The organism is Streptomyces sp. 7R007, assembly GCF_054850255.1.
Genome location: NZ_JBTWMV010000023.1, coordinates 1 through 112,895, shown reverse-complemented (window position 1 = coordinate 112,895; position 112,895 = coordinate 1). Strand labels below are relative to the sequence as shown.

Below are 112,895 nucleotides of genomic sequence, written 5' to 3'. Positions count from 1 at the left end.
CGTCGTCGGCGTATCCGGCGGCCTCCAGCTGCTGGAGCACGCCGGCCGCGAGGCGGTAGCGGGAGCCGACCGGGGAGACCAGTCCGCAGGCGGCGAGTTCGCCGAGGGCGGCGTCGGCGTGGGTGTCGCCGACGAGGGCGGGCAGATGGGCCTGATGGGGTATCTCGCCGCCGAGCGCGACGGCGAAGCGCAGGGTGGCGCGGGCGGAGGCGCTGAGCCGGGCGGCGAGCAGCGGCGCGGGCGCGGCGGCCTCGCCGAGCGAGGGCAGGGGCGTCTCGTCGCCGTCCTCGGCGCCGAACGGCGTCTCGAAGGGGGCGTCGACCGGCAGGGCGTCGGCGAAGACGCCGAACTCGTCGACGGCGTCGGCCCCGGCCCGCAGCTGGTCGCGCTGGCGCAGCAGGGCGCCGGCCTGGACGAACCGCAGGGGCAGGCCCTCGGACTCGAACCAGAGGTCGCCGGCCCAGTTGGCCTCCTCCTCGGTGAGCGCCCGGCCGGCGACGCGCTCCAGGATGTCGACGCCGGCGGCGCGTTCGAGGCCGGTGAGGACGACCTCCTCGACGGCGGAGTCGGCGGACGGCGCGGGCACGTCCGGCGTGGCGCCGATCAGGAACGCGCACTCGGGCGTGGCGTCGAGCAGTTCGTCCAGGGCGGCGCCGCCGAACTCGATGTCGTCGAGGACGACGACCGCGCCGACGTCCCGGACGCAGGCGAGCAGTTCGTCCCGGTCCGGGCGGCACAGGGGTGCGTCGTGGACGGCGTAGAAGAGGTCGTGCAGCAGGTCGTCGGCGGTGCGGTGGAAGCCGCTGAGGCGTACGACGCCGTCGGGGGCGAGGTCCGCGCAGTCCTCGGCGACGACGTCGAGGAGGCTGGTGCGGCCGGAGCCGGCGGGGCCGGTGAGCCGGACCGAGCGGCCGCGGGCGAGGAGGCGGACCAGGCGCTCGCGCTCGTCCTGGCGCTCCAGCAGCGGCAGCGCGGGCAGGGCGGGCCCGGGCGGGACGGGCGCCTTGGCGGCGCGGTCCACCTCCGCCCGCTCAGCGGCGCCGAGCTTCTCGGGCCGGCCGGGGCGTTCTCCCGGCGGGCAGGGCTCTATCTCGCTGCCGTCGACGGGGTTGACGGTGAGCAGGTGGTCGCCCGCGACGAGTTGCACGGTGCGGGCGAGCGCGGGCGCGTGCTGGCCGAAGTCGGGTGTGAGGGGGTCCCTGGACGGGCGCGGGCGCGGCGTGTCGCCGTCACCCTCATGGCCGTACTCCTCGGGTCCCCGGTTGTTCGGGTCCATAGGTTCAAGCCCCCCAAAAGCGATCGTGTGCCGATACAGCCCCTCCCGGCCTTGCCGCACACCTCGCTGTCGCTTCTGGTCCGGTGCCCGCTGAGGGTTTCGCTGACGGCGGGCAGCCGAACCCTAAACCTTCGCACAGTATCTACGACAGCCCGGGGTACCGCGCCGTCCGAGACGTCACAGTCTCATGAGGATTGCGCTGACCTGCGCCTCTCGGCCGGAACGTGCGGCCGCCCCCGTCCCACGCGTGCCGGAGGTCACACGCGGGGCAGCGACTCCACCCCGATGCCCCCCTCGATCGCCAGGATCCGGTGCAGCCGGGTGGCCACCAGCAGGCGCTGCATCTGCGGCGGTACGCCGCGCAGCACCAGGCGCCGGCCGCAGCGGCCGGCCCGCCGGTGGACGCCCATGATCACCCCGAGTCCGGTGGCGTCCCAGGAGTCCAGTTCGGACAGGTCGAGCACCAGGTCGCCGGCTCCGTCGTCGACGGCCGTGTGCAGGACCGTACGGGCGTCCGCCGCGCTGCGGACGTCGAGGCGGCCCCCGACGACCAGCTCGGCGTGGTCGCCCCTGATGTGCATATGCGCTCCCCGTGCGTGCGGTTGCGTGCTCGTACTCCATGACGGTGGCTGTGCAACGTCTGACTGCTCCAGCGGCGACCAGGTTGCCGTCTGTAAGCGAACCGATACCGAATTCACCCCCAGGAGTGAGACTCCTGGGGCCTGTGCGGTTTCAGTGGCGGTACGTACGGATGGATCAGTACGTGTAGAAGCCCTGCCCGCTCTTGCGTCCGATGTCACCGGCGTCCACCATCCGGCGCATCAGCTCCGGCGGGGCGAACTTCTCGTCCTGCGACTCGGTGTAGATGTTGCTGGTGGCGTGCAGCAGGATGTCGACGCCGGTCAGGTCCGCCGTGGCCAGCGGGCCCATCGCGTGGCCGAAGCCCAGCTTGCAGGCGAGGTCGATGTCCTCGGCGCTCGCCACGCCCGACTCGTACAGCTTGGTGGCCTCGACGACGAGCGCCGAGATCAGGCGGGTCGTCACGAAGCCGGCGACGTCGCGGTTGACGACGATGCAGGTCTTGCCGACGGACTCGGCGAACCGCCGTGCGGTGGCCAGGGTCTCGTCGCTCGTCTTGTAGCCGCGGACCAGCTCGACGAGCTGCATCATCGGCACCGGCGAGAAGAAGTGCACGCCGACGACCCGTTCGGGGTGCTCGGTGGCCGCCGCGATCTTGGTGATCGGGATCGCGGAGGTGTTGGAGGCGAGCACGGTGTCGTCCCGCACGATCTTGTCGAGCGTGCGGAAGATCTCGTGCTTGACCTCCAGTTTCTCGAAGACGGCCTCGACGACGACGTCCGCGTCCGCCGCGGCGTCCAGGTCGGTGGTCGTGGTGATCCGGCCGAGCGCGGCGTCGGCGTCGTGCGCTTCGAGCCTGCCCTTGGCGACGAACTTCTCGTACGACGCCTGGATACCGCCGACGGCACGGTCCAGTGCCTCGTCGGTGACGTCGCGCAGGACGACGTCCCAGCCCGCCTGCGCGGAGACCTGGGCGATGCCGGAACCCATCAGGCCGGCGCCGATGACGGCGAGCTTCCGTGCCACGTCTGCGACTCCCCTTTGAAACGCCTTACACACCGTTTGCGTATGCCTCTTCGGCGGACCTTAGCGTCCGTGAGGTGCCGTGTGACCGGTAAGTAATGCGCGTCACGTCTCATCTGACGGACATCACACCGGCACGGCTCATTCCGCGCCTCGTACGGCGTAGTTGAGCACCTTCTCGCTCAACAGCTCCTCGATGTCGTCGAGGAGGGTGAGCGTCTCGCGCGACACTTCATCCGGTTTGCGCCCCTTGACCATCTCGCGGCCGACGGTGCCCACGACCGTGTTGTGGACCCAGCAGATCTGACCGGCGATCAGGCCGGGCAGCGGGTCGCCGGGGGCCGCGCCGGTCTCCGCGCGCAGGGTCGCCGTCAGGTTCTCCTGCGTCTCCTGCTGCATCGCCCACAGCCGGGCGCGCAGCGCCGGCGCCTCGTGGACGACGCGCATGAAGCGGTCGTAGCCCTCCATCAGCCCGAGGCGCGGCGAGACGGCCGTGAGCTCGTCGCGCAGTTCGCGCAGGACGGCGGCGGCGGCCGACTCGCCCGCGTCCCGGGCGCGCACCCAGCGCGACAGCCGTTCCAGGACGCCCTGGCTGCGGTCGAAGAAGAGGTCCTCCTTGGCCGGGAAGTAGTTGTAGACGGTGTTCACCGAGACGTCGGCGGCCTGGGCCACGTCGGCCATGGTGACCGCCCCGAAGCCGCGCTCCAGGAACAGCCCGGTGGCGATGTCCGAGATGCGCTGCCTGGTCTCGCGCTTCTTCCGCTCCCTGAGCCCCTCTGCCATGGGGGGATCCTAGCTGTTCCTGGGCTCCCTGAAATTTTGGAGGCATTGTAAAATTTAAGGCTCTCTGTTTTTCTGGTGCCATGCCAGCAGTCATCACCGCGGCCGCCCTGGCCCGCACCTTCCCGACCAGGCACGGCCCCGTCGAGGCCGTGCGCGGCATCGACCTCACCGTCCACGAGGGCGAGATCCTCGGCTTCCTCGGCCCGAACGGCGCCGGCAAGACGACCACCCTGCGCATGCTGACGACCCTGCTCGCCCCGACCGGCGGCTCGGCCGCGGTCGCCGGGCACGACCTGGCGACCGACCCCGCCGGAGTGCGGCGGGCGTGCGGGTACGTCGCGCAGTCGGGCGGCCTCGATCCGCAGCTCACCGCCCGGGAGGAACTCGTCACCCAGGGCCGGCTGTACCGCCTGGCGAAGGGGCAGGCCGTCTCGCGCGCCGAGGAGTTGGCGCGCGAGCTCGGCATCCACGACCTGCTCGAACGCAAGTGCGGCACCCTCTCCGGCGGTCAGCGCCGCCGCCTCGACATCGCGATGGCGCTCACCCACCGCCCCCGAGTGCTGTTCCTGGACGAGCCGACGACGGGTCTGGACCCCGGCAGCCGCGCCGATCTGTGGCGGCTGATCCGCCGGCTGCGCGACGAGCACGGCACCACGGTGTTCCTGACGACCCATTACCTGGACGAGGCCGACGCCCTCGCCGACCGCCTGGTGATCGTCGACCACGGCACGGTCGTCGCCGACGGCACGCCGAGCGCCCTGAAGCTGGCGCACGCGGGCTCGGTCGACGCCACGCTCCAGGACGCGTTCCTCGCGATCACCGGCCGCGGTCCCCTGCCGGCCGACGCAGCCCCCGTAGCCGTATAGGAGTCCGGAAGAGATGCTGCTCCACGACACCGGCCTGATCTACGGCCGCTATCTCCGTCAGTCCCTCCGCTCCCGCCTCGCCCTCCTCTTCGGCCTGCTGATGCCGCTGCTGTACCTGCTGTTCTTCGGTCCCCTGCTGACCCGCCTGCCGCTGGACTCGCGCGGCACCAGCTGGCAGGTCCTGGTGCCCGGCCTGCTGCTGCAACTGGCGCTGTTCGGCGGGTCGTTCGCCGGCTTCGCGATCATCATCGAGAAGGGGCAGGGCGTGCTGGAGCGGTTGCGCGTGACGCCGGTCAGCCGGCTGGCGCTGCTGCTCGGGCGGGTCCTGCGGGACGCCACGGTCCTCGTCTTCCAGGCGGTGCTGCTCGTGCTCGCGGCGGTGGCGATGGGCCTGCGCGCTCCGCTGCCCGGAGTCCTGATCGGCTTCGCCTTCGTGGCCCTGCTGACCCTCGCGCTGGGCTCGCTCTCCTACGCGCTCGCCCTGAAGGTCGCCACACCCCAGGAGTTCGCCCCGGCGGTCAACGCGCTGACGCTGCCCTCCATGCTCCTGTCCGGCCTGATGCTCCCCATGACCCTGGCCCCGGCCTGGCTGGACGTGCTGTCCCACCTCACCCCGTTCCGCTATCTGGTGGACGCCGTGCGGGACGCCTACGTGGGCTCGTACGCGACGGATCACATGCTGTACGGCCTGCTGGTGGCCGTCGCCTTCGCGGCGGCGGCCGTGACGGTGGGCACACGCGTGTTCCGGACGGCCGGGGCGTAATTACGCTGGCCCCATGGTCAATCTGACGCGCATCTACACCAGGACCGGCGACCAGGGCACCACCGCCCTCGGCGACATGAGCCGGGTCGCCAAGACCGATCTGCGGATCGCGGCCTACGCCGACGCCAACGAGGCGAACGCGGTGATCGGCACGGCGATCGCCCTGGGCGGTCTGGACGAGGAGGTCGTCGAGGTCCTCACCCGCGTGCAGAACGACCTGTTCGACGTGGGGGCGGACCTGTCGACGCCGGTGGTGCGGGACCCGAAGTTCCCGCCGCTGCGGGTGGAGCAGTTCTACGTCGACAAGCTGGAGGCGGACTGCGACCGCTTCAACGAGCGTCTGGAGAAGCTGCGCTCCTTCATCCTCCCCGGCGGCACCCCGGGCGCGGCCCTCCTGCACCAGGCCTGCACGGTCGTCCGCCGTGCCGAGCGGTCGACCTGGGCCGCCCTGGAGGTGCACGGCGAGACGATGAACCCGCTGACCGCCACCTACCTCAACCGCCTCTCCGACCTCCTGTTCATCCTGGCCCGCACGGCGAACAAGGACGTCGGCGACGTGCTGTGGGTGCCCGGCGGAGAGCGCTGACCGGGGGCGACGACTGCGCCGGCCGAGAGAACTGGTCCAGACCTATTGACCCGTGGTCCAGACCTTTCTATTCTCGCGGCACCGTGGGCGTGAAGGCTCAGTCATGCCCCTGACACCCCCAATATGAGGGAGGCGCAGCATGCGCTTCAAACACAGAGCCGCGGCAGGGTTCGCGACCCTGTTGCTCCCCCTGGCCGGTCTGGTCGGTCTCTCGGGCCCCGCCCAGGCCGCGGCGGACGCCACCGGTGCCACGGCCACCTACACCAAGACCCAGGACTGGGGCACCGGCTTCGAAGGCAAGTGGACGGTCACCAACACCGGGTCCAGCAGCATCAGTTCGTGGACGATCCAGTGGGACTTCCCGTCCGGCACGGCCGTCACCTCGGCCTGGGACGCGGACGTCACCTCCTCCGGCACCCACTGGACCGCCAAGAACAAGTCCTACAACGGCACCCTCGCCCCGGGCGCCTCCGTCTCCTTCGGCTTCAACGGCACGGGATCCGGATCGCCCAGCAACTGCACGCTGAACGGCGGCAGTTGTGACGGCGGTACGACCGTCCCGGGCGACGCGGCGCCGTCCGCGCCCGGCACCCCGACCGCGTCGGGCATCACGGACACCTCGGTGAAGCTCAGCTGGACGGCCGCCACCGACGACAAGGGCGTCAAGAACTACGACGTCCTGCGCGACGGCAAGGTCGTCTCCACGGTGACCTCCACCTCCTACACCGACACCGGCCTGACCGCCGGCACCGACTACTCCTACACCGTGCAGGCCCGCGACACCGCCGACCAGACCGGACCGGTCAGCGGCGCGGTCGCCGTGCACACCACGGGCGGCACCACCACTCCCCCGACCACCGGCGACAAGGTCAAGCTCGGCTACTTCACCGAGTGGGGCATCTACGGCCGCAACTACAACGTCAAGAACCTGGTGACGTCCGGCTCCGCGTCGAAGATCACGCACATCAACTACGCCTTCGGCAACGTCACCAACGGCCAGTGCGCGATCGGCGACTCCTACGCCGACTACGACAAGGCGTTCACCGCCGACCAGTCGGTCAGCGGCGTCGCCGACACCTGGGACCAGCCGCTGCGGGGCAACTTCAACCAGCTGCGCGAGCTGAAGGCCAAGTACCCGAACATCAAGGTGCTGTGGTCCTTCGGCGGCTGGACCTGGTCCGGCGGCTTCGCGCAGGCGGCGGCCAACCCGACCGCGTTCGCGGAGTCCTGCTACAACCTGGTCAAGGACTCCCGCTGGGCCGACGTCTTCGACGGCATCGACATCGACTGGGAGTACCCGAACGCCTGCGGGCTGAGCTGTGACACCAGCGGGGCGGCGGCCTTCAAGAATGTGATGGCCGCGCTGCGCGCGAAGTTCGGCTCCTCCGCCCTGGTCACCGCGGCCGTCACCGCGGACGGCTCCACCGGCGGCAAGATCGAGGCCGCCGACTATGCGGGCGCCGCGCAGTACGTCAACTGGTACAACGTGATGACGTACGACTTCTTCGGCGCCTGGGACGCCCAGGGCCCGACCGCCCCGCACTCCCCGCTCACCTCCTACTCCGGCATCCCCAAGGCGGGCTTCACGACCGCCGACGCGATGGCCAAGTACAAGGCGATCGGGGTCCCCGCCTCGAAGCTGCTCATCGGCATCGGCTTCTACGGCCGCGGCTGGACGGGCGTGACGCAGGACGCGCCCGGCGGCACGGCGACGGGTCCGGCGGCCGGCACCTACGAGCAGGGCATCGAGGACTACAAGGTGCTCAAGACGTCCTGCCCGGCGACCGGCACGATCGCGGGGACGGCGTACGCGCACTGCGGCAGCAACTGGTGGTCGTACGACACCCCGGCCACCATCGGCACCAAGATGGCGTGGGCCAAGTCCCAGGGCCTGGGCGGCGCCTTCTTCTGGGAGTTCAGCGGTGACACCAGCAACGGGGAGCTGGTGAGCGCCCTCAGCAGCGGTCTGGGCTGACGGCCGGAAAACCCCACCAGGGGCGCGCGGTGCATGCCGCGCGCCCCTGGCGTGCGCGGGAGGGGGCCATCCGGCCCGGCCGGCAGGAAGGTCGGCAGGTGCGGCAGGCCGCCGACCGGGAACATCCTGTATCTCAGGCAGTAAACGGAATGACTCATTCTGGGGGGAAGAATGAAACGCAGGTCCCACAGGCCACGCAGGAACGAGCGGCCCGCACCGTCCAGGGCGGTGACCTACGGGGGATTCGCGGGGGCGACGGCCGCGGCACTGCTGGCCGTGTCGCCGGTGAGCGTCACGGTGACGTTGAGCCCGGAGCGGCCCACGGTCGTGGCCTCGCAGGCCGATCTCCCGAACCCGGTGTGTCAGGCCACGTTGACCCGCTGACCGGGAGGCGCCGCCTCCAGCCAGGCCAGGAACCCCGTCAACGCGTCCTCGCTCATGGCGAGTTCGAGGCGGGTGCCGCGGTGCAGACAGGTCAGCACGACGGCGTCGGAGAGGAGGGCCAGCTCCTCCTCCCCCTCGGGCAGCCGGCGGCCGGCGACCTCGATGGCGGCGCGCTCCAGGACACGGCGCGGCCGGTAGGCGTAGGAGAAGACGCGGTACCACTCGATGCGGTCGCCGTTGTACCGGGCGACGCCGTAGCTCCAGCCTTTTCCGCTGGTGTCGGGTTTCTCGGGGACGTCCCAGCGCAGGGAACAGTCGAAGGTGCCCCCGGAGCGCTGGATCAGTCTGCGGCGCAGCCCGAAGACGAACAGCCCCAGCACCACCAGGGCCACGACGATTCCGCACACAGTCAGAGCGAGGACCATCGACACCGACCTCCTCGTCTCCTAGGTACCGAATACAGGTAACGGAACGGAAAAAACATCCATATCTGCCTCAGCCGCGACCGGCTCCGGATTGCTCCGGTTCCGATCGCGGCTGAGTGACGTCATACAGCTCCGCGCGGCCTCAGCGCGTGGCCGCCGCACGCAGTCGTACGTCCGCGCGGCGCTCGGCGGCGGCGTCGCCCTCCGCCTTCGCCCGCTCCAGCTCGCGCTCCGCGCGCTGGACGTCGATCTCGTCCGACAGCTCGGCGATCTCGGCCAGCAGCGACAGCTTGTTGTCCGCGAACGAGATGAAACCGCCGTGCACCGCGGCGACGACCGTCCCACCGTCACTCGTACGGATGGTCACCGGGCCCGACTCCAGCACACCGAGCAGCGGCTGGTGACCGGGCATGACGCCGATGTCGCCGGACGTGGTGCGCGCGACGACCAGGGTGGCCTCGCCGGACCAGACCTCTCGGTCGGCCGCGACCAGCGCGACGTGCAGCTCAGCAGCCAAGGTGGCTCCTCGGGTCACCACCCGGCGGTTTGGCCGGGTGTTGGTTACAAGTCTAGTAGGCGTACGAAGGGGGGCGGGACGCGCCCGCCCCCCTTCACGAGCGCGAAGCTCAGGAAACGCCGAGTTCCTTCGCGTTCTTCTTCAGGTCCTCAAGACCACCGCACATGAAGAACGCCTGCTCCGGGAAGTGGTCGTACTCGCCGTCGCAGATCGCGTTGAAGGCCGCGATCGACTCGTCCAGCGGGACGTCCGACCCGTCGACGCCGGTGAACTGCTTGGCGACGTGGGTGTTCTGGGACAGGAAGCGCTCCACGCGACGGGCACGGTGGACGACGAGCTTGTCCTCCTCGCCGAGCTCGTCGATACCGAGGATCGCGATGATGTCCTGGAGGTCCTTGTACTTCTGCAGGATCGTCTTGACGCGCATGGCGGCGTCGTAGTGGTCCTGCGCGATGTAGCGCGGGTCCAGGATGCGGGACGTGGAGTCCAGCGGGTCCACGGCCGGGTAGATGCCCTTCTCCGAGATCGGACGGGACAGAACCGTCGTCGCGTCGAGGTGGGCGAAGGTGGTGGCCGGGGCCGGGTCGGTCAGGTCGTCCGCAGGGACGTAGATCGCCTGCATCGAGGTGATCGAGTGACCGCGGGTGGAGGTGATGCGCTCCTGGAGGAGGCCCATCTCGTCGGCCAGGTTCGGCTGGTAACCCACCGCGGAGGGCATCCGGCCGAGCAGCGTGGAGACCTCGGAACCGGCCTGCGTGAAGCGGAAGATGTTGTCGATGAAGAACAGCACGTCCTGCTTCTGGACGTCACGGAAGTACTCGGCCATGGTCAGGCCGGCCAGCGCGACGCGCAGACGGGTGCCCGGGGGCTCGTCCATCTGACCGAAGACCAGGGCGGTCTTGTCGATGACGCCCGAGTCGGTCATCTCCTCGATGAGGTCGTTGCCCTCACGGGTGCGCTCGCCGACACCGGCGAACACGGAGACACCGTCGTGGTTGTTAGCGACACGGTAGATCATCTCCTGGATGAGCACCGTCTTGCCGACGCCGGCGCCGCCGAACAGACCGATCTTGCCGCCCTTGACGTACGGGGTCAGCAGGTCGATGACCTTGACGCCGGTCTCGAACATCTCGGTCTTCGACTCGAGCTCGTCGAAGTTCGGGGCCTTGCGGTGGATCGGCCAGCGCTCGCCGTCGTAGGACTCGTCGACGTTGAGCACCTCACCGAGGGTGTTGAACACCTTGCCCTTGGTGAAGTCGCCGACCGGCACGGAGATGGAGGCGCCGGTGTCGACGACCGGGGCCTGGCGGACCAGGCCGTCGGTGGGCTGCATGGAGATGGTGCGGACCAGGCCGTCACCCAGGTGCTGGGCGACCTCCAGGGTCAGCGTCTTCTTCTCGCCCGCGTTCGCCGGGTCGGAGACCTCGACGTGCAGGGCGTTGTAGATGTCCGGCATCGCGTCGACGGGGAACTCCACGTCGACGACCGGGCCGATGACCCGGGCGACGCGGCCCGTAGCCGTCGCGGTCTCAACAGTGGTGGTCATTAGCGGTCACTCCCCGCGGTCGCGTCGGCCAGGGCGCTCGCGCCACCGACGATCTCGCTGATTTCCTGGGTGATTTCGGCCTGGCGGGCCGCGTTGGCAAGACGGGAGAGCGTCTCGATGAGCTCGCCCGCGTTGTCGGTGGCCGACTTCATCGCGCGCCGCGTGGCGGCGTGCTTGGAGGCGGCCGACTGGAGCAGCGCGTTGTAGATACGGCTCTCCACGTAGCGCGGCAGCAGGGCGTCGAGGACGTCCTCCGCCGAGGGCTCGAAGTCGTAGAGCGGGAGGATCTCGCCCTGCGGCTTCGCCTCCTTCGCCACCTCTTCGAGGCTGAGCGGCAGCAGACGGTCGTCGAGCGCCGTCTGCGTCATCATCGAGACGAACTCGGTGAAGACGATGTGGAGTTCGTCCACGCCGCCGTCGGCCGTGTCCTTCTCGATGGCCTCGATCAGCGGGGCCGCGACCTTCTTGGCGTCGGCGTACGACGGCTCGTCGGTGAAGCCGGTCCACGACTCCGCGATCTTGCGCTCACGGAAGTTGTAGTGGGCGACACCACGGCGGCCGACGATGTAGATCTCGACCTCCTTGCCCTCGCGCTCCAGCCGCTCGGTGAGCTGCTCCGCCGTCTTGATGGCGTTGGAGTTGAAGGCACCGGCAAGCCCTCGGTCGCTCGTCAGGAGCAGCACCGCGGACCGCGTGACCGTCTCGGCCTGCGTGGTCAGCGGGTGCTTGGTGTTCGAGCCGGTACCGACCGCCGTGACCGCACGCGTCAGTTCCTGCGCGTACGGCGTGGAGGCGGCCACCTTGCGCTGCGCCTTGACGACGCGCGAGGCGGCGATCATCTCCATCGCCTTGGTGATCTTCTTGGTCGCGGTGACGGATCGGATGCGACGCTTGTAGACCCGGAGCTGGGCTCCCATGAGTCAGGTCCCTTCCTTACGTCACTTGGCGGCGGCCGGGGCGTCCTCGCCGAGAAGCTTGCCGTCCGAGGTCTCGAACTGCTTCTTGAAGTCGGCGATCGCGTCGGCAACGGCGCTGAGGGTGTCGTCCGACATCTTGCCGCCCTCCTTGATGGAGGTCATGAGGCCCTGCTCCTTGCGGTGCAGGTACTCGAGGAGCTCCTTCTCGAAGCGGCGGATGTCGTTGACCGGGACGTCGTCCATCTTGCCGGTGGTGCCGGCCCACACCGAGACGACCTGGTCCTCGGTCGACATCGGCTGGTACTGCGCCTGCTTCAGCAGCTCGACCATGCGCTGACCGCGCTCCAGCTGCGCCTTCGAGGCGGCGTCCAGGTCGGAACCGAAGGCGGCGAACGCCTCCAGCTCGCGGAACTGGGCGAGGTCGACGCGCAGTCGGCCGGAGACCTGCTTCATCGCCTTGTGCTGCGCGGAACCACCGACTCGGGAGACGGAGATGCCGACGTTCAGCGCGGGGCGCTGACCGGCGTTGAACAGGTCCGACTCCAGGAAGCACTGGCCGTCGGTGATGGAGATGACGTTGGTCGGGATGAACGCCGAGACGTCGTTGGCCTTGGTCTCGACGATCGGCAGACCCGTCATCGAGCCCTTGCCCATCTCGTCGGAGAGCTTGGCGCAGCGCTCCAGGAGGCGGGAGTGCAGGTAGAAGACGTCACCGGGGTAGGCCTCGCGGCCCGGCGGACGGCGCAGCAGCAGCGACACGGCGCGGTAGGCGTCGGCCTGCTTCGACAGGTCGTCGAAGATGATCAGCACGTGCTTGCCGGCGTACATCCAGTGCTGGCCGATGGCCGAACCGGTGTAGGGCGCCAGGTACTTGAAGCCGGCCGGGTCGGACGCCGGGGCGGCGACGATGGTCGTGTACTCCAGCGCGCCGTTCTCCTCCAGCGCGCGGCGGACCGACGCGATGGTGGAGCCCTTCTGGCCGATGGCGACGTAGATGCAGCGCACCTGCTTGTTCGGGTCGCCCGAGCGCCAGTTGTCGCGCTGGTTGATGATCGTGTCGACGGCCAGGGCGGTCTTGCCGGTCTGGCGGTCGCCGATGATCAGCTGACGCTGACCGCGGCCGATCGGGGTCATCGCGTCGACGGCCTTGTAGCCGGTCTCCATCGGCTCGTGCACCGACTTGCGCTGCATGACCGTGGGGGCCTGCAGTTCGAGGGCGCGGCGGCCGTCGGTCTCGATCTCACCGAGGCCGTCGATCGGGTTGCCGAGCGGGTCGACGACGCGGCCGAGGTAGCCCTCGCCGACCGCGACGGAGAGCACCTCGCCGGTGCGCGTGACCGGCTGTCCCTCCTCGATGCCGCTGAACTCACCGAGGACGATGGCGCCGATCTCGCGCTCTTCCAGGTTGAGCGCGAGGCCGAGGGTGCCGTCCTCGAACTTCAGCAGTTCGTTGGCCATGGCCGAGGGCAGGCCCTCGACCTTCGCGATGCCGTCGCCGGCAAGGGTGACCGTACCGACCTCCTCGCGCGAGGCCGCGTCCGGCTTGTACGACTGGACAAAGTTCTCCAGCGCGTCCCGGATCTCCTCCGGCCGGATCGTGAGCTCCGCCATCTGGGTTCCCTGCTCTCCTTGTTGGGCCCGAAGTTTCACTTGGGGGGTATGGGGACTCCCCCCAATGAGAGGTGAATCCTCTGCACGGCCCAACATGGGCCGTAGGTACGTACTGCGTATTGAGTTGCTGCTCAGCTCGCCAGGCGGCGGCCGGCGTCCTCGATGCGGTCCGCGATCGAGCCGTTGATGACCTCGTCGCCGACCTGCACCCGGATCCCGCCGAGGACCTCGGGGTCCACGTCGAGGTTGAGGTGCATCGGGCGGCCGTAGAGCTTGGCCAGGGCGGCGCCCAGGCGCTGCTTCTGCTGGTCGCTCAGCGGAACCGCCGAGGTGACGACGGCCACCATGCGGTTACGGCGATCGGCGGCGAGCTTGGACAGGGACTCCAGTCCCGTCTCCAGGCTACGTCCCCGCGGCGCGGTCACAAGACGCGTCACGAGGCGCTCGGTCACCGGGGCGGCCCGTCCGCCGAGCAGCCGGTGCAGCAGCTCGACCTTGGCCGGGGTGGCGGCCTTGCGGTCGGTGAGCGCGGCGCGCAGCTCGGTGGAGCCGGAGACGATCCGGCCGAACCGGAACAGCTCGTCCTCGACGTTGTCGAGCGTGCCCGCCTTCTGGGCGGCGGTGAGGTCGGCCGTGGCGGCCAGCTCCTCCAGGGCGTCCACCAGGTCGCGCGACTGCGACCAGCGGGAGCGCACCATGCCGGACACCAGGTCGGCGGCGGCTCCGCTGACCTGGCCGCCGAGCAGGCGCCGGGCCAGTTCGGCCTTGGCTTCGCCGGCCTGCGCCGGGTCGGTCAGGACCCGACGCAGCGACACCTCCCGGTCGAGCAGCGCGGTGACGGCGGCCAGCTCGTCGGCGAGCGAGCCGGCGTCCACGGACGTGGAGTCCGTCAGCGCGTCGAGACGCTCGCGTGCGGCTGCCAGGGCCTCGCGGCTCGCTCCGTTCATCGGGTGGCCTCGGCCTTCTCCTCGAGCTCACCGAGGAAGCGGTCGATCACACGGGACTGCCGGGCGTGGTCCTCCAGGGACTCCCCGACGAGCTTGCCGGCCAGTTCGGTGGCGAGCTTGCCGACGTCCTGGCGCAGCGCGGACGCGGCGGCCTTGCGGTCGGCCTCGATCTGCGCGTGACCGGCGGCGATGATCTCCTCGCGCTGACGCTGGCCTTCGGCGCGCATCTCGGCGATCAGGGCGGCGCCCTGCTCCTGCGCCTCCTGGCGCAGCCGCGCGGCCTCGTGCCGGGCCTCGGCGAGCTGGGCCTTGTACTGTTCGAGGACGCTCTGGGCCTCGGTCTGAGCGGCCTCGGCCTTCTCGATACCGCCCTCGATGGCCTCCCGGCGCTGCTCCAGAACCTTGTTGATGTTCGGAAGAAGCTTCTTGGCGAGGAAGCCGAAGACGATGACGAAGGCGATCAGGCCGATGACAAGCTCGGGCCACGGCGGAACGAGGGGGTTCTCCTTCTCCGCCTCGGCCGCCAGAACCATGAGGTTCACATCAGTGCCTTTCGTCGAATACGGCTGGTCGGGAGGTTCGTCTTAGTAGACGAACGGCATGACCAGACCGATGAGGGCGAGCGCCTCACAGAAGGCGAAGCCCAGGATCTGGTTGGCGCGGATCAGACCGGCCGCCTCGGGCTGACGGGCGAGGGCCTGGGTGCCGTTACCGAAGATGATGCCGACGCCGACGCCGGGGCCGATGGCGGCGAGACCGTAACCGACGGAGCTGAGCGAACCGTCAACGGCAGCAAGCATCTGAGAGGACATGCCAGTTCTTCCTTCTCTTTACGGACCGGTGGGGGTTGGCCACCGGACGACTATGGGGGGTGTGCTGGGGGGTGCGCTCAGTGGTGCTCGGCGAGCGCGCCCTGGATGTAGGAGCAGGTCAGCAGGACGAAGACGTATGCCTGGACGGCCTGGATGAAGAGCTCGAACGCTGTCATCACGATCGTCATCGAGAACGACACGGCGGAGTAGGCGATGCCGATGCCGTTGAGCATGTACCAGCTGGCGACGGTGAAGAGCACCAGCAGCGTGTGGCCGGCGAACATGTTGGCGAAGAGCCGGACGGCGTGCGTGAACGGGCGGACGATCAGGTTCGAGAAGAACTCGATCAGCATGGCCAGCGGGAGCACCGCGCCGAGCGACTTGTCGTAGCCGGTGATGTTCTTGAAGGCGCCGACGAAGCCGTGCCGCTTGAAGGTCAGCGAGACCCACAGGACGTACACGATCAGGGCCAGGACCGCGGGGTAGGCGATGATCGACGTCACCGGGAACTGGGCGACGGGGATGACCGACCAGAGGTTCATCATCCAGACGAAGAAGAACAGCGAGACGACGAGCGGGACGTACTTCTCGCCCTCCTTCTTGCCGATCGTCTCGTAGACGATGCCGCGGCGCACGAAGTCGTAGCCGGCCTCGGCGACCATCTGCAGCTTGCCCGGGACGACCTTGGGCCGGCGGAACGCGGTCCAGAAGAAGCCCACCACGATGATGGAACCGAGCAGGGCCAGCAGCATCGGCTTGTTGAAGTAGAAGCCGTTGCCGTCGGCGTCCCCCCACAGCGGCTCGAAGAGGAACGAGTGCAGGCCCGGGGAGACTTGGTCGAAGCCACAACCGTCGAACAGGTGGCAGCTCGAGTCGAAAGCGAGCGTCTGCGTCGGGTCAGCACTCACCGCGGGCTCCTTCAGCGTGGCGCATAGGTACGGCAACCTCGTTGTGTCGGCGCGGCACGGGGCCGCGGTTCGGCACGGGACTGGTGTTACGGATGTGGGGGCGGCTGGGGGGCATCTCGCCTCGCGATTGAGCAGGCGTCAGCTCGGATGCCCGCGCCCGCGATGCCGCAGTTGGCACCGGACGATAGCAGGAGACCTCACGCGTCTTTATCCCGGCCCTACCCCTCACGACGAGTGCCCCGAGTTGGCGGGCTTGTCGCTCGAATCGGGCTCGACGTAAAGGATCTTGGACTTCATGTGGGCACGCGTCTGCGCGGCGATCCAGGCGAGGGTGCCGGCGACGAGCGTGATCGCGAAGGCCCGGGGGTGGAACAGCGTCGTGTGCTTGAAGATCGCGACGAAGACGGCCATCAGCAGGATCTGCGCCGTGTAGAGCATCAGGCCCATCGCCTGGAACAGGTGCGGAAGCGATTTGGCAGTGCGCTGCAGAACGTAGAGCCCAAGTCCCATGAAGAGGATGACGATCAGCGTCGCGACCACCGCCCCGACCGCGCCCTTGCCACCCGCGACCACACCGCTGACGACGGCGGCAATCGCGCCGACGGCAGCCGTGGGCACGGCGGCCTGGGCCAGGATCCGGACGTCATTGGACGGCATGGCGGCAACTCCGCTTTCACAGGGGGCAGGGGTGTCGTCATGGACGAGCGTAGTCCCGGAGGCGAGAGGGGGATCTCACGCCAAGGGACCGTCGCACTACGGTCCTTCGGCTCTGTCCGGGGTTCTCGTGAACCGTATCACAAACTATTTGATGCGGTCTTTACCAAGTGGGTGTGCTTGCTGTCACACATGAGAGTGATGCTGCGCGTCTGTGCAGAAACAGGGCCAACTTGTCTGGTATTGGAGGTCTTTGTTCCCCCACGAGTTGGCAATGCTCTAGTCAGATTCTTACCTTGCGACGCGAACGGGCGCCCAGCGCGGTCGCCCCGTTGACCCCGCTCATACCGGCGCCGACCGGAGTGCGGCTGTCCTCCTCCTCCACCGCGGGCGGCACCTCGGCGGCGGCCGCGCGCCGGCGGTAGCGCGGCGGCACGAAGGCCTCGGCCCACCTCGGGGCCCGCGGCGTGAAGCGCGGCAGCAGAAGCAGCACCAGGCCGATCGCGCTGAGGAACACGATGCCGAGGACGATCCACATGGACGCGGAGTTGACGGAGTAGGCGAGCGCGCCGAAGGCGATCAGCGCCGACCAGAAGTACATGATCAGCACCGCCCTGCTGTGCGAGTGGCCGATCTCCAGCAGCCGGTGGTGCAGGTGACCCCGGTCCGCGGCGAACGGCGACTGGCCGCGCCAGGTGCGGCGCACGATCGCCAGCACCAGGTCGGCGGTGGGCACCGCGATGATCGTCAGCGGCAGCAGCAGCGGGATGTAGACCGGCACCGTCTGGTGCACCGCCGCCTTCTCGGAGCCGGTGAACAGCTTCAGCGCGTCCGGGTCGACCTGCCCCGTGATGGAGATGGCGCCCGCGGCCAGCACCAGGCCGATCAGCATCGACCCGGAGTCGCCCATGAAGATCCGCGCCGGGTGCATGTTGTGCGGCAGGAAGCCGATGCACATGCCCATGAGGATCGCGGAGAACAGCGTCGCCGGAGCGGCGGCCTCGATGCCGTACGAGTACCAGATCCGGTAGGCGTACAGGAAGAACGCGGCGGCCGCGATGCACACCATGCCGGAGGCCAGGCCGTCGAGGCCGTCGACGAAGTTCACCGCGTTGATGGTGATGACGACCAGCGCCACCGTCAGCAGCGTGCCCTGCCACTGGGTCAGCGCCACGTTGCCCACCGTCGGGATCGGCAGCCACAGGATCGTCAGACCCTGCATGACCATCACGCCGGCCGCGATCATCTGGCCGCCCAGCTTGATCAGCGCGTCGATCTCGAACTTGTCGTCCAGGACGCCGATCAGCCAGATGAGCGCCGCTCCGGAGAGCAGCGCCCGTGGCTCGTTCGACTTCTCGAAGACCTCGTTGAGGTTGGTCAGATGGTCCGCGACCAGCAGGCCCGCGCACATGCCGAAGAACATCGCGATCCCGCCCAGCCGCGGAGTGGGTTCCCGGTGCACGTCACGGGCCCTGATCTCCGGCATCGCTCCGGCCACGATCGCGAACTTCCGTACCGGCCCTGTCAGCAGATACGTCACCGCGGCCGTGATGCAGAGCGTCAGCAGGTATTCACGCACGGGCTTCCCCACAGGTCTCGCTGGCCATCTCAGCCCCACACCCTAGCGATGAGCGCATATCTGTGGGGACTTCCGGGTAGCGACGATGGTTGCACGCGTGGCTGTGTGCTCAGGTTGCACCCAGGTGTACGCAGGTGCGCCTACCCCGTCTCACCCGGGATACGGCGGAAATCTACCGGTCAGCCCGCGCACCCGGTCACGCGCCTGCTGCGGTTCGCTCTCCCCGCGCAGCACCCCCGCGCACAGCGCGGCGATCCAGCGCATCTCCTCCTCCCCCATCCCCTGCGTGGTCACGGCGGCCGTGCCCAGCCGCAGCCCGCGGGCGTCCGCGTGCGGCAGGGCGCAGCAGTCCAGCACGATCCCGGCCGCCGCGAGCAGTCCGCGCGCGGTGCGGCCGTCGACGCCGAGCGGCGCGGGGTCGGCGGTGATCAGGTGCGTGTCCGTGCCGCCCGTGGTGACGACCAGCCCCTGCTCCGCCAGCCCGGCCGCGAGAACCCTCGCATTGGCGACCACCCGATGGGCGTACGCGGCGAAGGCGGGGGTCGCCGCCTCCCCGAACGCGACCGCCTTGGCGGCGATGGTGTGCATCTGCGCGCCGCCCTGGGTGAAGGGGAACACGGCCCGGTCCACCCGCTCGGCCAGCTCGCCGCCGCACAGGATCATCCCGCCGCGCGGCCCGCGCAGCACCTTGTGCGTGGTCGCGCAGACGATGTCGGCGTACGGCACCGGGCTCGGCGCCGCTCCCCCGGCCACCAGCCCGATGGGGTGGGCCGCGTCGGCGATCAGATAGGCGCCCACCTCGTCGGCGACCTCGCGGAAGAAGGCGTAGTCGAGGTGGCGGGGGTAGGCGATCGACCCGCAGACGATCGCCTTGGGGCGGTGGCTGCGGGCCAGCGTCCTGACCTGGTCGTAGTCGATCAGGCCCGTCTCCGCGTCCACCCCGTAGCCGACGAAGTCGAACCAGCGGCCGGAGAAGTTGGCCGGTGAGCCGTGGGTGAGGTGGCCGCCGTAGGGCAGCCCGAGGGCGAGGACCGTGTCGCCGGGGCGCAGGAGTGCCGCGTACGCGGCCAGCACGGCGCTCGACCCCGAGTGCGACTGGACGTTGGCGTGCTCGGCGCCGAACAGGGCCTTCGCCCGGTCCACGGCCAGCCGCTCGGCGACGTCCACGATCTCGCAGCCGCCGTGGTGCCGGGCGCCCGGATACCCTTCCGCGTACTTGTTGGCCAGCGGTGATCCGAGCGCGGCCAGCACGGCCGGCGAGGAGAAGTTCTCGGCGGCGACCAGTTGCAGCGACGTCGACTGGCGGTCGAGCTCCCCGAGCAGGATCTCGGCCAGCTCGGGGTCCTGCCGCCGCAGGACGTCGGCGGTCTGAGGGGCGTGCGTGACCGACATGGTGAGCTCCGGGCGACGTGTGGTGAGCGGCTCACCTCCGGGGCGCCCGAGTCGCTGTCGACGCGCCCCTTCGGCTCACTCGCCGTGGTGACGTACGACCAATGTAGGCCCCGGGCCCCTGGGGTGCGCTGCCGCTACGTCCTCGCGGGTACGCCCGTGAGCGCCGTGACCACCGGATCCAGCGCCTGGTGTATCTCGTCGCCGATGGAGCGGAAGAACGACAGGGGGGCGCCGTAGGGGTCGTACACCTCGTCCGCCTCCGCCGTGGGGGCCAGCAGCCACCCGCGTAGAGCCGCCGCCGCGCGCACCAGGGCCCGGGCGCGGACGACGATGCCCTCCTCCAGCGGGGGCAGGGTCGCCGGGTCTATCGCGCGCACCAGGCGGGTGAACTCCTTCAGGGTGAAGGTGCGCAGGCCCGCCGAGTGCCCCATGGAGATGACCTGGGCGCGGTGGTCGCGGGTCGCGGTCAGGACCAGGTCGGCCATGATGACGTGCTCGTCGAGCAGTTCGCGTCCGACGAAGCCGGTCGGGTCCGCGCCGAAGTCGGCGAGGACCTGCTCCGCGTTGGCCTCCATGGGCGCGCCCTCGTGGCCCCAGGTGCCCGCGCTCTCCACGATCAGCGCCCGGCCCAGGATGCCGAGCCGCTGCGACACGTAATGCCGGGTCAGCCGCTCGGTGATGGGCGAGCGGCACACGTTGCCGGTGCTGACGTGGAGGATGCGGAAGCAGTCGCGCGGAAGCCCCACGAACGTCGTCGTGATCTCCGCCGCGCCTTCCCCGTTGCCTATGCCACGCCCCGCGTCAGGGGCTGTCAATTGGCCACCTCGAGGTCTGGTACGACCTTCCGCAGCTCCTCCGGCGACAGCGCGCCCTCGCGCAGCAGCACCGGCACGCGGCTGGTGACGTCGACGATGGAGGACGGGACGTTGCCCGGGATCGGGCCGCCGTCGAGGTAGACGGAGACGGAGTCGCCGAGCATCTCCTGCGCGGCGTCACAGTCCTCGGGGGCGGGGTGGCCGGAGAGGTTGGCGGAGGAGACGGCCATCGGGCCGACCTCGGTCAGCAGCTCGATGGCGACCGGGTGCAGGGGCATCCGCACGGCGACCGTGCCCCGGCTGTCCCCCAGGTCCCACTGGAGGGACGGCTGGTGCTTGGCGACGATCGTCAGGGCGCCCGGCCAGAACGCGTCGACCAGCTCCCAGGCCATCTCGGAGAAGTCGGTGACCAGACCGTGCAGGGTGTTCGGGGAGCCGATCAGGACGGGGGTGGGCATGCTGCGGCCCCGGCCCTTGGCCTCCAGCAGGTCGGCGACGCCCTCCGAGGAGAAGGCGTCCGCGCCGATGCCGTACACCGTGTCGGTCGGGAGCACGACCAGCTCGCCACGGCGGACGGCGGACGCGGCCTCACGCAGACCGGTCGTGCGGTCGGTCGCGTCGTTGGTGTCGTATCGCCGTGCCATCTCTAGCGGGCCTCCTCGTGCAACGGACTTCCGGTCTTCCGGAAAGCTGTCGGGGCGGTGCTCACGGCAGTGCCTTGCGGGCCGTGGCGAACCGGGGGCGGTTGTTGAGGTCGGGGTGGTCGGCCGCGTCGGCCCAGCCCCGCTCCTCGGTGAAGATCCACGGCACCTGGCCGCCCTGGGTGTCGGCGTGCTCGATGACGACGACGCCGCCGGGGCGCAGCAGGCGGTGCGCGGTGCGCTCCAGGCCGCGGATCAGGTCCAGGCCGTCCTCCCCGGAGAACAGGGCGAGTTCGGGATCGTAGTCGCGCGCCTCGGGAGCGACGTACTCCCACTCGGTGAGCGGGATGTAGGGCGGGTTGGAGATCACCAGGTCGACCTGGCCATCGAGGTCGGGGAAGGCGTCCAGGGCGTTGCCCTGCCGCAGGTCGACCCTGGACCCGGCGACGTTCTTGCGGGTCCACACCAGGGCCTCCTCCGACAGCTCCACGGCGTGCACGCGGGAGCGCGGGACCTCCTGGGCGAGGGCGAGCGCGATGGCGCCGGAGCCGGTGCACAGGTCGACGATGCAGGGCTCGACGACGTCCATGGCGCGGACCGCGTCTATGGCCCAGCCGACCACGGACTCGGTCTCCGGGCGCGGCACGAACACGCCCGGGCCGACCTGGAGCTCCAGGTACCGGAAGTAGGCCCGCCCGGTGATGTGCTGCAGCGGCTCGCGCTGCTCGCGCCGGGCGATGACCTCCCAGTAGCGGGCGTCGAAGTCCGAGTCCTTCACGGAGTGCAGCTCGCCCCGCTTCACGCCGTGCACGAACGCGGCGAGCTCCTCCGCGTCGTTGCGCGGCGAGGGCACGCCGGCGTCGGCCAGCCGCTGGGTGGCCTGGGCCACCTCTGCGAGCAGCAGGTTCACGCAAGTCCTCCGTGTCGTACTCGTTCGTACGGGTCTGACGCGTCTTACGCGGCCGCCAGCTTCGCCGCCGAGTCCGCGTCGACGCAGGCCTGGATCACCGCGTCGAGGTCGCCGTCCAGGACCTGGTCCAGGTTGTACGCCTTGAAGCCGACGCGGTGGTCCGAGATGCGGTTCTCGGGGAAGTTGTAGGTGCGGATCTTCTCGGAGCGGTCGACGGTGCGGACCTGGCTGCGGCGGGCGTCGGCGGCCTCCTTCTCCGCCTCCTCCTGCGCCGCTGCGAGCAGCCTGGAGCGCAGGATACGCATCGCCTGCTCCTTGTTCTGCAGCTGGCTCTTCTCGTTCTGGCAGGAGGCGACGACTCCGGTGGGAATGTGCGTGATGCGCACGGCGGAGTCGGTGGTGTTGACGGACTGGCCGCCGGGACCGGAGGAGCGGTAGACGTCGATGCGCAGGTCGTTGGGGTTGATCTCGACGTCGACCTCCTCGGCCTCGGGCGTGACCAGGACGCCGGCGGCGGAGGTGTGGATACGGCCCTGGGACTCGGTGGCCGGCACGCGCTGCACGCGGTGCACCCCGCCCTCGTACTTCAGGCGGGCCCAGACGCCCTGCCCGGGCTCGGTCTGCCCCTTGGTCTTCACCGCGACCTGGACGTCCTTGTAGCCGCCCAGCTCGGACTCGGTGGCGTCGATGATCTCGGTCTTCCAGCCGACGCGCTCGGCGTAGCGCAGGTACATGCGCAGCAGGTCGCCGGCGAACAGCGCGGACTCGTCGCCGCCGGCGCCGGCCTTGATCTCCAGGATGACGTCCTTGTCGTCGCTGGGGTCGCGCGGGATCAGCAGGAAGCGCAGCTTCTCGGTCAGCTCCTCGCGCTGCTTCTCCAGCTCCTTGACCTCGGCCGCGAAGTCGGGGTCGTCCGCGGCGAGTTCGCGCGCGGTCTCGATGTCGTCGCCGGTCTGCTTCCAGGAGCGGTACGTGGCGACGATGGGAGTCAGCTCGGCGTAGCGCTTGTTGAGCTTGCGCGCGTTGGCCTGGTCGGCGTGGACCGACGGGTCGGCGAGCTTCTTCTCCAGGTCGGCGTGCTCACCGACGAGTTCCTCGACGGCCTCGAACATCTTTGGGCTCCTGATACTGCGGGTGAAGGGAAGGCGGGCGACCAAAAACGCCGGTCCCGGCGCACGCCTGAGTGGGGCGCGCGGCCGTGGACCGGCGAAATGGGGCTCGCTACTTCTTGGAGCCGGCGGCAGCCTTGCCGAAGCGGGCCTCGAAGCGGGCCACACGGCCACCGGTGTCGAGGATCTTCTGCTTGCCCGTGTAGAACGGGTGGCACTCGGAGCAGACCTCGGCCCGGATGGTGCCGGACTCGATGGTGCTGCGGGTGGTGAACGACGCGCCACAGGTGCAGCTGACCTGCGTCTCGACGTACTGGGGGTGGATGTCGCGCTTCAAGGTGTCTCCTAGTTTCGGGAGGGCGCCGGGTCGCCAGCGCGGGATGCGAGGGCGTGAACCGGAGCCGACGTACCAGTCTGCCAGGACTGGGGCCATCCCCCAAAACCGGGGCCGGGGCGATCTATTCCACGACGCCCCTGGCGTCGCCGGAGGCGGTGCCCCGGGTGGCCGACTTCGGGATGGCCCGGTCGTTCTTCAGCGCCGTCCAGACCTGTTCGGCCTTGGCCTGCTGGATGATCACGCGGTTGGGGTCGGCCGGGTCGTACCGGACCGGCATGGTGATCATCTGCATCCGGGAGGAGCCGATGCCCTTGAGGCCGTTCGCGAACGACATCAGGGAGTTGATGGAGCCGAGGTCGGAGTCGGTCGTCACGGCCTTGGTGGCGGTGTCGGCGAGGTCGTACAGCTTCTTCGGGCTGGTGAAGACGCCGATCTGCCCGACCTGGTCGACCAGCGCCTTGATGAAGGCCTGCTGGAGCTGGATGCGGCCGAGGTCGGAGCCGTCGCCGACGCCGTGCCGGGTGCGGACCAGGCCGAGGGCCTGCTTGCCGTTCAGGGTGTGCGTGCCGGCCTTGAGGTTGAGGTGGCTCTGCTTGTCGGTGATGTCCTTGGTGGTGGTGACCGGGACGCCGCCGAGCTCGTCGATCAGCTTCTCGAAGCCGCTGAAGTCGACTTCGAGGTAGTGGTCCATGCGCAGGCCGGTGAGGGACTCGACGGTCTTCACGGCGCAGGCGGCGCCGCCCGTGGAGTAGGCGCTGTTGAACATCACGCCGGTCGCGGCGTCGTGCGTGTCGCCCTTGGTGTCGGTGCACTCGGGGCGGTCGACGAGGGTGTCGCGCGGGATGGAGATCACACTGGCCCGCTTGTGGCCCTGGTAGACGTGGACGATCATCGCCGTGTCCGAGCGGGCGCTGCCGTCGTCGGCGCCGCCGCCCAGCGCCTTGTTGCTGCCGGAGCGGGAGTCCGAGCCCAGGACGAGGATGTTCTCCGAGCCGTTGTCGGCCTTGGTGGGCCGGTCGGTGCCGAGGGCCTGGTTGATGTCGACGCTCTTGATGTTGCCGTTGAGCTTGAAGTACAGGTAACCGACCCCGGTGCCGCCGAGCACGACGATGCCCGCAGCGGTCCAGGCCATCAGGATCAGGGCCTTGCGGTGCTCGCTGCGCGGCTTGCGGCGTCGGCCCCTGGCGCGGTTGCGCGGGCCCTTCGTGCCGGCCTCCCCCGGTATGCCGGGCTCCGGCGTGCTCTCGGCGGACATGTGCTCCTCGGGTCTCGCTCGGTCGGTTACCCCCTGCTGTCGGGATCAGGCCTGGCCGAAATCGGCCTGTACCGCACCATCGTCACCCGTCGGGTCAGACGGGGAAACTCGGAAAAGGGTTGCACAACGCACTGTGCCCAGCCCGTGGTGGGCTGGGCACAGAGAGTGACCGGTTCAGTCCGGGAGCACGGCGCTCACCTGCGGCTTCAGCCCCAGATGTCGTACGCCTGGAAACCGGTGCCGACGGAGATCCTTGTGGCGAAGATCCCACTGCTCGCCTTGCCCGTGCCCGGGTACAGGTAGAGCGTGCCGCCGGAGGTGCGGGCCAGGAAGTCGGCCTTGCCGTCGCCGGTGACGTCGCCGACGGCGTCGAAGGCGTTGTAGCCGCTGCCCCACGTGCGCACGTGGACGCGGCTGGAGAAGGCGCCCGTGCCGATCTTGCCGGTGCCCCGGTACAGGTACACGTACCCGGTGCTCTTGTTGCGGGCGATCAGGTCGGCCCTGCCGTCGCCGTTGAAGTCGCCGTGGCCGCGCAGCAGGTTGTACTGGCTCCAGCCGCCGCCGACCTTGACGCGGCTGCCGAAGGTGCCGTTGCCCTTGCCCGGGTAGATCCACAGGTAGCCGCCGGAGTCGACCGACAGCAGGTCGGGCAGGTAGTCGCCGGTGACATCACCGGGCACGACGATGTACTTGCGGGTCGACCAGCCGCTGAAGATCTGCTTCTTGCTCCAGCTCTCGGTGGACGGGACGAAGTGCAGCCAGAACACCGCCCCGTCACTGCTGCGCCGCAGCACGAAGTCCTCGTAGCCGTCCCGGTTCAGGTCCGTCTGCAGGATGACGTTGTAGCCCTTGAAGCTGCCCCAGGACTCGCGGGCGCCGAACGAGGTGCCCTTGGAGTCCTTCTCGTAGCCGGTGTACGTGGACTTCTCGCGCACGAACAGGTCGGCCCGGTGGTCGCCGCTGAGGTTGCCGTCGTCGACGCGCGGGTAGGCGGCGCCGACGTACGTGGTGACCTTGGTGAACACGCTGTAGGCGCCCTTGGCGACGCAGTTCTGGACGCCCCAGGACACGACGCCGACGATCCGGTTGTTCACGACCAGCGGGCCGCCGGAGTCGCCGTTGCAGGCCGAGGTGGTGCCGGTGTCGCTGCCGGTCGCCGGGGTGCCGGCGCAGACCATGTGGCCCTTGATGAAGTCGCTGCCGTAGTAGCCCGCGCAGGTGCTGTCGGACTGGATGGGCAGCGTCGCCTTCTTCAGCGTCTGGGAGATGTCGTCGCTGGTGGAGCTGGTGCGGCCCCAGCCGTAGACGGTGGCGCTCTGGGCGGCGGTGCCCGTGTACGACGCCGAGTCGCCCGACGTCGTCATGCGGATCGGCGTGGCGCTGATCGGGTTCGGCAGGGTCAGCACGGCGATGTCGTTGTCGACGGTCGTCGCGTTGTACGACGGGTGGTTCCACTGCCGCCACACACCGGAGACGGTGCCGCCGTGCAGGTCGGTGTTGCCCGCGCTGTCGGTGGTGGGCAGCTGGTCGGTGCCGGTGAGGATGGCGCCGTTGGCGTGCCAGTTGTAGCCCTTGACGCAGTGCGAGGCGGTGAGGATCTTCGTCGGCGCCACGACCGCGCCACCGCAGAAGAAGCCGACGTCGTCGGTGGTGGAGGTGGTGCCCTTGTCGTCGTAGTACCACAGCTGCGCCATCCACGGCGCCGAGGTGATCGTCGTGGTGGTACCGCCGATGATCATCGGGCTGACGGAGGACGTGGACGACGTCGAGGACGACGAGGACGATGAAGACGACGAGTTCGACGAGCTGGATGTGCCGGTGGTCGTGTCCTTGGTCTTCGACGCCTTCGAGAAGTCCTTGTCGGTGGCCAGTACGCCCGCGATCCGGTCCGACAGCTCGGTCAGCGAGGCGGAGCTGGTGGCGGGCTTGACGGTCGGCTGCGCCGACGCCGTCGCGGCGCCCGCGGACGACACGGTCAGCGCGGCGGCGACGGCCGCGGCGAGGCCGGCGGCGGCGACGGGCAGGCCGATGCGTATCCGGCGTCTGTGACGACCACCGGACAGGGGTGTGGTCAAGGAAAGTCCCCCCAGTGAGGCACGAGTTGGGAGAGCGCAGAGTGCGCCCCTCCCTATCTGCGCCAACGGCTCGCCCCCCGTTACAGGAGTAACGGGGGGCGAGCCGTGTGAAGAGCGTGCCTCAGTCGCCGTTGCCGGGCGTCGGGGTCGTCTTCTGGATCTGCATCAGGAACTCGACGTTCGACTTGGTCTGCTTCATCTTGTCGAGGAGCAGCTCGATCGCCTGCTGCTGGTCGAGCGCGTGCAGGACGCGGCGGAGCTTCCAGACGATGCCGAGCTCCTCGGCGCCCAGCAGGATCTCTTCCTTGCGGGTGCCGGAGGCGTCCACGTCGACGGCCGGGAAGATGCGCTTGTCGGCGAGCTTCCGGTCGAGCTTGAGCTCCATGTTGCCGGTGCCCTTGAACTCCTCGAAGATCACCTCGTCCATGCGCGACCCGGTGTCCACCAGCGCGGTGGCGAGGATGGTCAGCGAGCCGCCGTCCTCGATGTTGCGGGCCGCACCGAAGAAGCGCTTCGGCGGGTACAGGGCGGTGGAGTCGACACCACCGGACAGGATGCGGCCGGAGGCCGGCGCCGCGAGGTTGTAGGCGCGGCCCAGACGCGTGATCGAGTCGAGCAGCACGACCACGTCGTGGCCCAGCTCCACCAGGCGCTTGGCGCGCTCGATGGCGAGCTCGGCGACCGTGGTGTGGTCCTCGGCCGGGCGGTCGAAGGTCGAGGAGATGACCTCGCCCTTGACCGACCGCTGCATGTCGGTGACCTCTTCCGGACGCTCGTCGACGAGGACGACCATCAGGTGGCACTCGGGGTTGTTGTGCGTGATCGCGTTGGCGATCGCCTGCATGATCATGGTCTTGCCGGTCTTCGGCGGGGCCACGATCAGACCGCGCTGGCCCTTACCGATCGGCGACACGAGGTCGATGATGCGGGTGGTCAGCACGCCCGGGTCCGTCTCCAGGCGGAGGCGGTCCTGCGGGTAGAGCGGGGTGAGCTTGTTGAACTCCGGGCGGCCGCGGCCGTGTTCGGGCGCCATGCCGTTGACGGAGTCCAGGCGCACCAGCGCGTTGAACTTCTCGCGCCGCTCGCCTTCCTTGGGCTGGCGGACCGCGCCGGTGACGTGGTCGCCCTTGCGCAGGCCGTTCTTGCGGACCTGGGCGAGGGAGACGTACACGTCGTTCGGCCCGGGGAGGTAGCCCGAGGTACGGATGAAGGCGTAGTTGTCGAGGATGTCCAGGATGCCCGCGACCGGGATCAGGACGTCGTCCTCGGCGATCTGCGGCTCCTGCACCTCGTCGCGGCCACGGCGCCCGCGCCGGTCGCGGTAGCGTCCGCGACGGCCACGCCGGCCGCCCTCGAAGTCGTCGTCGTCCTGCTGGCGGTTGTCCTGCCGGTCCTGCCGGCCGCCGCCCTGCTGCTGGTTCTGCTGCTGACCGCGCTGCTGGCCGCCCTGGCCCTGCTGGTCGTCGCCCTTGCGGCGGTCCCCGCGGTCCTGGCGGTCCCCGCGGTCCTGGCGGTCGCCGCGGTCCTGGCGGTCGCCGCGGTCCTGGCGGTCCCCGCGGTCCCGGCCGCGGTCACGGCGGTCGCGGCGGCCACGGCCCTCGCCGTCACCGGCGTCGCCCTTGGCGTCGTTCTGCGCCTGGGGGGCGGGCGTCTCGGCCTTCGGCTCGTTCCTGGCCTCGGTGGTGATGGTCTCGGCGCCGCCGGACGCCGGGGCGCCGGCCTCGGCGGTGGCGCGGCGACGACGGCGCTCGGTGGGGGCGTCGTCACCGGCGGCGGGCTGACCGGGGATCTCGATCTGCTGCTGGGCCACGGCCTTCTCGGCGGGGGCCTCGGCCGACTTGTCGGCGGCGGCGGACGCTGTGTCCTCGCCGGTACGGGCCTTGGAGGTGGCCCGGCGCTTCGGCTTGGTCTCGGTGGCGTCGCCCGCGGCGGTCGCCGCCTTCGGGGCCGAGGCGCCACCTCCCGCCTGCGCCTCCTTGATGACCTCGATCAGCTGGCTCTTGCGCATCCGCGCGGTGCCCCTGATGCCGAGGCCGGAGGCGACCTGCTGCAGCTCGGCCAGCACCATGCCCTCGAGGCCGGTACCGCGGCGCCGCCGGGAGCCGGCACCGGTGGCAGGCGCGGAGGCGTCCGTGGCGGGCGCGGCAGCGGTCTCCTCGACACGTGCGCCCATCAGATCGGTGGTGTCGCTCACGAAGGGTCCTTCCCTGGAGCGGACGTCGGCCTTCTGGCTCGGCGACCGGTTGTGCTTCCGGCTTGGTCCTTGCTGTGTGGACCGCGCCGGGGCGGTGGTCCGCCAAAGGTGGCGGAGGCAATATCTGGGATGGCGCTTCCCAAAGCCGTGGCACCGAGTGCCGGTGTCAGGTGGCCTGGTCGCACCGATTCCGGAGCGTGCCCGGCAAGTCGCTCAGTGCCCGCGTACGAGGTACTGCCCGCGTACGTCGTACGGAACACAGTGCGGCTTGGGAGGCTCCCGGAAGAATGTCTGTCCCGGACGGGGACACGAAGCACCTCGCCATGGTGGGGTCGGGTGCAGACTTGAGGTTAACACTACCGGATCCAACAAACATTCCCCCTCTCGAAATCCGGCAACCGTGTGTCAGGTCGCAAGCGGCAGCACGCTCGCTCCCCGGGCGTCGAGGTCGAGCCGGTTGGCGGCCCACCCCTCGCCTGCCAGATCGGCCACCTTGTCGGCGCTGTCGGCGTCGACCAGCGCCAGCACGGTGGGTCCTGCTCCGGAGATGACTGCCGGGACTCCGTCGGCCCGCAGCCGCTCCACCAGCGCGGCGCTCTCCGGCATGGCCGGGGCGCGGTACTCCTGGTGGAGACGGTCCTCGGTGGCCGGCAGCAGCAGCTCGGGGCGCCTGGTCAGGGCCTCGACGAGCAGGGCGGCGCGGCCCGCGTTGGCGGCGGCGTCGACGTGCGGCACGGTGCGCGGGAGCAGGCCGCGCGCGGTCTCGGTGAGCACCGGCTTCCCGGGCACGAAAACCACCGGAACGATGGAATCGTGGGGCTCCAGCCGGATCGCCCGGGCGGCGCCGGCCTCCATCCAGGCGATGGTGAAGCCGCCGAGCAGGCACGGCGCCACGTTGTCGGGGTGGCCCTCGATCTCGGTCGCGAGCTCCAGCAGGGCCGGGTCGTCGAGCTTCGACTCGCCGCCTATGGTCACGGCTCGCGCGGCGACGATGCCGGCGCAGATGGCGGCCGAGGACGAGCCCAGGCCGCGGCCGTGCGGGATGCGGTTGGCGCAGACGATCTCCAGGCCGCGCGGCTGGCCGCCCAGCAGGTCGAAGGCGGTGCGCAGGGACCGTACGAGAAGGTGGTTCTCGTCGCGCGGGAGTGTCTCGCTGCCCTCTCCCGCGATGTCGATGTGCAGCCCGGAGTCGGCCACCCGGACGACCACGTCGTCGTAGAGCCCCAGCGACAGGCCGAGGGCGTCGAAGCCCGGGCCGAGGTTGGCGCTGGTGGCGGGGACGCGCACCCTGACGGCGGCGGCGCGGAACGCTGGACCGGCCATCGCTCGATGACTCTCCTTGAGCTGCGTGATTGTCGAAGACATTCGATGACGTACGAAGACCCTGCGGGCCGCAAAGACGGCGCGGCGGCCTGCCGTACGCGAGGGCATATGCAGCAGGCGGGTTCGGTACAGCCTATCGAAGGAAGGTTCTGTGGCGACATAGGGCGCACAGGAGGCGCACGATGCGTGTCGTAAGCCCCCTGTGCACCCCCGGCAGGGGAACTCCCCAGTCCCCCTGGGGGTTCCCCTCCGCGGCGCTGTTACGCGAGCCCGAGGCGCTCGGCGGCGGACACCGCGTCGACCGGGACGGTGACCGGCTGCGGGGCGCCGGCGACGGCCCAGTCGGGGTCCTTGAGGCCGTTTCCGGTGACCGTGCAGACGATGGTCTGGCCCGGGTCGACCTTGCCCTGCTCGGCGGCCTTCAGCAGACCGGCCACGGACGCGGCGGAGGCGGGCTCCACGAAGACGCCCTCCTGCGCGGCCAACAGCCGGTAGGCGCGCAGGATCTCACGGTCCGTCACCTCGTCGATGAGGCCGCCGGACTCGTCCCGCGCCGCCAGCGCGTACTGCCAGGAGGCGGGGTTGCCGATGCGGATCGCGGTGGCGATGGTCGAGGGGTCCTTGACCACCTCGCCGCGCACGATGGGGGCGCTGCCGGAGGCCTGGAAGCCCCACATCCGGGGCGTGCGGGCGGCGGGGCCGTCGGCGGCGTACTCCCGGTAGCCCTTCCAGTACGCCGTGATGTTGCCCGCGTTGCCGACCGGCAGGACGTGGATGTCGGGCGCGTCGCCCAGCATGTCCACGATCTCGAAGGCGGCGGTCTTCTGTCCCTCGATACGCACCGGGTTGACCGAATTGACCAGTGCCACGGGGTAGTTGTCGCTGAGCGCCCGGGCGAGGGTGAGGCAGTCGTCGAAGTTGCCGTCGACCTGGAGGATCTTGGCGCCGTGCACCAGCGCCTGCCCCATCTTGCCGAGGGCGATCTTGCCCTGCGGGACGAGCACGGCCGACACCATGCCGGCGCGCACGGCGTACGCGGCGGCGCTCGCGGACGTGTTGCCGGTGGAGGCGCAGATGACGGCCTGCGCGCCCTCCTCCTTCGCCCGCGTGATGGCCATGGTCATCCCGCGGTCCTTGAAGGAGCCGGTGGGGTTGGCGCCCTCCACCTTCAGGTGGACCTCGCAGCCCGTGCGCTCGGAGAGCACCTGCGCGGGCACGAGGGGCGTGCCGCCCTCGCGGAGCGTCACGACCGGCGTGGTGTCGGAGACGGGCAGCCGGTCCCGGTACTCCTCGATGATTCCGCGCCACTGGTGGGTCATTGCTGGTTACTCTCCTTCAACCCGCATGATGCTGGCGACACCCCGCACGGTGTCGAGCTTGCGCAGCGCCTCGACGGTCCCGGACAGGGAGGCGTCGGACGCGCGGTGGGTGACGACGACGAGAGAGGCCTCGCCGTCCTTGCCCTGCTGCCGAACCGTATCGATCGACACCCCGTGCTCGGCGAACACGGTGGCCACCTGGGCGAGAACACCCGGTTTGTCCGCGACGTCGAGGCTGATGTGACAGCGGGTGACGACCTCGCCCATCCCCGAGACGGGCAGTGCGGCATACGCCGACTCGCCGGGCCCCGTCGCCCCGCTGAGCCGGTTGCGGCAGACGGCGACGAGGTCGCCGAGGACGGCGGACGCGGTCGGCGCACCGCCGGCACCGGGTCCGTAGAACATGAGCTGGCCGGAGGCGTCCGACTCCACGAACACCGCGTTGTACGCCCCCCGCACCGAGGCCAGCGGGTGGGTGAGCGGGATCATCGCGGGGTGCACGCGCGCGGTGACCGACTGCCCGTCCTCGGCTCGCTCGCAGATGGCGAGCAGCTTGATGGTGCAGCCCATCTCCTTGGCCGAGCGGAAGTCGGCGGAGGTGACCTCGGTCATGCCCTCGCGGTAGACGTCGTCGAGGCGCACCCGGGAGTGGAAGGCGATGCCGGCGAGGATGGCGGCCTTGGCGGCGGCGTCGAAGCCCTCGACGTCGGCGGTGGGGTCGGCTTCGGCGTACCCGAGCGCGGTGGCCTCGTCGAGGGCCTCCTGGTAGCCGGCCCCCGTCGAGTCCATCTTGTCGAGGATGAAGTTGGTGGTGCCGTTGACGATCCCGAGCACCCGGTTGACCTTGTCGCCGGCGAGGGACTCGCGCAGCGGCCGGATCAGCGGGATGGCGCCGGCGACGGCGGCCTCGTAGTACAGATCCCGCCCGTGCTCCTCGGCGGCGGCGTGCAGGGCGGCCCCGTCCTGGGCGAGCAGCGCCTTGTTGGCGGAGACGACGGAGGCCCCGTGCTCGAAGGCGGCGGTGATGAGCGACCGGGCGGGCTCGATCCCGCCGATCACCTCAACCACGACGTCGATGTCGCCGCGTTTGACGAGGGCGGTGGCGTCGGTGGTGACGAGGCCGGGGTCGATCCCCTCGCGCACCTTGCCCGGACGCCGCACGGCGACCCCGGCCAGCTCCACCGGGGCCCCGATCCTGGCGGCGAGGTCGTCGGCGTGCGTCGTCATGATGCGCGCCACCTCTGAGCCGACAACCCCACAGCCCAGCAGCGCCACCTTCAGCGGACGCGTACGCATCATCCGACCTCGTTTCCTCATACCGTCTACGGTTGGTCCAGTCTCACTCACCGGACGGGACTTTCTGCCTTTGGTCCGGATCGTGAGACGTCTATTTCATTTACGCGGGGGCGGAAGACAGGAGATCTTCCACCCCTGGCGCCGCGCAGCCACCCGGGCCTGCCACCGCTCACGCCTCGCCGCACCGTCAGCCGACGTCGAGCCGCAGAAGATCCTCCTCCGTCTCCCGGCGGACGATGACGCGGGCCGCACCGTCGCTCACCGCGACGACCGGCGGACGCAGCACGTGGTTGTAGTTGCTGGCCATGGAACGGCAGTACGCGCCCGTCGCCGGTACGGCGATCAGGTCACCCGGTGCCAGGTCGCCCGGCAGGAACGCGTCCCTGACCACGATGTCCCCGCTCTCGCAGTGCTTGCCGACGACCCGGGCGAGCATGGGCGCGGCGTCGGAGGTCCGGGACACCAGGGCGACGCTGTACTCGGCGTCGTAGAGCGCGGTACGGATGTTGTCCGACATGCCGCCGTCGACGGAGACGTACGTACGCAGTCCGTCGAGGGGCTTGATGGTGCCGACCTCGTAGAGCGTGAAGGCGGTCGGCCCGACGATGGCCCGCCCCGGCTCGACGGAGATCCGGGGAGTCCGCAGCCTGGCGGCGTCGCACTCCCGGCTGACGATCTCCGTCAGCGCCTTGGCGATCTCGTGCGGCTCGCGCGGGTCGTCGTCGCTGGTGTACGCGATGCCGAGGCCGCCGCCGAGGTCGATCTCGGGCAGTTCGACGCCGTGCTCGTCGCGGATGTCCTTCAGCAGCCCGACCACGCGATGGGCGGCGACCTCGAACCCGGACATGTCGAAGATCTGCGACCCGATGTGGCTGTGGATCCCGATCAGCTCGAGCCCGTCCAGCTGCAACGCCCGCCGCACGGCCTCCGCCGCCTGCCCCCCGGCGAGCGGAATCCCGAACTTCTGGTCCTCGTGGGCGGTGGCGATGAACTCGTGGGTGTGGGCCTCGACGCCCACGGTGATACGAATCTGCACCCGCTGCCGCTTGCCGAGCTCCTGCGCGATGTGCGCGACCCGCACGATCTCCTGGAAGGAGTCGAGCACGATCCGCCCGACGCCGGCGCCGACCGCCCGGCGGATCTCCTCGCTCGACTTGTTGTTGCCGTGGAAGGCGATCCGCTCGGCGGGCATCCCGGCGGAGAGCGCGGTGGCCAGCTCGCCCCCGGAGCAGACGTCGAGGTTCAGCCCCTCCTCGTCGAGCCATCGCACGACGGCACGCGACAGAAACGCCTTCCCCGCGTAGAAGACGTCGGCGTCATGCCCGAAGGCCGTGCGCCAGGCTCGCGCCCGGGCCCGGAAGTCGGCCTCGTCGAGGACGTAGGCGGGGGTGCCGAACTCCTCGGCGATGCGCTTGACGTCGACGCCGCCGACGGTGACCACGCCGTCCGCGTCCCGCGCGACGGTCTGGGCCCACACCTTGGGGTCGAGGGCGTTGAGGTCGGCGGGCGGTGCGGAGTAGTGGCCCTCGGGGAGGACGTCGGCGTGACGGGGCCCGGCGGGGTGTGCGGAACGGCTCATCTTCTTGGCTGGCTCTCTAGAGGTGGTGGGGTGCGTCGATGCCGAGCAGGGACAGGCCGCCGGCCAGCACCGCCCCGGCGGCTTCGGCGAGCGCGAGCCGGGCGCGGTGGGCGGCCGAGGGTTTCTCCGCTCCACGGGGCAGCACGGTGGGGAGAAAGGGCAGAACGGCATCGGCGACGGTGACGAGGTGCCGGGCGAGACGATCGGGGGCGTGGTGTGTGGCGGCGTGGGCGAGGACGCGGGGATGATCGGAGAGGGCGGCGACGAGCGGAGCCGCGCCGCAGACCCCCACGTCACCGGGCTGGGCGCCGAACCCCAGATCGGCGGCGTTACGGCTGAGGGCCCGGGTGCGGGCGTGGGCGTAACGGACGCGGAAGAGAGGGTTGCTCTCACGCTGGACGAGGTGGTCGGCGGTGATACGCGGCCGGTGGTGCCCGGCGGGGTACAGCAGGGCCCAGCGGGCGGCGTCGGGGCCGAGGGGGGCGGGGTCCTCGGGGGCGGGGACGGGACGTAGGTCGACGGGCTGGCCGTGGGCGGGCGGGGCGGGATCTTCAGACACCCCCACGGACCGCAGCCCCGGACCGACGCACGGACCGTGCTCGATCTCCGTCCGCCCGCCCTGGGAGGCGACGATGCGGGAGAGGGCGTCGGCGACGACTTCGGCGCGGAGGTCGTACGGGACGCGGAGGACGACGGTGCGGCCGGCGAGGGCGTCGCTGTGGCCGTAGGCGGGGCCGAGGCGCAGGATCTCGGAGACGAGGCCGGCGGGGGTGGAGTCGCGCAGGCTGATGTTGAGGAAGCCGGGCCCGGTGACGACGACGTCACGGACGCCGTCGGCGTCCGCGAGGCGGGCCTTGAGGATCTCGGCGACGCGCAGGGGCGGGTGCCCTGCCGGGCGGGCGAGCTGGAGGGCGATGTTGGTGGCGTAGTCACCGCACCCTCCGGGTCCGGGGGCCGTCACCACGGCCCGCGCCGGCACGGCCACGCTCAGTACCCCGTCGTCGACAGCACGACGCACCGCGCGCAGCACGGTACGGGAGAGCTCGACGGGGGTCACGGGACAAGCGTAGGGGAGGAGGGGGGTGGGTAGGCGAGCCGGTTTGGGGGAGGGTCCGATATACGGACGGAACCACTCGCACGCCCAGTCCCCCGCGACACCCCCGGCGGACGGGACCGCTCGCACGCCTGGTCCCTCGCGGCACCCCCGACGGACGCACGACAGCGGACGCGCCGGCGCCCCGCGCGACGCGGCTCGGTCGGACGTCTCAGCCGCCGGCCCGCCCGGCCCGCTCGGCTTCCGCGACCTCGCGCATGTCGCCGGCCGGCCCGTCCCCCGCCGCCCCGTTCCCCCTCCCCCTCCGGATCAATTCCTGCACGAGGCGTACGAGTTCGGCGGGCTCGAAGGGCTTGGCGAGGAAGGCGTCGACGCCGACGTCGAGGCCGCTCTCGACCTCGTAGGAGGTGCAGGCGCTGATGATGGCGAGAGGAAGATCACGGGTCCGGGGGTCGGCACGGAGCCGGGCGGCGGTGCGCAGGCCGTCGAGGCGAGGCATGACGACGTCGAGGGTGACCACGTCGGGCCGCACCTGGTGAACGACATCCAGACACTCGGCACCATCGGCCGCGGTCACGACCTCGATGCCCTCAAGTTCGAGATTGACCCTGATCAACTGCCGGATGACCTTGTTGTCGTCCACAACAAGCACCCGGCCCGAAGCGCCTGGCACAAGTCGAGAGTAGGTCGACACAGGCCACCGCGTCCGGCTTTTACCCACTTCCGACCGGGGCGGGGAGGCGACGGGGCCGCGTCGGGGCCGAAGCGCCCGCAAGGTCACCGACACGGCGACGCCCCTCCGGGACGACCGGCAACACCGGGAAACCCGTTCATGAACACCCCGAAGGAGCTGGTAGGGTTCTACCCGTCGCCGCCACCCAAGGCGCCCGACACGCCCCCGTAGCTCAGGGGATAGAGCAACGGCCTCCGGAGCCGTGTGCGCAGGTTCGAATCCTGCCGGGGGCACCACCAAAACAAGCCCTGACCTGCAGAAACGCGGGTCAGGGCTTAACTTATGCATGCCAAAACGCACACGGCCTACTCCATCATGACCCCTCGGCCCGAGAGGGCTTCGACCTGCGACTTTACGACGCGGGACGGACGAAATCCCAAATGTCCGATCCCGTGGAACGGCCTCGCGTGGGACATGCGTGGGATGGGAGAGCCGAATAGTAGAGCCGACTCCGTAGGACACCTGTCGTGACCTGCGCATTTGCCGGCATAGACAGTCGAAAAACATACGGAGGGAGCAGGCCGTTTGATTTTCCCGGGTCAGGGCTGAGTACGGCTGTGAGCAGGCGTTTCGTCGAACGTGACGCTCACTGCCCACGGGGATGCCGGTGTCGGCACCACGACGCGGCCGGCTACGGCATGCTGGGTGTATGAGCAGGTACGCCGCCGCGAGGATCTACGCGCTTCCGGAGTCGCTCGACGAGTTGGTCGGGCCGAGCGCCGGCACCGTGATCCTGCCCCGGCACATCGACTGGGGTCCGCACTACGAGTACGACCTCGCCGACGAGGCCGACCTGCTCCTTATGTACGAGCGGGTCGTCCGGGAAGCCCAGACCGCAGCCGACCTGCGGGCGTACCTGAGCGCCGATCTGTTGCGCCAACACTGGACGGACCTGTTCCTGCCCGCTCCGGCCCGTGCGGCCTGGCAGGCCCGCTTCCCCGACCTCGCACCTGCGGCGGCCGCAGCGTAGTGGACGAGCTACACCGCCGCCTGATCCGCATCGGGCTCGACGCGCTCGCCGACGACTTCGGCTACGCCCTGGCAGGCGGCTACGCCGTCCAGGCCCACCAGATCGTCAACCGGGTTAGTGACGACGTCGACCTCTTTGCTCCGATCAACCGGGCCACCACGGAGATGCCCGCGGCCACCGAACGCGTCATCGCCGCCTACGAAGCCGCAGGCTTCTCCGTGGAACTGGCCCACCAGAACTCCGAGCACACCTACACCCGGTTGAACGTCACCGACTCGGTCAGCGGTACGCAGAACAAGGTGGAACTTGTCGCCGAGTTCCTCAACCACCCGCCCGTGCCCTCCGAGCTCGGCCCGGTCCTGCACCCTGACGATGTCGCCGCCGGAAAGACCACTGCTCTGGACGGCCGGGCCGAGGTCCGCGACGCCATCGACGTCGACGGCCTCCTCAAGGCCGGATACACCCGCGAACGCCTGATGGAGCTGGCCAAGCAGAACGACGACGGCTTCGATCCTCGAATGTTCGCCGACTCACTCGCCCGCATCCAGCGCTACACGGACAAGCAATTCGCCGCCTACGGCCTTACTGCCACCGAAGCCGCAGCGCTGCGCGAGCGGTTCGCTGACTGGCGACGCCAACTCATTGCGCCGCAAGACGCGAACCCGGCCCAGTAGCGAGCCGGGTCATCTCCGGAGTACTCAGAGAAACCACCTGGCGGGAAGAGGGAGTTCACCCGTATTCGTCCAGCAGAGCCTCGATGCGCTGGTTGGCGATCGCGGCCCGTCCGTACAGGCACTTGGCGTACTTGGTCATGAGGACCTCGACACTGTTGCCAGCGCGTTCCGCGACCTCCGTTGGGTCGACGCCGGCGTTGAGCCAGGTGGACAGGGCCGAGTGGCGCAGGTCGTAGGGGCGAGCCGCGAGTGGAGCGTTCAGCAGGCCGGGCGGCAGGGCCAGTTCCCGGGCTTCGTGCCAGACGCGGTCGTACGTACTGGAGGCGAGGACGCCACCACGTTGTTGAAGAACAGCCGCCCATCATCAGCGGTACCGAAGGTGTGGACGCTCTCTCGCCACAGCGCCACCAGTTCGGGCGGCAGCGGCACCGGACGGGTGTCCCCCGGCGGGCGGCCCTTCAGGCCACGCTCGTCATGGAGGCACCCGGTGTCGGTCCACTTCTTACCCGCCTGGGCCGAGTGACGTGCAGGAACACTCCGCCCCAGCCCTCCGCCGGTAGGACGCAGTCCGGCAGGGTCACCGCGACGGCCTCCTCCGGCCGCAGCCCGGCGTAGTACATGCCGGCGAACAGCCCTACCAGCCGCCGTCCGCGGGCCCGCCGGTAGCTGCCGACGTAGGAAACGGCGTGGAGCAGGGAGCGAGCCTGGGCAGGGTTGGCGACCACCCGCGGATCAACCTGCTTGACAATCTTTGCAATCCGCCAGTTGACGTTGGCGAGCGGGTCGTCCGGGAGTCCGCCTTGCTCGATCGCGTACCGCACGGCGTTCACGAGGGTCATGCGCTTGTGCCGCTGGGTCTCGGCGGCCGCGACCGTGCCGTCCTGCTTCAGCCGCAAAGCTTGCAGCACGGCCCGCATCACGGCCGGATCCATCAGGTCGGTCAGCGGACGGGACGCCCTCGCCACCCAGCGCAGGGCAAACCGCATGTCCGGGGGTGCCGTCCGCAAGTCCGGCCGGGGCAGGACGAACGCCCAGTTTCGAAGCGCCTGCCGCAGCAGCTCGTCACTCGGGCGGCCTCGCACGTCCCGGAGCATCGTCAGGGTGATCGCGCACAGTGCGTCATTGGTCTCGTTGCGCGTCTTCGCCGCGACCTGCGGCCAGCGCATCTCCAGGTATTCCAACGCGAAGGCATACCAGCTGATGGTGACCGGGTCATGGCCTGTCCCCAGGGAGGCCAAGTCATCGGCAGCGACTTGCCGGACGGAGCGGATCAGCGCGGCGCCAATTTCGTCGGCCAGGTCCCTGATGTCCACCGCTGCGGCCCGGCCGTCGCGGTGCCGACCCGCAGTCACAACCCTTCTGGCAGGTCTCCTCTTGGGGACGCCGTACTTCTGGAATGGTGTATGCCTCATGGCGTCCACCGCCTCTCTGAACAGGTGAACGCAGCAAGCACGCGAGACTATGGGCGCCAAGCGCCCCACCATTCGCTCGGAGACACGCCGTGACAACGTAATGCGATCACGTTGCCCCGCTCATTGGAGAACAGCCGGGCCATCTTTCGAACGTGCCGAATAGCTTCGAATGCTCGCAGAGCAGCCGCGCCGGCAGGGGCGGGATCGGCACGATGCGCACCTCACCTTGGGTCTGCTAGGCGAGTGAGAGACAGTGCCCAGGTCCAGAGCACCTCCCATGCCGGGAGCTTCACCTGGATCGGCGATGCTTTCGTCCGCCCACGACTTGATCGCTCGTGATGCAGTTCCATTCTCGACACTGCCTGTTGATCTTGTATTGCTTCGAGAGTCGGCGGCGCCCCTGACGTGAGGCACTGCCCGGCTCGGGCACTACGCTCTCTCTACCCCAACACAGTGGGCGACGCAGCCCAGGGAGGAACCGTGGAGTTCACCGTCTTGCCCTACCGGACGTTGCCGCGAGGACCACTACGGCCGCAGGCATTTCTCGTGACGGACAACTGGGACGACTACCACTTCAAGACGACCTTCTTCTTGCTGTACAACGACGGCACCGAGATCCATGAGATCGGGGATGTCAAGATCGGCGAGTTCGGAATGCATGCGCATGATCGCACCACGTTGCCGGATCGCTTCGAGACCCTCGACGAGGGGGCCTTCTCCCTCGGGCAGGACGATACTTACTACGAGAAGCTTCGCGACTTGGGCGACGATGTACGGATTGGCCTACTGAGGGCCCTGCGGGACATGGCATTCGACCGAGAGCTCCTCTCGCGTGCAGTTGACGAAGAGGTGACGCAGAGGTCACTGCTCCGCTCAGTCTCATACGAGACGGTCATCCATCAGTTCCATCGCATCGCTCTGGGCGGCGCTCGGCTAACGCCCTTCGACTTCTCTTACACAGCTCCGTCACCGGCAATGGAGGATCTAGAGCCCCTCTCCTTGTCCTTCACTGTCGATCCGGGATCGTCTCCTCCAAGCAATGTCCACGCTTTGATCGGCAGCAACGGGGTTGGCAAGACTCGTCTGCTCAGCCACCTAGCCAGGGCAGTCGCGGATGGTTCCGCCACAGCGGAAGAAGTCGGCGAGGTCACGGACCGGAACGGCGATGGCCCCGTGTTTGCCAATATGGTTTCCATCGCTTCCAGCGCCTTTGACGCCCTTGCCCCCGTACGTGAGGCCAACGGAACGCACCATGCGCACGTCACACTCGCCCGGACCAGCATCCATGGTTCCACCGAGGTGACTCCAGCCGAGCGCTTTAAACAGTTGGTGGAAGGACTCACCGGGGCCCGCCTGGCCCGCTGGCGGAGCGCTCTTGAGACTCTGGCCGAGGCTGACGCTCTATTCAGAGATGCTGATGTTCCTGCGGTTGCACATTCTGCTCTCGAACCACGGCAGGTCGATCCAGCAGATTTGTTCAGCAGTCTTAGCTCCGGCCACAAGATCGTTCTGCTGGCAGTCACCAATCTTGCGGATCTTGTAACCGAGCGGACCCTAGTCCTGGTCGACGAGCCAGAAACGCATCTTCACCCGCCGCTTCTTGCTGCCTTCATCCGGGCCGTCTCCGACCTGCTTGTCGACCGCAACGGTGTCGCGATAATTGCAACGCATTCACCCGTGGTCCTGCAAGAGACCCCCCGGAGATGCGTGTGGATGCTACGCCGATCCGGTCATGTGGTGCGAGCCATGCGTCCCGCGGTCGAGACGTTCGGAGAGAACGTAGGCATCCTTACTCACGAGGCGTTCGGACTTGAGGTCACGCGGTCGGGATTTCACCGCGATCTGGAACGGGCCGTAGGCCAGGGCCTCACTTATCAGGGGGTGCTTGAGCGGTTTCGCGGGGAGCTCGGTAGCGAGGCCAAGAGTCTTGTCCGAGCGCTGATCGCGGTTCGCGACCGCAGAGAGGGTCTCGTCTGATGCGGTTGCTCCAGATGCCAGGGCACACGGCCCGCGACGCCTACCGCGTCTGCATCAGCAGGATCCGTGACGACGACCTCCAAAAGCGGCTGGCAGGGCTGGAGGACAATGTCGTGAACGCGGCAACCTCGTTCGACACCGCCGTACGCGCAGCGTCACTGCATTCCCTCAACCCGGCGGCGTTCGCTCCACGAGACGAGCATGATCACAAAGAACTCCCCGAGGTCTACAAGAAGCGGATGGCACAATCCGGCGCACCAGGACGGCCGATATACGACGAACTCCGGACTGCACCGTCGAGGTGTCCACTGTGCGATCATCGCGAAGTCACTACGCTGGATCACCACCTACCCAAAAGTAAGTTCTCCCTGTTGTCCGTCGCGCCCATAAACCTGGTTCCGGCTTGTAGCGACTGCAACAAGGCAAAGAGGGATTCCGCACCTAGATGCGCTGAGGAACAGACGCTTCACCCGTACTACGACGATATAGGAAATGATCGTTGGCTGAGCGCTGAAGTGATCGAACAAGAACCCGCTGTCTTGAGATTCTTCGTCCAGCCGCCACTCGGCTGGACCGATCTCTTGGCGGCCCGGGTCCGCTACCACTTTGACGTCTTCGGTCTAGCTGCCCTATATGGAGCACAAGCCGCCACGATCCTGGCAGGCATCAAGGGAGCGATTCGTCGGCAGTTCGCCATGGGCGGCTCGGATGAGGTTCGTTTCTACCTGCAGGACCTGGCCACCAGTTGGGAGCAAGGAGAAGACCTCGGACCCAACCACTGGGCATCGGTGACTTATCGTACGCTGGCCGAGAGTGACTGGTTCTGTTCCGTCGGCTGCATGGCCGAGTAATCAAGGGTTGCGTTAGCTGCACTCCACCAATGCATGAGGCCCGGTCCCTGGACGGGACCGGGCGCTCGCGTGCGGTGCAGAGGGAGTCAGCACCACACCAGTCCATAGCATTTTCGATATACCTTGTTGTTCAACTTCTCATGCCCTCTCTAGAACCTCTCATGCCGGCGGCGGATGACCTCCGGAAGGTTTACCCGCACTGCGGGCAATCTCCGCCACCGGAAAACCCCGGCGTTTACCCAGTTCGTGATGCAAGTGTGCCGCAGGTCTGCGGCAGAGTCGATCAGGGCGCCGATCTGCTGATCGACGCGGCACTCCATCAGCGAAATACCCAAGAGGCCATATCGGTCGGTTAGTGTCTGCTATGCACTCTCCTGAGCGATCAGCTCTAGATAGTGTTGGAAGGTCTCGTCGGCTGTTTTCCTTCCACGGACGAGGGTGCCCTCCTCCATGCGGTACGTCCGGTCGCGATCTCCCGCGAAGGAAAGCCAGTTGAAACTGGTAGTGATCCACACATCGTCGTACACGAGGACCTTGGCGTGTGTGGACTTCACCCGCGTGAAGGTGAACTTTTCCTTGTAGCGACTTGCGAGATTCTCGAGTCTGCGTACAGAATCGCGGTCGTTCTTAGGGTCGTTGAGGGTGTAACCGTAGGCGATGTGGACGCTTACGCCGCGACGCAGCCGGGTTTCAAGCTTGCTGATGAAGCTGGTGTCAACGATGGCGCGCTTGATCCAGGGAGCGATGAGGAGAATTCTGCGACGGGCCTGAGTGAGAGCCTCTTCGAGCAGATCGGGGTGCTCGAAGACACTGATGGCTCGGATCTCGTCGCGCGGCAATTCTTCGGCTGGCTCCTTGTGAGCGACGGCTGCGAGTTGGACTGCCGCCTGTTCCGCGCGCTTCTTGGTGACCTCGGCCAAGGGAACACGCGCGCGTTCCAGATCTGGATCGAGCGAGGGTCGTTCGGCGGGGGCCTCGACCTGGATGCCGAGAGCTTTCGCGCCACCGTAGCTGATGAGAGCGAGTTCGTGCTCCGGGCTCAGCTCGCCGTCAATGACCACGCCGAGCTGGATGTCGGTGCGATCGACGTCAGCGTAGACAAGGAGTTTAGCGGGCAGGACGCGAGACGCCTTCAATTCGGTGATCTGCTTGATCTGCAGGACTTCACGGTCGGTCAGCCCGCGTTCGCGGAGCTGGATGTTGATCGCGGCGGCAGTAAGGTCACCCATCTCGACGGGTCGGCGCTGCGCAGCAGGCAGGAGCAGCATGTTCTGTTCCTGTGCTTGACGGCGAGGAATGATCATGCGGCGATCGAAGGAGCTGACCTTCCAAAGCAACTGATCGAAAACGATCGGCTCGTTCACCCGGACAGGGACAACAGAGGAGAGTTCACGCTCCTGTTGTTCGCCGCGGGGGGTCAGCTTGAGTTGTCGCGTACCCTCAGCGCTGCGCGATGGTCCGTACGTCAGGAGATCTTTGTGGAAATGGTCGGCGATGGTATCGGTGACCATGTCGGAGGGCAGACCGAGGAAGCCAGCGATGGCCGCTTCCGTGCTGATATTCGCGTCCACGAGTCGCAAGACGAATTCGTCGAGCAGGGGGATCTGCTTGCGGTCCTGAGCGAGGACGTCAGCGTTGATACGGGTGACTGGTAGTGCAGCGTCGACAATGGCTGTCAGCTGCAGGCCCGGATGCGCGTTATGGAAGCGTGCAGCAAGCAGACTGTCGGGGCTAAATGTGGGCATCGCGTACCTCGCAGTCCTCGCGGTGACTGGTGATGTAGTCCAGAACGTCGCGCAGGGCTCCAGGCTTGCTGCGGGAGAAGACGGCGTCGCCAATCACGGTGAGTCCGTAGCGAGCGCGGGAGAGCGCGACGTTGATCCGCCGCCAGTAGTGCTCTCCGAGGAAACCGAAGTCACCGCGTTCGTTGCTGCGGGTGACCGAGAAGACAGCCAGGTCGCATTCTCGTCCCTGGACCGCATCGACGGACAGGACCTCGACGTTGAGGTGCTTGAGCGTGACACTGGCCAAGCGCCGGCGCAGTTCTTCGACCTGACGTCCGTACGGGGCGATGACCAGTACTTCCAAGGGCCCTTTGCCAGATGGTTGGATGACGCCCTGCGTGACGGCTCGGTCGATGAGGGTGAGCCTATCGCGGGCGATCTGGGTTTCCACACGGTTGGAAATGCTGGTCTCGGCGCCGGTGCGGTCTGACTCACGGCGGCCAGAGATCCGTGATGTGTCGAGCCAGAGGACAGGCTTCCCGATGGCCTCGTATCCCTTAAGGACAGTGGCGTTAGGCGAGAGCAAGTCCTCGCCATAGAAAACGGTGGAGATCATGTTTCCGATGGCCGGGGTCATGCGGTACTGCTCGCGCAGCATGTGCTTGACGGGATACTGCGTGTGCTTCTCCAGATACGCGAACAGGGTGGTTGTAACTAGTTCCGGGATGAGGTGGTGGTCTTCCATAATCTTCTGATCGCGCAGGATGTCCTCGTCCAGTGGCGGAAGCTGTCGAGTGTCGCCCACGAGGATCCACTTACGGGCGCGGGCAAGAGGCACGAGTGACTCCGTCGCGGTGGCCTTGCTCGCCTCGTCGAAGATGCACACGTCGAATTCAAGATTCCTGGCGGCCGGGTGCCCGAGAAAGCCCAGTGCGGTGCCCCCGACGACTTGACGGGTCTTGAGGTAGGCGGCCAGCAAGTTGGGGTCGGTGTCCACGCGCTGCAACCACTCGCCCTGCAGTCGCAGCAAGCTCAGCATGGTCCGGCCAGCACTCTGTGGGAACAGGGCTCCGACGGCGTCCCGCGCGTCCTTGGCAGTGAGGTTCTCCCGCAGAGTTAGATCGCCCTCCAGGCTTCGCTCGACGTCGGCGAACAGCTCATGCCGGCGCTCCATCAGCTGATCACGGCGGGCTTCGAACGACAGCACCTCCTCGTCGAGCTCGCGGGCAGAGGTCGTGCGCTCCGGGACGGGCTGCTTGGACAGCTCCTCAAGCCGTGCCTGCACGTGGGCGAGATCTGCGGCAACGGCGGCCAGCTCTTCGAGGTGGAGGGCGGCCTTGAGATGGCGGGCTTGCAGACCGCTGCGGGCTGCAACGTCGTCGAGGAATGCTTCCGCGTTTCGTCTGACCTTGCGAGTCCACCGGGTGATCTGCCGATTCAGAAGCAGGTGCTGCGCATCACCCGCGACCCGTGGGTCATCGGGACGGCCCAGTCGGACGATGTCTGTCACGCCTGCATCTGCGATCCGACGCAGAGCATTGTCGATGGCGATGTGCGTCTGGCTCACAATGAGGATGCGAGCTCCGGGGGTGCGTGCCAGGGTCTGCTCGACGATCTCCGCGATGACCGTGGTCTTGCCGGTGCCGGGTGGTCCTTCGACCAGCACTAGGTCTTGGCCGCTCACCGCGTGGCGGACGACATCCCGTTTGCTGCCGTCCAGGTCGGCACGGAACCAGTCGGTGATCTCAGCCGGCGGCTGGGTGGCAATCGCCGACGGCGCATCGATGATGTCGCGTAGCAGGCGGTTCGTACTCTGCCCGGTGGAGACAGTCGCAAGTGCATCGCGCTGCCGGGTAAGAGCGGTCTGGCTCGGGCCGAGGAACGGCACCAGCACGCCGCGGGCCGGCACCCGGGTGCCCGCGCGGCGGAACCGCAGCGTCACTGTCTGCTCGGTCTGTTCCGTCACTTCGCCCCGTGCCACGGGCCTGCCCTGGGAGTAGGAGGCCGCCGACCACTCCTCACCCACCAGCGATGCGCTGCAAGGTGAGGTGAGATGGAAGACGACACTGCGGCCGCCCTCACTGATGCGCTCGTATTCCAGACGTTCTCGCCCCTGCGCCGCGATCTCCTCACGAGCATCGAGTAGGCGGCGCCATCCGTCGAACAGGTCACCCAGGCGCTGCACGCCTTTCTCGTGTGCCGCCTGTTCCTTATCTGCCTTGTGCTGGTCCAGCCGGTCCAGGAGCAGCTCCCAGCCCTGATAGGCAGCTGTCTCGCCGGGATCTTTGAATGTCCAGGTGAGCACCGACGGCAGTTTGAGCGCGTGTTCTCGCCAGCGAGCCAGCCATTTCTCGCCCTTGGCTGCGGCGGACAGGACGACGGCGCGCTCCCGCCGCCCCTCGTCCTGTTTGAGGCGCAAGTACCACTCGCTGCCAGCCACGCAGAGCGTGTTGGTGTCCGTTTCCTGGGTCTTCGCGTTGAAGCCGTAGTCGACGTGCATGGTTCCGCTCAGGTCGGCCAAGATGATGTTCTTGGCTCGCTCCCAGTCCGGCTCTGTTCCCCGGGGTACGTCGGTAATACTTGCTGCCGCCCCGGTGGTGAGTTTCAGCCACAGGTAACTGCTACGCCGAGCCTGCCTGTTGCCACAAACCTCGTCGGCATCCAGGAGCTGTTGTTCGAGCACAGCTGCGTTCGCAGGACGCTTCCTCGGATCAAAGTCGATGCAGCGTCCAAGGACAGCGCGGATCTCTGGCGGGAGATCCAGCTCCTTGAGGACCTCTGCAAGGTGGTGGTAGTCACTGGCTTTGCCACCCGACAAGATCTGCAGCGCCAGAACACCAAAACCAAAGACATCTCGGGCATACGGAACCACATCATCCCGCTCTGGCGGGGAGTATGGGGCCGAGCGGAATTCAGCAACCGTCGCATCGGCGGCTGCGTTCACCCTCGAGCGGATCTTGGCGATGCCGAAGTCGGCCAGCTTAGGGACACCGTCCTGCGTGAGCAACACATTGCTGGGTTTGAGATCGCGATGCTCGATCTGGAGACCGTGGGCGTATGACAGCGCTCCGATCAGCGGCCGACCGATCCGCCCGAAGAACGCCTCCCAACCGATGGGCCGACGTTCTGCGAGATCATCCTTCAGACTCCGATCGACCCATTCGAGTGCGATGAAGTAGCGGCCCAGGTCGCCGTCCCACCCTGAGTCGAGCATCCGCACGATATTGGGATGCTCCAGCTGTCTGAGCGAGAGCGTCTCCCGCCCGAGGAACGTCTCCAGGACCGCGTTGTCGTTGCCTTCGTCCTGCCGCAGGAGCTTGATCGCCGCATACGCCCCGTCAGGGTCGGAGATGTCGAAGGCTTTACGGACCTCAGACAGCCCGCCAGGTCGCAGCTCGTCTCCCAACAGAATGAAACGACCATTGATCATCTTCCTGGCTGTCACACATACCCCTCGTACAGCGGCCCCGGGCGCTGCTCGCCCCCACAGACATCCTGCCAGCTCAGGGCGACACAGTCAGGGGATGCAATGAAACCGCGGCGTACGTAGGATCTGACGATCCGCTACTGGAGCAAGCAGTCCCAGTAGTCGTGCATATCAGTATGCCTTGAACGGGCACGTGGCCACGATCGACCGCACCGCCGGGCGGAACGTCCGCCCCTGCCTGATCCCACTTCAGACGACCGGGAAGTGACCGCTCCGTGCCTGATGGAGGCTCAGGCATGTCCCGAGAGGATCGGGACATGACACGTCCACCCCTTACCCTCCTGCGCTTCGTGAGCGTGCGGTGCGCGCGCGGTCGCGGAGATCCATCCCAACTACCCGACCGAGTGGGCCGCGGCGAAGCTGGACATCACTCCGCACGCCCGCCTTCTCATGGGCCTCAATGGGCCCTGCGCGAAGCGACCTTGGCTCAAGCCCGGAGGCGCGAGGAGTATGCTTACAACAGAACGCCCATTCAAGGCATTTCTGCATCGCGGGCTATACGCGGGACGGTCAGCCTGACAAATCGTCAGACAGGTCATTGACCAGCGAAAACGTCTAGGAGTCCAACGGCCTCCGGAGCCGTGTGCGCAGGTTCGAATCCTGCCGGGGGCACTTCGCATGAGGTGCCTGGAGACCCCGCAATCAGCGCGTTAGCTGAGTGCGGGGTCTTTGCGTTGTGGAGGCGGGTGCGGTCGGAAGCGGCCATTTGCCGGCGATCACCTTGTTATGTGTGTTGATCCTGGTGCGCTGCCCCCGTGCTCGGATCAGGCGTTGTCGCCCGCGTGGAGGATCGTCTCTGCGATCTGGCGTACGCGGTCCATGGTGATTCCGTTGCGCTGTTCGACGGCAAGGGGATGGTCCGTGGGCTCCAACTCGATGAAAGGTCGCTGGCCGACAGGACGAGTGTGAGCATTTGTCTTCAGGTTGAGTGTGCTGGGTGTGTACAGGCTCAATTCGGTGGTCAGCCATCCGAAGTACGGTTTTTCAGCTTCGCGACCGGGGGTGTTCCAAATGTCCAGAGCCCGGGTGAAGTTGTCTCGGCTCAAGGAGACCCAGACGCCCCAGGAGAATGGCTCGTCCCTGCCCGTCACCGGTATCTCGATCAGGCCTTTGATGAAATAGTGCTGGCCTTTGATGATGCATTGGTCGGAGGACAGCATGCTGTCGGGATCGTTCGTGAAGCTCTGGTCCCAGACGTCCGGAGCCACGGTGGAGTAACCCATCGGAAGCTCCGCGTGGTAGTCCCCGCAGCATGAGCAGGTGAAGCCGAGATCGTTAGCCATGGCCGGGAGCTTAACCCTCCAGCGACCACACGCGGTCGCCTGCAGGCACGCCCGCGGACGACCGGAGCGCCGGACCCGAAGTGGCCTGGAGGAGCGGTGGTTCCCGGGTGCCGGCAGGGCCGGCGCACGAGTGGAGCGGAATGGAATGGCCTGCGGTGTCATCCACAGATGGGGATCGCCGGGATCAGCGAACTCGGGGACGCGCACCCGCAAGGCGGTTCCGTCCTTGAACACGTCGACGACGTATTCGCCGGGCTTGCGGCCCCGCACCGCCCCGCCCCGCCCCAAGAGGCGTCACCGCGGTTCCCCCGCCAAGACCGCGCTGCCTGGATCTTGGTCCCGTGGTGTCAGGGCGGCCCAGCGCTGACCACCGCCGATCTGGTCGAGGTGAGCCGAAATCGGCCCGGTCTCCGCGGTAGCATCCGAAGTAGCATGGGGGGCATGAGCGAGCCCACCCAGAAGTATTCGGTCTCGATGCCCCGGGACATCGCGGAAGCCGCCCGTGCCCGTAGTGGGCCCTCCGGGCTGTCCGCTTATGTCACCGCTGCCGTCGCTCGTCAGATCGAGCGGGACAACCTCAATGACCTCATCCAGGTCGCCGAGGCGGAACACGGTCCCATCACCGAGGACGAGGTGCAGGCTCTGCGCGAGCAGTTGCACGAGGCACGCGCTCGGCAGGCCGGCGGGACGAGCGCGGCGTGACGCGGTCCCCCGCCACACCCGCCACCCCCGGCGGCACGCTGGTGCTCGACAGCGAGGGACTGGCGAAGGCCGTGTTGCGCGACCGTGCGGTCACCGCGTGGCTCGCCCTGGCCCGCGCCGACGACCTGCGTGTCATCACGTCGGCCGCCACCCTGGTGGAAGTCGTCCACCCACGCGTCAACCGCCCGGCTCTGGAGTGGACCCTCTCCCGTCTCGTCGTCGAGCCGGTCACCGAAGCCGTCGCCCGCCATGCTGCCGCCCTGCTCATGGGCGCGGGTCTGCACGGCCACAAGTACGCCATCGACGCCATGCTCAGCGCGACCGCCCTCGCCGCCCCCGGGCCCGTCACCGTCCTGACCTCCGATCCGGAAGACATCGGTGCACTATGCGGCGCCCGCGCAACCGTCATCAAAATCTGACGCCCAGAAACGGCAGTCCATGCCTACGCCGAGCGTTTGCGGGTCGTTGTTTTCTTTGCTGGGGACTTCTTTGCCGTCGATGTCGTCTTTTTCGTCCCCTGCGTTGACTTCGACGTCGATTTCTTGGTTGAGGATGCCGTCTTCTTCGTCGTCGACGTCGACTTCTTGCCTGTTGTTTGTTTGGGGGCGGACTGGGCCCGTTTGCGGGAGGGGAGAGGGGTGACCTCTGCTTCCTGTTCGCCTCTGGATTGTTTGGCCGCCTGGACGCTCTTCTCCAGGGCCGCCATGAGGTCCAGGACCTTGCCGCTTCGGGCCGGTTCCGGGGTTTCCGGGGGTGTTTCGCCGGCCGCCTTCGCCGCGACGACCTCCTCCAGGGCCTCCCGGTACTCGTCGTGCAGGTCTTCCAGGTCGATCTCGCCGAGGGTGTTCATGAGGGCGTCGGCCAGGTCGAGTTCCTTGTCGTTGACCTTGACCTTGGTGTCGGGGGCCACACCCTCGGGGGCGCGGACCTCGTCCGGCCAGAGGAGGCCGTGCATGGCGATCGCGTCGCCGACCACCCGCAGCATGCCCAGGCGTTCCTTGCCGCGCAGGGCGAACTTGGCTATCGCCACCTTGTTGCTGCGTTTGAGGGCCTCACGGAGCAGGGTGTACGGCTTGGCCGCCGGGGCGCCTCCCGCGGCCAGGTAGTACGCCGCGTCCATCTGGAGCGGGTCGATGCGTTCCGCCGGGACGAAGGCCACGATCTCGATCGTCCTGGCCGTGGGGAGCGGGAGGTGGGCCAGGTCCTCGTCGGTGATCGGGATGATCGTGCCGTCCGCGTCCTCGTACCCCTTGCCGATCTCCGACGAGCTCACCTCCTTCTCCTCCAGTTCGCAGACCTTGCGGTAGCGGATGCGGCCGCCGTCCTCCGTGTGGATCTGGCGGAAGGAGATCGAGTGGTTCTCGGTGGCGTTCACCAGCTTGATCGGGATGCTGACCAGGCCGAACGAGATGGCGCCGTTCCAAATGGATCTCACGGGCAGCACCCTTTCGGTCGCTTTCCGACGGTATGTACGTGTTCACGTGAGATTCTTATCGTATGACGCCTATCACGGAGGTGGACGGGAGGCGGCTCGCGCTCAGCAACCTGGAGAAGGTGCTGTACCCGGCGAGCGGGTTCACCAAGGGCGAGGTGCTGCACTACTACGCCAGCACCGCCGACGCCCTGCTCCCCCACCTGCGGGACCGGCCCGTCTCCTTCCTGCGGTACCCGGACGGCCCCGACGGGCAGCTCTTCTTCGCCAAGAACGTTCCGCCGGGTACGCCCGACTGGGTCACCACCGCCGAGGTGCCGCGGTCGGAGGGGCCGGCGCGGATGGTGCTCGTGCAGGATCTGGCGAGCCTGATGTGGGCCGCCAATCTCGTCACCGAGTTCCACACCCACCAGTGGGTCATCGGTGCGCCCAATGTCGCCGACCGGATCGTCTTCGACCTCGATCCGGGGACGCCCGCCGACATCGTCCAGTGCTGTGAGGTGGCCCTGTGGTTGCGTGAGCGGCTCAGGGAGGATGGTTTCGAGGTCTTCGCCAAGACCTCCGGGTCCAAGGGGCTGCATCTGCTCGCCGCCGTCGTTCCGACCCCCTCCGAGCAGGTCAGCGACTACGCCAAGCAGCTCGCCGTCGAGGCCGAGCGGGCCATGCCCCGGCTCGCCCTGCACCGGATGACGCGCAGCCTGCGGCCCGGCAAGGTCTTCGTCGACTGGAGCCAGAACGCCGCCCGCAAGACCACCGCCACGCCCTACACCCTGCGTGCCCGCCCCGCGCCCACCGTCTCCGCGCCGGTCACCTGGGAGGAGGTCGAGGCGTGCGGGGACGCCGACCAGCTGGTCTTCCGCGCACCGGACATCGCGCCCCGGCTGCAGGACTACGGCGACCTGCTCGCCCCGCTGCTCGACCCCGACCGCGCCGGTTCGCTGCCCTGAGAAGCAGAAGCAGACGGACCAATAGGGCGGACGGACCAACAGGGCGGACGGACCAACAGGGCGGACGGACCAACAGGGCGGACAGACCAACAGGGCGGACAGACCAACAGGGCGGACAGACCAACAGGGCGGACAGACCAACAGGGTGGACAGACCAACGGCAGATAAACCAACGCGGCAAACGACCTCAGTCGCTCCAACGGTTCCGACAGGCCGGCCTCCCCTACACGCCCCGCCCCTCAGACACCCGCCCCGTCAGACACCCGCCCCTCAGACACCCGCCCCCTCAACCGCCCCGCCCTCAGACACCCGCGCCCACAACGCCGCCTCTCCGCCCCCCGCCCCCTCACCCCTTCGCGTCACACCCGCGTCACACCCTCCCCCACGTCTGCCGATCCCGCGCCATCGCATGCAGCGCCTCCACATCCGCCGGCTTCAGCACGCCCCCGGTCCGTGCCAGGCCCTCCACCTCCGTGTCCTGGAGGACGCGGACCTCCCGCAGCGGAGCGGTGACGTGGACGTCCGCCGGGCCGGACAGGGCGAGGACCGGGTGGACCTCCGCCGTCAGGGCGTACGAGGCGCGGTCGGCGTCGGCGCGGACGCGCCGCAGCAGCGGAAGGGGGTCGCGGCGGCCCAGGGCGACCATGGGGTCGGCGACCGTCACCCGCTGCTTACGGGCGTACAGGGTGTGGAAGGCGAAGAGGCCGCCGGGGCCGATGGCCAGGTGGTGGATGCGGTCGCCGCCCGGCAGCGGGATCGAGTGCAGGGCGTGCCAGCCCGCCCCGTCCAGCCGGTCCAGCGCCTCGCCTACCGCCTGTTCCGCGGCCAGCGCCCGCCGCCGCGGGTCCGGGCGCAGCCGGTGTGCCGGGCCGGGATCGCGGTCCAGGGCGACCAGCAGCGCCTCGCCGGGGCGGTTGGGGGCGAGGTCGTCGTCCGGGTGGAGGGAGAGGCGGGCGAGTTCGGCCGGCGTCGGGACCGGGGGCGGGCCGACCGCCACGGGACCGGCGAGGAAGGGGCCCAGGGCCTCCAGGACGTCCTCCCGCTGGTCCTCGCTGAGCAGGTTGACCCTGGCGGCCTCACGGTCGTACCAGGCGATGTTCCTGCCGTCCGTCTGGCAGACGTAGAGCCGTTCCTGACCGTGCCGCCAGGACGGTATGACGCGCAGTGCGCTCATGCCTCATCACCCCATCGACCATGGGAACAGGCGGGGTGCTGTGCGGGCAAGAACCCGGTTACCTTTGAGAGGAGTTGGGAGGGGATGTTGGGGAGGCGTTGTTGCGTACCCGCAGGAAGCAGCCCGACGTACCGGCTCCGGACAGTCCGTGGAACGAGATCGTGCCCGGTCTGTGGATGGGCGGGCACGAGTTCCGTGGACACTCCGGGCAACTGGAGCTGGCCGTCGTACGGGACGAGTTCGATCTTGTACAGACCTTGCTGAGACTGCCCGGTCACGGGCCTGATCCGGGGGTCGAGCACCATGTGTGGCCGATTCCCGACGGACCGCTGGACGGCACCCAGCTCGCGGGGGTGATACGGCTCGCACAGGCCGCGAGCGACGCACTGGACGAGGACCGCAAGGTCCTCGTCCGCTGTTATCACGGCTACAACCGCTCGGGGCTGGTCGTGGCGCACGCCCTGGTGCGGCGCGGCAGCTCCACCGAGGAGGCGATCCGGCTGATCCGGTCGCGCCGCTCGCCGTGGGCGCTGCACAACGATCTCTTCGTGGAGTACCTGCGGGCGGGGCTGACCACGGCCCGCCTTCTGGAGGAGCTGACGGAGCAGTGACCGGCATGGCCGCGGGGCCGGCTCCGAGTGGCGGCGTGACCGATTCCGCGGACGAATAGGGTGGAGTGGGCCACCGATCGTTCCCAGCCACAGGAGTACCGTGCCCCGCACCCGCCCCGCCCGCCGGGTCCTCGCCGCCCGTGCCGCATCCGTCGCCGCCCTGGTCGCGGCGACGGCGGCGGGCTGCGGCGACTCCGGCGGTCCGGCCGCCGCGGGGCCGACCCCCACCGCGACCAGCCCGGCCAGGCTGTGGCCGAACCTGGCGCCCGCCTCCAGTCCCGCCTGGAACTACGACGACGGCGAGTCGGAGCTCATGCGCGGCATCACCGTCCCGGGCGACGACATCCGCAGGATCGACCCGGTGGCCGTCGTCCGGGCGGAGATCCGCCAGCACCCGCAGGACTACACCGGCACGAAGGCGTCGTACCGCGAGACCACCCGGCGGATGGCGTACTGCGCCCAGGGCGCCGGACACGGCAGGTGCCCGGTGCTCAGGCCGTACTACCGCGACCTCACCGGCGACGGCCGCGCCGACCTGACGCTGGGCTTCCGGCTGCTGCCCGGCGACCAGACCGCCGTCCGCGTGTACACCGTCGAGTCGGGCCGGCTGGTGCAGGTCATGTCCAACGACGACGCGGTGAGCGGCGTCGAGCTGGCCGGCCGGTCGGTGATCATCCACGCGCCCTCCGACATCGCGGACTACGAGTACCGCTTCCAGTGGACCTGGGACTCCGAGCAGCGGGTCATGCTGCTGACCCACGACGAGATGCTCCGCACGGGTGACGGACACGGGCACCGGCCCTCCCCGTCGGGGAGCGCGCGGTGAGGCTCCCCCGCTGGACCGGCACGCTCGCCGTCAAGGCCGCCGCGTTCATCACGGTGATGTGCTGCGCGCTCGCCGCCCTGCTCGGCGTCCTGGTGCACGTCTCGGTGACCGACCAGACCGTCGGCCAGGCCCGCGACCTCGCGCTGGAGCGGCTGGGGGAGGCCACGGACGCGTTCGAGGCCGGGGACACGCTGATGCCGGGCGCCGGCGTCGACCCGCCCGACCTGCCCGCGCCGCTGCGGAAGATCGCGACGGCCGGGGAGCGCGGCACGATGGTCGGCGACCACCACGGGCGGCCCGTGATGTGGGCGGCGGGCCCGGTCGACGGCGGGCGGGCGCTGGCGGTCGAGGTCGACTACTCCCAGGGCAAGCGCACCATCGACGGCCTCGACCGGGCCATCGTCTGGTCGTCGGCGCTGGCGATCGGCGCCACGCTGCTGGTCGGCGCGTTCGCGGTGACCCGGGTGACGCGGCGGCTGCACGCGACGGCGACGGTGGCGCGGCGGATCAGCGCGGGCGACCTGGACGCGCGGGTCGACGATCCCCGTACGAAGGAGCCGGGACGGCCGCAGGACGAGGTGGCCGCGGTCGCCGCCGCGCTGGACTCCATGGCGGCCAGCCTCCAGGGCAAGCTGCTGAGCGAGCAGCGGTTCACGGCGGACGTGGCGCACGAGCTGCGTACGCCGCTGACGGGTCTGCACGCGGCGGCGGAACTGCTGCCTCCGGGGCGGCCGACGGAGCTGGTGCGGGACCGGGTGGCGGCGCTGCGCACGCTCACCGAGGACCTGCTGGAGATCTCGCGGCTGGACTCCGGTCGGGAGCGGCTGGAGCTGGACAGCGAGGAGCTGGGGGCGCTGGCGCGGCGGGTGGTGCGGGCGTCGGGGACGGACACGGAGGTCGTCGTACGGCGGGACGCCCGGGTGGAGACGGACCGGCGGCGGCTGGAGCGGGTGCTCGGCAACCTGGTGGCCAACGCGCACAAGCACGGGCGGGGGCCGGTGGTGCTGACGGTGGACGGGATGGTGGTGACGGTGCGGGATCACGGGGACGGGTATCCGGCGTACCTCGTGGAGCACGGTCCGCAGCGGTTCCGTACCGAGGGGGGTACGAAGGGGCACGGGCTGGGGCTGACCATCGCCGTGGGGCAGGCGGAGGTGCTGGGGGCGCGGCTGGAGTTCGCGAACGCGGCGGACGGCGGAGCCGTGGCGACGCTGCGGTTGGCCTAGGGCCTGTTGCGAACGTTCCGTCACCAACCTGTCCGGTCAACACACCCGCCGGGCCCGGGCGCCGGCGCTCGTGTGGACCAGCGTGGCGGGCGACCGCCGACCCCCGCTCCTAATGTGGCGATTAGTCAGCTTCGCCCCCTCTTCCCGGAGGTACCCATGTCCCTGCGCTCCGCCCTCGCCCGCCTGTCCATAGCCACCGCCGCCGGCGCGCTCCTCGCCTCCGCCGTCGCCGTCACCCCCGCCCTCGCCGACGACGAGTGGGGCGGCGGCGACCAGGGGGTCAGCCGGCAGGACGGCGGCTGGGACAACCAGGGCGGCCAAGGCGGCGACCACGACCACCAGGACAACCCCCGCCTGTACCGCGGGGTCGTCACCGCGAGCGAGCTGCTGCTGCGCAGTGCGCCGAACCGGGGCAGCCAGGTGATCCGCGTGGCCTACCGCGGGGAGGTCGTGTCGATCTTCTGCAAGACGACCGGCCAGAACATCCAGGGCAACAACCTCTGGTACCTCCTCACGGACGGCACCTGGGCCTGGGGCGCCGCCCGTTACATCAACACCATCGGGACCGCGCCACGCTGGTGCTGAGATCCTGAGGTCACAAGACACACTATTTGGGTAGGTTCCGGACATGACCAACGCCGGAACCACCGTGGCCCAGGCGGACACCCCCGCCCCCGCGGTCCGCCTCCCCCGGCGCCGTGGCATCGAACTCGCCCTCATCGTCGTCGCCGTACTGCTGTCCGTGTACGGCTACTGCGCTGTCGGTCTGGCCAGGAACGGCACCGTCCCGCCCGGCGCCGCCGGTTACGGCGCCGGGCTCGGCGCGCTCGCGCTGCTGGCGCATCTCGCGGTGCGGCTGCGCGCCCCGTACGCCGATCCCCTGCTGCTGCCCATCGGCGTGCTGCTCAACGGCCTCGGCCTGGTCCTGATCTACCGGCTCGACCTGGAGACGCCGGCCGACCGGGCGGCTCCCACCCAACTCGTGTGGTCCACGCTGGGCGTGACCCTGTTCACCGTGACCGTCCTGCTGCTGCGCGACCACCGGGTGCTCCAGCGGTACGCGTACGTCTGCGGGGCCGCCGCCCTCGCGCTGCTGGCGCTGCCGATCTTCTTCCCGGCGGTCAACGGCGCCCGCATCTGGATCCGGATCGCCGGATTCTCCCTCCAGCCGGGCGAGTTCGCGAAGGTGCTCCTGGCGGTGTTCTTCGCCGCGTACCTGGCGGCGGGCCGGGGCGCGCTGGCGTTCGCGGGCCGCCGCGTGTGGCGTCTGCAACTGCCCACGGGCCGCGTCCTGGGCCCGATCCTCACCGTGTGGCTGATCAGCGTCGGCGTCCTGGTCCTGGAGCGCGACCTGGGCACCTCGCTGCTGTTCTTCGGCCTGTTCGTGGTCCTCCTGTACGTCGCCACCGGGCGCACCGGCTGGATCGCGGTCGGGCTGCTGCTGGCGGCCCTGGGCGCGGTGGCCGTGGGCCGGCTGGAGCCGCACGTGCACGGCAGGATCGAGGACTGGCTGCACCCCTTCGCCTCGATCGAGGCGGGCCAGGGCCCCAACCAGCTCTCCCAGTCCCTCTTCGCCTTCGCGGCCGGCGGTGTCCTGGGCACGGGGCTGGGCCTGGGCCACTCGATCCTCATCGGCTTCGCCGCCAAGTCGGACTTCATCCTGGCGACGGCGGGCGAGGAGCTGGGCCTGGCGGGGCTGTCGGCGATCTTCCTGCTCTACGGCCTGCTGGTCGAGCGCGGCTACCGGGCGGGCCTGACCCTGCGCGATCCCTTCGGCCGTCTGCTCGCCGTCGGCCTGGCGTCCATCGTGGCGTTGCAGGTCTTCGTCATCGCGGGCGGGGTGACGGGGCTGATCCCGCTCACCGGGATGCCCATGCCGTTCCTGGCGCAGGGCGGCTCGTCGGTGGTCACCAACTGGGCGATCACGGCGCTGCTGATCCGGGTGAGCGACTCGGCGCGCGGCCAGGGCGACACCGGGGCCGCCCCGTGACGAGGCACATCCGCCATGCCGCCGCCTTCTGCGTCCTGCTCCTGCTGGCGCTCCTCGTCAACGCCGCCCGCCTGCAGGTGGTGCGGTCGCAGAGCTACGACGCCAACCCGGCCAACCGCCGCGCCGCCATCGCCCGTTACGGCCAGCCGCGCGGCGACATCCTGGTCGGCGGCGAGCCGGTCACCGGCTCCCGGGACTCCGGGGAGCAGCTGCGCTACGAACGGACGTACACGCACGGCCCGTTGTACGCCCCCGTGACCGGCTTCGCCTCGCAGGTGTACGGCACCACGCTGCTGGAGCACACCGAGGACGGCGTCCTGTCCGGCACCGACCCGATGCTGACGCCGTTGCCGCTGTGGAACGAGCTCACCCGCGCCCGGAGCCCGGGCGGGAGGGTCGTCACGACGCTCGACAGGGCCGCGCAGGAGGCGGCGTACGAGGGGCTCGGCGGGCGCAAGGGCGCCGTGGCGGCCGTCGAGCCGGCGACGGGCCGCATCCTGGCCCTGGTGTCGTCGCCGTCGTACGACCCCGGCGTGCTGTCGGGGAACACGGCGGCCACGGAGCGGTCCTGGGCGCGGCTGAACGCCGATCCGGACAAGCCGATGCTCAACCGGGCGGTGCGGCAGACGTATCCGCCGGGTTCGACGTTCAAGGTGGTCACCGCGGCCGCCGCGCTGGACGCGGACGTGGTCACCGACCTCGACGCGCCGACCGACTCCCCCGCCCCGTACACCCTGCCCGGCACGCGCACCCGGCTGACCAACGAGGGCGACGGCTGCGAGGACGCCTCGCTGCGGTCGGCCTTCGAGTGGTCGTGCAACACGGTGTTCGCGAAGCTGGGCGTGGACGTGGGCAGCGCCGCCATGACCCGCACGGCGCAGGCGTTCGGCTTCAACGACGCGCGGCTGCGGATCCCGTTCTCCGTCGCGCCGAGCACCTTCGACACGACGGTCGACCGGGCGCAGTTGGCGCTGTCGTCGATCGGCCAGTACAACACGCGGGCGACCCCGCTGCAGATGGCGATGGTGGCCGCGGCGGTGGCGAACGGCGGCCAGGTCCGCGCCCCCTACCTGGTGGAGCGCACCACCACGGACGGCGGCGGCACCGTCTCCGCGCCCCGGCCGCACGAGGTCCGCCAGGTGATGCGTCCCTCGACGGCCGTACGCCTGAAGGAGCTGATGGAGGACGTGGTGACGGAGGGCACGGGCAGGAACGCGGCCATCCGGGGCGCGGTCGTCGGCGGCAAGACCGGCACGGCACAGCACGGGGTCGGCAACTCCGGGATCCCGTACGCCTGGTTCGTGTCGTGGGCGCAGGGCGAGCGGGACGTGGAGCCGAAGGTGGCGGTGGCCGTCGTGGTCGAGGACGCGTCGGCGAACCGGGGGGAGATCACGGGGGGCGGGGTGGCGGCGCCGATCGCGCGGGCGGTGATGAAGGCGGTCCTCAACTCCGCGCCTCCACAGCCCACTTACTGAGACAGGGGTACCAGGCCCCCGCCCTCCCGACCTAACGTTCGGTACATGACGTCCACCGCGTACCAACTCGCCCAGGTCAACATAGCCCGCCTCAAGGCTCCTCTGTCGTCCCCGCAGTTGAAGGACTTCGTCGACGGCCTCGACCCGGTCAACGCCGACGCCGACGCGGCCGACGGCTTCGTCTGGCGCCTGAAGGGCGAGACCGGCGACGCGACGGACATCGCCGTCTTCGGCGACGAGGGGCTGATCGTCAACATGTCGGTGTGGCGGGACACCAACGCGCTGACGGCGTTCATGTACCAGGGGCTGCACCGGGAGATGCTGGCCCGCCGCCGGGTGGGGGTCCCCCCACGTCTTTAAGACAGTGGGGGAGGTTCGAGCGGGTCCGGGAGGCGATGGTGGCCCTGTGGTGGGTGCCGTCGGGCCACCGTCCCACGGTCGCCGAGGCGGAGGCCCGCCTGCTGCACCTGCGCGCCAACGGCCCGACGCCGTACGCCTTCACGCTGCGCACGTCGTTCCCTGCCGGCACGTCGCAGCCGGTGGCCCTGGAGGTGCCGGACGACCTGGGCTGCTCGGTCTAGTCCGAAGCCTCAGGCACCGCCGCCCCCCGCCTCTATCGCCTCCGCCACCTCCGCGACCCGCTCCGCCTCCTCCGCCGCGAAGCGCTCGGCGTCGAGCTTCTCGGCGATCTCCTCGTCCTGCGCCATCAGCAGGTCCAGGTTCGAGTCACCCATCTCGAAGACGCCCATGTCGACATAGGCCTGCTGGAGCCGCTTGCCCCACAGGCCGATGTCCTTCACGCAGGGCACGATCCGGGAGAAGAGCAACTGCCGGAACAGGGCGAGGAACTCGGAGCGCTCGCTGTACTCCTCCGCCTCGGCCGTGGGGATGCCGAAGTTCTCCAGCACCTCAACCCCGCGCAGCCGGTCGCGCATCAGGTGGCAGCCCTCGATGACGAACTCCTCGCGCTCGCGCAGCTCCGCGTCGCTCAGCTGCTTGTAGTAGTCCCGCAGCGCCATCCGCCCGAACGCCACGTGCCGGGCCTCGTCCTGCATGACGTACGCCAGGATCTGCTTGGGCAGCGGCTTGGTCGTCGTGTCCCGGATCATGCCGAAGGCGGCCAGCGCCAGCCCCTCGATGAGCACCTGCATGCCCAGGTACGGCATGTCCCACCGGCTGTCGCGCAGGGTGTCGCCGAGCAGGGCCTGGAGGTTGTCGTTGATCGGGTAGACCATCCCGACCTTCTCGTGCAGGAAGCGGCCGTAGATCTCCGCGTGCCGGGCCTCGTCCATGGTCTGGGTGGCCGAGTAGAACTTGGCGTCGAGATCCGGCGCCGACTCGACGATGCGCGCCGCGCAGACCATCGCGCCCTGCTCGCCGTGCAGGAACTGGCTGAACTGCCAGGAGGCGAAGTGCTGCCGCAGCTCCCCCCGCTCCCGCTCGCTCATCTTCGCCCAGTAGGGCGTCCCGTGGATGGAGATGGACTCGTCGGGCGTACCGAGCACGTCGTGCGGATCCACCTCGAGATCCCAGTCGATGCGCCGCTGCCCGTCCCACTGCTTGTCCTTGCCCTTCTGGTACAGCGCGAGCAGCCGTTCGCGTCCGTCGTCGTACTCCCAGCTGAAACGGGCCGCGCCCGCCGCGGGAACCTGCCAGAGGGAGTCACCGGGGTCATTGGTGTACAGCTCATGGGTCGGCATACCCGGCAGGCTCCCACATGTAGACCCCGAGTCAACAAGTCCTGCACAAGGGATTGACGGGCTTGCTGACAAGCAGTCTCATAAGAGCCATGACGACTCTCACGGAAGCCGACGCTCTCGACGGCCTGCGCGACGCCCTCGGGCTGCTCAAGGACCGCGAGCAGGTCGCCGAGCGGCTCCTCGCCTCCTCCGCGAAGCACTCCTTCGACCCGGACAAGGAACTGGACTGGGACGCCCCCTTCGAGGAGGGCAAGTGGTTCTGGCCCCCGGAGCTGGTGTCGCTCTACGACACGCCGCTGTGGAAGCGCATGAGCGAGGAGCAGCGCATCCTGCTCTCCCAGCACGAGGCGGCGGCCCTGGCCTCCCTCGGCATCTGGTTCGAGATCATCCTCATGCAGCTGCTGGTCCGTCACATCTACGACAAGCCGGCCACCAGCGCCCACGTGCGCTACGCCCTCACCGAGATCGAGGACGAGTGCCGGCACTCGAAGATGTTCGCCCGCCTCATCTCCCGCGGCGACACGCCCTGGTACCCCGTGGCACGGGTCCACCAGCACCTCGGCCGCCTGTTCAAGACGATCTCCACCACGCCGGGCTCCTTCACCGCCACCCTCCTCGGCGAGGAGGTCCTCGACTGGATGCAGCGCCTGACCTTCCCGGACGAGCGGGTGCAGCCCCTCATCCGCGGCGTCACGCGCATCCACGTCGTCGAGGAGGCCCGCCACGTCCGCTACGCCCGCGAGGAGCTGCGCCGCCAGATGGTGACGGCCCCGCGCTGGTCGCAGGAGTTCACGCGGATCACCTCCGGCGAGTTCGCCCGCGTCTTCTCGGTCGCCTTCGTCAACCCCGAGGTCTACACGAACGTAGGCCTGGACAAGCGCGAGGCCATGGCCCAGGTGAAGGCGAGCGCCCACCGCCGCGAGGTCATGCAGACCGGCGCCAAGCGCCTGACGGACTTCCTGGACGACATCGGCGTCCTGCGCGGAGCAGGCCGCCGCCTGTGGAAGTCGTCGGGCCTCCTGGCCTAGCGACAGCCGCGTACGGCGGCAAGGGACCGGGGTGGGGGGACCGCCCGCAGGTGCTACGCGCACCCCCACCAAACCCACACATGCGCCGCAGGCATTCCACGACGGTTACGCTGCTGGTCATGACCCCGTCGGCCCCGACCCCCGCCTACCGTCGCCTCAGCGTCGAGGAGCGCCGCAGCCAGCTCCTCGACGCGGCCCTCGGCCTCTTCGCCCACCGCGCCCCCGAGGAGGTCTCCCTCGACGACGTGGCGGAGGCGGCCGGCGTCTCCCGCCCCCTGGTGTACCGGTACTTCCCCGGCGGCAAACAGCAGCTCTACGAGGCCGCCCTGCGCTCCGCCGCCGAAGAGCTCCGGCACTGCTTCGACGAGCCCCGCGAGGGCCCCCTCCTGCCCCGCCTCGCCCGCGCCCTCGACCGCTACCTCACCTTCGTCGACCAGCACGACCCCGGCTTCAGCGCCCTCCTCCAGGGCGGCAGCGTGGTCGAGACGTCCCGCACGACGGCGATCGTGGACGGCGTGCGCAGGGCCGCCGCCGAGCACATCCTCAGCCACCTCCGGGTCCCCGACCCCGGCCTGCGGCTGCGCATGACCGTACGGATGTGGATCACCGCGGTCGAGGCCGCCTCCCTCATCTGGCTCGACGAGGGCAAACAGCCGCCCGCCGACGAACTGCGCGACTGGCTGGTGGACCAGTTCGCGGCCGTCCTGTCGGTCACCGCGACCCGCGACCCGCAGACGGCGGCGCTGGTCAGGTCGCTCGCCGAGGATGGCTGAGACTACTGCCGTGAAGAGCGAAGAGACCCCCTTCGAGGGCGGCCCCATGGACGGCAGGGTCCTGCCCGTCCTGCTGGGCCCCACCGGCCGGCCGCCCAAGACGTACCGCATCCCCGTCCCGGACGCGGCCGGCGGCCCGGCCACGGTCCTGGTCTACCGCCGGGTCCCCCGCGGCCACAGCAAGCGCCTGGGCGTACCGCAGGGCTGGAAGTACGAGTACGACCCGCAGGGCAAGCCCACCGGGCGCCTCCGGTGGCCCTGGTCCAGGCCGGCCGACACCGACGGGTGACGGGATTACTGCAAACCGCGCACACTCGGCGCGCGCGCCCCGAGCGATCCCCTGAAGCTCGCGGTGCGGAGCAGAGGGGCTGCCCCGCACCGGAGGTGATGACGTGTCAGGAAGCCTTCTGCGTCTGGTGTGTACGGCGGCGGTGGCGGCCGGCACCGCGCTCGCGCCCGTGCCCGCCGCGGCCGACCCCGCCCCCGCGCCCGGGCCCGACGGGCGCAGCGTAGCCCAGCTGCTGACGGACCTTCAGAAGCTCTACCACGAGGCCGAACAGTCCACCGAGACCTACAACGCGACCGCCGAGAAGCTCGCCAGGCAGCGCGCCGAGGTCACCCGCCTGGACACCGCCCTGGCCCACGCCCGCCTCTCCCTCCAGGACAGCCGCAGCGCGGCCGGCCGTCTGGCCCGCCAGCAGTACCAGAACAACAGCACCGCCCTCTCGCCGTACCTGCGCCTGCTGCTCGCCCGCAATCCCCAACAGGCCCTGGACGAGGGCCATGTGCTCGGCCGGGTGGCGCGCGACCGCGCCGAGACGCTGGGCCGCCTCACCGGCACGGAGCAGAAGGCCGCCGAACTGGCCCGCAAGGCCCGCAAGGCGCTCGACGAGCAACTCTCCCTGGCCGCACGGCAGAAGAAGAGCAAGGACGACGTACGGCGCCGTCTGGACGACGTGGAGGAGCTGCTCGCCTCCCTCACCCCCGAACAGCTCGCCGCGCTGGCCGAGTTGGAGAAGAAGGACGTCGACAGGGCCCAGTCGCACCTGCTGACCTCCGGCGCGCTGGGCGACGACGACCGCGAGCCGTCCCGCGAGGCGGACCGGGCGGTGCGCTACGCGGTCCGGCAGCTCGGCAAGCCCTACGAGTGGGGCGCGCAGGGCCCGGCGACGTACGACTGCTCGGGCCTGACCTCCCAGGCCTGGCTGCACGCCGGCAGGCCGATCCCGCGCACCAGCCAGGAGCAGTGGGCGCGGCTGCCGCACGTGCCCCTGACCGAGCTGCGCCCGGGCGACCTGGTCGTCTACTTCCCCGAGGCCACGCACGTGGCGATGTACCTCGGGGACGGCAAGGTCGTCCAGGCCCCGCGCACCGGCGAGAAGGTCACGGTGTCACCGGTGGCGGCGTACCCCGTCCTGGGCGCGGTCCGCCCGGACGGCGATCAGGGCACCGGGACCGGGGACGCTCAGCCGAACGTGGCCAGGTAGGCGGCCGTCTTCTCGGGGTCGTAGAAGAAGTTCTCGAAGTCGGCCGGGTTGTCGAAGCCGTTCGCGAACCGGTCGGCGACCGGCTGGATCTGGCCGGCGGCGCCGATCAGGTTCAGGATGTGCTCCGGCGGCGGGGCGAGCATGGCGTTGGTCCACTTGGTGACGTGCTGCGCGGTCTCCCAGTAGCGGTCGAACGTCGCCTGCATCCAGGCCTCGTCGAACGCGCCGTCCCCGCGCTCCAGGATCGAGGCGAGGTAGGCGGCGGCGCACTTGGACGCCGAGTTCGAACCCTGCCCGGTGATGGGGTCGTTGGCGACGACGACGTCCGCCACGCCGAGGACCAGGCCGCCGCCGGGCAGCCGGCCGACGGGCTTGCGCACGGTCGGGGCGTAGCGGCCCGACAGCACACCGCCCGCGTCGGTCAGTTCGACGTTCTTGGCCCGCTCGTACTCCCAGGGGGTGTACCGCTCCATGAGTTCCAGGGTCAGGGAGAGGTGCTCCGCCGGGTCCTTCACGCCGGTGAAGACGTCGAGCGGGCCGCCGGGTATGCCCTCCCAGAACAGGATGTCGGCCGGCCCGGAGGTGGTGAGCGTCGGCATGACGAAGAGCTCGCCGACACCGGGGACCAGGTTGCAGCGGACGGCGTAGTAGTCGGGGTGCTCGGGGCGCGGGCCCAGCCCGTGGACGTAGGCGACGGCCAGGGCGCGCTGCGGCTCGCTGTAGGGGGAGCGCTCGGGATCGCGGGCGAACATGGACACCAGCTCGCCCTTGCCCGCCGACACCAGCACCAGGTCGTACGTACGGGAGAAGTAGTCGAGGTCGCCGACGGCCGCGCCGTGGATGACCAGCTGGCCGCCGCGCTGCGCGAACGTCTCCATCCAGCCGGCCATCTTCACCCGCTGGTCGACCGACTGCGCGTACCCGGCGAGCCGGCCCACCCAGTCGATGGCCCGCGCCGCCGGGCCCTCGGCCCACGAGCCGGGGGCCGCGACCGAGACGCCGAGCCCCTCGATCTTCGGGGCCTGGGACTCCCAGAAGTTCAGCTGGAGATCGCGCTCGTGCTGCAGTGCCGTGTGGAACATGCACTGGGTCGACATGACCCGGCCGGAGCGGATCTCGTCCGCCGTCCGGTTCGACATCAGGGTGACCTCGTACCCGTGCGACTGAAGGCCGAGGGCGAGCTGGAGACCGGACTGACCGGCTCCTACGACGAGTATCTTCCGCATACCGGGGCTGTTCTCCTACTCGGGGACTGCTGGACTGCTCGGTGGACTACTCGGGGGTTTCGTCCAGCGCGTGGGCGACGAGGGACAGGAGGGTCTCGATCACCGAGATCCTCCGCCGCGCATCCATGATCATTACAGGTATGTGCGCGGGGATCGTCAACGCCTCCCGCACGTCCTCCGGTTCGAAGCGCTCGCTGCCGTCGAAGTGGTTGACCGCGACGACGTACGGCAGTCCGCAGCTCTCGAAGTAGTCCAGCGCGGGGAAGCAGTCCTTCAGCCGCCGGGTGTCGGCGAGGACGACCGCGCCGATCGCGCCGCGCACCAGGTCGTCCCACATGAACCAGAACCGCTGCTGGCCCGGCGTGCCGAACAGGTACAGCACCAGGTCGTCGTCGAGCGTGATGCGGCCGAAGTCCATGGCCACGGTGGTGGTGAGCTTGCCGGGCGTGGCGGTGAGGTCGTCGGTCTCCTCGCTCGCCTCGGTCATCAGCGCCTCGGTCTGCAGCGGCGTGATCTCCGAGACGGCGGTGACGAGGGTGGTCTTGCCGACGCCGAAGCCGCCGGCCACGACTATCTTCGTGGCGATGGGCGCGCGGGTGCGGTCGGTCTGCCAGGACTTCAGGTCCTCGTCGGTGTCCCTCACACCGGTGTCGCCGAAACCGGTGTCATCAAAGACGGCGGAGTCCACTCAGCACCCTTTCCAGCAGAGCGCGGTCCGGGCGGCCCGTGCCGTGCCCGGTGCCCGTTCCGTAGACGCGGATCTTTCCCTGGTCGGCGAGGTCGCTGAGCAACACGCGGACCACGCCGAGCGGCATCTTCAGCAGCGCGGCGATCTCGGCCACCGTGCGCATACGGCGGCACAGGTCGACGATGGCCCGCATCTCCGGCATGACCCGGGTGGTGAGGGAACCATTCGTCAACTCCTTGCGCTCCTCGGGGGCTTCGAGCGCCGCGACGAACGTCTCCACGAGGAGGACGTGACCGAAGCGGGTACGGCCGCCGGTGAGCGAGTAGGGGCGGACGCGGGCGGGCTTGCGGTCGCCGCCGCGGACGGGGAGCGTCTGCTTCGTGCGCTGGTCGCCGGTCATCGCGTACTCCCCGCGGACTCCTGCTCCAGGGATTTCCGTAGCTCGCTGCGGAGTTCGGGCGTCAGGACGTGGCCGGCGCGGCCGACGAACAGGGCCATGTGGTACGCCACCACGCTCATGTCGCAGTCCGCGGAGCCGTGGACGCCGAGCAGGGAGCCGTCGCTGATCGACATCACGAACAGGCTGCCCTCCTCCATCGCGACCATCGTGTGCTTCACGCCGCCGAACTCCATGAGCTTGGCGGCGCCGATGGTGAGGCTGCCGATGCCGGAGACGATGGTGGCGAGGTCGGCGGCGGAGCCACGGGGGCCGGTGCGCTTCTCCTGCTTGGCCTTGGCCTCGGCGTTTCGGCCCGGGTCGGAGGAGAGCAGCAGCAGGCCGTCGGACGAGACGACGGCCACTGACTGGATGCCCGGCACCTCCTCGACCAGGTTCGTCAGCAACCAGTGCAGGTTGCGGGCTTCACTGCTCAGTCCGAAGGTACTGGGCGCGGTCAACTGCTTGCCTCCTCGACTGTGCCCCCCGTGGCTGGTGTCCTGGTCTGGCCGGTCTGCTCGGCGATCTCCGCCTGGACGTCGCGGTAGCCGGCCTGGGCGCCCTGGCGGAACCCGCCGAGCCTCCTGCGGAGGGCTTCGGCATCCACCGAGCTGGGGCGTTGGCGTGGGGTCTGGGCGGGGGCGGTGATCTTCGGGGTGCGCTTGGGGAGGCCCTTGGCGGTGACGGGTTCCTCGTCCGGGGTGCGGGTGTGTTCGGACCGCGCCTCGGCTTCCCCTTCGGCGGGTTCGTGCCCACCCGCACCACCCGTGCGGCTCTCACGCTCGCCTGCGGGTGGCCCCACCGGGCCGTCCCCACCGCCGGCGACCGCGGGTTGCGTGGGGGTGGGAGCGTCAGCGCCCTGAACGGCACCGGGACGCGCGCGGGTGGAGGCGTCTGCGCCCTGAGCGGCACCCGGATGCGTGTGAGTGGAAGCGGCCTCTGCGCCGTGGGCGGTGCCGGATTGCGCGTGGGTGGAGGCGTCTGCGCCCTGGGCGGTGCCGGGTTGCGTGTGGGTGGGGGCCTCTTCCGCGGTTTGCGCCGGGATGAACAGCTCCATCGTGGTCTCGGCGGCGGACAGCCCCACCCCGGCCCGCTCCCGCGCACCCTCGCCCGCGTCCTGCTCGCCGGGCTCCCATCCGGAATGCCCCGACCCTGGCCTCTGGCGCACGACGCCCTCGGACTCCGGCGACCCGGGCACGGCCCCGTCGCGGCCGTCGCGCTCGCCGGCGGAACGCTGCGGCTCCTGCGGCTCGCGTGCGGCCCCCTCCGGCTTCGTCCGTTCCCCCGCAGCCGCGGCCGCAGTCGGACCCGGGTCCGACCCCAGCGGCTCGGGCGCGGGCTCGGTGGGCTGCCGTGCGGGTGTGTCCTCGCCGGTCTCCTCCCGTTCCCGTACCGCCCGCTCCGCCAGGTCCACCAGGGGGTCGGACGACTTCGGGCGGGTGGGGAGGAGGTTGGAGTTGGCTTCGGCGTCGGCGCCGGGGAGGGAGTAGGTGTGGGCCTGGGAGTAGGGCGTGGCGGAGGGGACGGCCGCGGTGGGGGCCGCCGCGAGGAGCGTGCTCGGCAGGACCACGACCGCGGCGACACCCCCCTGCTTCTGCTCGCGCAGCTGCACGCGGACACCGTGGCGGTGGGCCAGGCGCGCGACGACGTACAGGCCGAGGCCGAGACCGTCGTCGCCCTCCTGGTCGTACGGCGACTCAGGGTCGAACTCGGCGAGGCGGGCGTTGAGGCGGCTCATGCGCTCGCCGGTCATGCCGATGCCCTCGTCCTGGACGGAGAGCATGACCTCGCCGTTCTCCAGCAGCCAGCCGGAGACCTCGACGGGCAGGTCGGGCGGCGAGAAGGAGGTGGCGTTCTCCATCAGCTCGGCGAGCAGGTGGGAGAGGTCGTCGGCCGCGAAGCCCACCACGTGCCCGTGCGGCGGCAACGCGGCGATCCGCACCCGCTCGTACCGCTCGATCTCGCTGACCGCGGCCCGCACCACGTCGACCAGCGGCACGGGCCCGGCGCTCTGCTGGACGTGTTCGGTGCCGGCGAGGACGAGGAGGTTCTCGCTGTGCCGGCGCATGACGGTGGCGAAGTGGTCGAGTTTGAAGAGCGTGGCCAGCCGGTCGGGGTCCTGCTCGCGCTCCTCCATGCCCTCGATGACGGTGAGCTGGCGCTCGACGAGCCCCAGCGTGCGCAGCGCGAGGTTGACGAAGGTGGACCCGATGCTGGTGCGCAGCCGCTCCAGCTGGGCGGCGGACTCGGCGATCTCGGCGCGAAGTTCCTCGCGCGCGTCCGCCATCTTCTGCCGCTGTCCGACCAGGTGCTTGCGGTCGGCCTCCAGGGTGGCGATGCGCTCCTGGAGGGCGACGGCGTGCGCGTGCAGGGCGTTGACGGAGCGGACGACCTGCGCGAACTCGTCGTTGCGGCCGGTGAACTTGACGGGTTCCTCGGTGGTCACGTCCTCCGCGCCGGCCAGCCGGGCGGAGCCCAGCCGCAGGACGGCGAGCGGGCGGGTGAGACTGCGGGCCATGGCGGTGGCGGTGCCGACGGCGATCAGCAGCAGCGCGCCGAGCACGGCGATACGCAGCTCCAGGGCGCTCACGTCGTCGTCGCGCAACCGGGCGAGGTCCTTGGTGCGGCGGTCGTAGAGCGCGGACTCCACGCCCCGCATGGCGTCCACGCGCGCGGAGAGGGCGGCGTCCACCTTGGAGGTGCTGGTGCCGAGTTCGGAGTCGGAGAGCGTCGGCTGGTCGGTGAGGGAGGCGAGGTACTTGTCGGCGCTGTTGACCTCGGGACCGGTGACGGTGGAGTCGTACGACGTCCGGGCGGCCTTCGGCGCGGTGTCCCGGAAGTCGGCGAGGGCCGCGTCGGAGCGCAGCCGGGCCTGCTGGGCGGCGGCGGTGAGGGCGTCGCGGGTCTTGGTGTCGGCGGCCGAGGAGGTGGTCTCGGTGGTCGCCAGACCGCTCACCGGGTTGATGACGGTCTGCTCGGTGGTGGGCACGTTGAGCGCGGCCAGCAGCAGTCCGCGGGCTGCGGCGGCCTGCTGGACGGCGGTGTCGAGCTCGGCGAGGGCGTAGGCGCCGGATCCGGCCCGCGGCGGCATCTGCTCGGCCAGCTGCTCGGCGAGGGCGTGCAGCTTGGTGATGGCGGCGGAGTAGGCCTCGTGGGCCTGCAGGGCGCTGCTCTGGCCGGTGAGCGCCGAGCGGCGCACGGAGGCGATGTCGTCGAGGTCGGCGCGCAGGGCGGCCGGGGTGTCGGTGTCGGCGCGCAGGTCGTCGACCTGCCGGTCGACGCGGGCGCTGCGCTGCTCGGAGGGGGCCTTGGACTTGGGCCGCCCGGCGGCGATGTAGGAGGTGACCTCGTCCCGCTCGTCGGCCAGCGAGTGGGCCAGCGCCAGGGCGTCCTGGGTCTGCCCGGCGAGCGTCACCAGGTCCTGGGAGTCCTTGAGCTGGGAGGAGGCGGCCAGTACGGAGGGTGCGCCCGCGCCCGCGATCGCGGCGGCGACGACCGCGACGGCGACGACGAGGCGGTTGCGTACGTGGGTGGGACGGCCCTTGCCCGCGGCGGGGGCGACGGCCGTGCCCTCCCCGGAGGCCGGTTGGCTGCCTGTGCGACGAGGCCGCGTCTTCTGCACCGGTGCTCGCATTCCTGACTCGTGTACTCGTGTACTCATGGGCCCGGGTGACGTTCCGTCAACGGATGCCGACTGTGAGTATCCCCGGTACGGTCCCCGACCCTCCCAGTGCCGGTGGGCAGTGGGCGCGCATCACCTGACCCGCCACCCGAAGGAGTGAACATCGGAGGGGAGTTGGCGGGCAAGTTCCTCTGGCCCTTGCAGCGGTCTTGTCCGGCGGGCCGGTTGGACGTCCACGGCGACCGGTGGCAATATGTGCCGCCACGCCTTCCCGGAGCGGCGAATTCCCCCGCAAAACAGACGCCTGACCTGCGAGAGTGCGTGAACTCCGCGACCGTTGGCGGCCTTTCGTGAACGCTGTGAAGAGCTCGTGCAGACTGGCCGGATGCGTACGGAACTTGTTTCGGAACCCGGCGATCCGGCCCACCCCAACGAGGACTTCGCGAGCGTCGCCCTACCGGCTTCGGGCCAGGGCGGCGCGGTGGTCGTCCTGGACGGCGTGACCCCGCCGCGGGGCGGCACGGCCTGTCTGCATTCCGTCCCCTGGTACACCGCACGGCTCGGCGGCGCGCTGACCGAACTGACCGTTTCCCGCCCGGATGTTCCGCTCTCCGAGGTCCTCGGCGAGGCCATCGGGCGCACAGCTTCCACCCATGCGCACACTTGTGACCTTTCTCACCCGCGCACCCCGCAGGCCACGGTGGTGGTGGCCCGGTGGTCGACGCGGTCGGTGGAGTACCTGGTCCTGTCGGACTCGGCGCTGCTGGTGGAGGCCCCCGACGGCTCGGTGACGCCGGTGCTGGACGACCGGCTCGCCCGGCTCCCCCCATCCGCCCTCGCCGCGGACGCCCTGATCGACAGCACCCTCCGCAACAGGGAAGGCGGCTTCTTCACGGCGGCGGCCGACCCCTCGGTCGGGGCACGGGCGGTGACGGGCTCCCTCCCCCGGGACGCCGTACGAACGCTGGTGGCGCTGACCGACGGCGCGGCCCGCTGGGTGGAGAAGTTCCGCGAGGGCGACTGGTCGGACTGCTTCCGTTTCGTGCGGAAGGAGGGGACGGCCGCGTTGGTGGACCGCGTGCGGGAGTTGGAGCGCGCGGACGAGGAGAAGCGTGCGTTCCTCGGCCGCAGCAAGACCCACGACGACGCGACGGCCGTCTACGTCGACCTGCGGTGACCCGCCGTCAGGGCCCTGGGGTCTGCGAGGAGGTGACCGAGGGCCGGTTGTCCGCGGCGGGACCGGTGTCGGGGGTGATCCAGGCGCCCACCATCGTCGTCGCCAGCGTGGTGGCCGCCGCCACCAGCACGGTGGTCGCCGGGACGGCCACCGCCGACAGCGAACGGAAGTTGCGGATCTGCCCCCAGCGCAGGCCCGCGGCGCGCACGAGCCGGGCCTCCCAGTACAGGCCGAGCACCAGGAGCACGGCGAGGCAGTTGCCGGTGGTGATCAGCAGGGAGACGACGAAACGGCCCGGTTCCAGTCCCTGGTGCAGCAGTTGGGCGAGTTCCACGGGCAGGACGACGGCCAGCAGGCACAGCGCCTTGCCGATGGGACCGTCGCCGCGCAGCCACGAGTAGGCGTAGCCGTAGACGAAGCCGTAGAGGGGCCAGCGCAGGCAGTAGGCCCAGGCTTCGACGTTCTGGATGTCCTGCACCTGGCCGAGCAGCGGCGGGAGCGTGTACGAGAGCCACGGCACGGTGAGCAGGGCCAGCGTCGCCGCTCCCGCCACGCCGTTGCGCAGCCCGCTGCGGCCGCCCGAGGTGCCCAGGGCCACGGTCCTGAGGGCTGCGGAACGCTGGGGCGACGTGCCGCGTGCACCGAGCCCGCCCAGGCTCGCCCAGCGCCGGCTCCACTCGCGGGTGCTCAGGTCGCCGGAGGCGAGGCCGGCCCGGGAGGCGGTGAGGAACTCGCGGCGGCCCGCCGCCAGGGCCTGGTCCTTCAACAGGGCGTGCACCAGCCGGTTGTGGACGCGGGGACGGGCGTCGTGCAGGCGGGCGGCCCGGTCCCCGGCGGCGGGCGGGAGCAGCCAGGAGAAGCCGACGGCGGCGATCACGAGGGCGGTGTAGTAGGCGCTGCGCGTGTCCCAGCCGAACGGGGAGAACCCGCGGAAGCCGAGGCCGGATCCCGCCGCGGCGACACCCAGGGCGAGCATCGCGGTACGGGTGTACCGGGGCCAGCCTCCCTCTCCCGGTCCGGCGTCACACCTGCGCAGATACGTCAGAGCGGCCCAGGCGATGCCCAGTTCGATCATGCCCAGGGGCCAGCTCGCGGCGGTGTAGTCGTCCGGCCCGGTCGTCTGCCACACGTCGTCGTACATGTTCCACTCGAAACCCTGGTGGACACCGACCGCCGTCCCCACCGCGACGCCCAGCAGGGCCGCTCCGGAGGACCACGCGACCCATCTGCGCCCGTCGAGGAAGGTCAGCAGGGCCCACACGACGGCGGCCCAGCCCCAGGCGATGCCCGCGAAGCCGATCGAGTCCGCGGCCTGCCACGAGGGGAAGGGAAGGTAGGTGTAGGTGATGGGCAGTCCCATACCGGGTCCGGCGGCGAGGACGGCCAGCCAGGTGCCGATCGCGGCGGTGCCGGCCCAGCGCCGCCCCGCGCTTCCGCACAGGCCCGCCGTCAGGGCCCACGCCACGGCCACGGTGACGGCGATCGCGGGGACCAGGACGAGGAGGGGGCCGGCGGTCCGGCCCGTCACCGCGAGGGTCGTCATGGGGATCAGCAGGAGGAGGCTCGGAACGGCCAGAGGCAGCAACCGCCCCGGTGTGGGAGCGCGGCCCTCGGTCAGCCGCACGGCGAAGGCCGCCACCAGGAAGGGCAGCACCACCCACCACCAGACGGTCAGGGCCGCCCCGCCCGGATAGGTGAGGAAGGACCACTGCGGGGACGAGTCGCCGGGTTCGTTCAGTGAGTAGAGCAGCAGGACACCCGTCAGGGCGCTGCCCGCGACGGCCGAGGCGACCCAACGGCGCCGGGTGGCCTCCGGCGCCCAGTCCCGCACGAAGGGCACCAGCCAGTACCGGGCCACCGCCACCACGGCCAGGATCAGCCAGAGCGCCTCCCACCCCGCGCCCGGCGTCTCCTGGAGCGCACGGGCGACGAAGGCCGCGCCGCCCGGCCGGCCGGTGGGCGGGTAGTCCCGGCCGTCCAGTTCCACGGTGACCCGGGCGGCCCGGGCCGGGAGCAGCAGGACCGCGCTGTGGGCGCTCTGCCGGAGCACAGCCGCGCCCCGGAGGCTGCGGATGGTGCGGTCGGAGGTGTCGATGGTGACGGTCCACCGGTCGAAGACACCGTGTGCGCCGAGCCGGCCGTCCCGCACCTGGAGGGTGACCACGGTGTCCCCGTTGACGCAGTCGTAGGCGTCGCCCTGCCATCTGTCGGAACTGAGCGCCGTCGCCCGCACCGGAGCGCCGGATCCGCTCTGCCGGAGGATGTCGTCCCCCACGTACGCCTGGAAGGCCCGGTAGGAGCAGTCCGCGCTCTTCTGCCGTCCGAGTCCGATCTCGAACGGCAGCCAGTCGACGAGGATCTGATCTCCGGTCCGCAGGTCGTCGACCATCGGGTCCCGCTGACGGAGCGTCGCGACGTACGTGGTGTTCACGACCCACAGGCCGGCGTCGGCGCCGGTGCCCGCAGTGATGCGCACCCGTGTGGTCCCGCTCCGCGGTGGATGCCCCGTCGCCCGGTACCGCTTGCCGACCTGCGCGGTGCTCTCCGCGGCCCCCTTGCCGTCCTGCCCGCCACCGTCGTCGCTCGCCGCCGCGGCCGCCCGCTCGTACACCCCCTCGGCCGACCCCACCCACCCCACGCGCGCGGCCACCGGTGCCGCGAGGACCATCGCGGCCAGCAGTGCTCTCGCCGTCACCCGGCCGAATCGGCGTATCCCCCCGGACATCCCCCACCGCCCCCGTCGTCCCGCGACTCGTATCGGCCACGGACAGGGCAGACTGAGCCGACCCTCCCTTACCCGTCCCGAAGCCGGAGGATGCGTCCATGTCGCTGCCCAGCCTCCTGGGCGTGTTCGCCCATCCCGACGACGAGTCCCTCATCGCCGGCGGTGTGCTCGCCCGGCACGCGGGCGGTGGGGCCCGTACCGGTGTGGTCACCGCCACCTGGGCCGAAGGCACCCACCGGGTACCGGAGTTGGCGGAGGCGCTGCGGATTCTGGGGGCCGGGAAGCCACGGCTGCTCGGGTACGCGGACGCCCGCGTGCCGGAGTCGGCGCCCGGCGCGGTCCGGTGGTGCGACGCGCCGCTCGACGAGGTCGTGGGGCGCGTGGTGGCGCAGATCAGGGAGTTCCGGCCGGAGGTCGTCGTCACGCACGACGCGTACGGGAATCTGTCCGGTCACCCCGATCACGTCCACACCCACCGGGTGGCGCTGCTCGCCGCGCAGGCCGCCGGTCTCGGCGGTCTGTACCCGGACGCCGGCGCGCCCTGGCGGCCGCGCGCCCTCTACCTGGCCACGCACCCGGAGTCGGCCGCCGGGGAGTTGGGCGGGCACCTGGTGAGGAGTGGAAGGCAGTTCCACGCCGTGCCGGACGCGTGGGTGGGCGCGCGCGTGGACGTGCGGCCGTGGCTGGAGCAGAAGACCGGCGCGGTCCTGGCGCACCGCAGCGAAGTCGAGCGGGGCGCCCTGCCCGGGCGGCTGGCAGCGCTCCCGGCGGCCGACCGGGAGCGGCTGCTGGCCACGGAGTGGTACGTCCGCCACGAGCTCGCGCCCACGGCGGGGACGCGAACGGAGCTGTCCTGAGCGCCTACTTCTCCATGACACCGTTCAGCTGGTGCAGCAGGCGGGCCAGTTCGGCCACCTCGCGCCGGTCCCAGTGGGCCAGCTGGCTGACGTAACGGGCCCGTCGGGCGTCGCGGACCCTGCTCACCCGGCGGTGGCCCTCCTCCGTGAGGTGCACGAGCCAGGCGCGTCCGTCGGCCGGGTCGGGCTCGCGGGCGACCAGGCCCAGCTCCTCCAGGGCCCTGAGCTGGCGGGACATGGTGGCCTTGCCGACGCCGATGTAGGCGGCGAGCTCCGTGGCCCGCTGGCGTCCGCACTCGTCGAGGCGGACCAGGAGGCCGTACGCCGCCGACTCCAGGTCCGGATGGACCTCGCGGGCCATCTCGCCCTGGTTGGCGCGGGCGCGCCGCAGCAGGACGGTCAGTTCGCGTTCCAGGGACAGGTACTCCTGGTCTGCACCACTCGGTGACGCCACCGATCCGACTCGGCGTCGCTCGCCGTTTCCGCCTTCGTGCACGTCAGTCCCCGCCTCGGTTTTCCCGGTCCTGAAAGTTTCCGCCAACCGCCGTCGTCGCCGCAGCTCCGCCAGTATTTCGCAGGGCTAGACCAACGGCAGCCTCCGGCCCCTCTTCCCACTCCCCGGTCTACGTGCGTAGCGTCTCTCTCCGGCACCTCTGGCATGACCACGCCATCCCCCACGGCACCGTGCACATCCCCCACCGAGCATCACCGAGCCTTCGGAGGCACTGCCCATGCCTGTGCACAGACCCGGAACGCTCCGCCCCCGGCGCCTCTTCCTCCTCCTCGCCGGACTCCTGCTCACCGCCCTCCCGCTGGCCCTCACCACCCCGGCCGACGCGGCCTCGAAGCCGGCCCGCGGCACCGCCCGCATGGGCATGGGCGTCGTCGCCCACGACGGCCAGGGCGGCTCGCCCGCCCCCACCGCGGTCACCCAGACCGAGGGCGTCGACGTCTCCGGCTACCAGGGCAATGTCGCCTGGTCGACCCTGTGGAGCAGCGGCGTGAAGTGGGCCTACACCAAGGCGACGGAGGGGACGTACTACACGAACCCCTACTTCGCCCAGCAGTACAACGGCTCCTACAACGTCGGCATGATCCGCGGCGCGTACCACTTCGCCACACCCGACACCACCAGCGGTGCCACCCAGGCCAACTACTTCGTCGACCACGGCGGCGGCTGGTCGGCGGACGGCAAGACCCTCCCGGGTGTCCTCGACATCGAGTGGAACCCGTACGGCGCCGAGTGCTACGGCAAGTCGGCGAGCGGGATGGTCGGCTGGATCGCCGACTTCCTGAACACCTACAAGTCCCGCACGGGCCGTGACGCGGTCATCTACACGGCCACCAGCTGGTGGACCGACTGCACGGGCAACTACGGCGGCTTCGCCTCCGCCAACCCGCTGTGGATCGCCCGCTACGCCTCCACCGTGGGGACGCTGCCGGCCGGCTGGTCGTACTACACGATGTGGCAGTACACCTCCTCCGGTCCCACGGTCGGCGACCACGACAAGTTCAACGGCGCCCTGGACCGCGTCCAGGCCCTCGCGAACGGCTGACGCACCGGCGTACGGCGAAGGCCCGGGCCTCCCTCACGAGAACCCGGGCCTTCTCCTCATCCCGCAGCGTCCGTCACGCCGCCACGGGAACCTCCGGCGCCGCCTCGCTCGTGGCGGGGGCGAGCGCCAGCTCCAGGACCTGGCGGACGTCCGTGACGGCGTGGACGTCGAGCTTGTCCAGCACCTCGGCGGGGACGTCGTCCAGGTCGGGCTCGTTGCGCTTGGGGATGATCACGGTCGTCACCCCGGCCCGGTGGGCGGCCAGCAGCTTCTGCTTCACGCCGCCGATGGGCAGCACCCGCCCGGTCAGCGAGACCTCGCCGGTCATCGCCACGTCCGTGCGCACCAGCCGGCCGGACAGCAGCGACGCCAGCGCCGTCGTCATCGTGATGCCGGCGCTCGGGCCGTCCTTGGGGACCGCGCCGGCCGGGAAGTGGATGTGCACGCCCCGGTCCTTCAGGTCGCCGACCGGCAGCTCCAGCTCCGCGCCGTGCGAGCGCAGGAAGGACAGGGCGATCTGCGCGCTCTCCTTCATCACGTCGCCCAGCTGGCCCGTCAGCGTCAGGCCCGCCGCGCCCGTCTCCGGGTCGGCCAGGGACGCCTCGACGAACAGCACGTCGCCGCCGGCGCCGGTCACCGCCAGGCCCGTCGCCACGCCCGGGACCGCCGTGCGGCGCTCCGCCGGGTCCTGGGCCGACTCCGGGACGTGGTGCGGACGGCCGATCAGCGCGCGCAGGTCGCCGTCCGTGACGGTGAACGGCAGCTCCCGCTCGCCCAGTTCGTGCTGGGCCGCGACCTTGCGCAGCAGGCGCGCGATGGAGCGCTCCAGGTTGCGGACCCCGGCCTCGCGCGTGTACTCGCCGGCCAGCTTGCGCAGCGCGCTCTCGTCGATGACGACCTCGTCCTTGTCCAGCCCCGCCCGCTCCAGCTGGCGCGGGAGCAGGTGGTCGCGGGCGATGACGATCTTCTCGTCCTCGGTGTAGCCGTCCAGGCGGACCAGCTCCATACGGTCCAGCAGGGCCTCCGGGATGGCTTCCAGGACGTTCGCCGTCGCGAGGAACACCACGTCGGAGAGGTCGAGTTCGACCTCCAGGTAGTGGTCGCGGAAGGTGTGGTTCTGCGCCGGGTCCAGGACTTCGAGGAGGGCCGCGGCCGGGTCGCCCCGGAAGTCGGAGCCCACCTTGTCGATCTCGTCGAGCAGGACCACCGGGTTCATCGACCCGGCCTCCTTGATCGCGCGGACGATACGGCCGGGCAGCGCGCCCACGTACGTACGCCGGTGGCCGCGGATCTCCGCCTCGTCGCGCACGCCGCCGAGGGCGACCCGCACGAACTTGCGGCCCATGGCGTGGGCGACGGACTCGCCCAGCGAGGTCTTGCCGACGCCGGGCGGGCCGACGAGGGCCAGCACGGCACCGCCGCGCCGCCCGCCGACCACCCCGAGCCCGCGCTCGCTGCGGCGCTTGCGCACCGCCAGGTACTCGGTGATGCGCTCCTTCACGTCCTCCAGGCCGGCGTGCTCGGCGTCCAGGACGGCCTTGGCGCCCTGGATGTCGTAGGCGTCCTCGGTGCGCTCGTTCCACGGCAGTTCGAGGACGGTGTCCAGCCAGGTGCGGATCCACGAGCCCTCGGGCGACTGGTCGCTGGAGCGCTCCAGCTTGTCGACCTCCTTCAGGGCGGCCTCGCGGACCTTCTCGGGCAGGTCGGCGGCCTCGACGCGGGCCCGGTAGTCGTCGGACTCCTCGCCCTCCTTCTCGCCGTTGAGCTCGCGCAGCTCCTTGCGCACGGCCTCCAGCTGGCGGCGGAGCAGGAACTCGCGCTGCTGCTTGTCGACGCCTTCCTGGACGTCCTTGGCGATGGTCTCGGCGACGTCCTGTTCGGCGAGGTGGTCGCGCAGCTGCTGGGTGGCGAGCTTGAGGCGGGCGACCGGGTCGGTGGTCTCCAGCAGTTCGATCTTCTGGTCGGTGGTCAGGAAGGGCGAGTAACCGGAGTTGTCGGCGAGCGCGGAGACGTCGTCGATGGCCTGCACGCGGTCCACGACCTGCCAGGCGCCGCGCTTGCGCAGCCAGGCGGTGGCGAGGGCCTTGTACTCCTTGACCAGTTCGGTGACGTGGCCGGGCAGCGGCTCGGGCACGCTCTCGTCGATCCTCGTCCCCTCGACCCACAGCGCCGCACCCGGGCCGTTGGTGCCGGCGCCGATCTTCACACGGCCGCGGCCGCGGATCAGCGCGCCCGGGTCACCGTCGGCCAGCCGGCCGACCTGCTCGACGGTGCCGAGGACACCGGTGTTCGCGTACGTCCCGTCGATGCGTGGCACGAGGAGGACCCTGGGCTTGCCGGGCTCGGACCGGGCGGCGGCCTGGGCGGCCTCCACCGCGGCGCGCACGTCGGCGTCGCTCAGGTCCAGCGGAACCACCATCCCGGGCAGCACGACCTCGTCGTCGAGCGGCAGCACGGGCAGGGTGAGCGGTGTGGACGTCGAAGCCATGATCTCCCCTTCGGCAGTCAAGTTGAGCTATGCCGACTCAATGCTCGGGAGCGCTCGATTGTTCCTGGACGCATGTTCGCCCTGAGCGATCACCCCGCCGGGCTCCCGGCCGAAGCGCGGACGCGCGGACCGCCGGGACACCGCAAACCCGCCGCCACGAATCCGCAACGGCATTCACAGGAACGGACGGCACACTGCAAGCTCGTCCACAGCCTGTGAGAGCCCTCATACGGGGATGTCAGGCGTTTTACGGGGACTTGGGGAGCGGATGGCCGAGGAGCAGCGGCGGGGGCCGGCCAGGCGGGCGCTGATCGCGGGGGCGGCGGTCGTGGCCGCCGGGGCCGCGGTGCCGCTCGTGTCGCGGGCCACGGGCGCCGGGAAGCCGACGGGTACGGCGACCAGCCGGGCGCCCCGCACCGCCGCACCGGTGGCGGGCCGCAGCGTCGCCGCCCCCTCCCCCGTCCCGCACCGCCGTGCCCCCGGCGACGACCGGCCCAACATCCTCTTCGTGCTCACCGACGACCAGCCCAAGGAGACGGACTGGGCGATCCGCCGGACCCTGGACTGGCTCGGCGGCCACGGCACCACGTTCAGCCGCGCGCACGCCAACACCCCGCTGTGCGCGCCCTCGCGCGCCTCGATCATGTCGGGCCGGTACGCCCACAACCACGGCGTCCTCGACACCCGGCACCCGTACCACCTGGACCAGCGCACCACCGTCCAGCGGCGGTTGCACGACGCCGGCTACCGCACGGGCCTGTTCGGCAAGTACCTCAACTACTGGCACACCGGCGACGATCCGCCGTACTTCGACGAGTGGCTGCTGCAGGAGCCGGTGCGCTACTTCGACGGCCACTACAACGACGACGGCACCGTCCGGAACATCCCCGGCTACGACACCACCGTCATCAAGGACCGCGCCCTCGCCTTCATCGAGGCCTCCCGCATCGACCGCCGGCCGTGGTTCGCGTACGTCGCCACGCGCAGCGCGCACGAGCTGAACATCCCGGAGCGGCGCTACGCCCGCGCCCGCGTGCCGGACTGGGAGGGCCGGCCCTCCGTCTTCGAGACCGACAAGGCCGACAAGCCGCCGTACCTGCGCAGGGCGCACCACACCTTCGCCGAGGGAACAGCCCTGCGGGAACGCCAGTTGCGCACGCTGCTGTCGGTGGACGACGCGATGCGCGACTTCCGGGACATGCTGCGCCGGCTGGGCCAGTCGGAGAACACGCTCGTCGTCTTCACCAGCGACCACGGCCTGTGCTGGGCCGACCACGGCTGGCTGCGCAAGTCGGTGCCCTACCGGCCCTCGCTGGAGGTGCCCTTCCTGCTGTCCTGGCCGGCGGGCGGCTTCGGCGGGGGCGAGGACGACCGGCTCACCGGCCACGTCGACATCGCGCCCACGTTGCTGGACGCGGCCGGCATCACCCCGGACACCGCGCACGACGGCCACTCGCTGCTCGACCGCGGCAACACCCGGGAGCACCTGCTGGCCGAGTGGTGGTGGAACCGGCAGGACCGGCAGCCGATCCACTCCTGGGCGACGTACATCGGCCGGTCGGAGCAGTACACCGAGTACTACCGCACCCGCCTCGACACCGCCGGACGTCCGGGCGGCAGCGGAGAGGTGCTGTTCCGGGAGTACTACGACCTCGCCGCGGACCCCTACCAGTCGACCAACCTGCTGCACGGAGCGAGCGACCGGCGGGCACGCGAACTCGGCGTCCCGGCCCTGGCGGCGCAGCTGTCCTCGGCACGGCGGGCAGGGCGGTACGGCGGGTAGGGCGGCACGGCGGGGTAAGGCGGTGGGGCGGGTAAGGCGGTACGGCGGGTAAGGCGGTACGGCGGGTAGGGCGGCACGGCGGGGTAAGGCGGTGGGGCGGGTAAGGCGGTGGGACGGTACGGCGGGTGGGGGCGTGGGGCTCCCTAGGATGTTCCGGCCGCCGCCCAGCGTCGGACCGCCGGCCACAGGGCGACACCGATCGCCAGCGAGATCAGGTGACCCCAGTTGGTCATCGGATCGGTGAAGGCGAGCCGGGCGGAGAGGACCACGGCGCCGAAGCCGGCCAGCAGCGGCCAGCGCAGCCACGGCCTGAGCAGGCCCGCGAGGGCGCCCACGCTCGTGGCGACGCCGAAGCTGATGCCGTAGTCCATGCGGTGCAGCGAACTGCCGGGCAGATGACCGACGAGCACCGCGAGCCCGACCGGGACCTCGGTGGCGAGGGTGGCCAGGACGTGACCGGCGAGGAAGACCACGGCCGCGCGGGCACCGCCCAGGCGCCGCTCCAGGGCGGACAGCACGAGCAGGAAGAGGAGGGTGTACGGGGAGAGGATCCCGCCCGCGATCCACAGCGCACTGGCGAGCAGCACGGGGACGGGCGTCCGCAGCAGGTGCGCCACGTCGGTGCTGGAACCCTGGTGCAGGGCGTGGACGAGGGCGGGGTCGGCGTAGGCCGCGATCAGTGAGGTGACGGCGAGGACGGCGGCGTAGCCGAGGGTGAAGACCGGCGTGCGCGGGAGGCGGCGCCGGACGGCCGGCCTCGGCGGGGTGGCGGCGGGGACGAGGGCGCCGCGCTGACGCGGAAGACCGTCCAGGAGACCGGCGGGGTCGCGAAGACGCACGGCGTCGGCGGTAGGGGCGGTTTCCACGGTGAACGCGCTCCTCCCGCCCCGTCCGTCAGTCGGTCTCCCCCAGCCTTCGCAATCCCACGGGTCGCTGTCTGTGACCGACGCCACGCGGGGCGCGATTCACAGCAAGCTCCAAGGAGGGCGGCGGACGGGCCGTCCGGTCATGACCGCGCCGACCGACACCCGGGTGAAGGAACTCGCCGACCTAGGATCAGCAGCAGGGGCCGGCGGGCGGCCGTCACGGCGAGGAGTTCGGCGACGTCCCCGGCCAGCCGCAGCCGGGCCGCCTCGGGGTCGGCGCCGCGCAGGGCGGAAGGCGCGGTGCCGGAGACCAGGGCGCGCAGCGGGGGCGACGCGGCCACCAGCCGGCCGCCGGCCACGTCGTCCGCGACCAGCTCCCGCAGCAGCCGTGACCAGGGCCGGAAGGCCCGTCCGGCGGTCTCCGGCGGGCACCAGGTCCAGCGGACGCGGAAGGCACCGGCGCCGGCTGCGGCCTCCTCGGCGGTACGGGTCTTGCCCGCGCCGGCCGCCCCGGTGAGCGTGACGAGCCCGCCCCGGCCGGCGGCGGCGCGTTCGAGGGCGGCCGCGAGCTCGCCCAGCACGTCCTCGCGTCCCACGAACGGGTACGTCGCGGCCATGGCAGTCCTCGCCGTCGTGTCACGCCCTTGCCTGCTTCGAGCGTAGGCACGCCCCGCCGGCTTCGCGCGGCGTACGGCGCACGCGCGGCGGTCACCGGTAATTCCCGTGGTCGTCAAGCCCAGTTCGTGCAGGATGGCAGTCATGACCACCCTCGATGACATCCCCGTGGTCCTGGACCGCCGGCAGGGCCCCTACGGCGAGGTCGTGCTGCGCCGGCACGGCGAGTTGCTGCAGATCATCGCCAACGGCTGTTTCCTGATGGACACCTCGGACGGCCGCTCGGAGCGGCTGCTGGTCGACGCGGCGCTCGCCGCGCTGGACGACCGGCCCGCGCCGCACGTGCTGATCGGCGGGCTGGGGGTGGGGTTCTCGCTCGCACATGCCGCGGCCGAGCCCCGCTGGGGCGCGATCACCGTCGTGGAGCGGGAGCGCGCGATCGTCGACTGGCATCGCGACGGGCCGCTGTCGGCGCTGTCCGCCGAGGCCCTGGCCGATCCCCGCACCCGGATCGCGGAGCGCGACCTGGTCGACCACGTCAATGAGACTTCCGCCACGTACGACGCCCTGTGCCTGGACATCGACAACGGTCCCGGCTGGACTGTGACCGAGGGCAACCAGACCCTGTACTCGCCGGCCGGACTGGCAAGCTGCGCAAGGGTGTTGACGCCGGGCGGGGTGCTCGCGGTGTGGTCGGCCGAGCCCTCCCCGGAATTCGAAGAAACCTTGTGGAATGCCGGGTTCAAACAGGTGCGTACCGAAGAGATCCCCGTTGCCCGGGGCGTTCCGGACGTCGTGCACCTCGCCGTCCGACCTGGATAGCCGAGGCGCGGTCACTCCCCGTACCCTGCTTCCCTGACGCGGATCATTCAAGCGTCAATCGCAAGCATGCGCAGGCACAGCCAGTCAGCGGGATCACCCCACGGATTCCGGAAAGCAACTTTGGGGCGGGCGATGGAGCAGACACACACCTCCCACAACGGCACGCAGGCGACCCCGGGCGCACAGCGCCGGGTCCTGGTGGTCGAGGACGATCCGACCATCGTCGACGCCATCGCGGCCCGCCTGCGTGCCGAGGGTTTCCTCGTACAGACCGCGGGTGACGGCCCGGCCGCCGTCGACACCGCCGAGGCCTGGCAGCCCGATCTGCTGATCCTCGACATCATGCTGCCCGGCTTCGACGGGCTGGAGGTCTGCCGCCGGGTGCAGGCCCAGCGCCCGGTGCCGGTGCTGATGCTCACCGCGCGGGACGACGAGACCGACATGCTGGTCGGCCTCGGCGTCGGTGCCGACGACTACATGACCAAGCCGTTCTCGATGCGGGAGCTGGCGGCGCGGGTGCACGTGCTGCTGCGCCGCGTGGAGCGGGCCGCGCTGGCCGCGGCGACGCCGCGCTCGGGCATCCTGCGCCTGGGCGAGCTGGAGATCGACCACGCGCAGCGCCGGGTGCGGGTGCGCTCCGAGGACGTGCACCTGACGCCGACCGAGTTCGACCTGCTGGTGTGCCTGGCCAACACCCCGCGCGCGGTGCTCTCCCGTGAGCAGTTGCTGGCGGAGGTGTGGGACTGGGCGGACGCCTCCGGGACCCGTACGGTCGACAGCCACATCAAGGCGCTGCGCCGGAAGATCGGTGCCGAGCGGATCCGCACCGTGCACGGCGTCGGCTACGCGCTGGAGACCCCGACGCCATGAGCGGCGGTCCGGCCGCACGCAGAGGGCCCGGCGAGCCGGAGCCCTGGGGCGGGCTGCGCCCGTTCTCCATCAAGACGAAACTGGGCGCCCTGGTCGTCATCTCGGTCCTCATCACCACCGGGCTGATGATGATCGCGATGCGCACGGCGACGGAGCTGCGCTTCATCACCGTCTTCTCGATGATCGCCACGCTGCTGATAACGCAGTTCGTGGCGCACTCGCTGACCGCGCCGCTGGACGACATGAACGCGGTCGCCGGCTCCATCTCGCACGGCGACTACACGCGCCGGGTGCGGGAGAACCGGCGCGACGAGCTGGGCGACCTGGCGCAGACGATCAACCGCATGGCGGACGACCTGGAGGCCCAGGACCGCCAGCGCAAGGAACTCGTGGCGAATGTCTCACACGAGCTGCGCACGCCCATCGCGGGCCTGCGCGCGGTGCTGGAGAACATCGTCGACGGCGTCTCGCCGGCCGACCCCGAGACGATGCGCACGGCCCTGAAGCAGACGGAGCGGCTCGGGCGGCTGGTGGAGACGCTGCTGGACCTGTCCCGCCTGGACAACGGCGTCGTACCGCTGCGCAAGCGGCGCTTCGAGGTGTGGCCGTACCTGTCCGGGGTGCTGAAGGAGGCCAACATGGCCGTGCCCGCGCGCGCGGGCATCGCCTCCGGCTCCGGCAGCCACACGCGGACCGACGTCCACCTGCACCTCGACGTCTCGCCGCCCGAGCTGACCGCGCACGCCGATCCCGAGCGCATCCACCAGGTGGTGGCCAACCTCATCGACAACGCGGTCAAGCACAGCCCGCCGCACGGCCGCGTGACCGTGAAGGCGCGGCGCGGGGCGCTGCCGGAGTCGCTGGAGCTGGAGGTGCTGGACGAGGGTCCCGGCATTCCGCGCTCGGAGTGGCACCGGGTCTTCGAGCGGTTCAACCGCGGGAGCGCGGGCGCGTCGAAGGGGCAGGGCGGCGACGGCGGTACGGGGCTGGGGCTGGCCATCGCCCGGTGGGCGGTGGATCTCCACGGGGGGCGGATCGGGGTGGCCGAATCCGAGCGGGGTTGCCGGATCCTTGTCACTCTTCCGGGAGAGACATCCGTGCCAAGTTGACGTAAAGTCCGAACCGGAGTCCCAAGATCCACCGGCGTCCGCGCAGACGGACACGTGTGATCAGCGACAGGCCCGCGCGCTGGTGACGACGGGCCTGTGCCGACGTATCCCCCCACGCTCGTTCCGTACCGGAACCACGCTTGTTTCCCGCCATTTCCAGGCACGAAACACGCTTTCCGATGTGACTTACGCGACGATGACCTTGCCCGGCCTGACCTTCCCGGCCAGGGAGGCGTAGCCTTTATTCCCGCTGTCCATCACCTTGTGAGAAGCGGAAGAGGGCGGTTGCCGCCGTGTCGCCACAGTCCCCCAGTAATTCGAGCATCTCGACCGACGACCAAGCCGGGAAGAACCCCGCTGCCGCGTTCGGTCCGAACGAGTGGCTCGTCGACGAGATCTATCAGCAGTACCTCCAGGACCCGAATTCGGTAGACCGAGCCTGGTGGGACTTCTTCGCCGACTACAAGCCGGGCGCACCCGCCGCGTCGGCTCCGGCGGGTACCGCGGCCGCGGGGGCCGCGGGGACCACCACCCCGGCGGCGCCCGCTCAGGCCGCCCCTGCCGCGTCCGCTCCGGCCCAGGCCGCCCCGGCGGCTCCCGCCGCCCCGAAGCCCGCTGCCGCTCCCGCGGCGCCCACGCCGGCCGCGCCCGCGAAGGCCGCCGCGCCTGCCAAGGCCGCGGCGCAGCCCGCGCAGGCCGCTCAGGCCGCTCAGCCGAAGAAGGCCGAGCCCGCCGCCCAGGCTCCCGAGGGGCCCGAGCTGGTGCCCCTGCGCGGCCCCGCCGCCGCCGTCGCGAAGAACATGAACGCCTCGCTGGAGCTGCCGACCGCCACCTCGGTCCGCGCGGTCCCGGTGAAGCTGCTGTTCGACAACCGCATCGTCATCAACAACCACCTCAAGCGCGCCCGGGGCGGGAAGATCTCCTTCACCCACCTCATCGGGTACGCGATGGTGCAGGCCATCAAGGCCATGCCGTCGATGAACTGGTCGTACGGCGAGAAGGACGGCAAGCCGACCCTGATCAAGCCGGCCCACATCAACCTGGGCCTCGCGATCGACCTGGTCAAGCCCAACGGCGACCGCCAGCTCGTGGTGGCCGCCATCAAGAAGGCCGAGACGCTGAACTTCTTCGAGTTCTGGCAGGCCTACGAGGACATCGTCCGCCGCGCCCGCGACGGCAAGCTGACGATGGACGACTTCACCGGCGTGACGGTCTCCCTGACCAACCCCGGCGGCCTCGGCACCGTCCACTCCGTGCCGCGTCTGATGCCCGGCCAGTCGGTCATCATGGGCGTAGGCTCGATGGACTACCCGGCGGAGTTCCAGGGCACCAGCCAGGACACGCTGAACAAGCTCGGCATCTCCAAGGTCATGACGCTCACGTCGACCTACGACCACCGGGTGATCCAGGGCGCCGCCTCCGGCGAGTTCCTGCGCCAGGTCGCGAACCTGCTGCTGGGCGAGAACAACTTCTTCGACGACATCTTCGAGTCGCTGCGCATCCCCTACGAGCCGGTCCGCTGGCTCAGGGACATCGACGCCTCGCACGACGACGACGTCACGAAGGCCGCGCGCGTCTTCGAGCTGATCCACTCCTACCGGGTCCGCGGCCACGTCATGGCCGACACCGACCCGCTGGAGTACCGCCAGCGCAAGCACCCCGACCTCGACATCGTCGAGCACGGTCTGACGCTGTGGGACCTGGAGCGCGAGTTCGCCGTCGGCGGCTTCGCCGGCAAGTCGATGATGAAGCTGCGCGACATCCTCGGCGTGCTGCGCGACTCGTACTGCCGCACCACCGGCATCGAGTTCATGCACATCCAGGACCCCAAGCAGCGCAAGTGGATCCAGGACCGCGTGGAGCGCCCGCACTCCAAGCCGGAGCGCGAGGAGCAGCTGCGCATCCTGCGCCGGCTGAACGCGGCGGAGGCCTTCGAGACCTTCCTGCAGACCAAGTACGTCGGCCAGAAGCGCTTCTCCCTGGAGGGCGGCGAGTCCGTCATCCCGCTGCTCGACGCGGTGATCGACTCCGCGGCCGAGTCGCGTCTGGACGAGGTCGTCATCGGCATGGCCCACCGCGGCCGGCTGAACGTCCTGGCCAACATCGTCGGCAAGTCGTACGCCCAGATCTTCCGCGAGTTCGAGGGCAACCTCGACCCGAAGTCGATGCACGGCTCCGGCGACGTGAAGTACCACCTGGGCGCCGAGGGCACCTTCACGGGCCTGGACGGCGAGCAGATCAAGGTCTCGCTGGTCGCGAACCCCTCCCACCTGGAGGCCGTCGACCCGGTCCTGGAGGGCGTCGCGCGCGCCAAGCAGGACATCATCAACAAGGGCGGCACGGACTTCACGGTCCTGCCGGTGGCGATCCACGGCGACGCGGCCTTCGCGGGCCAGGGCGTGGTGGCCGAGACCCTGAACATGTCGCAGCTGCGCGGCTACCGCACCGGCGGCACGGTCCACATCGTCATCAACAACCAGGTCGGCTTCACGGCGGCTCCCGAGTCGTCGCGCTCCTCGATGTACGCCACGGACGTGGCCCGCATGATCGAGGCCCCGATCTTCCACGTGAACGGCGACGACCCCGAGGCGGTCGTGCGCGTCGCGCGCCTGGCCTTCGAGTTCCGCCAGGCGTTCAACAAGGACGTGGTGATCGACCTCATCTGCTACCGCCGCCGCGGTCACAACGAGTCGGACAACCCGGCCTTCACGCAGCCGCTGATGTACGACCTGATCGACAAGAAGCGCTCGGTGCGCAAGCTCTACACCGAGTCCCTCATCGGTCGCGGCGACATCACGCTGGAGGAGGCCGAGCAGGCCCTGCAGGACTACCAGGGCCAGCTGGAGAAGGTCTTCACGGAGGTCCGCGAGGCGACCTCGCAGCCGCTGTCGGCGGAGCCGTCGGACCCGCAGGCCGAGTTCCCGGTGGCCGTGCACACGGCGGTGACCTCGGAGGTCGTGAAGCGGATCGCCGAGTCCCAGGTCAACATCCCCGACCACATCACCGTCCACCCGCGGCTGCTGCCGCAGCTGCAGCGCCGGGCGGCGATGGTCGAGGACGGCACGATCGACTGGGGCATGGGCGAGACCCTGGCCATCGGCTCGCTGCTGCTGGAGGGCGTGCCGGTCCGCCTGGCCGGCCAGGACTCCCAGCGCGGCACCTTCGGCCAGCGGCACGCGGTCATCATCGACCGTGAGACGGGCGACGAGTTCACGCCGCTGATGTACCTCTCCGAGGACCAGGCGCGGCTGAACGTCTACAACTCCCTGCTCTCCGAGTACGCGGCGATGGGCTTCGAGTACGGCTACTCGCTGGCCCGCCCCGAGTCGCTCGTGATGTGGGAGGCCCAGTTCGGCGACTTCGTCAACGGCGCGCAGACGGTCGTGGACGAGTTCATCTCGTCGGCGGAGCAGAAGTGGGGCCAGACGTCCGGTGTGACGCTCCTGCTCCCCCACGGCTACGAGGGCCAGGGCCCGGACCACTCCTCGGCCCGCCCGGAGCGGTTCCTCCAGCTGTGCGCCCAGAACAACATGACGGTCGCGATGCCCACGCTCCCGTCGAACTACTTCCACCTCCTGCGCTGGCAGGTGCACAACCCGCACCACAAGCCGCTCATCGTCTTCACCCCGAAGTCGATGCTGCGTCTGAAGGCGGCGGCGTCGAAGGCGGAGGAGTTCACCACGGGCCAGTTCCGCCCGGTCATCGGCGACGCGTCGGTGGACCCGGCCGCGGTGAAGAAGGTCGTCTTCACGGCGGGCAAGGTCTACTACGACCTCGACGCCGAGCGGCAGAAGCGCGGGGTCACGGACACGGCGATCATCCGCATCGAGCGCCTGTACCCGCTGCCGGGTGCCGAGCTCCAGGCGGAGATCGCCAAGTACCCGAACGCCGAGAAGTACCTGTGGGCCCAGGAGGAGCCGGCCAACCAGGGCGCCTGGCCGTTCATCGCCCTGAACCTGATCGACCACCTGGACCTGGCGGTCGGCGCGGACGTCCCGCACGGCGAACGCCTGCGCCGCATCTCCCGCCCGCACTCGTCGTCCCCGGCGGTGGGCTCGGCGAAGCGCCACCAGGCGGAGCAGGAGCAGCTGGTGCGCGAGGTGTTCGAGGCGTGAGCCGCTGAACCGGCCTGACCCACAGGGCCCGCTCCCGGTTTCCGGGGGCGGGCCCTGCGTCATGGGGTCATGGCGGGTCAGCGCGCGGGGCGGTGGCTTCGGGGCGGTGCGGGAAGGGGTTCCGGGCGGCATAACCTGGAGACGTAGGACCCGTGGCCCCAGGCCCAGCCCCAGGAGAGCATCCGTGTACTTCACCGACCGAGGCATCGAAGAGCTGGAGAAGCGGCGCGGCGAGGAGGAGGTCACCTTCGAGTGGCTTGCCGAGCAGCTGCGGACGTTCGTCGACCTGAATCCGGACTTCGAGGTGCCGGTGGAGCGGCTGGCGACGTGGCTGGCCCGGCTGGACGACGAGGACGACGAGTAGGGCCGACGGGTGGGGTCCGGGGTGACCGGGCCGGTGCGGGGTGAGGCGTCCCTTCGGGGGCGCCTTCTTCGTGCGGGCTCAGTCGCGGGGGCGCGCGATGTCGTACGTCAGGCCCAGCGCGCCGTGGGCCAGCAGCAGGGCGCCCGCCGCCGTCCAGCCGCCGCTGTGGCGCCGCAGGCCCCAGGCTGTGACGGGCAGGCCGGTGAGCAGTTGGGCGAGGGAGAGGGCGCGGGCGCGGGGGGTGCCGGACCAGGGCATCCAGGGGGCGAGGAGGCTGTGGTCGACGGCGTCGAGTTCCGTGCGGACCGTCTCGCGCCAGCCGTGCCATGTGATCGGGCGCGTGTCCGGCCGGGCGTGGGCGATCTCGTGCAGACGGTCGGCGGGGGTGCCTGGGGTGAGTCCGGTGGGGAGGGCGACTCCCGCGCGGGTGAGGACGGCGAGGAGGGCGAGCAGGCGGGTGCGGGCGTCGGCGTCCGGGTCGGGGCGGGTGAGGCGGTCGAGGGACTGGACGTCCAGGACGGGGTCCAGGCCCAGCCGGGCCGCGAACGTGCGCATCGCCTCGTCCTCGCCGGCGGGGGTGCCGTTGGCGAGCCAGACGTAGCCGACGGGGCGGCGGAAGCCGGAGGCGAGGGTGTAGCCGGCTCGGTCGGCGTCCCACCACAGGGCCAGTACGGGCCAGGGGGCGCCGACGGCGAGGGCGGTGGCCCAGCCGGTCGTGACGCGGTCGACGGGTTCGTCTCCGTCCCGCCAGGGCGTGCCCTCGGGGACGAGGACGCTCCACTCCCCGCCGGCGCGGGCGAGGAGCAGGGGCTCGCGCAGGAGGTGGGCGACGGGGGCGACGGCGTCGGGGTCGGCCCGGCAGAGGAGGAGGGCGCCGGGGGCGGGGCCGGTGCGGGTGCGGTCCGTCGTCGACGACATGGTCACACGCTAGGGCGGTTTGTTCTGGTTGGTCGCTTCTGCCTGGTCTATCCGGTCATGTCGTCACTTCACGGGTGCGGGCATCCCCCGGACGAGTGCCTTGACTTTCCGTGGCCGCGATATATCGTGAATTGCAGGAGACGCGATATGGCGCGTTGCAGGCGGGGAGGTTCGCACCATGACCGAGTGGTCCGTCGCAGAGCCCACGAAGCTCACGTTCGACGAGCCCGTGAGGGAGCTGCACGTACGCATCGTCAACGGAACGGTGAACGTGGTGGGCACGGACGAAGGTTCCGCCCGCCTTGAGGTGTCCGAGATCGAGGGGCCTCCCCTGATCGTGACCCAGCAGGGCGGCTCGCTCACGGTGGCGTACGAGGACCTGCCCTGGAAGGGCTTCCTGAAGTGGCTCGACCGCAAGGGCTGGCGGCGCAGTGCCGTGGTCTCCCTGGCCGTGCCGGCCGACACCCGCGTCGAGGTGGGCGTCGTCGGCGCGGCGGCGGTCGTCTCGGGGCTCGACGGACGCGCGGAGGTGAAGGGCGTCACCGGGGACACGACGCTGGTGGGCCTCGCCGGACCGGTCCGCGCCGACACCGTCTCGGGGAACGTGGAGGCGCAGGCCCTCACCGGCGATCTGCGCTTCAACTCCGTCTCGGGCGATCTGACCGTGGTGGAGGCGGGGTCCTCGGTGAAGGCGGACTCGGTGAGCGGCTCCATGATCGTCGACCTCGATCCCGCGAGCCGCCCCACGGACGTCACCCTGACCAGCGTCTCGGGCGAGATCGCCATTCGGCTGCCCCACCCGGCGGACGCGGAGGTGGAGGCGAACACGGCGAGCGGGACGGTCTCCAACGCCTTCGAGGACCTGCGGGTCGGCGGCCAGTGGGGCGCCAAGCGGATCACGGGCCGCCTGGGCGCGGGCAACGGCAAGTTGAAGGCGACGACGGTCTCCGGATCCATCGCCCTGCTGCGCCGCCCGCCGGTCGAGGACGAGCCATGGGAGACGGGACCGGTGGAGACGGGGCCGGAGGAGACGGGGCCGGTGGACGCGGGGCCGCGGGGGACGGGGCCACAGGACGCCGGGCCGCGGGGGGCAGGGCCACAGGACACCGGACCTCGCGACGCCGGACCGCAAGACGCCGGACCGCGACACGTCGATCCCCAAGACGCCGCCCCGCAGGACGCCGCCCCGGTGGGCGACGCGCACAGCGGCTCGGGGGACAATTCCGTTTCCGGCCAGGGCGACGGCGCCGGCGGCGACGAGGGTGCCGGCGGCACCACCGGGACCACCAGCCCGACCGACGCCCCGGCCGACGGCACGACCGACAAGAAGGTGCTCTGACATGCCCCCCGTCTTCGCCCACGGCCGCCTCCGCCTCTACCTGCTGAAGCTGCTGGACGAGGCCCCGCGCCACGGCTACGAGGTGATCCGGCTCCTGGAGGAGCGGTTCCAGGGCCTGTACGCGCCGTCGGCGGGCACCGTCTACCCCCGGCTGGCGAAGCTGGAGGCCGAGGGCCTGGTCACCCACACCACCGAGGGCGGCCGCAAGGTGTACGCCATCACGGACGCCGGCCGCGCCGAGCTGGCCGACCGCAGCGGCGAACTGGCCGACCTGGAGCTGGAGATCCGCGAGTCGGTCGCGGAGCTCGCCGCCGAGATCCGGGCCGACGTGCGCGGCGCCGCCGGTGATCTGCGGCGCGAGATGCGGGCGGCGGCCAGCGAGGCCCAGCGGGGTGGGCGGACCGGCGCCGGGGAGCGCGGGCCGTTCGGGGAGTACGGCGACCTCGGCGACAAGGAGGCCTGGCGCGCGGCCAAGGAGGAGATGCGGCGCGTCAAGCAGGAGTGGAAGGAGCAGGCCAGGCGGGCCAAGGACGAGAGCCGCCGGGCCCGCGAGGAGGCCCAGCGTGCCCGGCGGCAGGCCAAGGAGGCGCAGGACCGTGCCCGGGCGCAGGCCCAGGAGGAACTGCAGCGCGCCGCCCGGCGAGTGCAGCAGCAGGTGCAGGACCACTTCGCGCGGGGCGACTGGCCGACGGGGGTGCGTGAGGGACTGACCGAACTGGCCAAGGAGTTCGGGGACTTCGGGAAGTACTTCGGCAAGGAGTTCGGCAGCGAACCGGGCTTCGGGCGCGGCGGCACCGACGCGGGCCGCGGCTCCGGCACGGGCAGCGGCACCGGCTCCGGCTCCGGCTCCGGCACGGGCAGCGGCACCGGCTCCGGCTCCGGCACGTCGGCGTCCCGGTCGGCGCACGTGGAGTACTCCGACACCCCGGAGGACTTCCCGGCCGAGTACGAGCCGGCCTGGGCGCATGAGGACGGCAGCGGCAACCCCGCTCGCGACCTCGACCGCCTGCTCGACCGTTTCCGCGACGACATCCGCGACGCGGCCCGGGATCACGGGGTGACGGAGGACCAGCTCCGCGACGCCCGCCGCCACCTCTCTACGGCGGCGGCGCACATCGGGGCGATACTGCGGCGGCCGAGGGTCTGAGACGTCCCGCGACTTGGCCTGTGACGCGGCCCCGTCGGACCGGCCCGGGCCGTCGGGTCAGGTGCACTGCCAGAGGAAGCGGCCCTCCACGCCGTCCGGGGAGGCGAAGGCGTAACCGACGCCCGCGTCACCGAAGTTGACGTGGAAGGGCAGCTTGCCGGCGTCCAGCTGGACGACCAGCCACCAGCCGTCGCCGGGCGTCTCCTCGCCCTGGAGCCAGTGCGGTTCGACCCCGCGGCCGCCGAGGAACTGCCACGGCCGCCGGTCCTCCACACCGGCATCCCCGGCCGCACCGTCCTCGGCGCCGGCGCCCGGGTCACGCGGAAGATGGTCGGCCCCCGCGCTCGGCCCCTCCGCCCTCCGCTCGACCGTCACGAAGTCCGGTACGCGGCCCCCGGGTTGGATCAGCAGGGCGTTCTCCCCGCTCTCCGGATCCCAGGTGCCGTCGACGTGCCCCTTTCCGTCCTCCGTCATGAAGAGATAGGCGAGCCGCCCGCCCTCCAGGGCGAACTGCCCGAGGAACTCCATCGGTTCGCCGGTCCCGCGCGACAAAGGCCACTGGGGTTCGTCCAGCCACACCGGCTGTCCACCCGCCTTGGTCACCGGCTCGCGTACGGCGCCGCCGGCCGGGACGAAGACGAGCGGCGCGGGATCGGACACGGTCATGTGGGGGCTCCTTCAAGGGACGAGGCCGGCCTCGGCAGGCACCACCCTAGGACGGCGACGGCCCGCCGCCCACTCAGCCGGCCTTGGCCTCTCCCCCGCCATGGACGCCGTACAGCACCCGATTCAGCGACGCGTACGTCACGCCGTGATCGGCGAGGACCTCGGCGGGCACGCCGGGGAGGAGGGTGAGGGACAGCAGGAGGTGCTGGTCGCCGAGGTGCCGTTCGCCGTGGGCGACGGCGGTGCGCAGGGCCCGCTCCAGGACGTTCCTGGCACCGCGGCTGAAGCTGAGCCGACCCGGCCACCAGCCCTTGTCCTTGCGGTCGCCGGACATCGCCCCGAGGCCGTGCGCCTCCTCGACCCGGGCGACGATCTCGGACACGTCGATGCCGAGCCCGGCGAGCGCGTCGGCCTCGGCGCGGGAGAGCCCGGCCCGCCGCCGCGCCTCGGCGAGGTCCCGCTTTACCGACTCCCTGCCGTCCCCCTCCTCCCCGCCCTTCCCGTCCAACCCCAGCGCGGCCAGCGCGAAGGAGGCGCGGCCGGTCTTCCGGTCGAGCAGCGCGAGCAGCATGTGCTCGGCGTCGACGGACCGCGCCCCCGACCGTTCCGCGTGCTCTACGGCGCCGCGCACCACCGCGCGGGCGTCCTTCGTGAACCGCTCGAACATCAATGCCTCCCGTACTTCTTGTGCACGGCCTGCCTGCTGACCCCGAGTTCCGCGGCGATCTCCTGCCACGACCAGCCCTGGTTGCGCGCACTGCGCACCTGCACCGCCTCCAACTGCTCCAGCAGGCGGCGGAGTGCGGCGACGGCGCGCAGTCCCACCCGTGGGTCGCGGTCGCCGGCCCGCTCGGCGAGATCCGTTGCTTCGGTCATGCCGTCAACCTACGTTGACAACCGATCCCCGTCAACTGTGGTTGACAAACGCGGGCGGCCGACCCGGAGAACGGGTCGGCCGCAGGCACGGACGAAGTGCGGGAGAGGTGTCAGTCGTTGGTGAGGACGACCTTTCCGAACAGCTCGCCGGACTCCATCCGCTCGAAGCCCTCACGCGCGCGGTCCATTGGCAGCACCTCGTCGATGACGGGCCGCACCCCCGTGGCCGCGCAGAAGGAGAGCAGGTCCTCCAGTTCGTCCTTGGTGCCCATCGTGGAGCCGACGACCTTGAGTTCGAGGAAGAAGATACGGGTCAGCTCGGCGTGCGAGGGGCGGTCGCCGCTGGTCGCGCCGGAGATGACGAGCGTGCCGCCGGGACGCAGGGACTTGACGGAGTGGGACCAGGTGGCGGCGCCGACGGTCTCGATGACCGCGTCGACGCGCTGCGGCAGCCGGGCACCCGACTCCAGCGCCTCGACGGCGCCCAGTTCGACGGCCCGCTTGCGCTTGGCCTCGTCGCGGCTGGTGGCGAAGACCCGCAGTCCGGCCGCCTTGCCGAGCACGATGGCGGCCGTGGCGACCCCGCCGCCCGCGCCCTGGACCAGGACCGAGTCGCCGGGCCGCACACCGGCGTTGGTGAAGAGCATGCGGTACGCCGTCAGCCACGCGGTCGGCAGACAGGCGGCCTCCGCGAAGGAGAGCTCCTTCGGCTTGGGCAGGATGTTCCAGGTCGGCACGGCGACCTGTTCGGCGAAGGTGCCCTGGTAGCGCTCGGTGAGGATGGAGCGGGGTTCCGTGGGGCCGACGCCGTGGCCGGACTGGCCGACGACGGAGTGCAGGACGACCTCGTTGCCGTCCTCGTCGACGCCGGCGGCGTCGCAGCCGAGGATCATCGGCAGCCGGTCCTCGGGCAGGCCCACGCCCCGCAGGGACCACAGGTCGTGGTGGTTGAGCGAGGCGGCCTTGACGTTGACGGTGCTCCAGCCGGGCCGGGCCTCGGGAGCGGGACGGTCCCCGAGTTCAAGGCCGCTCAGCGGCTGGTCGCGGTCGATTCGGGCGGCGTAGACGGCGAACATGACCTTGACGATAGGCGCCGCCCCTCGCCGGCGGAACCGTGCGGCCCTGTGACACACACCCTCTTGCCAAGAGCGCGAGGGCACAACAGCCGGACGGCGGCGGCGAGTCCCAGCCGCAGGCGACGCCGCCCCCACCGTCATCCGAACGGGTGGACGGGCGGGTAAAGAAACGGCCCCGCCCAACCGGACGGGGCCGTTCAGCCGACGTGGGCGTCAGCGCCGGGCGACACCCTCCGCCCGGGCCGCCGCCGCCACCGCAGCCGTGACCGCCAGGGCGACCCGCTCGTCGAAGGGCGACGGGATGACGTAGTCCGCGGCGAGGTCGTCCCCGACCACACCGGCCAGCGCCTCGGCCGCCGCGATCTTCATGCCCTCGGTGATCCGGGAGGCCCGCACCTGCAGCGCGCCCGCGAAGATGCCCGGGAACGCCAGCACGTTGTTGATCTGGTTCGGGAAGTCGGACCGCCCGGTCGCCACGACCGCCGCGTACTTGTGCGCGACGTCGGGGTGCACCTCGGGGTCGGGGTTGGCCATGGCGAAGACGAACGCGCCCTCGGCCATGGAGGCCACCGCGGCCTCCGCGACCGTACCGCCGGAGACGCCGATGAAGACGTCCGCACCCGCCAGGGCGTCCTCCAGCGATCCCGAGATGCCCGCCTTGTTGGTGAACCCGGCGAGCTCCCGCTTGACGGACGTCAGGTCGTCCCGGTCGGCCGAGACGATGCCCTTGCGGTCCGCGACGGCGACATCGCCGATGCCGGCCTCGACCAGCATCTTCGCGATGGCCACGCCGGCCGCGCCGGCGCCCGAGATGACCGCCCGCAGATCGCCGATGGCGCGCCCGCTCAGCCGCGCCGCGTTCCGCAGCGCCGCCAGCGTCACCACGGCCGTGCCGTGCTGGTCGTCGTGGAAGACGGGGATGTCGAGCCGCTCCTGCAGCTTCCGCTCGATCTCGAAGCACCGGGGTGCCGAGATGTCCTCCAGGTTGACGCCGCCGAAGGACGGCGCGAGCCGCACCACGGTGTCGACGATCTCGTCGACCTCCGTGCAGTCCAGCGCGATCGGCACCGCGTCCACGCCGCCGAACTGCTTGAACAGGATCGCCTTGCCCTCCATCACGGGAAGGGATGCCTCCGGGCCGATGTCGCCGAGGCCCAGCACCGCCGTGCCGTCGGTGACGACGGCGACGACCGACGACTTCCACGTGTAGTCGTGGACGAGCTCCGGCTGCTCGGCGATCGCGGTGCACACGCGCGCCACGCCGGGGGTGTATGCGAGGGACAGGTCGTCCTTGTCACGGACGGGCACGGTGGCCTGCACGGCCATCTTGCCGCCGCGGTGCAGCGCGAAGGCGGGATCGAAGGAATCGAGGGGCTCGGCCCCGCCGTCCTGATCCGTTGTGCTGTCGCTGCGAGGATTGACGATCTCCGCTGCCACTTTGTTCTACCCCTTAAGTCTTCATTGGTTGAGGGTGGCCACTCCTGGTGAGAAGTGGGCGGGACCGCGTATGCCCCGATATCTGTTGATGCGTACGGGTCATACGCGACAGGCGCGCCGCACACGCGCCCGAAGCCCCGGATGAGGGGTGTAAAGAACCTTCATACCCGACGGACCAGGTCGCCGACGAGTCGATTACGTGCAAGGTCACATCCCGGGACCGGAAGGTCACGTCTCGATGACAACAATCGTCACGAAATATGGGCACACGTCCTTGACAGGCCCTTGACCAGCGGTCGAACAGTGATCAACACCTCGCGCCGCAGGTCCGCATCCTGAGATGCGCAGAAGATCTTCCGGTCGGAATGGCTGATTCCCGCAGATGGTCCGGACATCTTGTACCGACCTGGCGCGGTTCGGGGGTCGCCCGTTATCCGATTTTGACATGGCCGGGACCCTGAACCGCTCCGTCCGAATGGCAAGATGCGGTAAACCCACGAGGTCGCGCCACCCGAAGGTGTGTGTTCTCGTCGACCTCATCGGCAACTCCACCCATCCGCCGGAGGAACCCACCATGACCGCAAGCTCCACCCGTCGTACGGCCGCCGCGCACAACCGTCTGGCAGCGGTCGGTGCGATCGCGGTCGCAGGCACTCTGCTTCTCACCGGCTGCGGTGACCAGACCAAGGACAAGGGGAGCAGCAGCAGCGCGTCGGCGAGCTCGGCGCCGCTGGCCGACAAGCTGCCCCAGGCCATCCGGGACAAGGGCGTCATCAAGGTCGGTTCGGACATCGCGTACGCGCCGGTCGAGTTCAAGGACGACTCCGGCAAGGTCGTCGGCCTGGACCCGGACCTCGCGGCGGCGATGGGCAAGCAGCTCGGCGTGACGTTCGAATTCCAGAACGGCACCTTCGACGCCCTGCTCACCGGTATCCGTTCCAACCGCTACGACATCGCGATGTCGGCGATGACGGACAACAAGAACCGTCAGGAGGGCATCGACCCCGACACCGGCAAGAAGGTTGGCGAGGGCGTCGACTTCGTCGACTACCTGACCGCCGGTGTGTCGATCTACACCCGCAAGGGCGACACCGAGAACATCGCCTCCTGGTCCGACCTGTGCGGCAAGAAGCTCGCCGTGGAGCGCGGGACCGTCTCCGAGGACCTGGCCAAGTCCGAGACCAAGAAGTGCACCGGCGGCAAGAAGATCACCATCGAGGCCTTCGACGACGACCAGCAGGCCCAGACCCGTCTGCGCTCCGGCGGCGCCGACGCGGCCTCCTCCGACTTCCCGGTGGCGGCGTACGCGGTGAAGACCTCCGGCGGCGGCAAGGACTTCCAGATCGTCGGCGACCAGGTCGAGGCGGCGCCGTACGGCATCGCCGTCTCCAAGAGCAACACCCAGCTGCGTGACGCGCTGCAGGCGGCGATGAACGCGATCATCAAGAGCGGCGAGTACCAGAAGATCCTCGACAAGTGGGGCGCCGAGGACGGTGCCGTCAAGGAGTCCGCCATCAACGGCGGCAAGTGACCGCGTTCGAGACGTTCGAGCGGGCACTGAAGGGCAACTCCCGTGACTTCTGACATCGACAAGACGGCGGGGCCGAAGGACACGCCCCCGGCCGGACCGGAGGCCATCAAGGCCATCCCGGTCCGGCACTACGGGCGGTACGTCTCCGCCGTGATCGCGATCGCCATCCTGGTCTCGATCATCTACGCGTTCGGCCAGGGCAAGATCAACTGGCACGCGGTCCCGGACTACTTCTTCGACGACCGCATCATGACCGGCGTCGGCAAGACCCTCCTGCTGACGGTCCTGTCGATGCTGATCGGCATCGTCGGCGGCATCGTCCTGGCCGTGATGCGCCTGTCGAAGAACCCGGTGACCTCGTCGATCGCCTGGTTCTACATCTGGTTCTTCCGCGGCACGCCGGTGCTGGTCCAGCTGTTCCTCTGGTTCAACCTGGGCCTGGTCTTCGAGTACATCGACCTCGGGCCGATCTACAAGAACTACTGGTCCGACTTCATGACGCCGCTGCTGACGGCGCTGCTCGGCCTGGGTCTCAACGAGGCCGCGTACATGGCGGAGATCTGCCGCGCCGGTCTGCTCGCGGTCGACGAGGGCCAGACCGAGGCCGCCCACGCGCTGGGCATGAGCCACGGCAAGACGCTGCGCCGGATCGTGATCCCGCAGGCGATGCGGGTGATCGTGCCGCCGACGGGCAACGAAGTGATCAACATGCTGAAGACGACCTCGCTCGTGGCGGCCGTCCAGTATCCGGAGCTCTTCCGCTACGCCCAGGACATCGGCCAGAACTCCGGTGCCCCGGTGGAGATGTACTTCCTCGCCGCCGCCTGGTACCTGATCATGACGTCGGTGCTGAGCGTGGGTCAGTACTACATCGAGCGGTACTACGCGCGCGGTTCCAGCCGCGCCCTGCCGCCCACCCCGTGGCAGAAGGTCAGGGCGCACCTGACGACCTTCTCGAGCAGGAAGGTCACGGCATGAGCGACAAGGGCGACACGATGCGCGACACGAGCGTCCCCATGGTCAAGGCCGAGGGCGTCCACAAGAACTTCGGTCAGGTCGAGGTGCTCAAGGGCATCGACCTGGAGGTGCGCTCGGGCGAGGTCTTCTGCCTGATCGGCCCCTCCGGCTCGGGCAAGTCGACCTTCCTGCGGTGCATCAACCACCTGGAGAAGATCAACGCCGGGCGGCTGTACGTCGACGGGGAGCTCGTCGGCTACCGCCAGAAGGGCGACAAGCTGTACGAGCTCAAGGACAGCGAGGTGGCCCTCAAGCGCCGGGACATCGGCATGGTCTTCCAGCGCTTCAACCTGTTCCCGCACATGACCGCGCTGGAGAACGTCACCGAGGCGCCGGTCCAGGTCAAGGGCGTGCACAAGAGCGAGGCCCGGGACCGCGCGAAGCAGCTGCTGGACCGGGTGGGGCTGGCCGACAAGGCCGGCAACTACCCCTCGCAGCTCTCCGGCGGCCAGCAGCAGCGGGTCGCCATCGCCCGGGCGCTGGCCATGGACCCCAAGCTGATGCTGTTCGACGAGCCGACCTCGGCCCTGGACCCGGAGCTGGTCGGCGACGTCCTCGACGTCATGCGCGACCTGGCCGAGTCCGGCATGACGATGATCGTCGTCACCCACGAGATGGGCTTCGCCCGCGAGGTGGGCGACAGCCTCGTCTTCATGGACGGCGGCGTGGTGGTCGAGTCGGGCCATCCCCGCGAGGTGCTGACCAACCCGCAGCACGAGCGGACACAGTCGTTCCTGTCCAAGGTGCTCTGAGGGCCGAGGTGCTCTAGCGGCCGAGGTGCTCTAGCGGTACGACGACGAAGGGGCGGTACGGGATGTCCGTGCCGCCCCTCGTCGTGCCGCCCCGCCGCGGGCCGCGACGGCCATGACGGCCAGGCCGGCCGTCACGATGCCGGCGCCGACGTAGAGCGGTGCCGTGTAGCCCAGGCCCGCGGAGAGGGCCGCCCCGCCGAGCCAGGCGCCGAGGGCGTTGCCGACGTTGGAGGCGGAGACGTTGGCGCTGGCGGCCAGGGCGGCGCCGTGGGCCGCGTCGGTGACCCGGGTGATCATGCCGGGCACGCTCGCGAAGCCGAACAGGCCCGTCAGGAACACCAGGATCACCGAGGCGACGGGGCTGGAGGCGAGCCGGCCGAACACGGCCAGGGTGACGGCGAGTCCGAACAGGGCGAGGACCAGGGTGCGGTCCCGGTCCCGGTCGGCCGCGCGTCCGCCGACGACGTTGCCGACGACCAGCCCGGCGCCGTACACCATCAGCAGCCAGGCGACGTCCGCCGGTGCGAAGCCGCCGACCTCGGTGAAGGTGTAGGCGAGGTAGCTGAACGCGCCGAACATGCCGCCGTAGCCCAGCGCGGTGGCCGTCAGGGTCAGCCAGACCTGCCAGGACCGGAAGGCGCGCAGCTGGGCCCGCAGACCGGTGGGCGCGGCCGTCGCCGTCTCCCCCGCGCCGCCGGGCACGAGCGCGGCGATCCCCGCGAGCGCCAGCACGCCGATCGCGGTGACCGCCCAGAAGGCCGCCCGCCAGCCCCAGCGTTCGCCGACCAGCGCGCCGAAGGGCACGCCGAGGACGTTCGCCACCGTCAGCCCGGCGAACATCACGGCCACCGCCCGGGACCTGCGCTCCGGCGCCACCATCGCACGGGCGACCAGTGAACCGATGCCGAAGTACGAGCCGTGGCACAGCGCCGCCACGATCCGCCCGAGCAGCATCACCGTGTAGCTGGGCGCGACGGCGGACAGCAGGTTGCCGGCGACGAACAGCCCCACCAGGCCGGTCAGCACGCTCTTGCGGGGCAGCCGGGCCGTCGCCGCGGTCAGCGCGATCGCGCCGACGGCGACGGCGAGCGCGTACCCGGAGATCAGCCGGCCGGCCGCCGCCTCGGACACCGCGAAGTCCGACGCCACCTGCGGCAGCAGCCCGGCGATCAGGAACTCGGTCAGCCCGATGCCGAAGCCGCCGAGGGCCAGGGCGAGCAGTCCGCCCGGCATCCGCCGCGGTCCGGTGGGGCCGGGTGTGGCACGTTCGGACATGGCCCCACGGTCACGTCCCGGTGCCCGCCGCGTCCATGGACAAAGACCGGCGGCACTTGGACGAACGGGTGCATCACTTCAGCGCCAGCAGCAGCGTGTCGGACGGCGAGCACCACACCGGCCGCGCCTCGCCGAACCCCTTCTCGCGCAGCACGCGCGCGTGCCAGGCGGCGGAGGGCATCTCGCCGTCGGCGTGGGCGCCGTAGATCTCGAAGCGGCGGGCGGTGGGCGCGGCGAGGACCGGGTCCTTGGCCGCGAGGGCCCACCACTCGGCCCAGTCGAGGGCGCCGTGGCGCATGGCCCGGTCCATGCGGGCGCGGCTGTGGGTGGCCTCGGTGGCGTTGATGCGGGGTGTGGTGTCGTCGGGCATGTGGTCGGCGTTCAGGAAGACGCCGCCGTAGCGGACGAGTCCGGCGATCTGGCCGTAGAGCGCCTGGAGGGGCTCGGTGCGCAGCCAGTGCAGGGCGGTCGCGGTCAGCACCGCGTCGTAGGTGTCGTACGGCAGCAGGGCGGGCCAGTCGGGGTCCTTGAGGTCGGCCTCGACGAGCGTGACGCGGTCGTCGCCGGCGAAGGTGCCGCGCGCGATGGTGAGCAGGGCCGGGTCGAGGTCGACGCCGGTGCTGGTGGCGCCGGGGAAGCGGGCGAGCAGCCGGGCGGTGATGCTGCCGGTGCCGCAGGCGAGGTCGAGGACGCGGGGTTCGGGGCCGACGAAGGCCTCGACCATGTCGAGCATGATCCGGAACCGTTCCTCGCGGTCCGGCATGTACCACTCCTGCTGCCGGTCCCAGCTCTCCTGCCAGCCCTGCCAGTCGGTGCCGACGGTGTCCGTGCCGGCGGTGCCGGTGATGTCGATGGCCATGGAACCCCCTCTCCACTCGCCCGCGTAATACCCTTTGAGCGCAGGCAGCCGTTACTACTCCGCTCCACGACCATAGAGCCCCTCCGTAAGGACCACAAGTGGAACTGGCCTATTACTCGGACTACGCCGTACGCCTCGTCAACAGCGAGGAACCGGCCCGGGGCAAGGACACCCTGACCTCCGTCGAGGCGGTCCGCGACCTGTTCGGCGCCAACGCGTCGGCCGCCCGGCGCGCGACCGACGCCGACGTGACGCGCTTCCGCTCGGTGCGGGCGCGGCTGCGCGCGGTCTTCGAGGCCGCCGACAAGGGGGAGGAGACGCTGGCGGTCGACCTGCTCAACTCGCTGCTGCTGGAGTTCCCGGTCAGCCCGCAGATCTCCGGCCACGACCACCGGGACGACAACGGCCGCCCGCTGTGGCACATGCACCTGGCGGACCACCCGTCCAACGCGACCGCCGGCTACGCGGCCATCGCGGCGATGGGCCTGGCCTTCCACCTCACCGAGTACGGCGTGGACCGCCTGGGCCTGTGCGAGGCGCCGCCGTGCCGCAACGCCTACCTCGACACCTCCACCAACCGCTCCCGGCGCTACTGTTCCGACCGCTGCGCCACGCGCGCGAACGTGGCCGCCTACCGGGCCCGCAAACGCCTGGAGGCCGACCGGTCGGGCAGCACCGGCCTGGCGGCCGACAGCGCCCAGCGGGCCAGCGCCAGCGGCGAGCGCCGACCGGCGGCCGGCGGCCGGTAGCGGAAGCGGACCTTGCCCAGGATCAGGTCGTCGGGCACGACGCCGTAGTCGTTGCTGTCGCTGCCCGCGTACGCGTTGTCCGCGAGCACCCACCAGCCGCCCTGGCGGCGCTCCACGGCCCGCTTGACGATGAGCAGGTCCTGCTGGAACGGATGGCGCAGGACGACGATGTCACCCGGCCTGATCCGGCCCGTGTGCCGGACCAGCAGCCAGTCGCCGTGATACAGCGTGGGCACCATCGACGGCCCGGTCACCTCGACCCAGCGGAAGGGCTGCACCACCCCGCCCTGCTCCGTCTCCTGCGACAGCTCCGGCATCGCCGGCACCTCCCCGGTCGTTCCTCCACCAGTCTCAGTCTGACCCTGGACTTTTGTCCTAAGCCCATGGGGGCACTCGCGAATTAGCCTCTCCCAGGGAGTAATGTCGCACCTGAGAAGACGATCACGAGGAAGGATTGCTTCATGCTTTCCCGCCTGTTTGCCCCCAAGGCCAAGGTCAGCGCCCACTGCGACCTGCCCTGCGGCGTGTACGACCCGGCCCAGGCCCGCATCGAGGCGGAGTCGGTGAAGGCCGTCCAGGAGAAGATGGCCGGCAACGACGACCCGCACTTCCAGGCGCGTGCCACCGTCATCAAGGAGCAGCGCGCGGAGCTGGCCAAGCACCACGTCTCCGTGCTCTGGAGCGACTACTTCAAGCCCCCGCACTTCGAGAAGTACCCGGAGCTGCACCAGCTGGTCAACGACACCCTGAAGGCCCTCTCGGCCGCCAAGGCGTCCACCGACCCGGCCACCGGCCAGAAGGCCCTGGACTACATCGCCCAGATCGACAAGATCTTCTGGGAGACCAAGAAGGCCTGACCCGGCGCGACTTGTACGGAGGGGTCGTACGGACACCCGTACGACCCCTCCGTGCTGCCGGTCAGCGGGCGTCGTCGTCCTCGCCCTCCTCCAGCAGCCCGGCCGCGGCGCCCACGATGCGCGGGTCGGGGCTGCCGACGACCTCCTCGTCCTTGCCGGTGTAGTCGAAGCGGGCCAGCACGCTGCGCATGGCCTCGACGCGGGCGCGCTTCTTGTCGTTGCTCTTGACCACCGTCCAGGGGGCGTGATCGGTGTCGGTCTCGCGGAACATGGCGACCTTCGCGGCGGTGTAGTCGTCCCAGCGGTCCAGCGAGGCGAGGTCCATGGGGCTGAGCTTCCACTGCCGTACGGGGTCGACCTGACGGATCGTGAAGCGGGTGCGCTGCTCGCTCTGCGAGACCGAGAACCAGAACTTCACCAGGTCGATGCCGTCGTCCACCAGCATCCGCTCGAACAGCGGGGCCTGGCGCATGAAGCGCCGGTAGTCGTCGTCCGAGCAGAAGCCCATCACCCGCTCCACGCCGGCCCGGTTGTACCAGGAGCGGTCGAACAGCACGATCTCGCCCTCGGTCGGCAGGTGTTCGACGTACCGCTGGAAGTACCACTGCCCGCGCTCGCGCTCGGTCGGCTTCTCCAGCGCCACGACCCGGGCGCCGCGCGGATTGAGGTGCTCGGTGAAGCGCTTGATGGTGCCGCCCTTGCCGGCCGCGTCCCGTCCCTCGAAGACGATGACGATCCGGCGCCCGGTCTGCTTGACCCAGTTCTGCAGCTTCAGCAGCTCGATCTGCTGGAGCCGCTTGTGCCATTCGTACTCCTTGCGCTCCATGCGGTGCGCGTACGGGTAGTTCTCCCGCCAGGTGTCGATGGGCGAGCCGTCCGGGCGGATCAGCACGGGGTCGTCGGGGTCGGTGTAGTCGACCTTCAGGTCGGAGAGTCCGGCCAGCAACGGCGGTGTCGTCATGCTTGTCCTCGCCTCCCGCTCAGTGGAACTGCGGCACGATCAGATAGATCCCGTACGCCACCACGGCCGCGCACGCCAGGAAGCACAGGCCCGCCTGGGCCATGCCGAGCGACGAGGTGCCGTCGCCCTCCTCGCGCGCGCCCTCGTAGCGGGCGAGGCCGAGGACACCGAAGGCGAAGACGACGACCACGGCCACGGTGACGCCGAGGCTCACCCCGGCCACCTTGCCGAGGGCGTTCCAGTCCAGATCCATCGCAGGGCTCCCTTGCTCAGGCGGCCGTGCCGACGCCGGCCGGAGCCGGGGTGCGGACGGCGACCTCGTGGTGGTCGTTGACGTTGTCGGCGTGCACCGGGTTGCGGCGCGAGAGCAGGACGACGCCCGCGGCCAGGGCGGCGGCGACCAGGGCGACGACGGCGGTCCCGGCGTTGCCGCCGTGCTTGACCGCGCTCGCCGCGAGACCGCCGACCAGGGCGGCGGCGGGCAGCGTGATCAGCCAGGCGGCGACCATCCGGCCGGCGACGCCCCAGCGGACCTCGGCCAGGCGCCGGCCCAGACCGGCGCCGAGGATGCTGCCCGAGGCGACGTGGGTGGTGGAGAGGGCGAAGCCCAGGTGGGCGGAGGAGAGGATGACGGCGGTGGAGGCCGTCTCGGCGGCGAAGCCCTGCGGGGACTGGATCTCGGTGAGGCCCTTGCCCATGGTGCGGATGATGCGCCAGCCGCCGAGGTAGGTGCCCAGGCCGATGGCGAGGCCGGCCGAGGCGATCACCCAGGCCGGCGGGCCGGCGTCGTGGCCGAGGGCGCCGGCGGAGATCAGGGTCAGGGTGATGACGCCCATCGTCTTCTGGGCGTCGTTCGTGCCGTGCGCGAGCGAGACCAGCGAGGCGGAGGCGATCTGCCCGAGCCTGAAGCCCTTGGTCACGGACGTGTCCCGGGCGCGGGCGGTGAGCTTGTAGGCGAGGTAGGTGGCGATGAGGGCGGCGACACCGGCGACGACCGGGGAGGCCACGGCGGGGATGAGGATCTTCTCGACAACCTTGTCGAAGTGCACGCCGTGGGACCCGGCGCCGACCCACACGGCGCCGATCAGACCGCCGAACAGCGCGTGCGACGAGCTGGAGGGCAGCCCGACGAGCCAGGTCAGCAGGTTCCACAGGATCGCCCCGACGAGGCCCGCGAAGATCATCCCCGGGCTGACGAGGGTGTCGTCGACGATGCCCCCGGAGATCGTCTTGGCGACCTCGGTGGACAGGAAGGCGCCGACGAGGTTGAGGACTCCACTCACCAGGACGGCGACCTTCGGCTTGAGCGCTCCCGTCGCGATGGACGTGGCCATCGCATTCGCCGTGTCGTGGAACCCGTTGGTGAAGTCGAAGGCCAGAGCCGTGACGATGACGACCGCCACGAGGAACGTGATGTGGTCCATCCCCCAAGGGGAACAAGCGCTTTCGTACGGCAGACGAACTGGAGGCAAAGCCCGCTTCAGGACCACGCGCCGAGCCGGTGAGGATCGTGCAATCCTGGCGAGGTGAACCGCGATGATCTGGTACGTCTGCGGCAGGCGCGCGACCGCATGGACCGCGAGTACACCGAACCGCTCGACATGGCGGCGCTCGCCCGTACGGCGCTGATGTCGCCGGGCCACTTCCAGCGCAGCTTCCGGGCCGCCTACGGCGAGACGCCGTACGCCTATCTGATGACCCGGCGCGTCGAGCGCGCCAAGATGCTGCTGCGGCGCGGCGACCTGTCGGTGACCGACGTCTGCATGGCGGTCGGCTGTACGTCCCTCGGCTCGTTCAGCGCCCGTTTCACCGAGCTGGTCGGCGAGACGCCGAGCTCCTACCGGGCCCGCTCGCACGAGGAGAGCGCGGTGATCCCGCCCTGCGTGGCGCGCGCGTACACGCGCCCGAGACGGACGTGAGGAACCGTCCGGCACCGGAATCGACCTTAGGTTGGACCCATGGACCTGAAGCTGCACACCTGTTTCGTCGCCGTCGACGACCACGACAAGGCGATCGCGTTCTACTGCGACGTCCTGGGTCTGGAGATCCGCAACGACGTGAAGTACGAGGGCATGCGCTGGGTGACCGTCGGGTCACCGCTCCAGCCGGACGTGTCGATCGTGCTGGAGCCGCCCGCGGCCAACCCCGACCTCTCCCCCGCCGACCGGGACGCGATGGAGCAGTTGCTGGCCAAGGGCGTGCTGCGCGGGGTCAACTTCACCACCGAGGACTGCGACGCCCTCTTCGCCCGCGTCCGGGAATCCGGCGCCGAGATCCTGCAGGAGCCGATGGACATGCCGTACGGGGTGCGGGACTGCGCGTTCCGGGACCCGGCGGGGAACATGCTGCGGTTCATGGAGCGCAAGGGATGAGCCGGCGGGTCCGCTGGACCCACGCGTTCGTCGACCGGCCCTTGGCGCGCTTCGATCGTGCCTGCGCGTTCTGGACGGCGGTGACGGACCCGCGGTTGTCCGAACGGCGCGGGGAGCGGCAGGAGTTCGTGACCCTGCTGCCGGACGACGCGCACGCGGCCGTGAAGGTGCAGGGGGTGGTCTCGGGCGAGGGCGGCGCTCATCCGGACTTCGCGGTCGAAAACGTGCCGGCGTTCGTGGAGGCGTCGCTGCGCCGGGGGGCGTCACTGGTCGCCGGACACGCTCGCTGGGCGGTGCTCGGCTCGCCCGCCGGGCAGCCCTTCTGCGTCGGCCCGTGGGAGCGGGGCGAGTCCGTCCGGCCGCCCGTCGTGCGCGGCAGCCGCCTCGACCAGGTCTGCCTCGACGTCCCGCCCTCCGCGTTCGACGCCGAAGTCGGCTTCTGGAGCGGCCTGCTGGACGGCTGGGAGTCCCGGCCGGGGTCGCCGGCGGAATTCCATGTGCTGGTGCAGCCGGCCGGGCTGCCGATCCGCGTCCTGCTGCAACGCCTCGACGGGGAACGGGAGCCGGGCGCCCACCTCGACCTCGCCTGTGCGGAGGTCGAGGCGACCCGCGCGGAGCACGAGCGGCTGGGCGCGCGGTTCGTCGCCCGCCACTCCACGTGGACGGTGATGCGTGATCCGGCCGGCGGGCTGTACTGCCTGACCGGCCGTCACCCGGAGTGCGTCGGCTGACGCCACTGCCACTCCTCGACGCCGACGACCGCGGTCACCGGGATCGGGCCGTAGACGTGGGGGAACTCCTCGCCGCCGGGCTTGCTCGCCTCGTACCTCAGCGGGGCGTCGAGCCGGTCCGGGGCGATGACCAGGACCACCAGGTCGTCGGCGCCGGTGAAGAAGCGGGCGGCCGTGGCGGGCAGCTGGGCGCGGGTGGAGCAGTGGATGAAGCCCTCCTGTTGGAGGGTGCGGCCACGGGTGGAGATCTCGTACGTGCCCTTCGCGCGGGCCTCCTCCCACAGGGCGCGTTCGGTCAGGTGCAGGATCGGGGACGGGCGCGGGTCGCTCATGCGCTCACGTTACGGCCTCGGCCGGGCCGCCCTGCCCTGGAGACACCGCTGCTCGGGCAGGCTCGTCGGAGCCGGGTCCGGATTTCCGGTACCGGTTCAGGATGTGTTCGCGGCGTTCTCCCCGCGCTCGTCCCCGGGGTGGGCGCCCGCGGGGACGTAGGCCGCGCACTCGGGGTTGTGGCAGGGGCCCGGCACCCATCTCGGGACCCACGCGCCCAGCGTCCTGTGGCGCCGCACGACCGTCTCCACGGGCTGTCCGCAGACGGGGCAGACGTGTGCGTCTGTGTCCATGCCCCCAGGGTAGGCCGCCAGGCCGGCTCAGGCGCGGGGCTCGCGCCACATCGGCCACATGAGCGGGCCGTCGGGGAGCCGGAGCGGGGCGCCGGTGTCGGCGAAGCCGAGGCGCTGGTACAGCGCGCGGCTGCGGGCGCTGCTGGCCTCCAGGTAGGCGGGCAGGCCCTCGCGGTCGCAGCGGTCGAGGACGCCGGAGATCAGCGCGGTGCCCAGGCCCTCGCCCTGGCGGGCGGGTGACACGCCGATCATCCACAGGTACTCGTGGGCGCGGCCCGCGGGGTGGATGTCCTGGGTGAGCCTGCCGATCAGCTCGACGCGCTCGTTGTCCGGGTCGACGGCGGCGCGCAGCCGGGCGGGGCCGTCGTCGTCCGGCTCGTGCGCGTCGGCGGGCGTGGGCAGCCACAGCGCGCAGGCGTTGCCGTCCTCGGTGACGTGGACGCGTCCCTCGGCGAGGACGGCGTCGGTGAAGGCGGCCATCAGCCGCGGGTGTGCCCGGCGGCGGTGCTCGGTGCCGGGGAAGACCCAGTTGCTGACCGGGTCGTCCTGGAACGCCTCGTCCAGCAGCCGGATCACCAGCTCGCGGTCGACGTCGTCCGCCGTCCGGATCGCCACGCCCATGTGCTCCCCCTCCGTCTGAAACAGCCCTGGACTCACGGAAGTTGAGACTAGCGGGTGGCACGGGGCAAGCGGGCGGTCCCGCACACCGTGGGGCTGTGCAGGACCGGCCCGGCCCGGAGCCCCGCCCACCGCGCGGGGTCAGGAGCCGCGCGGCGGAGGGGGGCTCCGGGGGTCCTCGGGGCCTGGGGCGACCGCCGCGAGCGCCTAGCCGGTGCGGCGGGTGACGAACTCGGACAGGGCCAGCAGACCGCCCGCCGCCTCCGGGGCGGGGACCGCGCGGGACAGCTCCTGCATCGCCCGGGCCATTCGGTCGGCCGCCTGGGCCTGCGCCCAGTCGCGTCCGCCGGCCCGCTCCACGGCGAGGGCGGTGCGCTCCAGATCCTCCTTCTCGGTGTGCGGCGCCCGGTACAGCCCGGCCAGCTCCGCGGCCGCCGGGGTGCCCGAGGTGAGCGCGGCGACCACGGGCAGGGACTTCTTGCGGGCGGCCAGGTCGGCCCCGGCCGGCTTGCCGGTGCGGTGCGGGTCGCCCCATATCCCGATGACGTCGTCGATCAGCTGGAAGGCGAGCCCGGCCTCGCGGCCGAACGCGTCCAGCGCCTCGACGTCCGCCCGCTCCGCGCCCGCGTACAGCGCGCCCAGCGCACAGGCGCACCCCAGCAGCGCGCCGGTCTTGGCCTCGGCCATCGTGAGCACCTCGTCGAGGGTGACCTCGCCGGGGTCGCGCCGCTCCAGCGCCGTGTCGGCGTGCTGGCCGGCGCAGAGTTCGACGACACAGGCGGCGAGCCGGGCGGCGGCCGCCGCGGACGCCGGGTGCGGGTCCTCGGCGAGCAGGCCGAGGGCGAGGGCCTGCAGGGCGTCCCCGGCGAGGATCGCGTCGGCGTCGCCGAACACGGTCCAGGCGGTGGGGCGGTGGCGGCGGGTGGTGTCGCGGTCCATCACGTCGTCGTGCAGCAGCGTGAAGTTGTGCACCAGCTCCACCGCCGCGGCGGCCCGTACGGCGCTGGTGCGCGCCCTCGGCCCGCCGAGCGCGGCGGCCGCGGCGAGGACGAGCGCCGGGCGTATCGCCTTGCCCGCGTTGCCCGCCGCCGGGGTGCCGTCGGCGTGCTCCCAGCCGAAGTGGTAGAGCGCGACGCGGCGCATGGAGCCGGGCAGCGAGTCGAGCGCGGCGCGCAGCTCGGGGTCGACGAGGGCCCGGGTGCGCTCCAGGATCGCCGCCGCCTCGTGGCCGTCCGGCGGCTGCGCTGCGGCGGTGTGCGGTCGGGTACGCGTCGTGAACTCGGCCATGGGGTCCCCCTCGGTCAGTCCGCGGACGGTGGCGCTTCCGCTTGGGCTGGGCGCGTACGACCGGGACCTACCCTCCGCCATGGCCGAGGACACCGCTCCGAGGTGCAGAAACGTCACCTCCAGCGGCCGATCTCTACGTTCTCCAGCACCCCGAGCGCGTCCGGCACGAGGACCGCCGCCGAGTAGTAGGCCGTCACCAGGTACTTGATGATCGCCTGTTCGTTGATGCCCATGAAGCGCACGGACAGGCTCGGCTCGATCTCGTCCGGGATGCCGGCCTGCCTCAGGCCGATGACGCCCTGCTCCTCCTCGCCGACACGCATCGCGATGATCGACGTCGTACGGGCCTCGGTGACCGGGATCTTGTTGCACGGGAAGATCGGCACCCCGCGCCAGGTGGGGATGCGGTTGCCGGCCATGTCGATGGTCTCCGGCACCAGTCCGCGCTTGTTCAGCTCGCGGCCGAACGCGGAGATCGCGCGCGGATGGGCGAGGAAGAACTTCGTGCCGCGCCGCCGGCTCAGCAGTTCGTCCATGTCGTCGGGGCTGGGCACGCCGTCGTGCGGTTGCAGCCGCTGGTCGTACTCGCAGTTGTTGAGCAGTCCGAACTCGCGGTTGTTGACGAGCTCGTGCTCCTGGCGCTCCTTGAGCGCCTCGACCGTCAGCCGGATCTGCTGTTCGGTCTGGTTCATCGGCTGGTTGTACAGGTCGGCCACGCGCGTGTGGATGCGCAGGACGGTCTGGGCGACGCTGAGCTCGTACTCGCGCGGCCGTGCCTCGTAGTCGACGAAGGTGTGCGGGATGTCGGGCTCGCCGGTGTGGCCGGCCGCGAGGTCGATCTCCTTCTCGCCGTACTTGTTGGTGCGCTGCTCGGGGATGGTGCGCACGTCCTGGAGGTGCTCGCGCAGGGCGTCGGAGCGCTCGGCGACCTGTTCGACGTCCTGGCGGGACAGCACCAGCACCGTGCAGGCGGTGACCGCGCGGGTGGTGCACTCCCACACGGCGTCGGGGCCGAGCAGGGCGGCGTCGCCGAAGTAGGCGCCGTCGGCGAGCACGCCGAGGACGGCGTCGTCGCCGTAGGGGCCCGTGCCGACCTTCTCCACCCTGCCGTGCGCCAGCAGGTACACCTCGTCGGTCGGGCTGCCCGACTCGGCGATCACGTCGCCGGGCGCGAACTCCTGCTGCCGGCAGCGCCGGGCCAGCTCGGAGAGCACCTCCTCGTCCTCATAGTCGCGCAACGCGGGCAGTTCGCCCAGTTCCGCGGGGATGACCTCGACGCGGTCGCCGGTCTTCACGAACGTGATGCGTCCGTCCCCGACGGCGTAGGTCAGTCGGCGGTTCACCCGGTAGGTGCCGCCCTGCACGTTCACCCACGGCAGCATGCGCAGCAGCCAGCGCGAGCTGATCTCCTGCATCTGGGGTGTGGACTTGGTCGTGGTGGCCAGGTTCCGCGCGGCGGCCGTACCGAGACTCTGCTGCGGCCTGCTCTGCTCCGTACGGACCTCTTCGCCTACCGACATAGAGAATTGCCCTCCCGGTCATGCGCCGGCACCGATCTGGGCCGGGCATCGCGATCTGCACGGCAAAGCCTTCCATCACGGAGCGTGCTCGTGCTATTACACGAAAGAGCGGGAATGGATCATCGGCGCGCTGGGCACACCGGGGCGTTTCCGTCGAGCGGGCCGGACCCACGCCGTGGCCGGATCCAATCGCTCGCGACGGGAACGATGTGTGACCGTCACCTTACTTTCGGTAAACACCCGGCACGAGCGGCCGCGCCCGGCGGCCGTCGGCACGGTGTGAAGGAGGCGGTCATGGCGACACCCATGTCCGCGAGCGCTTTTCTGGACGGTCTCCGGGCGGAGGGCGTCACGGTCGTCGAGGTGGGCGACTGGGAGCATCACAACCGCAACCACAAGGGGCCCTGGGGCCCGGTGCACGGCGTGATGATCCACCACACGGTGACCAGCGGCGCCGAGCGGACCGTCGAGCTGTGCCGGGACGGCTACGCGGAGCTGCCCGGTCCGCTGTGCCACGGCGTGATCACCAAGGACGGCACGGTCCATCTGGTCGGCTACGGCCGCGCCAACCACGCGGGTCTCGGCGACGACGACGTACTGCGCGCGGTGATCGCCGAGAAGGCGCTGCCGCCGGACAACGAGGCGAACACCGACGGCAACCGCCACTTCTACGGCTTCGAGTGCGAGAACCTCGGCGACGGCGTCGACCCATGGCCCGACGCGCAGCTGGAGGCGATCGAGAGGGCCGCGGCGGCGGTGTGCCGGTACCACGGCTGGACGGAGCGGTCGGTCATCGGGCACCTGGAGTGGCAGCCGGGGAAGGTGGATCCGCGCGGGTTCACGATGACGTGGCTGCGCGAGCGGATCCACGAACGCCTGAAGTGACACCGCAGGTGCCGACGGCCGGGCGACCGGCCGCCACCCCCGGATCACCATGGCCGGGTGACCGCCCCCGACATCCGAGCCGCAAAGGCCGGGTGACCAGCCCCAACCCCCCGGATCACCACGGCCGACTGACCAGCACCGACACCCG

General features: G+C 70.4%; 106 protein-coding genes, 2 tRNA genes and 1 pseudogene (1 of these 109 running past the window's edge). 45 read left to right on the top strand and 64 right to left on the bottom strand.

Translation table 11 applies throughout. The features are described from left to right. From ACYF6T_RS27620 to ACYF6T_RS27605, 4 genes are all read right to left on the bottom strand, one after another. A protein-coding gene (locus tag ACYF6T_RS27620) for an ATP-binding protein (protein WP_461699748.1) crosses the window boundary here: on the bottom strand, positions 1-1,276 show its 5' portion. Its footprint begins 1,238 nt before the window's first position; 1,276 of the gene's 2,514 nt are visible here — the first part of the coding sequence; it begins with the start codon at positions 1,274-1,276; its stop codon lies off the left edge, out of view. Between the two features lie 257 nt (positions 1,277-1,533). Beyond that, complete coding sequence (locus ACYF6T_RS27615) at positions 1,534-1,857, bottom strand: STAS domain-containing protein (RefSeq protein ID WP_461699746.1); 324 nt, start codon at positions 1,855-1,857, stop codon at positions 1,534-1,536. Between the two features lie 175 nt (positions 1,858-2,032). Next, positions 2,033-2,881 (bottom strand): 3-hydroxyacyl-CoA dehydrogenase family protein, encoded by an 849-nt coding sequence (locus ACYF6T_RS27610; RefSeq protein WP_461699745.1) that lies wholly within the window; start codon positions 2,879-2,881, stop codon positions 2,033-2,035. Between the two features lie 138 nt (positions 2,882-3,019). Beyond that, a complete protein-coding gene (locus ACYF6T_RS27605) occupies positions 3,020-3,661 on the bottom strand; it encodes a TetR/AcrR family transcriptional regulator (protein ID WP_461699744.1) in 642 nt (213 codons plus the stop codon). An 80-nt stretch (positions 3,662-3,741) separates the two neighbouring features. On the opposite strand from ACYF6T_RS27605, the gene ACYF6T_RS27600 reads away from it, so the two are divergent. The 4 genes from ACYF6T_RS27600 (at position 3,742) to ACYF6T_RS27585 (ending at position 7,851) form a co-directional block, all read left to right on the top strand. After that, entirely contained in the window at positions 3,742-4,527 is a 786-nt protein-coding gene (locus tag ACYF6T_RS27600) for an ABC transporter ATP-binding protein (protein ID WP_461699743.1), read from the top strand. 13 nt (positions 4,528-4,540) lie between these two features. Next, on the top strand, positions 4,541-5,290 hold the full coding sequence (locus tag ACYF6T_RS27595) for an ABC transporter permease (protein WP_461699742.1): 750 nt from the start codon (positions 4,541-4,543) through the stop codon (positions 5,288-5,290). A gap of 13 nt (positions 5,291-5,303) precedes the next feature. Continuing rightward, positions 5,304-5,876, top strand: a complete 573-nt coding sequence (locus ACYF6T_RS27590; protein WP_461699741.1) for a cob(I)yrinic acid a,c-diamide adenosyltransferase — start codon at positions 5,304-5,306, stop codon at positions 5,874-5,876. A 139-nt stretch (positions 5,877-6,015) separates the two neighbouring features. Then, a complete protein-coding gene (locus tag ACYF6T_RS27585; protein WP_461699740.1) occupies positions 6,016-7,851 on the top strand; it encodes a glycosyl hydrolase family 18 protein in 1,836 nt (611 codons plus the stop codon). Between the two features lie 362 nt (positions 7,852-8,213). Here the strand turns inward: ACYF6T_RS27585 and ACYF6T_RS27580 are convergent, their stop codons facing one another. From ACYF6T_RS27580 to ACYF6T_RS27490, 19 genes are all read right to left on the bottom strand, one after another. Beyond that, complete coding sequence (locus ACYF6T_RS27580; RefSeq protein WP_200699345.1) at positions 8,214-8,660, bottom strand: DUF2550 domain-containing protein; 447 nt, start codon at positions 8,658-8,660, stop codon at positions 8,214-8,216. A 142-nt stretch (positions 8,661-8,802) separates the two neighbouring features. Continuing rightward, complete coding sequence (locus ACYF6T_RS27575; RefSeq protein ID WP_053850769.1) at positions 8,803-9,177, bottom strand: F0F1 ATP synthase subunit epsilon; 375 nt, start codon at positions 9,175-9,177, stop codon at positions 8,803-8,805. Between the two features lie 109 nt (positions 9,178-9,286). Beyond that, positions 9,287-10,723 carry a F0F1 ATP synthase subunit beta gene (gene atpD / locus ACYF6T_RS27570; RefSeq protein ID WP_461699738.1) on the bottom strand — a complete coding sequence of 479 codons (1,437 nt, stop codon included), beginning with the start codon at positions 10,721-10,723 and terminating at the stop codon, positions 9,287-9,289. Continuing rightward, a complete protein-coding gene (locus ACYF6T_RS27565; protein WP_461699736.1) occupies positions 10,723-11,640 on the bottom strand; it encodes a F0F1 ATP synthase subunit gamma in 918 nt (305 codons plus the stop codon). The genes atpD and ACYF6T_RS27565 overlap by 1 nt, the downstream gene beginning before the upstream one ends. Before the next feature lie 21 nt (positions 11,641-11,661). Continuing rightward, positions 11,662-13,251, bottom strand: a complete 1,590-nt coding sequence (gene atpA, locus ACYF6T_RS27560; RefSeq protein ID WP_461699734.1) for a F0F1 ATP synthase subunit alpha — start codon at positions 13,249-13,251, stop codon at positions 11,662-11,664. A 131-nt stretch (positions 13,252-13,382) separates the two neighbouring features. Further along, positions 13,383-14,198, bottom strand: coding sequence for a F0F1 ATP synthase subunit delta (locus tag ACYF6T_RS27555; protein WP_461699733.1), 816 nt, complete (start codon positions 14,196-14,198; stop codon positions 13,383-13,385). Then, a complete protein-coding gene (locus tag ACYF6T_RS27550) occupies positions 14,195-14,731 on the bottom strand; it encodes a F0F1 ATP synthase subunit B (RefSeq protein WP_461699782.1) in 537 nt (178 codons plus the stop codon). Before ACYF6T_RS27550 ends, ACYF6T_RS27555 begins: the two co-directional genes overlap by 4 nt. Before the next feature lie 51 nt (positions 14,732-14,782). Further along, on the bottom strand, positions 14,783-15,010 hold the full coding sequence (gene atpE / locus ACYF6T_RS27545; RefSeq protein ID WP_461699732.1) for an ATP synthase F0 subunit C: 228 nt from the start codon (positions 15,008-15,010) through the stop codon (positions 14,783-14,785). 77 nt (positions 15,011-15,087) lie between these two features. Further along, on the bottom strand, positions 15,088-15,918 hold the full coding sequence (gene atpB / locus ACYF6T_RS27540) for a F0F1 ATP synthase subunit A (protein ID WP_461699730.1): 831 nt from the start codon (positions 15,916-15,918) through the stop codon (positions 15,088-15,090). A 225-nt stretch (positions 15,919-16,143) separates the two neighbouring features. Next, positions 16,144-16,575, bottom strand: a complete 432-nt coding sequence (locus ACYF6T_RS27535; protein ID WP_461699729.1) for a hypothetical protein — start codon at positions 16,573-16,575, stop codon at positions 16,144-16,146. A gap of 280 nt (positions 16,576-16,855) precedes the next feature. Beyond that, positions 16,856-18,151 (bottom strand): MraY family glycosyltransferase, encoded by a 1,296-nt coding sequence (locus ACYF6T_RS27530; protein WP_461699728.1) that lies wholly within the window; start codon positions 18,149-18,151, stop codon positions 16,856-16,858. Positions 18,152-18,301: 150 nt separating this feature from the next. After that, entirely contained in the window at positions 18,302-19,543 is a 1,242-nt protein-coding gene (locus ACYF6T_RS27525) for a serine hydroxymethyltransferase (RefSeq protein WP_461699727.1), read from the bottom strand. 134 nt (positions 19,544-19,677) lie between these two features. Further along, positions 19,678-20,358 (bottom strand): arsenate reductase/protein-tyrosine-phosphatase family protein, encoded by a 681-nt coding sequence (locus ACYF6T_RS27520; RefSeq protein ID WP_461699726.1) that lies wholly within the window; start codon positions 20,356-20,358, stop codon positions 19,678-19,680. Then, positions 20,355-21,002: an L-threonylcarbamoyladenylate synthase gene (locus ACYF6T_RS27515; protein ID WP_461699724.1), complete on the bottom strand. Its 648-nt coding sequence runs from the start codon at positions 21,000-21,002 to the stop codon at positions 20,355-20,357. Before ACYF6T_RS27515 ends, ACYF6T_RS27520 begins: the two co-directional genes overlap by 4 nt. Before the next feature lie 61 nt (positions 21,003-21,063). Next, a complete protein-coding gene (gene prmC, locus ACYF6T_RS27510; RefSeq protein WP_461699722.1) occupies positions 21,064-21,909 on the bottom strand; it encodes a peptide chain release factor N(5)-glutamine methyltransferase in 846 nt (281 codons plus the stop codon). A gap of 44 nt (positions 21,910-21,953) precedes the next feature. Beyond that, positions 21,954-23,021, bottom strand: a complete 1,068-nt coding sequence (prfA, locus tag ACYF6T_RS27505) for a peptide chain release factor 1 (RefSeq protein ID WP_461699721.1) — start codon at positions 23,019-23,021, stop codon at positions 21,954-21,956. Between the two features lie 109 nt (positions 23,022-23,130). Beyond that, positions 23,131-23,355: a 50S ribosomal protein L31 gene (gene rpmE, locus ACYF6T_RS27500; protein WP_461699719.1), complete on the bottom strand. Its 225-nt coding sequence runs from the start codon at positions 23,353-23,355 to the stop codon at positions 23,131-23,133. Positions 23,356-23,476: 121 nt separating this feature from the next. Next, on the bottom strand, positions 23,477-24,610 hold the full coding sequence (locus ACYF6T_RS27495) for an LCP family protein (RefSeq protein WP_461699717.1): 1,134 nt from the start codon (positions 24,608-24,610) through the stop codon (positions 23,477-23,479). 206 nt (positions 24,611-24,816) lie between these two features. Then, positions 24,817-26,349: a trypsin-like serine protease gene (locus ACYF6T_RS27490; RefSeq protein ID WP_461699716.1), complete on the bottom strand. Its 1,533-nt coding sequence runs from the start codon at positions 26,347-26,349 to the stop codon at positions 24,817-24,819. Between ACYF6T_RS27490 and ACYF6T_RS27485 the strand changes: the two genes are divergently transcribed. After that, positions 26,342-26,659 carry a hypothetical protein gene (locus ACYF6T_RS27485; protein WP_461699714.1) on the top strand — a complete coding sequence of 106 codons (318 nt, stop codon included), beginning with the start codon at positions 26,342-26,344 and terminating at the stop codon, positions 26,657-26,659. The two genes, ACYF6T_RS27490 and ACYF6T_RS27485, sit on opposite strands and share 8 nt — an antisense overlap. A gap of 147 nt (positions 26,660-26,806) precedes the next feature. Here ACYF6T_RS27485 and rho read toward each other — a convergent pair whose 3' ends face one another. From rho to ACYF6T_RS27450, 7 genes are all read right to left on the bottom strand, one after another. Continuing rightward, positions 26,807-28,879 (bottom strand): transcription termination factor Rho, encoded by a 2,073-nt coding sequence (rho, locus tag ACYF6T_RS27480; protein WP_461699712.1) that lies wholly within the window; start codon positions 28,877-28,879, stop codon positions 26,807-26,809. Between the two features lie 405 nt (positions 28,880-29,284). Continuing rightward, complete coding sequence (gene thrB, locus ACYF6T_RS27475) at positions 29,285-30,202, bottom strand: homoserine kinase (protein WP_461699711.1); 918 nt, start codon at positions 30,200-30,202, stop codon at positions 29,285-29,287. Positions 30,203-30,462: 260 nt separating this feature from the next. After that, positions 30,463-31,521: a threonine synthase gene (gene thrC, locus ACYF6T_RS27470; RefSeq protein WP_461699709.1), complete on the bottom strand. Its 1,059-nt coding sequence runs from the start codon at positions 31,519-31,521 to the stop codon at positions 30,463-30,465. A 6-nt stretch (positions 31,522-31,527) separates the two neighbouring features. Further along, on the bottom strand, positions 31,528-32,820 hold the full coding sequence (locus tag ACYF6T_RS27465; RefSeq protein WP_461699707.1) for a homoserine dehydrogenase: 1,293 nt from the start codon (positions 32,818-32,820) through the stop codon (positions 31,528-31,530). A gap of 184 nt (positions 32,821-33,004) precedes the next feature. After that, positions 33,005-34,396 carry a diaminopimelate decarboxylase gene (gene lysA / locus ACYF6T_RS27460; RefSeq protein WP_461699706.1) on the bottom strand — a complete coding sequence of 464 codons (1,392 nt, stop codon included), beginning with the start codon at positions 34,394-34,396 and terminating at the stop codon, positions 33,005-33,007. 16 nt (positions 34,397-34,412) lie between these two features. Further along, on the bottom strand, positions 34,413-35,453 hold the full coding sequence (nrtL, locus tag ACYF6T_RS27455) for an ArgS-related anticodon-binding protein NrtL (protein WP_461699705.1): 1,041 nt from the start codon (positions 35,451-35,453) through the stop codon (positions 34,413-34,415). A 208-nt stretch (positions 35,454-35,661) separates the two neighbouring features. Beyond that, positions 35,662-36,171, bottom strand: coding sequence for a response regulator (locus ACYF6T_RS27450; RefSeq protein WP_461699780.1), 510 nt, complete (start codon positions 36,169-36,171; stop codon positions 35,662-35,664). 173 nt (positions 36,172-36,344) lie between these two features. Between ACYF6T_RS27450 and ACYF6T_RS27445 the strand changes: the two genes are divergently transcribed. The 3 genes from ACYF6T_RS27445 to ACYF6T_RS27435 all read left to right on the top strand — a co-directional run bounded on the left by ACYF6T_RS27445 (position 36,345) and on the right by ACYF6T_RS27435 (position 37,827). Continuing rightward, positions 36,345-36,419 (top strand) — tRNA-Arg (locus tag ACYF6T_RS27445). Between the two features lie 413 nt (positions 36,420-36,832). After that, positions 36,833-37,153 carry a hypothetical protein gene (locus ACYF6T_RS27440; RefSeq protein WP_461699704.1) on the top strand — a complete coding sequence of 107 codons (321 nt, stop codon included), beginning with the start codon at positions 36,833-36,835 and terminating at the stop codon, positions 37,151-37,153. Then, on the top strand, positions 37,153-37,827 hold the full coding sequence (locus ACYF6T_RS27435) for a nucleotidyl transferase AbiEii/AbiGii toxin family protein (protein WP_461699702.1): 675 nt from the start codon (positions 37,153-37,155) through the stop codon (positions 37,825-37,827). Before ACYF6T_RS27440 ends, ACYF6T_RS27435 begins: the two co-directional genes overlap by 1 nt. Positions 37,828-38,285: 458 nt before the next feature. Here ACYF6T_RS27435 and ACYF6T_RS27430 read toward each other — a convergent pair whose 3' ends face one another. Next, positions 38,286-39,140 carry a hypothetical protein gene (locus ACYF6T_RS27430; RefSeq protein ID WP_461699701.1) on the bottom strand — a complete coding sequence of 285 codons (855 nt, stop codon included), beginning with the start codon at positions 39,138-39,140 and terminating at the stop codon, positions 38,286-38,288. A 579-nt stretch (positions 39,141-39,719) separates the two neighbouring features. Here ACYF6T_RS27430 and ACYF6T_RS27425 point away from each other — a divergent pair. Together ACYF6T_RS27425 and ACYF6T_RS27420 are read left to right on the top strand one after the other, a co-directional pair. Beyond that, positions 39,720-41,216: an AAA family ATPase gene (locus ACYF6T_RS27425; protein ID WP_461699699.1), complete on the top strand. Its 1,497-nt coding sequence runs from the start codon at positions 39,720-39,722 to the stop codon at positions 41,214-41,216. Continuing rightward, entirely contained in the window at positions 41,216-42,067 is an 852-nt protein-coding gene (locus ACYF6T_RS27420; RefSeq protein ID WP_461699698.1) for an HNH endonuclease, read from the top strand. The genes ACYF6T_RS27425 and ACYF6T_RS27420 overlap by 1 nt, the downstream gene beginning before the upstream one ends. A 362-nt stretch (positions 42,068-42,429) precedes the next feature. Here the strand turns inward: ACYF6T_RS27420 and ACYF6T_RS27415 are convergent, their stop codons facing one another. Together ACYF6T_RS27415 and ACYF6T_RS27410 are read right to left on the bottom strand one after the other, a co-directional pair. Then, the gene (locus ACYF6T_RS27415; RefSeq protein ID WP_461699697.1) at positions 42,430-43,812 is read right to left on the bottom strand and encodes a phospholipase D-like domain-containing protein; all 1,383 of its coding nucleotides are present in this window, start codon (positions 43,810-43,812) and stop codon (positions 42,430-42,432) included. Further along, positions 43,799-47,236, bottom strand: a complete 3,438-nt coding sequence (locus tag ACYF6T_RS27410) for a serine/threonine-protein kinase (protein ID WP_461699696.1) — start codon at positions 47,234-47,236, stop codon at positions 43,799-43,801. Before ACYF6T_RS27410 ends, ACYF6T_RS27415 begins: the two co-directional genes overlap by 14 nt. A 574-nt stretch (positions 47,237-47,810) precedes the next feature. On the opposite strand from ACYF6T_RS27410, the gene ACYF6T_RS27405 reads away from it, so the two are divergent. Further along, positions 47,811-47,887, top strand: a tRNA-Arg gene (locus ACYF6T_RS27405). 155 nt (positions 47,888-48,042) lie between these two features. Here ACYF6T_RS27405 and ACYF6T_RS27400 read toward each other — a convergent pair. Then, complete coding sequence (locus ACYF6T_RS27400; protein WP_461699694.1) at positions 48,043-48,561, bottom strand: DUF2199 domain-containing protein; 519 nt, start codon at positions 48,559-48,561, stop codon at positions 48,043-48,045. Positions 48,562-49,002: 441 nt separating this feature from the next. On the opposite strand from ACYF6T_RS27400, the gene ACYF6T_RS27395 reads away from it, so the two are divergent. Both ACYF6T_RS27395 and ACYF6T_RS27390 read left to right on the top strand, forming a co-directional pair. Further along, positions 49,003-49,263 (top strand): CopG family transcriptional regulator, encoded by a 261-nt coding sequence (locus tag ACYF6T_RS27395; protein WP_461699693.1) that lies wholly within the window; start codon positions 49,003-49,005, stop codon positions 49,261-49,263. Continuing rightward, a complete protein-coding gene (locus ACYF6T_RS27390; protein ID WP_461699691.1) occupies positions 49,260-49,682 on the top strand; it encodes a type II toxin-antitoxin system VapC family toxin in 423 nt (140 codons plus the stop codon). Before ACYF6T_RS27395 ends, ACYF6T_RS27390 begins: the two co-directional genes overlap by 4 nt. Positions 49,683-49,705: 23 nt before the next feature. Here the strand turns inward: ACYF6T_RS27390 and ku are convergent, their stop codons facing one another. Beyond that, positions 49,706-50,698: a non-homologous end joining protein Ku gene (gene ku, locus ACYF6T_RS27385; protein WP_461699689.1), complete on the bottom strand. Its 993-nt coding sequence runs from the start codon at positions 50,696-50,698 to the stop codon at positions 49,706-49,708. Between the two features lie 62 nt (positions 50,699-50,760). Between ku and ligD the strand changes: the two genes are divergently transcribed. After that, a complete protein-coding gene (gene ligD, locus ACYF6T_RS27380) occupies positions 50,761-51,642 on the top strand; it encodes a non-homologous end-joining DNA ligase (protein WP_461699687.1) in 882 nt (293 codons plus the stop codon). Positions 51,643-52,012: 370 nt separating this feature from the next. On the opposite strand, the gene ACYF6T_RS27375 is transcribed toward ligD, so the two are convergent. Further along, positions 52,013-52,816, bottom strand: coding sequence for a nuclease-related domain-containing protein (locus ACYF6T_RS27375; protein WP_461699685.1), 804 nt, complete (start codon positions 52,814-52,816; stop codon positions 52,013-52,015). Between the two features lie 101 nt (positions 52,817-52,917). Between ACYF6T_RS27375 and ACYF6T_RS27370 the strand changes: the two genes are divergently transcribed. The 7 genes and pseudogenes from ACYF6T_RS27370 to ACYF6T_RS27340 all read left to right on the top strand — a co-directional run bounded on the left by ACYF6T_RS27370 (position 52,918) and on the right by ACYF6T_RS27340 (position 59,525). Further along, complete coding sequence (locus ACYF6T_RS27370; protein WP_461699684.1) at positions 52,918-53,427, top strand: protein-tyrosine phosphatase family protein; 510 nt, start codon at positions 52,918-52,920, stop codon at positions 53,425-53,427. 100 nt (positions 53,428-53,527) lie between these two features. After that, positions 53,528-54,253: a hypothetical protein gene (locus ACYF6T_RS27365; RefSeq protein ID WP_461699682.1), complete on the top strand. Its 726-nt coding sequence runs from the start codon at positions 53,528-53,530 to the stop codon at positions 54,251-54,253. A 56-nt stretch (positions 54,254-54,309) separates the two neighbouring features. Then, complete coding sequence (locus tag ACYF6T_RS27360) at positions 54,310-55,479, top strand: ATP-binding protein (protein WP_461699778.1); 1,170 nt, start codon at positions 54,310-54,312, stop codon at positions 55,477-55,479. 156 nt (positions 55,480-55,635) lie between these two features. Then, a complete protein-coding gene (locus ACYF6T_RS27355) occupies positions 55,636-56,064 on the top strand; it encodes an SH3 domain-containing protein (protein WP_461699680.1) in 429 nt (142 codons plus the stop codon). Positions 56,065-56,107: 43 nt separating this feature from the next. After that, positions 56,108-57,469, top strand: a complete 1,362-nt coding sequence (locus ACYF6T_RS27350) for an FtsW/RodA/SpoVE family cell cycle protein (RefSeq protein WP_461699678.1) — start codon at positions 56,108-56,110, stop codon at positions 57,467-57,469. Continuing rightward, positions 57,466-58,944 carry a penicillin-binding transpeptidase domain-containing protein gene (locus ACYF6T_RS27345; RefSeq protein ID WP_461699677.1) on the top strand — a complete coding sequence of 493 codons (1,479 nt, stop codon included), beginning with the start codon at positions 57,466-57,468 and terminating at the stop codon, positions 58,942-58,944. The genes ACYF6T_RS27350 and ACYF6T_RS27345 overlap by 4 nt, the downstream gene beginning before the upstream one ends. Before the next feature lie 45 nt (positions 58,945-58,989). Continuing rightward, a pseudogene (locus ACYF6T_RS27340) lies at positions 58,990-59,525 on the top strand (DUF3291 domain-containing protein). 9 nt (positions 59,526-59,534) lie between these two features. Here ACYF6T_RS27340 and ACYF6T_RS27335 read toward each other — a convergent pair. Beyond that, positions 59,535-60,644 carry a ferritin-like domain-containing protein gene (locus tag ACYF6T_RS27335; protein WP_461699675.1) on the bottom strand — a complete coding sequence of 370 codons (1,110 nt, stop codon included), beginning with the start codon at positions 60,642-60,644 and terminating at the stop codon, positions 59,535-59,537. 89 nt (positions 60,645-60,733) lie between these two features. On the opposite strand from ACYF6T_RS27335, the gene ACYF6T_RS27330 reads away from it, so the two are divergent. The 4 genes from ACYF6T_RS27330 to ACYF6T_RS27315 all read left to right on the top strand — a co-directional run bounded on the left by ACYF6T_RS27330 (position 60,734) and on the right by ACYF6T_RS27315 (position 63,932). Next, the gene (locus ACYF6T_RS27330) at positions 60,734-61,672 is read left to right on the top strand and encodes an AurF N-oxygenase family protein (protein ID WP_461699674.1); all 939 of its coding nucleotides are present in this window, start codon (positions 60,734-60,736) and stop codon (positions 61,670-61,672) included. 119 nt (positions 61,673-61,791) lie between these two features. After that, positions 61,792-62,445, top strand: a complete 654-nt coding sequence (locus tag ACYF6T_RS27325; protein WP_461699673.1) for a TetR/AcrR family transcriptional regulator — start codon at positions 61,792-61,794, stop codon at positions 62,443-62,445. A gap of 10 nt (positions 62,446-62,455) precedes the next feature. Further along, a complete protein-coding gene (locus ACYF6T_RS27320) occupies positions 62,456-62,734 on the top strand; it encodes a hypothetical protein (RefSeq protein ID WP_461699671.1) in 279 nt (92 codons plus the stop codon). A 103-nt stretch (positions 62,735-62,837) separates the two neighbouring features. After that, positions 62,838-63,932 (top strand): C40 family peptidase, encoded by a 1,095-nt coding sequence (locus ACYF6T_RS27315; RefSeq protein ID WP_461699669.1) that lies wholly within the window; start codon positions 62,838-62,840, stop codon positions 63,930-63,932. Here the strand turns inward: ACYF6T_RS27315 and ACYF6T_RS27310 are convergent. Genes ACYF6T_RS27310 through ACYF6T_RS27290 form a run of 5 tightly spaced genes read right to left on the bottom strand, consistent with a single transcriptional unit; the run spans position 63,911 to position 69,904 of the window. After that, the gene (locus ACYF6T_RS27310) at positions 63,911-65,158 is read right to left on the bottom strand and encodes a styrene monooxygenase/indole monooxygenase family protein (RefSeq protein ID WP_461699668.1); all 1,248 of its coding nucleotides are present in this window, start codon (positions 65,156-65,158) and stop codon (positions 63,911-63,913) included. The genes ACYF6T_RS27315 and ACYF6T_RS27310 overlap by 22 nt on opposite strands. 46 nt (positions 65,159-65,204) lie before the next feature. Continuing rightward, positions 65,205-65,846, bottom strand: coding sequence for a GTP-binding protein (locus ACYF6T_RS27305; protein ID WP_461699666.1), 642 nt, complete (start codon positions 65,844-65,846; stop codon positions 65,205-65,207). Next, the gene (locus ACYF6T_RS27300; RefSeq protein ID WP_461699664.1) at positions 65,827-66,246 is read right to left on the bottom strand and encodes a DUF742 domain-containing protein; all 420 of its coding nucleotides are present in this window, start codon (positions 66,244-66,246) and stop codon (positions 65,827-65,829) included. The genes ACYF6T_RS27305 and ACYF6T_RS27300 overlap by 20 nt, the downstream gene beginning before the upstream one ends. Then, positions 66,243-66,743 (bottom strand): roadblock/LC7 domain-containing protein, encoded by a 501-nt coding sequence (locus tag ACYF6T_RS27295; RefSeq protein WP_461699663.1) that lies wholly within the window; start codon positions 66,741-66,743, stop codon positions 66,243-66,245. Before ACYF6T_RS27295 ends, ACYF6T_RS27300 begins: the two co-directional genes overlap by 4 nt. Next, positions 66,740-69,904: a sensor histidine kinase gene (locus tag ACYF6T_RS27290; RefSeq protein ID WP_461699661.1), complete on the bottom strand. Its 3,165-nt coding sequence runs from the start codon at positions 69,902-69,904 to the stop codon at positions 66,740-66,742. The genes ACYF6T_RS27295 and ACYF6T_RS27290 overlap by 4 nt, the downstream gene beginning before the upstream one ends. Before the next feature lie 385 nt (positions 69,905-70,289). Here ACYF6T_RS27290 and ACYF6T_RS27285 point away from each other — a divergent pair, with 385 nt between their 5' ends. Beyond that, on the top strand, positions 70,290-71,081 hold the full coding sequence (locus ACYF6T_RS27285) for a hypothetical protein (protein ID WP_461699659.1): 792 nt from the start codon (positions 70,290-70,292) through the stop codon (positions 71,079-71,081). Between the two features lie 7 nt (positions 71,082-71,088). Here ACYF6T_RS27285 and ACYF6T_RS27280 read toward each other — a convergent pair whose 3' ends face one another. After that, the gene (locus tag ACYF6T_RS27280; protein WP_461699658.1) at positions 71,089-73,776 is read right to left on the bottom strand and encodes a hypothetical protein; all 2,688 of its coding nucleotides are present in this window, start codon (positions 73,774-73,776) and stop codon (positions 71,089-71,091) included. Between the two features lie 128 nt (positions 73,777-73,904). Here ACYF6T_RS27280 and ACYF6T_RS27275 point away from each other — a divergent pair, with 128 nt between their 5' ends. Beyond that, a complete protein-coding gene (locus tag ACYF6T_RS27275; protein ID WP_461699657.1) occupies positions 73,905-74,663 on the top strand; it encodes a PIG-L deacetylase family protein in 759 nt (252 codons plus the stop codon). Positions 74,664-74,667: 4 nt separating this feature from the next. Here the strand turns inward: ACYF6T_RS27275 and ACYF6T_RS27270 are convergent, their stop codons facing one another. Then, on the bottom strand, positions 74,668-75,159 hold the full coding sequence (locus tag ACYF6T_RS27270; RefSeq protein WP_461699656.1) for a MarR family winged helix-turn-helix transcriptional regulator: 492 nt from the start codon (positions 75,157-75,159) through the stop codon (positions 74,668-74,670). 235 nt (positions 75,160-75,394) lie between these two features. Between ACYF6T_RS27270 and ACYF6T_RS27265 the strand changes: the two genes are divergently transcribed. After that, the gene (locus tag ACYF6T_RS27265; protein ID WP_461699654.1) at positions 75,395-76,219 is read left to right on the top strand and encodes a lysozyme; all 825 of its coding nucleotides are present in this window, start codon (positions 75,395-75,397) and stop codon (positions 76,217-76,219) included. Positions 76,220-76,292: 73 nt separating this feature from the next. On the opposite strand, the gene lon is transcribed toward ACYF6T_RS27265, so the two are convergent. Continuing rightward, positions 76,293-78,707: an endopeptidase La gene (gene lon, locus ACYF6T_RS27260; protein WP_461699653.1), complete on the bottom strand. Its 2,415-nt coding sequence runs from the start codon at positions 78,705-78,707 to the stop codon at positions 76,293-76,295. A 268-nt stretch (positions 78,708-78,975) separates the two neighbouring features. Between lon and ACYF6T_RS27255 the strand changes: the two genes are divergently transcribed. Then, complete coding sequence (locus tag ACYF6T_RS27255) at positions 78,976-80,490, top strand: sulfatase family protein (protein ID WP_461699652.1); 1,515 nt, start codon at positions 78,976-78,978, stop codon at positions 80,488-80,490. 143 nt (positions 80,491-80,633) lie between these two features. Here ACYF6T_RS27255 and ACYF6T_RS27250 read toward each other — a convergent pair whose 3' ends face one another. Both ACYF6T_RS27250 and ACYF6T_RS27245 read right to left on the bottom strand, forming a co-directional pair. Continuing rightward, positions 80,634-81,356 (bottom strand): rhomboid-like protein, encoded by a 723-nt coding sequence (locus ACYF6T_RS27250; protein WP_461699650.1) that lies wholly within the window; start codon positions 81,354-81,356, stop codon positions 80,634-80,636. Between the two features lie 140 nt (positions 81,357-81,496). Beyond that, the gene (locus ACYF6T_RS27245) at positions 81,497-81,973 is read right to left on the bottom strand and encodes an AAA family ATPase (RefSeq protein ID WP_461699649.1); all 477 of its coding nucleotides are present in this window, start codon (positions 81,971-81,973) and stop codon (positions 81,497-81,499) included. A 142-nt stretch (positions 81,974-82,115) separates the two neighbouring features. Between ACYF6T_RS27245 and ACYF6T_RS27240 the strand changes: the two genes are divergently transcribed. From ACYF6T_RS27240 to ACYF6T_RS27220, 5 genes are all read left to right on the top strand, one after another. Continuing rightward, on the top strand, positions 82,116-82,793 hold the full coding sequence (locus ACYF6T_RS27240) for a spermine/spermidine synthase domain-containing protein (protein ID WP_461699648.1): 678 nt from the start codon (positions 82,116-82,118) through the stop codon (positions 82,791-82,793). 132 nt (positions 82,794-82,925) lie between these two features. Then, positions 82,926-83,663 (top strand): response regulator transcription factor, encoded by a 738-nt coding sequence (locus ACYF6T_RS27235; RefSeq protein WP_461699647.1) that lies wholly within the window; start codon positions 82,926-82,928, stop codon positions 83,661-83,663. Then, complete coding sequence (locus tag ACYF6T_RS27230) at positions 83,660-84,772, top strand: HAMP domain-containing sensor histidine kinase (protein ID WP_461699646.1); 1,113 nt, start codon at positions 83,660-83,662, stop codon at positions 84,770-84,772. Before ACYF6T_RS27235 ends, ACYF6T_RS27230 begins: the two co-directional genes overlap by 4 nt. 293 nt (positions 84,773-85,065) lie before the next feature. Further along, positions 85,066-88,887, top strand: coding sequence for a multifunctional oxoglutarate decarboxylase/oxoglutarate dehydrogenase thiamine pyrophosphate-binding subunit/dihydrolipoyllysine-residue succinyltransferase subunit (locus ACYF6T_RS27225; protein ID WP_461699645.1), 3,822 nt, complete (start codon positions 85,066-85,068; stop codon positions 88,885-88,887). A 184-nt stretch (positions 88,888-89,071) separates the two neighbouring features. After that, positions 89,072-89,251, top strand: coding sequence for a DUF6104 family protein (locus ACYF6T_RS27220; RefSeq protein ID WP_003992906.1), 180 nt, complete (start codon positions 89,072-89,074; stop codon positions 89,249-89,251). Between the two features lie 78 nt (positions 89,252-89,329). Here the strand turns inward: ACYF6T_RS27220 and ACYF6T_RS27215 are convergent, their stop codons facing one another. Then, a complete protein-coding gene (locus tag ACYF6T_RS27215; RefSeq protein ID WP_461699641.1) occupies positions 89,330-90,169 on the bottom strand; it encodes a hypothetical protein in 840 nt (279 codons plus the stop codon). Between the two features lie 178 nt (positions 90,170-90,347). On the opposite strand from ACYF6T_RS27215, the gene ACYF6T_RS27210 reads away from it, so the two are divergent. Together ACYF6T_RS27210 and ACYF6T_RS27205 are read left to right on the top strand one after the other, a co-directional pair. Then, positions 90,348-91,508, top strand: a complete 1,161-nt coding sequence (locus tag ACYF6T_RS27210) for a DUF4097 family beta strand repeat-containing protein (protein ID WP_461699640.1) — start codon at positions 90,348-90,350, stop codon at positions 91,506-91,508. Position 91,509: 1 nt separating this feature from the next. Continuing rightward, a complete protein-coding gene (locus tag ACYF6T_RS27205) occupies positions 91,510-92,655 on the top strand; it encodes a PadR family transcriptional regulator (RefSeq protein ID WP_461699639.1) in 1,146 nt (381 codons plus the stop codon). Between the two features lie 57 nt (positions 92,656-92,712). Here the strand turns inward: ACYF6T_RS27205 and ACYF6T_RS27200 are convergent, their stop codons facing one another. The 5 genes from ACYF6T_RS27200 to ACYF6T_RS27180 all read right to left on the bottom strand — a co-directional run bounded on the left by ACYF6T_RS27200 (position 92,713) and on the right by ACYF6T_RS27180 (position 96,710). Next, positions 92,713-93,321, bottom strand: a complete 609-nt coding sequence (locus ACYF6T_RS27200; RefSeq protein WP_461699638.1) for a hypothetical protein — start codon at positions 93,319-93,321, stop codon at positions 92,713-92,715. Between the two features lie 73 nt (positions 93,322-93,394). Beyond that, positions 93,395-93,988 (bottom strand): Clp protease N-terminal domain-containing protein, encoded by a 594-nt coding sequence (locus ACYF6T_RS27195; RefSeq protein ID WP_461699636.1) that lies wholly within the window; start codon positions 93,986-93,988, stop codon positions 93,395-93,397. Then, on the bottom strand, positions 93,988-94,197 hold the full coding sequence (locus ACYF6T_RS27190) for a helix-turn-helix domain-containing protein (RefSeq protein WP_016437953.1): 210 nt from the start codon (positions 94,195-94,197) through the stop codon (positions 93,988-93,990). Before ACYF6T_RS27190 ends, ACYF6T_RS27195 begins: the two co-directional genes overlap by 1 nt. A 110-nt stretch (positions 94,198-94,307) precedes the next feature. Next, positions 94,308-95,273, bottom strand: coding sequence for a zinc-binding dehydrogenase (locus tag ACYF6T_RS27185; protein ID WP_461699633.1), 966 nt, complete (start codon positions 95,271-95,273; stop codon positions 94,308-94,310). Positions 95,274-95,486: 213 nt separating this feature from the next. Then, positions 95,487-96,710 carry an NAD(P)-dependent malic enzyme gene (locus ACYF6T_RS27180; RefSeq protein WP_461699632.1) on the bottom strand — a complete coding sequence of 408 codons (1,224 nt, stop codon included), beginning with the start codon at positions 96,708-96,710 and terminating at the stop codon, positions 95,487-95,489. 574 nt (positions 96,711-97,284) lie between these two features. Here ACYF6T_RS27180 and ACYF6T_RS27175 point away from each other — a divergent pair. Genes ACYF6T_RS27175 through ACYF6T_RS27165 form a run of 3 tightly spaced genes read left to right on the top strand, consistent with a single transcriptional unit; the run spans position 97,285 to position 100,010 of the window. Beyond that, complete coding sequence (locus tag ACYF6T_RS27175) at positions 97,285-98,241, top strand: ABC transporter substrate-binding protein (RefSeq protein WP_461699631.1); 957 nt, start codon at positions 97,285-97,287, stop codon at positions 98,239-98,241. Between the two features lie 42 nt (positions 98,242-98,283). Continuing rightward, complete coding sequence (locus ACYF6T_RS27170) at positions 98,284-99,219, top strand: amino acid ABC transporter permease (RefSeq protein ID WP_461699630.1); 936 nt, start codon at positions 98,284-98,286, stop codon at positions 99,217-99,219. A gap of 17 nt (positions 99,220-99,236) precedes the next feature. Further along, entirely contained in the window at positions 99,237-100,010 is a 774-nt protein-coding gene (locus ACYF6T_RS27165; RefSeq protein WP_461699777.1) for an amino acid ABC transporter ATP-binding protein, read from the top strand. Between the two features lie 30 nt (positions 100,011-100,040). On the opposite strand, the gene ACYF6T_RS27160 is transcribed toward ACYF6T_RS27165, so the two are convergent. Together ACYF6T_RS27160 and ACYF6T_RS27155 are read right to left on the bottom strand one after the other, a co-directional pair. Continuing rightward, positions 100,041-101,243: an MFS transporter gene (locus ACYF6T_RS27160; RefSeq protein WP_461699776.1), complete on the bottom strand. Its 1,203-nt coding sequence runs from the start codon at positions 101,241-101,243 to the stop codon at positions 100,041-100,043. Positions 101,244-101,358: 115 nt separating this feature from the next. Next, the gene (locus ACYF6T_RS27155; RefSeq protein WP_461699629.1) at positions 101,359-102,144 is read right to left on the bottom strand and encodes a class I SAM-dependent methyltransferase; all 786 of its coding nucleotides are present in this window, start codon (positions 102,142-102,144) and stop codon (positions 101,359-101,361) included. 98 nt (positions 102,145-102,242) lie between these two features. Here ACYF6T_RS27155 and ACYF6T_RS27150 point away from each other — a divergent pair, with 98 nt between their 5' ends. Next, positions 102,243-102,893 carry a CGNR zinc finger domain-containing protein gene (locus tag ACYF6T_RS27150; RefSeq protein ID WP_461699628.1) on the top strand — a complete coding sequence of 217 codons (651 nt, stop codon included), beginning with the start codon at positions 102,243-102,245 and terminating at the stop codon, positions 102,891-102,893. Here ACYF6T_RS27150 and sodX read toward each other — a convergent pair. Continuing rightward, positions 102,776-103,210, bottom strand: coding sequence for a nickel-type superoxide dismutase maturation protease (sodX, locus tag ACYF6T_RS27145; RefSeq protein WP_461699627.1), 435 nt, complete (start codon positions 103,208-103,210; stop codon positions 102,776-102,778). The genes ACYF6T_RS27150 and sodX overlap by 118 nt on opposite strands. 144 nt (positions 103,211-103,354) lie before the next feature. Here sodX and sodN point away from each other — a divergent pair, with 144 nt between their 5' ends. After that, positions 103,355-103,750 (top strand): superoxide dismutase, Ni, encoded by a 396-nt coding sequence (gene sodN / locus ACYF6T_RS27140; protein WP_189872990.1) that lies wholly within the window; start codon positions 103,355-103,357, stop codon positions 103,748-103,750. A 61-nt stretch (positions 103,751-103,811) separates the two neighbouring features. Here sodN and ppk2 read toward each other — a convergent pair whose 3' ends face one another. From ppk2 to ACYF6T_RS27125, 3 genes are read right to left on the bottom strand one after another with little or no spacing between them, the layout of a single operon-like run. Continuing rightward, on the bottom strand, positions 103,812-104,711 hold the full coding sequence (gene ppk2, locus ACYF6T_RS27135; RefSeq protein WP_461699626.1) for a polyphosphate kinase 2: 900 nt from the start codon (positions 104,709-104,711) through the stop codon (positions 103,812-103,814). 19 nt (positions 104,712-104,730) lie between these two features. Then, complete coding sequence (locus ACYF6T_RS27130) at positions 104,731-104,964, bottom strand: hypothetical protein (RefSeq protein ID WP_461699625.1); 234 nt, start codon at positions 104,962-104,964, stop codon at positions 104,731-104,733. A 16-nt stretch (positions 104,965-104,980) separates the two neighbouring features. Next, positions 104,981-106,135 carry an inorganic phosphate transporter gene (locus tag ACYF6T_RS27125; protein ID WP_461699624.1) on the bottom strand — a complete coding sequence of 385 codons (1,155 nt, stop codon included), beginning with the start codon at positions 106,133-106,135 and terminating at the stop codon, positions 104,981-104,983. 102 nt (positions 106,136-106,237) lie between these two features. On the opposite strand from ACYF6T_RS27125, the gene ACYF6T_RS27120 reads away from it, so the two are divergent. Genes ACYF6T_RS27120 through ACYF6T_RS27110 form a run of 3 tightly spaced genes read left to right on the top strand, consistent with a single transcriptional unit; the run spans position 106,238 to position 107,814 of the window. Next, positions 106,238-106,630: a helix-turn-helix transcriptional regulator gene (locus tag ACYF6T_RS27120; protein ID WP_461699623.1), complete on the top strand. Its 393-nt coding sequence runs from the start codon at positions 106,238-106,240 to the stop codon at positions 106,628-106,630. Between the two features lie 39 nt (positions 106,631-106,669). Continuing rightward, positions 106,670-107,083, top strand: coding sequence for a VOC family protein (locus ACYF6T_RS27115; protein WP_461699622.1), 414 nt, complete (start codon positions 106,670-106,672; stop codon positions 107,081-107,083). After that, positions 107,080-107,814: a VOC family protein gene (locus ACYF6T_RS27110; protein WP_461699621.1), complete on the top strand. Its 735-nt coding sequence runs from the start codon at positions 107,080-107,082 to the stop codon at positions 107,812-107,814. The genes ACYF6T_RS27115 and ACYF6T_RS27110 overlap by 4 nt, the downstream gene beginning before the upstream one ends. Here the strand turns inward: ACYF6T_RS27110 and ACYF6T_RS27105 are convergent. The 5 genes from ACYF6T_RS27105 to ACYF6T_RS27085 all read right to left on the bottom strand — a co-directional run bounded on the left by ACYF6T_RS27105 (position 107,793) and on the right by ACYF6T_RS27085 (position 111,862). Next, positions 107,793-108,146, bottom strand: coding sequence for a DUF952 domain-containing protein (locus ACYF6T_RS27105; protein WP_461699620.1), 354 nt, complete (start codon positions 108,144-108,146; stop codon positions 107,793-107,795). The genes ACYF6T_RS27110 and ACYF6T_RS27105 overlap by 22 nt on opposite strands. Positions 108,147-108,242: 96 nt before the next feature. Further along, positions 108,243-108,437 carry a hypothetical protein gene (locus ACYF6T_RS27100; protein ID WP_461699619.1) on the bottom strand — a complete coding sequence of 65 codons (195 nt, stop codon included), beginning with the start codon at positions 108,435-108,437 and terminating at the stop codon, positions 108,243-108,245. A 27-nt stretch (positions 108,438-108,464) separates the two neighbouring features. Beyond that, positions 108,465-109,058 (bottom strand): GNAT family N-acetyltransferase, encoded by a 594-nt coding sequence (locus ACYF6T_RS27095; protein WP_461699618.1) that lies wholly within the window; start codon positions 109,056-109,058, stop codon positions 108,465-108,467. A 204-nt stretch (positions 109,059-109,262) separates the two neighbouring features. Next, entirely contained in the window at positions 109,263-110,342 is a 1,080-nt protein-coding gene (locus ACYF6T_RS27090; RefSeq protein WP_461699616.1) for a family 2 encapsulin nanocompartment cargo protein polyprenyl transferase, read from the bottom strand. Positions 110,343-110,455: 113 nt separating this feature from the next. Next, positions 110,456-111,862, bottom strand: a complete 1,407-nt coding sequence (locus ACYF6T_RS27085) for a family 2B encapsulin nanocompartment shell protein (protein ID WP_461699614.1) — start codon at positions 111,860-111,862, stop codon at positions 110,456-110,458. Between the two features lie 294 nt (positions 111,863-112,156). Between ACYF6T_RS27085 and ACYF6T_RS27080 the strand changes: the two genes are divergently transcribed. Next, complete coding sequence (locus tag ACYF6T_RS27080) at positions 112,157-112,747, top strand: N-acetylmuramoyl-L-alanine amidase (protein ID WP_461699612.1); 591 nt, start codon at positions 112,157-112,159, stop codon at positions 112,745-112,747. The last annotated feature ends 148 nt before the right edge of the window (positions 112,748-112,895 follow it).

Bases quoted from the DNA above. Each gene is read 5' to 3' on its own strand.
- ACYF6T_RS27615 (WP_461699746.1), bottom strand. From the start codon at position 1,857: ATGCACATCAGGGGCGACCACGCCGAGCTGGTCGTCGGGGGCCGCCTC.
- ACYF6T_RS27605 (WP_461699744.1), bottom strand. From the start codon at position 3,661: ATGGCAGAGGGGCTCAGGGAGCGGAAGAAGCGCGAGACCAGGCAGCGC.
- ACYF6T_RS27600 (WP_461699743.1), top strand. From the start codon at position 3,742: ATGCCAGCAGTCATCACCGCGGCCGCCCTGGCCCGCACCTTCCCGACC.
- ACYF6T_RS27595 (WP_461699742.1), top strand. From the start codon at position 4,541: ATGCTGCTCCACGACACCGGCCTGATCTACGGCCGCTATCTCCGTCAG.
- ACYF6T_RS27590 (WP_461699741.1), top strand. From the start codon at position 5,304: ATGGTCAATCTGACGCGCATCTACACCAGGACCGGCGACCAGGGCACC.
- ACYF6T_RS27585 (WP_461699740.1), top strand. From the start codon at position 6,016: ATGCGCTTCAAACACAGAGCCGCGGCAGGGTTCGCGACCCTGTTGCTC.
- ACYF6T_RS27580 (WP_200699345.1), bottom strand. From the start codon at position 8,660: ATGGTCCTCGCTCTGACTGTGTGCGGAATCGTCGTGGCCCTGGTGGTG.
- atpD (WP_461699738.1), bottom strand. From the start codon at position 10,723: ATGACCACCACTGTTGAGACCGCGACGGCTACGGGCCGCGTCGCCCGG.
- ACYF6T_RS27565 (WP_461699736.1), bottom strand. From the start codon at position 11,640: ATGGGAGCCCAGCTCCGGGTCTACAAGCGTCGCATCCGATCCGTCACC.
- atpA (WP_461699734.1), bottom strand. From the start codon at position 13,251: ATGGCGGAGCTCACGATCCGGCCGGAGGAGATCCGGGACGCGCTGGAG.
- ACYF6T_RS27555 (WP_461699733.1), bottom strand. From the start codon at position 14,198: ATGAACGGAGCGAGCCGCGAGGCCCTGGCAGCCGCACGCGAGCGTCTC.
- ACYF6T_RS27550 (WP_461699782.1), bottom strand. From the start codon at position 14,731: ATGGTTCTGGCGGCCGAGGCGGAGAAGGAGAACCCCCTCGTTCCGCCG.
- atpE (WP_461699732.1), bottom strand. From the start codon at position 15,010: ATGTCCTCTCAGATGCTTGCTGCCGTTGACGGTTCGCTCAGCTCCGTC.
- ACYF6T_RS27535 (WP_461699729.1), bottom strand. From the start codon at position 16,575: ATGCCGTCCAATGACGTCCGGATCCTGGCCCAGGCCGCCGTGCCCACG.
- ACYF6T_RS27525 (WP_461699727.1), bottom strand. From the start codon at position 19,543: ATGTCGGTCACGCACGCCCCTCAGACCGCCGACGTCCTGCGGCGGCAG.
- ACYF6T_RS27515 (WP_461699724.1), bottom strand. From the start codon at position 21,002: ATGGCACGGCGATACGACACCAACGACGCGACCGACCGCACGACCGGT.
- prfA (WP_461699721.1), bottom strand. From the start codon at position 23,021: ATGTTCGAGGCCGTCGAGGAACTCGTCGGTGAGCACGCCGACCTGGAG.
- ACYF6T_RS27495 (WP_461699717.1), bottom strand. From the start codon at position 24,610: ATGTCCGCCGAGAGCACGCCGGAGCCCGGCATACCGGGGGAGGCCGGC.
- ACYF6T_RS27485 (WP_461699714.1), top strand. From the start codon at position 26,342: ATGATCATCGGGCTGACGGAGGACGTGGACGACGTCGAGGACGACGAG.
- ACYF6T_RS27490 (WP_461699716.1), bottom strand. From the start codon at position 26,349: ATGATCATCGGCGGTACCACCACGACGATCACCTCGGCGCCGTGGATG.
- thrB (WP_461699711.1), bottom strand. From the start codon at position 30,202: ATGGCCGGTCCAGCGTTCCGCGCCGCCGCCGTCAGGGTGCGCGTCCCC.
- thrC (WP_461699709.1), bottom strand. From the start codon at position 31,521: ATGACCCACCAGTGGCGCGGAATCATCGAGGAGTACCGGGACCGGCTG.
- ACYF6T_RS27465 (WP_461699707.1), bottom strand. From the start codon at position 32,820: ATGATGCGTACGCGTCCGCTGAAGGTGGCGCTGCTGGGCTGTGGGGTT.
- lysA (WP_461699706.1), bottom strand. From the start codon at position 34,396: ATGAGCCGTTCCGCACACCCCGCCGGGCCCCGTCACGCCGACGTCCTC.
- ACYF6T_RS27440 (WP_461699704.1), top strand. From the start codon at position 36,833: ATGAGCAGGTACGCCGCCGCGAGGATCTACGCGCTTCCGGAGTCGCTC.
- ACYF6T_RS27420 (WP_461699698.1), top strand. From the start codon at position 41,216: ATGCGGTTGCTCCAGATGCCAGGGCACACGGCCCGCGACGCCTACCGC.
- ACYF6T_RS27415 (WP_461699697.1), bottom strand. From the start codon at position 43,812: ATGCCCACATTTAGCCCCGACAGTCTGCTTGCTGCACGCTTCCATAAC.
- ACYF6T_RS27400 (WP_461699694.1), bottom strand. From the start codon at position 48,561: ATGGCTAACGATCTCGGCTTCACCTGCTCATGCTGCGGGGACTACCAC.
- ACYF6T_RS27395 (WP_461699693.1), top strand. From the start codon at position 49,003: ATGAGCGAGCCCACCCAGAAGTATTCGGTCTCGATGCCCCGGGACATC.
- ligD (WP_461699687.1), top strand. From the start codon at position 50,761: ATGACGCCTATCACGGAGGTGGACGGGAGGCGGCTCGCGCTCAGCAAC.
- ACYF6T_RS27375 (WP_461699685.1), bottom strand. From the start codon at position 52,816: ATGAGCGCACTGCGCGTCATACCGTCCTGGCGGCACGGTCAGGAACGG.
- ACYF6T_RS27360 (WP_461699778.1), top strand. From the start codon at position 54,310: ATGTGCTGCGCGCTCGCCGCCCTGCTCGGCGTCCTGGTGCACGTCTCG.
- ACYF6T_RS27355 (WP_461699680.1), top strand. From the start codon at position 55,636: ATGTCCCTGCGCTCCGCCCTCGCCCGCCTGTCCATAGCCACCGCCGCC.
- ACYF6T_RS27350 (WP_461699678.1), top strand. From the start codon at position 56,108: ATGACCAACGCCGGAACCACCGTGGCCCAGGCGGACACCCCCGCCCCC.
- ACYF6T_RS27335 (WP_461699675.1), bottom strand. From the start codon at position 60,644: ATGCCGACCCATGAGCTGTACACCAATGACCCCGGTGACTCCCTCTGG.
- ACYF6T_RS27330 (WP_461699674.1), top strand. From the start codon at position 60,734: ATGACGACTCTCACGGAAGCCGACGCTCTCGACGGCCTGCGCGACGCC.
- ACYF6T_RS27325 (WP_461699673.1), top strand. From the start codon at position 61,792: ATGACCCCGTCGGCCCCGACCCCCGCCTACCGTCGCCTCAGCGTCGAG.
- ACYF6T_RS27310 (WP_461699668.1), bottom strand. From the start codon at position 65,158: ATGCGGAAGATACTCGTCGTAGGAGCCGGTCAGTCCGGTCTCCAGCTC.
- ACYF6T_RS27300 (WP_461699664.1), bottom strand. From the start codon at position 66,246: ATGACCGGCGACCAGCGCACGAAGCAGACGCTCCCCGTCCGCGGCGGC.
- ACYF6T_RS27285 (WP_461699659.1), top strand. From the start codon at position 70,290: ATGCGTACGGAACTTGTTTCGGAACCCGGCGATCCGGCCCACCCCAAC.
- ACYF6T_RS27275 (WP_461699657.1), top strand. From the start codon at position 73,905: ATGTCGCTGCCCAGCCTCCTGGGCGTGTTCGCCCATCCCGACGACGAG.
- ACYF6T_RS27265 (WP_461699654.1), top strand. From the start codon at position 75,395: ATGCCTGTGCACAGACCCGGAACGCTCCGCCCCCGGCGCCTCTTCCTC.
- lon (WP_461699653.1), bottom strand. From the start codon at position 78,707: ATGGCTTCGACGTCCACACCGCTCACCCTGCCCGTGCTGCCGCTCGAC.
- ACYF6T_RS27255 (WP_461699652.1), top strand. From the start codon at position 78,976: ATGGCCGAGGAGCAGCGGCGGGGGCCGGCCAGGCGGGCGCTGATCGCG.
- ACYF6T_RS27245 (WP_461699649.1), bottom strand. From the start codon at position 81,973: ATGGCCGCGACGTACCCGTTCGTGGGACGCGAGGACGTGCTGGGCGAG.
- ACYF6T_RS27240 (WP_461699648.1), top strand. From the start codon at position 82,116: ATGACCACCCTCGATGACATCCCCGTGGTCCTGGACCGCCGGCAGGGC.
- ACYF6T_RS27235 (WP_461699647.1), top strand. From the start codon at position 82,926: ATGGAGCAGACACACACCTCCCACAACGGCACGCAGGCGACCCCGGGC.
- ACYF6T_RS27230 (WP_461699646.1), top strand. From the start codon at position 83,660: ATGAGCGGCGGTCCGGCCGCACGCAGAGGGCCCGGCGAGCCGGAGCCC.
- ACYF6T_RS27215 (WP_461699641.1), bottom strand. From the start codon at position 90,169: ATGTCGTCGACGACGGACCGCACCCGCACCGGCCCCGCCCCCGGCGCC.
- ACYF6T_RS27210 (WP_461699640.1), top strand. From the start codon at position 90,348: ATGACCGAGTGGTCCGTCGCAGAGCCCACGAAGCTCACGTTCGACGAG.
- ACYF6T_RS27205 (WP_461699639.1), top strand. From the start codon at position 91,510: ATGCCCCCCGTCTTCGCCCACGGCCGCCTCCGCCTCTACCTGCTGAAG.
- ACYF6T_RS27200 (WP_461699638.1), bottom strand. From the start codon at position 93,321: ATGACCGTGTCCGATCCCGCGCCGCTCGTCTTCGTCCCGGCCGGCGGC.
- ACYF6T_RS27195 (WP_461699636.1), bottom strand. From the start codon at position 93,988: ATGTTCGAGCGGTTCACGAAGGACGCCCGCGCGGTGGTGCGCGGCGCC.
- ACYF6T_RS27190 (WP_016437953.1), bottom strand. From the start codon at position 94,197: ATGACCGAAGCAACGGATCTCGCCGAGCGGGCCGGCGACCGCGACCCA.
- ACYF6T_RS27185 (WP_461699633.1), bottom strand. From the start codon at position 95,273: ATGTTCGCCGTCTACGCCGCCCGAATCGACCGCGACCAGCCGCTGAGC.
- ACYF6T_RS27175 (WP_461699631.1), top strand. From the start codon at position 97,285: ATGACCGCAAGCTCCACCCGTCGTACGGCCGCCGCGCACAACCGTCTG.
- ACYF6T_RS27165 (WP_461699777.1), top strand. From the start codon at position 99,237: ATGCGCGACACGAGCGTCCCCATGGTCAAGGCCGAGGGCGTCCACAAG.
- ACYF6T_RS27160 (WP_461699776.1), bottom strand. From the start codon at position 101,243: ATGCCGGGCGGACTGCTCGCCCTGGCCCTCGGCGGCTTCGGCATCGGG.
- ACYF6T_RS27155 (WP_461699629.1), bottom strand. From the start codon at position 102,144: ATGGCCATCGACATCACCGGCACCGCCGGCACGGACACCGTCGGCACC.
- sodX (WP_461699627.1), bottom strand. From the start codon at position 103,210: ATGCCGGAGCTGTCGCAGGAGACGGAGCAGGGCGGGGTGGTGCAGCCC.
- sodN (WP_189872990.1), top strand. From the start codon at position 103,355: ATGCTTTCCCGCCTGTTTGCCCCCAAGGCCAAGGTCAGCGCCCACTGC.
- ppk2 (WP_461699626.1), bottom strand. From the start codon at position 104,711: ATGACGACACCGCCGTTGCTGGCCGGACTCTCCGACCTGAAGGTCGAC.
- ACYF6T_RS27130 (WP_461699625.1), bottom strand. From the start codon at position 104,964: ATGGATCTGGACTGGAACGCCCTCGGCAAGGTGGCCGGGGTGAGCCTC.
- ACYF6T_RS27125 (WP_461699624.1), bottom strand. From the start codon at position 106,135: ATGGACCACATCACGTTCCTCGTGGCGGTCGTCATCGTCACGGCTCTG.
- ACYF6T_RS27115 (WP_461699622.1), top strand. From the start codon at position 106,670: ATGGACCTGAAGCTGCACACCTGTTTCGTCGCCGTCGACGACCACGAC.
- ACYF6T_RS27110 (WP_461699621.1), top strand. From the start codon at position 107,080: ATGAGCCGGCGGGTCCGCTGGACCCACGCGTTCGTCGACCGGCCCTTG.
- ACYF6T_RS27105 (WP_461699620.1), bottom strand. From the start codon at position 108,146: ATGAGCGACCCGCGCCCGTCCCCGATCCTGCACCTGACCGAACGCGCC.
- ACYF6T_RS27100 (WP_461699619.1), bottom strand. From the start codon at position 108,437: ATGGACACAGACGCACACGTCTGCCCCGTCTGCGGACAGCCCGTGGAG.
- ACYF6T_RS27095 (WP_461699618.1), bottom strand. From the start codon at position 109,058: ATGGGCGTGGCGATCCGGACGGCGGACGACGTCGACCGCGAGCTGGTG.
- ACYF6T_RS27090 (WP_461699616.1), bottom strand. From the start codon at position 110,342: ATGGCCGAGTTCACGACGCGTACCCGACCGCACACCGCCGCAGCGCAG.
- ACYF6T_RS27085 (WP_461699614.1), bottom strand. From the start codon at position 111,862: ATGTCGGTAGGCGAAGAGGTCCGTACGGAGCAGAGCAGGCCGCAGCAG.
- ACYF6T_RS27080 (WP_461699612.1), top strand. From the start codon at position 112,157: ATGGCGACACCCATGTCCGCGAGCGCTTTTCTGGACGGTCTCCGGGCG.